Source organism: Streptomyces sp. yr375 (genome assembly GCF_900110755.1).
In the GTDB taxonomy this organism is placed as follows: Bacteria; Actinomycetota; Actinomycetes; order Streptomycetales; family Streptomycetaceae; genus Streptomyces.
The window spans coordinates 1-113171 of record NZ_FOFF01000010.1; the positions used below are offsets into that span (position 1 = coordinate 1).

100 protein-coding genes and 4 pseudogenes are annotated in these 113171 nt (G+C 70.9%); 44 read left to right on the plus strand and 60 right to left on the minus strand.

The annotated features are described in order from the left end of the window. Together BMZ82_RS41760 and BMZ82_RS13000 are read right to left on the minus strand one after the other, a co-directional pair. A pseudogene (locus BMZ82_RS41760) lies at nt 1-212 on the minus strand (hypothetical protein); the annotation flags it as partial. A gap of 732 nt (nt 213-944) precedes the next feature. Continuing rightward, nucleotides 945-1976, minus strand: coding sequence for a LacI family DNA-binding transcriptional regulator (locus BMZ82_RS13000; RefSeq protein ID WP_256251884.1), 1032 nt, complete (start codon nt 1974-1976; stop codon nt 945-947). A gap of 646 nt (nt 1977-2622) precedes the next feature. On the opposite strand from BMZ82_RS13000, the gene BMZ82_RS13005 reads away from it, so the two are divergent. After that, nucleotides 2623-4158, plus strand: coding sequence for an arabinofuranosidase catalytic domain-containing protein (locus BMZ82_RS13005; protein ID WP_093775066.1), 1536 nt, complete (start codon nt 2623-2625; stop codon nt 4156-4158). A gap of 361 nt (nt 4159-4519) precedes the next feature. On the opposite strand, the gene BMZ82_RS13010 is transcribed toward BMZ82_RS13005, so the two are convergent. From BMZ82_RS13010 to BMZ82_RS13030, 5 genes are all read right to left on the minus strand, one after another. Continuing rightward, nucleotides 4520-5398, minus strand: coding sequence for a hypothetical protein (locus tag BMZ82_RS13010; RefSeq protein ID WP_143098851.1), 879 nt, complete (start codon nt 5396-5398; stop codon nt 4520-4522). A gap of 491 nt (nt 5399-5889) precedes the next feature. Further along, nucleotides 5890-6951 (minus strand): hemolysin family protein, encoded by a 1062-nt coding sequence (locus tag BMZ82_RS13015; RefSeq protein WP_093775070.1) that lies wholly within the window; start codon nt 6949-6951, stop codon nt 5890-5892. After that, a complete protein-coding gene (locus BMZ82_RS13020) occupies nt 6948-8270 on the minus strand; it encodes a hemolysin family protein (protein ID WP_093775072.1) in 1323 nt (440 codons plus the stop codon). The genes BMZ82_RS13015 and BMZ82_RS13020 overlap by 4 nt, the downstream gene beginning before the upstream one ends. 231 nt (nt 8271-8501) lie before the next feature. After that, nucleotides 8502-9443 (minus strand): M56 family metallopeptidase, encoded by a 942-nt coding sequence (locus BMZ82_RS13025; protein ID WP_093775074.1) that lies wholly within the window; start codon nt 9441-9443, stop codon nt 8502-8504. 6 nt (nt 9444-9449) lie between these two features. Then, a complete protein-coding gene (locus BMZ82_RS13030; protein ID WP_093775076.1) occupies nt 9450-9875 on the minus strand; it encodes a BlaI/MecI/CopY family transcriptional regulator in 426 nt (141 codons plus the stop codon). A gap of 110 nt (nt 9876-9985) precedes the next feature. Here BMZ82_RS13030 and BMZ82_RS13035 point away from each other — a divergent pair, with 110 nt between their 5' ends. From BMZ82_RS13035 to BMZ82_RS13055, 5 genes are all read left to right on the plus strand, one after another. After that, the gene (locus BMZ82_RS13035) at nt 9986-10603 is read left to right on the plus strand and encodes a hypothetical protein (protein WP_177244475.1); all 618 of its coding nucleotides are present in this window, start codon (nt 9986-9988) and stop codon (nt 10601-10603) included. Beyond that, the gene (locus BMZ82_RS13040) at nt 10591-10779 is read left to right on the plus strand and encodes a twin-arginine translocase TatA/TatE family subunit (protein WP_093775078.1); all 189 of its coding nucleotides are present in this window, start codon (nt 10591-10593) and stop codon (nt 10777-10779) included. The genes BMZ82_RS13035 and BMZ82_RS13040 overlap by 13 nt, the downstream gene beginning before the upstream one ends. Before the next feature lie 10 nt (nt 10780-10789). After that, on the plus strand, nt 10790-11224 hold the full coding sequence (locus BMZ82_RS13045; protein WP_177244476.1) for a DUF6153 family protein: 435 nt from the start codon (nt 10790-10792) through the stop codon (nt 11222-11224). Nucleotides 11225-11352: 128 nt separating this feature from the next. Beyond that, nucleotides 11353-11976, plus strand: coding sequence for a DUF305 domain-containing protein (locus BMZ82_RS13050; protein WP_093775080.1), 624 nt, complete (start codon nt 11353-11355; stop codon nt 11974-11976). A gap of 133 nt (nt 11977-12109) precedes the next feature. Then, entirely contained in the window at nt 12110-12544 is a 435-nt protein-coding gene (locus BMZ82_RS13055) for a MarR family winged helix-turn-helix transcriptional regulator (RefSeq protein ID WP_093775082.1), read from the plus strand. Here the strand turns inward: BMZ82_RS13055 and BMZ82_RS13060 are convergent. After that, nucleotides 12525-13781: an MFS transporter gene (locus tag BMZ82_RS13060; protein WP_256251886.1), complete on the minus strand. Its 1257-nt coding sequence runs from the start codon at nt 13779-13781 to the stop codon at nt 12525-12527. The two genes, BMZ82_RS13055 and BMZ82_RS13060, sit on opposite strands and share 20 nt — an antisense overlap. 91 nt (nt 13782-13872) lie before the next feature. Here BMZ82_RS13060 and BMZ82_RS13065 point away from each other — a divergent pair, with 91 nt between their 5' ends. From BMZ82_RS13065 to BMZ82_RS13075, 3 genes are all read left to right on the plus strand, one after another. Next, on the plus strand, nt 13873-14877 hold the full coding sequence (locus BMZ82_RS13065) for an ArsR/SmtB family transcription factor (RefSeq protein ID WP_093775084.1): 1005 nt from the start codon (nt 13873-13875) through the stop codon (nt 14875-14877). A 29-nt stretch (nt 14878-14906) separates the two neighbouring features. After that, entirely contained in the window at nt 14907-15410 is a 504-nt protein-coding gene (locus tag BMZ82_RS13070; RefSeq protein ID WP_093775086.1) for a glutathione peroxidase, read from the plus strand. 128 nt (nt 15411-15538) lie between these two features. Beyond that, a complete protein-coding gene (locus tag BMZ82_RS13075) occupies nt 15539-16435 on the plus strand; it encodes a MerR family transcriptional regulator (RefSeq protein WP_177244477.1) in 897 nt (298 codons plus the stop codon). On the opposite strand, the gene BMZ82_RS13080 is transcribed toward BMZ82_RS13075, so the two are convergent. The 3 genes from BMZ82_RS13080 to BMZ82_RS13090 are packed head-to-tail and all read right to left on the minus strand — an operon-like array spanning nt 16354 to nt 17475. Next, the gene (locus tag BMZ82_RS13080) at nt 16354-16863 is read right to left on the minus strand and encodes a hypothetical protein (protein WP_093775090.1); all 510 of its coding nucleotides are present in this window, start codon (nt 16861-16863) and stop codon (nt 16354-16356) included. The genes BMZ82_RS13075 and BMZ82_RS13080 overlap by 82 nt on opposite strands. 49 nt (nt 16864-16912) lie before the next feature. Then, on the minus strand, nt 16913-17110 hold the full coding sequence (locus BMZ82_RS13085; RefSeq protein WP_093775092.1) for a DUF397 domain-containing protein: 198 nt from the start codon (nt 17108-17110) through the stop codon (nt 16913-16915). Next, nucleotides 17107-17475, minus strand: a complete 369-nt coding sequence (locus BMZ82_RS13090; RefSeq protein ID WP_093775094.1) for a hypothetical protein — start codon at nt 17473-17475, stop codon at nt 17107-17109. Before BMZ82_RS13090 ends, BMZ82_RS13085 begins: the two co-directional genes overlap by 4 nt. A 178-nt stretch (nt 17476-17653) precedes the next feature. On the opposite strand from BMZ82_RS13090, the gene BMZ82_RS13095 reads away from it, so the two are divergent. After that, entirely contained in the window at nt 17654-18502 is an 849-nt protein-coding gene (locus tag BMZ82_RS13095) for a helix-turn-helix domain-containing protein (RefSeq protein ID WP_177244478.1), read from the plus strand. A 65-nt stretch (nt 18503-18567) separates the two neighbouring features. Here BMZ82_RS13095 and BMZ82_RS13100 read toward each other — a convergent pair whose 3' ends face one another. From BMZ82_RS13100 to BMZ82_RS13110, 3 genes are all read right to left on the minus strand, one after another. After that, nucleotides 18568-18759: a DUF397 domain-containing protein gene (locus BMZ82_RS13100; protein WP_093775098.1), complete on the minus strand. Its 192-nt coding sequence runs from the start codon at nt 18757-18759 to the stop codon at nt 18568-18570. Nucleotides 18760-18939: 180 nt separating this feature from the next. Continuing rightward, entirely contained in the window at nt 18940-19797 is an 858-nt protein-coding gene (locus BMZ82_RS13105; RefSeq protein WP_093775100.1) for a helix-turn-helix domain-containing protein, read from the minus strand. Between the two features lie 319 nt (nt 19798-20116). Further along, entirely contained in the window at nt 20117-20872 is a 756-nt protein-coding gene (locus tag BMZ82_RS13110; protein ID WP_093775102.1) for a GOLPH3/VPS74 family protein, read from the minus strand. A 222-nt stretch (nt 20873-21094) separates the two neighbouring features. On the opposite strand from BMZ82_RS13110, the gene BMZ82_RS13115 reads away from it, so the two are divergent. The 3 genes and pseudogenes from BMZ82_RS13115 to BMZ82_RS13125 all read left to right on the plus strand — a co-directional run bounded on the left by BMZ82_RS13115 (nt 21095) and on the right by BMZ82_RS13125 (nt 28117). After that, nucleotides 21095-24184 (plus strand): D-alanyl-D-alanine carboxypeptidase, encoded by a 3090-nt coding sequence (locus BMZ82_RS13115; RefSeq protein ID WP_256251887.1) that lies wholly within the window; start codon nt 21095-21097, stop codon nt 24182-24184. Nucleotides 24185-24381: 197 nt separating this feature from the next. Then, nucleotides 24382-26013, plus strand: a pseudogene (locus BMZ82_RS13120) (IS200/IS605 family accessory protein TnpB-related protein). Between the two features lie 121 nt (nt 26014-26134). After that, the gene (locus tag BMZ82_RS13125; protein ID WP_093775104.1) at nt 26135-28117 is read left to right on the plus strand and encodes a DUF2339 domain-containing protein; all 1983 of its coding nucleotides are present in this window, start codon (nt 26135-26137) and stop codon (nt 28115-28117) included. 7 nt (nt 28118-28124) lie between these two features. Here BMZ82_RS13125 and BMZ82_RS13130 read toward each other — a convergent pair whose 3' ends face one another. Then, complete coding sequence (locus BMZ82_RS13130; protein WP_093775106.1) at nt 28125-28976, minus strand: hypothetical protein; 852 nt, start codon at nt 28974-28976, stop codon at nt 28125-28127. Nucleotides 28977-29077: 101 nt separating this feature from the next. Here BMZ82_RS13130 and BMZ82_RS13135 point away from each other — a divergent pair, with 101 nt between their 5' ends. Both BMZ82_RS13135 and BMZ82_RS13140 read left to right on the plus strand, forming a co-directional pair. Then, entirely contained in the window at nt 29078-29863 is a 786-nt protein-coding gene (locus tag BMZ82_RS13135) for an SDR family oxidoreductase (protein WP_093775108.1), read from the plus strand. 141 nt (nt 29864-30004) lie between these two features. Then, on the plus strand, nt 30005-31561 hold the full coding sequence (locus tag BMZ82_RS13140; RefSeq protein ID WP_093775110.1) for a sodium:solute symporter family protein: 1557 nt from the start codon (nt 30005-30007) through the stop codon (nt 31559-31561). A gap of 11 nt (nt 31562-31572) precedes the next feature. Here the strand turns inward: BMZ82_RS13140 and BMZ82_RS13145 are convergent. Then, a pseudogene (locus BMZ82_RS13145) lies at nt 31573-32707 on the minus strand (ADP-ribosylglycohydrolase family protein). Nucleotides 32708-32836: 129 nt separating this feature from the next. Between BMZ82_RS13145 and BMZ82_RS13150 the strand changes: the two are divergent. Further along, a complete protein-coding gene (locus BMZ82_RS13150; RefSeq protein WP_093775112.1) occupies nt 32837-33358 on the plus strand; it encodes a DUF2165 domain-containing protein in 522 nt (173 codons plus the stop codon). Between the two features lie 44 nt (nt 33359-33402). Here BMZ82_RS13150 and BMZ82_RS13155 read toward each other — a convergent pair whose 3' ends face one another. The 3 genes from BMZ82_RS13155 to BMZ82_RS13165 form a co-directional block, all read right to left on the minus strand. Next, nucleotides 33403-33990: a hypothetical protein gene (locus BMZ82_RS13155; RefSeq protein WP_177244479.1), complete on the minus strand. Its 588-nt coding sequence runs from the start codon at nt 33988-33990 to the stop codon at nt 33403-33405. Between the two features lie 129 nt (nt 33991-34119). After that, nucleotides 34120-36735, minus strand: coding sequence for a bifunctional FO biosynthesis protein CofGH (locus BMZ82_RS13160; protein ID WP_093775114.1), 2616 nt, complete (start codon nt 36733-36735; stop codon nt 34120-34122). Between the two features lie 83 nt (nt 36736-36818). Continuing rightward, nucleotides 36819-37667 (minus strand): LLM class F420-dependent oxidoreductase, encoded by an 849-nt coding sequence (locus BMZ82_RS13165; protein WP_093775116.1) that lies wholly within the window; start codon nt 37665-37667, stop codon nt 36819-36821. 205 nt (nt 37668-37872) lie between these two features. Between BMZ82_RS13165 and BMZ82_RS13170 the strand changes: the two genes are divergently transcribed. Beyond that, a complete protein-coding gene (locus BMZ82_RS13170) occupies nt 37873-39417 on the plus strand; it encodes a CehA/McbA family metallohydrolase (RefSeq protein ID WP_093775118.1) in 1545 nt (514 codons plus the stop codon). 34 nt (nt 39418-39451) lie between these two features. Here the strand turns inward: BMZ82_RS13170 and BMZ82_RS13175 are convergent, their stop codons facing one another. Next, on the minus strand, nt 39452-39892 hold the full coding sequence (locus BMZ82_RS13175) for an ATP-binding protein (protein ID WP_093775120.1): 441 nt from the start codon (nt 39890-39892) through the stop codon (nt 39452-39454). 189 nt (nt 39893-40081) lie between these two features. Between BMZ82_RS13175 and BMZ82_RS13180 the strand changes: the two genes are divergently transcribed. Together BMZ82_RS13180 and BMZ82_RS13185 are read left to right on the plus strand one after the other, a co-directional pair. Next, nucleotides 40082-40936, plus strand: coding sequence for a Scr1 family TA system antitoxin-like transcriptional regulator (locus tag BMZ82_RS13180; protein WP_093775122.1), 855 nt, complete (start codon nt 40082-40084; stop codon nt 40934-40936). 10 nt (nt 40937-40946) lie between these two features. Further along, complete coding sequence (locus BMZ82_RS13185; protein WP_093775124.1) at nt 40947-41147, plus strand: DUF397 domain-containing protein; 201 nt, start codon at nt 40947-40949, stop codon at nt 41145-41147. Here the strand turns inward: BMZ82_RS13185 and BMZ82_RS13190 are convergent. From BMZ82_RS13190 to BMZ82_RS13200, 3 genes are read right to left on the minus strand one after another with little or no spacing between them, the layout of a single operon-like run. Next, nucleotides 41136-41984 carry a helix-turn-helix domain-containing protein gene (locus BMZ82_RS13190; RefSeq protein ID WP_093775442.1) on the minus strand — a complete coding sequence of 283 codons (849 nt, stop codon included), beginning with the start codon at nt 41982-41984 and terminating at the stop codon, nt 41136-41138. The two genes, BMZ82_RS13185 and BMZ82_RS13190, sit on opposite strands and share 12 nt — an antisense overlap. 21 nt (nt 41985-42005) lie before the next feature. After that, nucleotides 42006-42530: a DUF6879 family protein gene (locus BMZ82_RS13195; protein ID WP_093775126.1), complete on the minus strand. Its 525-nt coding sequence runs from the start codon at nt 42528-42530 to the stop codon at nt 42006-42008. Then, nucleotides 42502-42744, minus strand: a complete 243-nt coding sequence (locus BMZ82_RS13200; RefSeq protein WP_093775128.1) for a hypothetical protein — start codon at nt 42742-42744, stop codon at nt 42502-42504. The genes BMZ82_RS13195 and BMZ82_RS13200 overlap by 29 nt, the downstream gene beginning before the upstream one ends. Before the next feature lie 418 nt (nt 42745-43162). Here BMZ82_RS13200 and BMZ82_RS13205 point away from each other — a divergent pair, with 418 nt between their 5' ends. Further along, the gene (locus BMZ82_RS13205) at nt 43163-43558 is read left to right on the plus strand and encodes a nitroreductase/quinone reductase family protein (protein ID WP_093775129.1); all 396 of its coding nucleotides are present in this window, start codon (nt 43163-43165) and stop codon (nt 43556-43558) included. Between the two features lie 7 nt (nt 43559-43565). On the opposite strand, the gene BMZ82_RS13210 is transcribed toward BMZ82_RS13205, so the two are convergent. The 10 genes from BMZ82_RS13210 to BMZ82_RS13255 all read right to left on the minus strand — a co-directional run bounded on the left by BMZ82_RS13210 (nt 43566) and on the right by BMZ82_RS13255 (nt 54025). Then, nucleotides 43566-44255 (minus strand): restriction endonuclease, encoded by a 690-nt coding sequence (locus BMZ82_RS13210; RefSeq protein WP_093775131.1) that lies wholly within the window; start codon nt 44253-44255, stop codon nt 43566-43568. Beyond that, the gene (locus BMZ82_RS13215) at nt 44252-44461 is read right to left on the minus strand and encodes a hypothetical protein (RefSeq protein WP_093775133.1); all 210 of its coding nucleotides are present in this window, start codon (nt 44459-44461) and stop codon (nt 44252-44254) included. The genes BMZ82_RS13210 and BMZ82_RS13215 overlap by 4 nt, the downstream gene beginning before the upstream one ends. A gap of 243 nt (nt 44462-44704) precedes the next feature. Next, a complete protein-coding gene (locus BMZ82_RS13220; protein ID WP_093775135.1) occupies nt 44705-45025 on the minus strand; it encodes a hypothetical protein in 321 nt (106 codons plus the stop codon). A 102-nt stretch (nt 45026-45127) separates the two neighbouring features. Beyond that, nucleotides 45128-47398, minus strand: coding sequence for an FtsX-like permease family protein (locus BMZ82_RS13225; RefSeq protein ID WP_093775137.1), 2271 nt, complete (start codon nt 47396-47398; stop codon nt 45128-45130). Further along, a complete protein-coding gene (locus BMZ82_RS13230) occupies nt 47395-48069 on the minus strand; it encodes an ABC transporter ATP-binding protein (protein ID WP_093775139.1) in 675 nt (224 codons plus the stop codon). Before BMZ82_RS13230 ends, BMZ82_RS13225 begins: the two co-directional genes overlap by 4 nt. A gap of 82 nt (nt 48070-48151) precedes the next feature. Then, nucleotides 48152-48562, minus strand: a complete 411-nt coding sequence (locus BMZ82_RS41765; protein WP_093775141.1) for a hypothetical protein — start codon at nt 48560-48562, stop codon at nt 48152-48154. Between the two features lie 171 nt (nt 48563-48733). Continuing rightward, nucleotides 48734-50227, minus strand: coding sequence for an aldehyde dehydrogenase family protein (locus BMZ82_RS13240; RefSeq protein WP_093775143.1), 1494 nt, complete (start codon nt 50225-50227; stop codon nt 48734-48736). Further along, complete coding sequence (locus tag BMZ82_RS13245) at nt 50224-52005, minus strand: N-acyl-D-amino-acid deacylase family protein (RefSeq protein WP_256251902.1); 1782 nt, start codon at nt 52003-52005, stop codon at nt 50224-50226. Before BMZ82_RS13245 ends, BMZ82_RS13240 begins: the two co-directional genes overlap by 4 nt. Continuing rightward, nucleotides 52002-53120 carry an LLM class flavin-dependent oxidoreductase gene (locus tag BMZ82_RS13250; protein WP_093775147.1) on the minus strand — a complete coding sequence of 373 codons (1119 nt, stop codon included), beginning with the start codon at nt 53118-53120 and terminating at the stop codon, nt 52002-52004. The genes BMZ82_RS13245 and BMZ82_RS13250 overlap by 4 nt, the downstream gene beginning before the upstream one ends. 134 nt (nt 53121-53254) lie before the next feature. Further along, nucleotides 53255-54025 (minus strand): SDR family NAD(P)-dependent oxidoreductase, encoded by a 771-nt coding sequence (locus BMZ82_RS13255; protein ID WP_093775149.1) that lies wholly within the window; start codon nt 54023-54025, stop codon nt 53255-53257. Between the two features lie 360 nt (nt 54026-54385). On the opposite strand from BMZ82_RS13255, the gene BMZ82_RS13260 reads away from it, so the two are divergent. Together BMZ82_RS13260 and BMZ82_RS13265 are read left to right on the plus strand one after the other, a co-directional pair. Continuing rightward, nucleotides 54386-55120 carry a hypothetical protein gene (locus BMZ82_RS13260; protein WP_177244480.1) on the plus strand — a complete coding sequence of 245 codons (735 nt, stop codon included), beginning with the start codon at nt 54386-54388 and terminating at the stop codon, nt 55118-55120. 82 nt (nt 55121-55202) lie between these two features. Further along, nucleotides 55203-55994 (plus strand): hypothetical protein, encoded by a 792-nt coding sequence (locus BMZ82_RS13265; protein ID WP_093775151.1) that lies wholly within the window; start codon nt 55203-55205, stop codon nt 55992-55994. A gap of 114 nt (nt 55995-56108) precedes the next feature. Here BMZ82_RS13265 and BMZ82_RS13270 read toward each other — a convergent pair whose 3' ends face one another. The 3 genes from BMZ82_RS13270 to BMZ82_RS13280 all read right to left on the minus strand — a co-directional run bounded on the left by BMZ82_RS13270 (nt 56109) and on the right by BMZ82_RS13280 (nt 59129). Continuing rightward, on the minus strand, nt 56109-56795 hold the full coding sequence (locus BMZ82_RS13270) for a response regulator transcription factor (RefSeq protein ID WP_256251889.1): 687 nt from the start codon (nt 56793-56795) through the stop codon (nt 56109-56111). A gap of 127 nt (nt 56796-56922) precedes the next feature. After that, nucleotides 56923-57879: an LLM class F420-dependent oxidoreductase gene (locus tag BMZ82_RS13275; protein ID WP_256251890.1), complete on the minus strand. Its 957-nt coding sequence runs from the start codon at nt 57877-57879 to the stop codon at nt 56923-56925. Next, nucleotides 57864-59129 carry an amidohydrolase family protein gene (locus tag BMZ82_RS13280; protein WP_093775155.1) on the minus strand — a complete coding sequence of 422 codons (1266 nt, stop codon included), beginning with the start codon at nt 59127-59129 and terminating at the stop codon, nt 57864-57866. Before BMZ82_RS13280 ends, BMZ82_RS13275 begins: the two co-directional genes overlap by 16 nt. A 275-nt stretch (nt 59130-59404) precedes the next feature. On the opposite strand from BMZ82_RS13280, the gene BMZ82_RS13285 reads away from it, so the two are divergent. After that, nucleotides 59405-62392 (plus strand): SARP-family global regulator AfsR, encoded by a 2988-nt coding sequence (locus BMZ82_RS13285; protein WP_093775157.1) that lies wholly within the window; start codon nt 59405-59407, stop codon nt 62390-62392. Between the two features lie 205 nt (nt 62393-62597). Beyond that, nucleotides 62598-62885: a hypothetical protein gene (locus tag BMZ82_RS13290; protein ID WP_093775159.1), complete on the plus strand. Its 288-nt coding sequence runs from the start codon at nt 62598-62600 to the stop codon at nt 62883-62885. 95 nt (nt 62886-62980) lie between these two features. Here the strand turns inward: BMZ82_RS13290 and BMZ82_RS13295 are convergent, their stop codons facing one another. Next, nucleotides 62981-64591 (minus strand): FadD3 family acyl-CoA ligase, encoded by a 1611-nt coding sequence (locus BMZ82_RS13295; protein WP_371271209.1) that lies wholly within the window; start codon nt 64589-64591, stop codon nt 62981-62983. A 104-nt stretch (nt 64592-64695) separates the two neighbouring features. Between BMZ82_RS13295 and BMZ82_RS13300 the strand changes: the two genes are divergently transcribed. From BMZ82_RS13300 to BMZ82_RS13310, 3 genes are read left to right on the plus strand one after another with little or no spacing between them, the layout of a single operon-like run. Then, entirely contained in the window at nt 64696-65883 is a 1188-nt protein-coding gene (locus BMZ82_RS13300) for a lipid-transfer protein (RefSeq protein WP_093775161.1), read from the plus strand. Nucleotides 65884-65899: 16 nt separating this feature from the next. Further along, nucleotides 65900-66316 (plus strand): Zn-ribbon domain-containing OB-fold protein, encoded by a 417-nt coding sequence (locus tag BMZ82_RS13305; protein WP_093775163.1) that lies wholly within the window; start codon nt 65900-65902, stop codon nt 66314-66316. Then, nucleotides 66313-67086, plus strand: coding sequence for an enoyl-CoA hydratase/isomerase family protein (locus tag BMZ82_RS13310; protein WP_093775165.1), 774 nt, complete (start codon nt 66313-66315; stop codon nt 67084-67086). Before BMZ82_RS13305 ends, BMZ82_RS13310 begins: the two co-directional genes overlap by 4 nt. 10 nt (nt 67087-67096) lie before the next feature. Here BMZ82_RS13310 and BMZ82_RS13315 read toward each other — a convergent pair whose 3' ends face one another. Further along, nucleotides 67097-67645 carry a hypothetical protein gene (locus BMZ82_RS13315; RefSeq protein WP_093775167.1) on the minus strand — a complete coding sequence of 183 codons (549 nt, stop codon included), beginning with the start codon at nt 67643-67645 and terminating at the stop codon, nt 67097-67099. Between the two features lie 269 nt (nt 67646-67914). Between BMZ82_RS13315 and BMZ82_RS13320 the strand changes: the two genes are divergently transcribed. Beyond that, a complete protein-coding gene (locus BMZ82_RS13320; protein ID WP_093775170.1) occupies nt 67915-68544 on the plus strand; it encodes a DJ-1/PfpI family protein in 630 nt (209 codons plus the stop codon). 194 nt (nt 68545-68738) lie between these two features. Here the strand turns inward: BMZ82_RS13320 and BMZ82_RS13325 are convergent, their stop codons facing one another. Beyond that, nucleotides 68739-71162 (minus strand): protein serine/threonine kinase AfsK, encoded by a 2424-nt coding sequence (locus BMZ82_RS13325; RefSeq protein WP_093775172.1) that lies wholly within the window; start codon nt 71160-71162, stop codon nt 68739-68741. Nucleotides 71163-71920: 758 nt separating this feature from the next. Further along, entirely contained in the window at nt 71921-72604 is a 684-nt protein-coding gene (locus BMZ82_RS13330; protein WP_093775174.1) for an AfsK-binding protein KbpA, read from the minus strand. A 721-nt stretch (nt 72605-73325) separates the two neighbouring features. On the opposite strand from BMZ82_RS13330, the gene BMZ82_RS13340 reads away from it, so the two are divergent. Next, nucleotides 73326-73961 carry a TetR family transcriptional regulator gene (locus BMZ82_RS13340; RefSeq protein WP_093775178.1) on the plus strand — a complete coding sequence of 212 codons (636 nt, stop codon included), beginning with the start codon at nt 73326-73328 and terminating at the stop codon, nt 73959-73961. 198 nt (nt 73962-74159) lie between these two features. Here BMZ82_RS13340 and BMZ82_RS13345 read toward each other — a convergent pair whose 3' ends face one another. Both BMZ82_RS13345 and BMZ82_RS13350 read right to left on the minus strand, forming a co-directional pair. Further along, a complete protein-coding gene (locus tag BMZ82_RS13345) occupies nt 74160-74660 on the minus strand; it encodes a nitroreductase/quinone reductase family protein (protein ID WP_093775180.1) in 501 nt (166 codons plus the stop codon). A gap of 32 nt (nt 74661-74692) precedes the next feature. Continuing rightward, a complete protein-coding gene (locus BMZ82_RS13350; RefSeq protein ID WP_093775182.1) occupies nt 74693-75925 on the minus strand; it encodes an acyl-CoA dehydrogenase family protein in 1233 nt (410 codons plus the stop codon). Between the two features lie 164 nt (nt 75926-76089). Here BMZ82_RS13350 and BMZ82_RS13355 point away from each other — a divergent pair, with 164 nt between their 5' ends. The 4 genes from BMZ82_RS13355 to BMZ82_RS13370 all read left to right on the plus strand — a co-directional run bounded on the left by BMZ82_RS13355 (nt 76090) and on the right by BMZ82_RS13370 (nt 79678). Further along, the gene (locus BMZ82_RS13355; protein WP_256251891.1) at nt 76090-77262 is read left to right on the plus strand and encodes a thiolase C-terminal domain-containing protein; all 1173 of its coding nucleotides are present in this window, start codon (nt 76090-76092) and stop codon (nt 77260-77262) included. A gap of 95 nt (nt 77263-77357) precedes the next feature. Next, nucleotides 77358-77762 carry a hypothetical protein gene (locus BMZ82_RS13360; protein WP_093775186.1) on the plus strand — a complete coding sequence of 135 codons (405 nt, stop codon included), beginning with the start codon at nt 77358-77360 and terminating at the stop codon, nt 77760-77762. A 203-nt stretch (nt 77763-77965) separates the two neighbouring features. Continuing rightward, nucleotides 77966-78970: an expansin EXLX1 family cellulose-binding protein gene (locus tag BMZ82_RS13365; protein ID WP_093775188.1), complete on the plus strand. Its 1005-nt coding sequence runs from the start codon at nt 77966-77968 to the stop codon at nt 78968-78970. Between the two features lie 30 nt (nt 78971-79000). Continuing rightward, the gene (locus BMZ82_RS13370) at nt 79001-79678 is read left to right on the plus strand and encodes a pyridoxine/pyridoxamine 5'-phosphate oxidase (protein ID WP_093775190.1); all 678 of its coding nucleotides are present in this window, start codon (nt 79001-79003) and stop codon (nt 79676-79678) included. An 85-nt stretch (nt 79679-79763) separates the two neighbouring features. Here the strand turns inward: BMZ82_RS13370 and BMZ82_RS13375 are convergent, their stop codons facing one another. Next, a complete protein-coding gene (locus tag BMZ82_RS13375) occupies nt 79764-80276 on the minus strand; it encodes an ATP-binding protein (RefSeq protein WP_256251892.1) in 513 nt (170 codons plus the stop codon). 278 nt (nt 80277-80554) lie between these two features. Here BMZ82_RS13375 and BMZ82_RS13380 point away from each other — a divergent pair, with 278 nt between their 5' ends. Beyond that, on the plus strand, nt 80555-81406 hold the full coding sequence (locus BMZ82_RS13380) for a helix-turn-helix domain-containing protein (protein ID WP_107487658.1): 852 nt from the start codon (nt 80555-80557) through the stop codon (nt 81404-81406). 11 nt (nt 81407-81417) lie between these two features. Beyond that, a complete protein-coding gene (locus BMZ82_RS13385; protein WP_093775194.1) occupies nt 81418-81609 on the plus strand; it encodes a hypothetical protein in 192 nt (63 codons plus the stop codon). 156 nt (nt 81610-81765) lie between these two features. Here BMZ82_RS13385 and BMZ82_RS13390 read toward each other — a convergent pair whose 3' ends face one another. Further along, on the minus strand, nt 81766-82167 hold the full coding sequence (locus BMZ82_RS13390; protein WP_093775196.1) for a Zn-ribbon domain-containing OB-fold protein: 402 nt from the start codon (nt 82165-82167) through the stop codon (nt 81766-81768). A gap of 183 nt (nt 82168-82350) precedes the next feature. On the opposite strand from BMZ82_RS13390, the gene BMZ82_RS13395 reads away from it, so the two are divergent. After that, on the plus strand, nt 82351-83565 hold the full coding sequence (locus BMZ82_RS13395) for a flavin-containing monooxygenase (protein WP_093775198.1): 1215 nt from the start codon (nt 82351-82353) through the stop codon (nt 83563-83565). Nucleotides 83566-83635: 70 nt separating this feature from the next. Here BMZ82_RS13395 and BMZ82_RS13400 read toward each other — a convergent pair whose 3' ends face one another. The 3 genes and pseudogenes from BMZ82_RS13400 to BMZ82_RS13410 all read right to left on the minus strand — a co-directional run. Beyond that, nucleotides 83636-84463: a serine hydrolase domain-containing protein gene (locus BMZ82_RS13400; RefSeq protein ID WP_256251893.1), complete on the minus strand. Its 828-nt coding sequence runs from the start codon at nt 84461-84463 to the stop codon at nt 83636-83638. A gap of 67 nt (nt 84464-84530) precedes the next feature. Continuing rightward, nucleotides 84531-85598, minus strand: a complete 1068-nt coding sequence (locus BMZ82_RS13405; RefSeq protein ID WP_371271205.1) for an HTTM domain-containing protein — start codon at nt 85596-85598, stop codon at nt 84531-84533. After that, nucleotides 85595-86194 (minus strand): annotated as a pseudogene (locus tag BMZ82_RS13410) (DUF5819 family protein); the annotation flags it as partial. The gene BMZ82_RS13405 and the pseudogene BMZ82_RS13410, both read right to left, overlap by 4 nt. A 195-nt stretch (nt 86195-86389) precedes the next feature. Between BMZ82_RS13410 and BMZ82_RS13415 the strand changes: the two are divergent. The 5 genes from BMZ82_RS13415 to BMZ82_RS13435 all read left to right on the plus strand — a co-directional run bounded on the left by BMZ82_RS13415 (nt 86390) and on the right by BMZ82_RS13435 (nt 92332). Continuing rightward, nucleotides 86390-86680 (plus strand): hypothetical protein, encoded by a 291-nt coding sequence (locus BMZ82_RS13415; protein ID WP_093775202.1) that lies wholly within the window; start codon nt 86390-86392, stop codon nt 86678-86680. A gap of 224 nt (nt 86681-86904) precedes the next feature. Next, entirely contained in the window at nt 86905-88383 is a 1479-nt protein-coding gene (locus tag BMZ82_RS13420; RefSeq protein WP_093775204.1) for a flavin monoamine oxidase family protein, read from the plus strand. 186 nt (nt 88384-88569) lie between these two features. After that, on the plus strand, nt 88570-90828 hold the full coding sequence (locus tag BMZ82_RS13425) for an acetate--CoA ligase family protein (protein ID WP_093775206.1): 2259 nt from the start codon (nt 88570-88572) through the stop codon (nt 90826-90828). Nucleotides 90829-90857: 29 nt separating this feature from the next. Continuing rightward, the gene (locus BMZ82_RS13430) at nt 90858-91661 is read left to right on the plus strand and encodes an enoyl-CoA hydratase/isomerase family protein (RefSeq protein ID WP_093775208.1); all 804 of its coding nucleotides are present in this window, start codon (nt 90858-90860) and stop codon (nt 91659-91661) included. Between the two features lie 74 nt (nt 91662-91735). Next, nucleotides 91736-92332 carry a flavin reductase family protein gene (locus BMZ82_RS13435; RefSeq protein ID WP_093775210.1) on the plus strand — a complete coding sequence of 199 codons (597 nt, stop codon included), beginning with the start codon at nt 91736-91738 and terminating at the stop codon, nt 92330-92332. A gap of 73 nt (nt 92333-92405) precedes the next feature. Here the strand turns inward: BMZ82_RS13435 and BMZ82_RS13440 are convergent, their stop codons facing one another. Both BMZ82_RS13440 and BMZ82_RS13445 read right to left on the minus strand, forming a co-directional pair. Continuing rightward, the gene (locus BMZ82_RS13440; RefSeq protein ID WP_177244481.1) at nt 92406-93992 is read right to left on the minus strand and encodes a multicopper oxidase family protein; all 1587 of its coding nucleotides are present in this window, start codon (nt 93990-93992) and stop codon (nt 92406-92408) included. 169 nt (nt 93993-94161) lie between these two features. Beyond that, nucleotides 94162-95508, minus strand: a complete 1347-nt coding sequence (locus tag BMZ82_RS13445; RefSeq protein WP_093775214.1) for an MFS transporter — start codon at nt 95506-95508, stop codon at nt 94162-94164. Between the two features lie 71 nt (nt 95509-95579). Here BMZ82_RS13445 and BMZ82_RS13450 point away from each other — a divergent pair, with 71 nt between their 5' ends. Then, complete coding sequence (locus BMZ82_RS13450; protein WP_093775216.1) at nt 95580-96662, plus strand: GlxA family transcriptional regulator; 1083 nt, start codon at nt 95580-95582, stop codon at nt 96660-96662. Here BMZ82_RS13450 and BMZ82_RS13455 read toward each other — a convergent pair. The 5 genes from BMZ82_RS13455 to BMZ82_RS13475 form a co-directional block, all read right to left on the minus strand. Further along, nucleotides 96552-97820, minus strand: coding sequence for an MFS transporter (locus tag BMZ82_RS13455; RefSeq protein WP_093775218.1), 1269 nt, complete (start codon nt 97818-97820; stop codon nt 96552-96554). The two genes, BMZ82_RS13450 and BMZ82_RS13455, sit on opposite strands and share 111 nt — an antisense overlap. Before the next feature lie 52 nt (nt 97821-97872). After that, complete coding sequence (locus BMZ82_RS13460; RefSeq protein ID WP_256251895.1) at nt 97873-100743, minus strand: SpoIIE family protein phosphatase; 2871 nt, start codon at nt 100741-100743, stop codon at nt 97873-97875. A 155-nt stretch (nt 100744-100898) separates the two neighbouring features. Continuing rightward, nucleotides 100899-101960 carry an alcohol dehydrogenase catalytic domain-containing protein gene (locus BMZ82_RS13465; RefSeq protein WP_093775220.1) on the minus strand — a complete coding sequence of 354 codons (1062 nt, stop codon included), beginning with the start codon at nt 101958-101960 and terminating at the stop codon, nt 100899-100901. Next, nucleotides 101960-103117, minus strand: a complete 1158-nt coding sequence (locus BMZ82_RS13470) for an acyl-CoA dehydrogenase family protein (protein ID WP_093775222.1) — start codon at nt 103115-103117, stop codon at nt 101960-101962. Before BMZ82_RS13470 ends, BMZ82_RS13465 begins: the two co-directional genes overlap by 1 nt. A gap of 105 nt (nt 103118-103222) precedes the next feature. Then, entirely contained in the window at nt 103223-104140 is a 918-nt protein-coding gene (locus BMZ82_RS13475) for an SDR family NAD(P)-dependent oxidoreductase (RefSeq protein ID WP_093775224.1), read from the minus strand. A gap of 102 nt (nt 104141-104242) precedes the next feature. Between BMZ82_RS13475 and BMZ82_RS13480 the strand changes: the two genes are divergently transcribed. Further along, nucleotides 104243-105169 (plus strand): cyclase family protein, encoded by a 927-nt coding sequence (locus BMZ82_RS13480; protein ID WP_093775226.1) that lies wholly within the window; start codon nt 104243-104245, stop codon nt 105167-105169. Between the two features lie 430 nt (nt 105170-105599). Here the strand turns inward: BMZ82_RS13480 and BMZ82_RS13485 are convergent, their stop codons facing one another. The 4 genes from BMZ82_RS13485 to BMZ82_RS13505 form a co-directional block, all read right to left on the minus strand. Next, nucleotides 105600-106163: an ATP-binding protein gene (locus tag BMZ82_RS13485; RefSeq protein ID WP_093775228.1), complete on the minus strand. Its 564-nt coding sequence runs from the start codon at nt 106161-106163 to the stop codon at nt 105600-105602. A 616-nt stretch (nt 106164-106779) separates the two neighbouring features. Continuing rightward, a complete protein-coding gene (locus BMZ82_RS13495) occupies nt 106780-107676 on the minus strand; it encodes an acyl-CoA dehydrogenase family protein (protein ID WP_093775232.1) in 897 nt (298 codons plus the stop codon). A 20-nt stretch (nt 107677-107696) separates the two neighbouring features. Further along, nucleotides 107697-108830 carry an acyl-CoA dehydrogenase gene (locus BMZ82_RS13500; RefSeq protein ID WP_093775234.1) on the minus strand — a complete coding sequence of 378 codons (1134 nt, stop codon included), beginning with the start codon at nt 108828-108830 and terminating at the stop codon, nt 107697-107699. A gap of 41 nt (nt 108831-108871) precedes the next feature. Next, nucleotides 108872-110065, minus strand: a complete 1194-nt coding sequence (locus tag BMZ82_RS13505; protein WP_093775236.1) for an amidohydrolase family protein — start codon at nt 110063-110065, stop codon at nt 108872-108874. A 245-nt stretch (nt 110066-110310) separates the two neighbouring features. Between BMZ82_RS13505 and BMZ82_RS13510 the strand changes: the two genes are divergently transcribed. Next, nucleotides 110311-111807 (plus strand): class I adenylate-forming enzyme family protein, encoded by a 1497-nt coding sequence (locus BMZ82_RS13510; RefSeq protein WP_093775238.1) that lies wholly within the window; start codon nt 110311-110313, stop codon nt 111805-111807. A gap of 19 nt (nt 111808-111826) precedes the next feature. On the opposite strand, the gene BMZ82_RS13515 is transcribed toward BMZ82_RS13510, so the two are convergent. Further along, the gene (locus tag BMZ82_RS13515) at nt 111827-112339 is read right to left on the minus strand and encodes an EF-hand domain-containing protein (protein ID WP_093775240.1); all 513 of its coding nucleotides are present in this window, start codon (nt 112337-112339) and stop codon (nt 111827-111829) included. A gap of 189 nt (nt 112340-112528) precedes the next feature. After that, the gene (locus BMZ82_RS13520) at nt 112529-112909 is read right to left on the minus strand and encodes an STAS domain-containing protein (protein ID WP_093775242.1); all 381 of its coding nucleotides are present in this window, start codon (nt 112907-112909) and stop codon (nt 112529-112531) included. Nucleotides 112910-113171 lie beyond the last annotated feature (262 nt).

Sequence of the window (113171 nt, forward strand, 5' to 3'; positions counted from 1 at the left end):
GCCGTACCGTCGGGCAGCGCCCGGTCCAGGACCGCGTGCGGATAGGCGTACTCCGCGACACCCAACTCGGCACCGTCCCGGACGCGGACCACCACAGCCCGCCCGGACAGCGTCCCGAAGTCGACCCCGATGACGCAGGGTTCCGGATTCCCGGGTGCCTCATGCTCGGCGTTCACAATCAGCCTCCTCTCAACGTTCGATATATCGATCATCGTTCGATCTTCTGACAATACTGCTGGGCCACCGCCATCCAGTGCAAGGATAGGCGGCATCTGGCCAACGTCCTAGCTCTGGTTCCTGCCGAAATAGCGGGCGCGTGCCCGGTCGAGCAGGATCGCGTCGGCCGCGACGCCCTCGATACGGCCCGCACCCTGACGATCGCCGCGAACGGGCGGGGTCGTACGGCTGCGGTCCGCTCGGGAACCGCGACCCGCGCGTGCCGGCCGGGTCGCGGCGCGGCTCGACGGACGAACCGGCAGGTGGCAGGCCCGGCCGTCGGCGAGTGGGAGTCAGCAGTCACGCCCCGTTCCGGACACGGCGGCAAGGGCGGCGGCGGTGGATGCCCGCCGGTGAGTCGGGGCTTGGTGCGCCGCCGGCGGGAAACCGTGGCCGCGACGGACCTGTCACCGACCGCGGCGAGCGCGCCGTCCGGCGCGTTGCTTCGTGGACTGTGCGACCGGAGCGGTGATGACGGCGCGGCCGTTCGGCATACGGCGCGTCGGGGGCAACGGTCGACGATGAGTACGGGTGGTTGCGGGTGGTTACGGGTGGTTACGGGTGGTGGGGACGACGCGGCGTCAGCGTCCCGCTGCCGAGTGATGAGGTGAGCTCGCTAACCGAAAAAAAACGGGTCATTTCATGTTTCCTCCGTACCGGATGGGCGATGGAGCGGCCACGGCGGGCGTCGGGTGCGGACCGGCCGGGGCGTGCGGCCGGCACGTCGATCAGGTGCGGGGCGGGGCCGCCGAGGCGCGCACCACCAGACTGGGCGGGATGACGACGTGCGGCGTCTCGGCAGGCGCCGGGAGCGCCGAGTCGGGACCGCCGATGTGCTCGATCAGCGCACGAAGGGCGCGTCGGCCGAGCTCGTCGAAGTCCTGGCGGACGGTGGTCAGCGGCGGGCCGAAGTACTCCGCCTCGGGGATGTCGTCGAAGCCGATGATGCTGATGTCCTCGGGCACCCGGCGCCCGGCCTGCTGCAGGGCCCGCAACAGGCCGAGGGCCATGTGGTCGTTGGCACAGAACACGGCGGTGACGTCGGGATGCGCGGCGATCCGCTGCCCGCACTCGTATCCGGTGCGGGCCGTCCAGTCGCCGCCGGCCAGCGGCTCGACGCTGGGCGCGCCCCGATTCTCCAGGGCGCGCCGCCACCCCGCTTCACGCTCCTGCGCGTCGAGCCAGGAACGCGGCCCGACCAGGTGGTGCACCGTGCGATGACCGAGGTCCAGCAGGTGGGAGGTGGCCTGCTCGGCACCCGTTTCGTTGTCCACGGCGACCGAGGTCAGCGCGGTGTGGGTGCCGCAGCCGACCGCGACCAAGGCCACGTCCGCCGGCGCGTTCGCCAGCGCCGCGACGGCGGTGGTCTGGGGGGCCACCACGATGATTCCCTCGACGCCCTGGCTCCGGAGCCGGTCCACGGCGTCCAGTACCGAGCGCCGGTCGAGCACCTCGAGAGCGTTCACCGTGACGAAGTACTCGTACTGCCTGGCCGCCCGCTCGATGCCGTAGAGCATCGAAGCCGGGCCGTAGAGCGTGGTGTTGAAGCCGACCACACCCAGGGTGCGGGTGCGGCGGGTCGCCAGGTTGCGGGCGGTGGCGTTGGGGCGGTAGCCGAGTTCACGGACGGCGGCGAGCACCCGGTCCCGGGTGGCGGGCCGCACGTTCGGATGATCGTTGAGTACCCGCGAGACGGTCTGGTGCGAGACACCCGCGATGCGCGCCACATCCGCCATCACCGGCGCGCGGTCCCCGTCCATGCTTCACCTCTTGTGATGTGCCGTCACGTTTCGCAGGTCGGGTGCGCGCTCCGAGGGAAGCCTGCGCGCCGCGGAGAATTGTTAGCGCACACATTTGCCGGGGTCAAGGCTCGCTCAGCCGCGTTGGCCGAACCCTTGCTCAACGGCGCTGCCGAGGGCGGGGCGGGGCCTCCGACGCAAGAAGCCGTCAGCGGGCATCCGCCGAACATCCGTGCCCCCGCACGCCGCGCGCCGCGCGCCGCAGGAAGCGGAGCGAGCCGATCCCTTTCCATAGTCTTGACTGTCCCGCAGCGTTGACCGTCCCGTCACCTCGGCGTAAAAAGACAGGGCTACGAGAGCGGGCGATCACCGCGACTGCACCGGAACGGCGTATCCAGGGCGTCGCGTTTGACGACCCGTCGCCGTTTTGGCGGTGACGCACTCGCACTCGGCCGCGGCGCTCGAACAGAGCAGTCCGTCGGCGCGCATACCGGATTCCCCTGAAGCTCTGGATGAGCGGCGTCATCCGAGCGCCGAAATGTTAGCGCTAACAATCGCCTGCCGAGCCGTACGAGGTCGCACCTGACGCCGACTCCGTCGCGCGGCGGCCGATCCCGGGGTGCGCGCATCACCGCGTACCGCACAACCCCTCCCCTGCTCCCTGCGCATGCGGCGCCGGGTCCCAGAAGATGCGAGACGGAAGAGGTTCACAGTGATACGTCGACACCTGAGAGGGCTCCTGCTGTCAGCGGGCGCGGTCCTCACCCTGCTCGCCGGTCTCCTGGCCGGGGTGGTCGGAACCGCGGGCACGGCCCAGGCCGCTTCGTCCCTGCCGTGCGACATCTACGCCTCCGCCGGGACGCCGTGCGCCGCAGCTCACAGCACCACACGAGCGCTCTACGCCTCCTACAACGGCTCTCTCTACCAGGTCAAGCGCGCCTCGGACGCCGCGACCACCGACATCGGCCTGCTCGCCGCCGGCGGCTACGCCAACGCCGCCACGCAGGACTCCTTCTGTTCCGGCACGACCTGCATCATCACCAAGATCTACGACCAGAGCCCGAACCACAACGACCTGACCATCGAAGGGCCCGGCGGCAACGGCGGACAGGATGTCGGCGCGATCGCGAACGCCCTGCCGGTCACGGTCGGCGGCCACAAGGCGTACGGCATCTTCGTGTCCGCCGGCGTCGGCTACCGCAACAACAGCACCACGGGCATCGCCACCGGCAGCTCCCCGGAGGGCGCCTACATGGTGACCAGCGGCCACCACGTGAACAACCGGTGCTGCTTCGACTACGGCAACGCCGAGACGAACAGCCTCGACACCGGCAACGGCCACATGGACGCGATCAACTTCGGCACGGAGTGCTGGTTCACGTGCTCCGGATCCGGCCCCTGGGTCGAGGCGGACCTGGAGAACGGGCTGTTCTTCGGACAGAACGGCGCCTACTCGGCCAACACCGGCATCTCCAGTGAGTACGTCACCGCCATGGAGAAGAACAACGGCACGTCGACCTACGCGATCAAGGGCGGCAACGCGCAGTCGGGCTCGCTGACCACCTGGTACGACGGAGCCCTTCCGAACCTGGGCGGCTACACCCCCATGCACCTGGAGGGCGCCATCGTCCTCGGCACCGGTGGTGACGACAGCAACGGATCCGACGGCTCCTTCTACGAAGGCGTCATGACCTCCGGCTACCCGACCAACGCCGCCGACAACGCCGTGCAGGCCAACATCACCTCCGTCGGCTACACGACCCCGGCCGTCACCTTCCCCGTCGCCGGCACCGCCTACCGCCTGACCAACGTCAACAGCGGCAAGGTCCTGGACGCGGTGAACTGCGGGACGGCCAACGGCACCGCGATCGACCAGTGGTCCTCGCTCGGCAACTCCTGCCAGCAGTGGAAGTTCACCAGCGCGGGCAACGGCCACTACACCATCACCAACGTCAACAGCGGCACCGTTCTCGACTCCGTGAACTGCGGACAGAACAACGGCACGTCCCTGAACCTGTGGGCCTCGCTGGGCAATCTCTGCCAGGAGTGGGACGTCACCCCGGTCGGCAGCCACTACACCATCACCAACGTCAACAGCGGCATCGCGATAGACGTGAAAAACTGCGGAACCGCCAACGGGACCGTGGTCCGCCAGTGGCAGCAGCTCGACAACGCCTGCCAGCAGTGGGACATCGCCCCCTGACCGAAGCGACGGTGACCGTGGTGGCCTGCCGACCTCACATCGGCGGGCCACCTCGGGTTCGAATCCTGCCGGGGGCACAGCAGGGCAACATGATCACGTCGAAGTGTCTGTACTGGCCGAAATGAAGCACATTAGGGTTCAGGGGTGTCTCATCAGCCCGAAGAGCCCCGGCGGGTTCCTCTCGACCGCTTCTTGGGTCACCCGGGTCACCCGGGTCACCCGGAGAGAGGCAGCGGCTCCCTGTTCCCTTGCGCCGAGCGCACGATGGGGGCGCACGCCGGGTCGATGAGCGCCCAGCGAGAAGGGCCGGCTCGGGGGAGGTTTCTCCCGAGTCGGCCCTTGTTCTTGCTCTGCTACGCGCTCAGTTGCATTCGGTCCCGGCGGGGCGGTCCTTCTTGCGGAACGTCATCATGGGCTTGCCGTCGCTCTTGAGCTCGTCGGCGGTGCCGTCGATGTAGTTTCCGTAGGAGTAGATCCGGTCGTAGCCGCGGTCGCGCCAGGTGGTGACGTCGACCACGTCTCCGCGCTTCCCGGTCGGGTTCCATGTGTAGGAATCGACCTTGAAGACCGGATTCACGCGTACGACGCGCTTCATGGGGCTGGCCTCGATCCACGCGGTCTTCTGTGCGCCGATCTCGATCACATCGTTGTTGGCGACGCTCACCGAATTCTCGATGGCCCAGGAATAGCTGTACGACGCCTCGGCGGAAACGCCGAACCACGAGTTGATGTCGGCCTCGACGGTGGTGGAACCGCCCACGGTGTGCGAGTACGACTTCGAGGTCGAGTATTCGCGGGACAGTTCCAGGCTGTAACCGCTGTCCGTGCAGTTGGTGCGGGTCTCACTGATGGGCCGCCAGGCGTCCCGGTAGGTCCAACTGGAGGCCACGGGGTATTCGCAGTGCCCCTCGAAGCGCTCCCACCCGGGCTGCAGGGTCCACTTGCGGTGGTCCTTGTGCCACACGGGCCCCTTACGCCACGACGAGTGGTCGCGGAGCTCGCCCGTCGTGACGTTGACGTACCAGTCCTGGTAACGCGTGTCACCGCGGGTGCCGCACACCCGGGACATCATCTCGTCGGTGTTCCAGGACTCCTGGCCCCGGATGTTGACGGCGCCGTTGGGGCCGGCGGCCTGAGCGGGCTGTGCCAGCAAGACGCTCGCGGCCGCGCTCAGCAGGGCCGTACCCACAGCAGCCGCCCGGCGGACGCGGAAGTGGGACCGTGATGTGTTCTCCGTCACTCGACATTCACCTTTCTTTGCAGCCATGGCTGCTTTTATGCGCCCACCGGCATCCCAAGTGGCGCATTCGGCGTCGGCGGCAGAATCCGAAAGGCGCCGCGTAACCGTCGGTGATCAATATCGATTTCCTGTGCGTTCCTGTCAAACGCTCAGATCAAACGCGCCCAATCAGGCAGAAACGGTCGCGCACGGTTCACATTTTCCGTTCGAAGGGGGCAGCGAGGTGGTGCTTTTCTCCGACCGCTACCAGGAGAGATGACGAGGCGTCACCTTGGCGCTACCTTCCGGTGCCCGGCTGAACTCAACGTCCAAAGCAAAGGGAATATCCGGAGGAAAATCGGGCAATACAGGGTCCGCTGTTACAGTCCTGGGACACTCGCACGACGTCGTCGCCCGCACGGATTGTCCAGGTTGACTGCCGATTCGCCGAGTTGCGTGGAGCGGCTCAGGGCAGGCTCCGGAGGGTTTCCCCGGGCCTGGCCCCGAGCCTGCTAACCGCCGCCGTCCCCTCCCGTAGACCTCGCGCCCGGTGCCGGCTGCGGATGCAGTAGGCGGGCCAGTAGGTCGTCCAGGGTGACCAGGCCGGTGAGGCGGCCCGTGTCGTCTCGGACTACGGCGAGGGTGGCTCGGCGGCGGCGGAGGTGTTCGATGGCCTCGCCGACGGTGTCGTGGGTGGTCAGTTCGGGTACCGGGCGGGCGAGGTCGCGGGCGGTGACCGCGCGGCCTCGGGCGCGGGCGACCAGGGCGTCGCGGGTGTGGACGGAGCCGACGACCGTGTCCGTGTCGGCGTCGCGCACCAGCAGGCGGCTGTGGTCGTGGGCGGTCGCGAGGGCGAGGATCTCGGCGACGTCGGCCTGCGCGGGGACGGAGTTGATCTGCTCGGCGGGCAGTTGCAGGTCGCCCACCGGCGTCTGGGGCTCGGTCAGCGAGTTGGTGATCAGCTCGGAGTCGTCCTTGCTGATCAGCCCGAGCCGCTCGGACTCCTCGACGAGGTGGGTGAGTTGCTCGCGGTTGTGGACGGAGGCCAGCTCGTCGCGCGGGGTGACCCGGCACAGCCGTACCAGGGCGTTGCTGATGGTGTTGAGGACGCTGAGCAGCGGACGTACGACCTTGACGGCCGCGCGGAAGGGCGGCGAGAGCAGCATCGCCGAGCGTTCGGGGTGGGCGATGGCCCAGGACTTGGGGGCCATCTCGCCGACGACCATGTGCAGGAACACGACCGCGATCATCGCGACGGCGAACGCGACGCCGTAGCTGACCGCGCTGGGCAGGCCCAGGTCGTGCAGCAGCGGGTCGAGCTCGTGGGAGATCGCGGGCTTGGACACCGAGCCGAGGCCCAGCGTGCACACGGTGATGCCGAGCTGCGCGCCGGCCAGCATCAGCGACAGCTCGCGCATCCCGGCCAGGGCCGCGCCCGCGCCGCGCTGTCCCTCGGCCGCCGCCTTCTCGATGCGGTGCCGTTTGGCGGCGACGAGCGCGAACTCGGCGGCGACGAAGAACCCGCTGCCGATCAGCAGCGCGGCGGTGACGAAGAGCGCCGTCGGGAAGCTCACGACCGCTCACCTCCCAGGAGTGCGATGCGCACCCGGTCCGGTACGTGCCGGTCCAGGGTGCGTACGTCGATCAGCGCGCGGTCGCCGCCGGGCAGGTCGACGGTGAGGCGGTCGCCGATGGTCGGGAAGCGGCCCAGCCGGTCGACGATCAGGCCGGCCACGGTGTCGTAGTCGTCCTCCTCGGGCAGGACGACGCCGGTGGTGCCGGCGACCTCGTCGAGCCGTCGGCCGGCGTCGACCAGCCAGCCGTCGCCGTCCGCGACCGCGATCTCGGTGACGCGGTCGGTCTCGTCGGCGATGTCGCCGACCAGTTCCTCGGCGATGTCCTCGTAGGTGACGATGCCGGCGACGCCGCCGTGCTCGTCCAGGACGACCGCGAACTCGTCGCCCCGGAAGCGCATCTGCTCCACCGCGTCGGGCAGCGGGAGGGTGTCGGGCAGGAGGAGCGGGGTGCGGGCGGCGGCACCGGCGGTGGTGTCCGTGAAGCGGTCGGCGGGCAGCGCGGTCAGCTCGCGCACGCCGAGGACGCCGGTGACGTCGTCGGGGTGGTCGCCGAGGACGGGGTAGTTGGAGTGGCCGTGCTTGGCGATCAGCTCGACGGCCTCGGCGAGGCTGGCGTCCTTGCGGACGAAGACGGCGTCGGCACGCGGCACCATCACCTCGTCCAGCGTGCGTTCGGAGAACTCCAGGGCGTGGTCGAGGAGTTGGGCGGTGCCCTTGGGAAGCTGGCCCTGTTCGTGGGACTCGCCGATGAGATGGCCGAGTTCCTCGAGGGTGGCTCCGTGGTGCAGTTCCTCGACGGGCTCGATGCCGATGCGGCGCAGCAGCCGGTTCGCCGCGCCGTCGAAGACGTGCACGACCGGCCCGACGATCTTCAGATACGCGAGGGTGGAGGCGGCCAGGGACTTCGCGAGGCGCTCGGGCACGGCGATGGCGAGGTTCTTCGGGGCCAGCTCGCCGATCACCATCTGGACGACGGTGGCGAGCACGAACGCGAGCACGACGGAGATCCCGGAGACGGCCCCGTCGGGCAGGCCGATGCCGGACAGGACGGGCCTGAGCAGCGCGGACACCGACGGCTCGGCGATGAAGCCGACGACCAGACCGGTGACGGTGATGCCGAGCTGCGCGCCCGACAGCATGAACGACAGCCGCTCCAGCACGGTCAGCGCGCGGGCCGCCCTCCGGTCGCCCGCCTCGGCCTCACGGGCGAGGGCGAGCCGGTCGGCGGACACGTACGCGAACTCCTGGGCGACGAAGTATCCGGTGCCCAGGGTCAGGAGCAGGACGGCCAACAGGCCGAGTACGGCACTCGTCATCGGACACCACCCCGCCGCGTGCCGTGCGTGCCGTCCTCGCCTTGCTCAGGCGGGGACTGGCAGGGTGGTCGGGGACTGTGCCCCGGGGAGTCCGTCGATCTGGCGGACACAGGGTGGCTCCTTCACTAGAACGTTCGCCTTGGCAACGATTCTGACGGCATCCGTGTTCCCGGGCACGCCGGGGTTCACGTCACGGTTCATGACGCGGTTCACGTCAGGCTTTCCCCCGGCTCACAGGGGTGTGGCCGCGTGCAGGATGACGAGCATGGTGACGGCGGAGTTCGCCGACGACATCGCCGACACGGCCGTCCCCGCGGCCGCGCCCCAGACCGCGAGGCCCACGGTGGTGAACACCGGCGGCAGGCGAAGCACCACCGGCGCGGGACCGAGCAGGGCCGTCACCCGGCGCGGCACGGGCCCCGGCGCGGCGAAGTTGGCGAATGCGGGTTCGGGCGGTGTGCCGTGGGAGAGGAGGGCGGCCCTGCCGATCGCGCGGGCCACGGTACGGCGGCTGCCGACGGCCTGGGCCGCGTCCTCGTCCGCCCAGCGCTCGGCCGTGTAGGTGACGGCCGTACGCAGCGGCCACAGGAACGGGTTGGCCCGCGCGGCCAGCCGGACGGCGAGCAGGTGCCGGTGGTGGCGGGCCGTGAGGTGCGCCCGCTCATGCGCGAACAGCGCCCGGCGCTCGGCGGGTTGGAGACGGTCCAGCAGGGCGGCGCTCACCACGATCCGGTCGCGTCTGCCGCTGTCGCCGGGCAGGGCGTACGCGTACGGGGTCCCGTCGGGCAGGACCGCGACCTCGGTGCCGGGCAGCCCGGCGAGCGCCCGGTGGGCGCGGCGGCGGACCCGGCGGTGCCGCCAGAGGGTCCGGCCGCAGACCACGGCCACCGCGCACAGCGCGGGGATGGCGGCCCGGCCGGCGATCCCGTCGTACGGGACGGCCGCCCGCACCTCGGGGTCCGACCAGCCGTCGGGCAGCGGGTTGCCGGGGAGCTGTGCGGTGCCGACGACCATCAGCAGCCCCAGGCACACCGTGCTGCACACCGCCATCACCGCGGCCACGCCGGTCAGCAGCCGGGTCGCGGTGCGCGGGTGCAGATGCTGCTCGGCGAGACGGGCGACCGGCCACGCGGTGAGCGGCAGGACCAGCGGCAGAAAGACGAAGACCCCCATGAGCCGTCAGTCTTCGCCGTCGTGGTCGGCGTCGTGGTCGGCGTCGAGCGGGCCTTCGGTGCCGGGCGGGCCCAGCAGTTCGCGCAGCAGCCGTTCGTCGTCGGGGCCGAGGCCGGTGACGAAGCTGGCCAGTACGGCTTCCCGGTTGTGTTCGGCGTCCAGCACCCTGCGCATCCGGTGGGCGGCCAGCCCCGCCTCGTCCGACGCGGGCAGCCACGCGAACGACCGTCCGCCGCGTTCGCGGGTGACCGCGCCCTTGGCGAGCAGCCGGGTCAGGATCGTGATCACCGTCGTATAGGCGAGGTCGCCGCCGAGGCGCTCCTGCACCCACCCGGCCGTGGCCGGTCCGTCCGCCTCCCGCAGCGCCGACAGGACCAGCACCTCCAGCTCGCCCTGCCCCCGCCGCCGGGGGCGCTGCCGGTGATCCGTCACGCCCTGTCCCCTCTCTCCGCTTCCGCTCTCCGCCGCCGCCCGTTCTCCCGGTCGGCCATCGTATCCCCTCTACAGTGCTGTAGATTCAACCCGCGACACCTGCTACACCCGTGACACCCGCACCGAGCAAGGAGGAGTACGTGGCCGGCCCGCCCCGCCTCCGTCCGGAGGACCGCGCGGACTTCGAGGCGGTACTGCGTCTGGCGACGAACACCGTGGACGCCGGTACGGCCGTCCGGGTGCGCGCCCGGGCGTTCGACGCCGCCGACGAGATCACGGCGGCGGCCGGCGAGGAGTACGCCGCCTACCTCGCCGTACGGTCGGCCGCCGGGCGCGGCACGCTGCTGCCGGCGCTCGCCGTGCTCACGCCGATCCTGGCCGCCGTATCCGCCGCGGCCCTGCTGCCACTCGGCTACGGCCTCCAACTCGCCGACGTGCAGGGCACGTTGCCCGCCTCGCTGGTGACCGCGGGACTGCTGCTCGCGGCCATCGCGGCGGTCAGCGCCGTCGTCGCCCTCGCGGCCCTGCTGCGGACGGCGGTCAGCGAGCGGGGCGGTCCGCCGAGCGCCGCGCGGGTGGCGGAGGCCCGGCTGTCCTGGCAACACGCCCTGCTCGCCCGGGGGATGGTGCCCCACGTGACACGCTGCGTCCACGAGAGCCCGAGAGAACCCGAAGAACCCGACGGATCCACCGACACCCCAAGGACGGGACCCACATGTTCGGAATAAGCGAGCTGGCCATCATCCTCGTCGTCGTCATCGCCGTCCTCGCGGCGAAGAGGCTCCCTGAACTGGCCCGTTCGGCAGGCAAGTCGGCCCGCATCCTCAAGGCGGAGGCCCGCGCGGCGAAGGACGACGACACGGGAACGGGTACCGACACCGGCACCGGTACCGGCCGGGTCTAGGCTGGCCCCGATGAACGGACCCGAGCAGCAGCGCCTCGCGTCACCGCCCGTGCGGCGGTGGCGGGCGTTGCTCGTACTCGGGCTGCTGGCCGGGCTGTTGGGCATGCACGCGCTGGCTCCCACCGGTGCCGTTCACGAACACGCCGGGCCGCAGCACATGCGGATGACGGCATCCAGCGCCGTCGCGGTCAGCATCGCCTCGGCCAGTACTGACGGAGGCTGCCCCGGCGGCGACGGGCACTGCGGTGGCGGCGGTCACCTCCATCACGCCGACCCGACCTGCGTGGCCGCCGCGGTGAGCGGCGCACCGGCTCAACCCGCCCTGGTTCCCGACCCGGTGGCCGTCCCGGCGCGCGCCGACGCCGTCCGCTCGTACGCGATCGCGGCCCCGGACGGCGCACGCGCGCCACCCTCTCTGGCGGAACTCCAGCTCCTGCGGATCTAGAAACCGCGCCGCACCGCGTCCCCGGCACGACGACACGGTGCGCCTCGGCACGTCCGGAACATCCGAATGTTCCCGGACGCTTCGGATCCCCCTCTCAGAGCATCCACCAGCACAGCAGGAGTTCCAGCATGCGCAACACCCGTACTCTGACCCGTCGCGCCGTTCTCGCGGCCGTGTCCGTCACCACCGCGCTCACCCTCACCGCCTGCGGCAACGACAGCGGTGACGGCGGCAGCGGCCACGCCTCCGCGTCGTCGTCGTCGGCAGCGAGCGCCGACGCCACGGCCGCCGCGCACAACGCCCAGGACATGGCCTTCGCGCAGGGCATGATCCCGCACCACCAGCAGGCCCTGGAGATGGCGAAGCTCGCCGCCGACCGGGCCTCGTCCGCCCAGGTGAAGGACCTCGCCTCGCGCATCGAGAAGGCGCAGGACCCGGAGATCAAGACGATGACCGGCTGGCTGACGTCCTGGGGCGAGGAGTCGATGCCCGGCATGGACCACTCCGGCGGTTCCGCGATGCCCGGCATGATGGACGGCTCGGACATGGGCGAACTGGAGAAGGCGTCCGGCAAGGACTTCGACACCATGTTCCTGACCATGATGATCGAGCACCACAAGGGTGCCGTGGCCATGGCGACCACCGAGAAGGCCAAGGGCGAGTACGGCCCCGCCACCTCCCTGGCCGACGCCATCATCACCGCCCAGACCACCGAGATCACCGAGATGAACAAGCTCCTCGGCAAGAACTGACCGCCCCGGTGGGCGAGGCCGGTGCCGGTGCCGGTGTCCGTACCGGTACCGGCCTCACCACCACTGATCGTGCGGGCGCACCCACGGCCCCCGCCACTAGGCTTCCACCATGGGGAGAACCGCAGGTGAACAGATGGGGGTCGTGACCGCGTTGGTGCGGTCGGCGTTCCTCGTGGACGCCGTGTACGCCGAGTCGAGCCGGGCCTACGGCATCACCCCGCAGCAGGGCCAACTGCTGTGCGTGCTGATGCCGCAGCCGTACGGCATGAGCGAGCTCGGCGAGATGCTCGGGCTCTCCAAGTCGAGCCTGACCGGGCTCGTCGACCGGACCGTCCAGCGCGGTCTGGTGCGGCGCGAGCCCGATCCCCGGGACGGGCGGGCGGTACGCGTCGGACTCACCGAGGAGGGCGACCGGCTCGCGCACGAGTTCTACGACGAGACGTGCCGCCGCGTCGAGAACCTGCCGTCGGGCCTGAACGCGAACGAGCGCGACCGGCTGGCCGCGCTCCTCGCCCGCGTCGTCGTCGACAACAAGGTCCCCGAGGTCTTCACCGACCCCGACGCCTGACCCCCGACACCTGACCGGCTGCGGTCGGTCCATGGGCGGCCGCGGTCGGCCCGTGGGCGGCCGTCCGCCCTTCCGGGCCGGTTCGCGCGGCGAGTGCCAACGCCGTGGTCACCGTGATGGACGCGACCGCCATCACCGTCATCGCCGTTGCGGGCGAGGTGAGTTGGGCGATCGTGCCGGCCAGGGCCGCGCTCACGCCCTGCATGGTGAGCATCCCGGCCGAGTGCAACCCCAGGGCGTGGCCGCTGAGTTCGGGCGGGGTCAGGGCCATCAGCCGCTCCTGCTGGACCAGGCTCGCGCCGAAGCCGACGGAGGCGAGGCCGGCGCAGAGCGCGGCGAGCGGGAGTGCGGGGTGCAGGGCGAAGAAGGCGTAGGGGGTGGCCAGGAGCAGGAGCAGCGGGGTGGCCGTGCGGGGGCGCAGGGCCGGTGGGAGGAGCCGGCCGACGGTCACGTCCCCGGCCAGCATGCCCAGCGCCGCGCACGCGAACAGGGTGCCCGCCGCGCCGGGGTCGTAGGACACGAAGAGCGCCTCGCAGCCGACGACGAGACCGTTGGGCAGCCACAGGCCCAGGTAGGTGAGGCGGCGGGGCCGCAAGGACCACAGGACGGCGTTCGTGCGCCGGGTCGCGGCGGCCGACGGCCGGCCGGAGACACGCGGCGCACGGCCGGTCAGCCCGAGCCCGGCGACGGCGGCGGCGCTCGCGTAGAGCAGCGCGGCGAGGAGGAGCACGGGCCGAGGGGAGAGCGCGGTCACCAGGGCACCGCCGGTCGCGTACCCGGTGATCTGCATGAGTCCGCTCATGATGCTGAACAGCGAACGCCCGGGCAGGTAGCCGTCCTTGCTGAGGATCTCGTTCAGCAGCCCCCAGCGGACACCGCCGCCGAGTGACGAGATCAGCCCCTGGACGAGCACGACGGCGAAGACCCCCCACACCGGCAGCCCGGGCAGCGCCAGGACGCCCGCCGCGACGGCGAAGGCGAGGGAGATCCCGGCCAGCGTCGCTCTCGGGGGCAGCCGGTCGGCCCCGGAGAGCAGGAAGGTCGCGCCCACCACCTGGGCGAGCGACGGGCCGAACATGCTCACCGCCGACAGCAACGGGGAGTCGGTGGCCCGGTAGACGAGCGTGCCGAGGGCGAGCCCGCTCACCGTCTGGGCGGCGGTGAGGGCGGCGGAGGAGAGGAAGAGGGGCGTGAACTCGGGGACGCGGAAGAGCTGTCGGTATGGGTAGCCGGTCATGTGCGGAGTGTGGAGCGGGCCGGGGAGCGGTGGTTATTGTTTCGCGCTGACGCGAAACGTCGTAGGCGCAGGGGCGGGGGGGAGGGTCGTCGTGGGCTGGTGGCAGGTCAACGCGGACACTCTGGCCCGTAGCCGCTTCGTGCTGTCCCCTCTCGCCGAGACCTTCGCGAGTCTGAAGCTGCTGCACGCGGGCGCGGGTACGCATCCCGGCGAGCGGGACTGGTTGCGCGCCCGACTCCCCGGCTACCGCGCCGTACTGGCGGCCGACCCGGTGACCGCGTCGCTGGTGCGGGCCGGGATCGGGCGGGACTGGATCGCCGACTTCCTCACGCCCACGCCGAGGGACGGCGAGAGTTTCGAGGAGGGCGTGGCCCGGGTGCGGGCGGCCCGTCCGGCGGACGCCCGCGCCCATCTGCGGATGTCGCTGGCCGGCCCGCTGCCCGCCGCCCTGGACCGCGACGACCTGCCCGAGCGGGCGGCCGAGCTGCTGGAGTACGTGTGGGAGGCGGGCGTACGGCCGTACTGGGAGCGGCGGCGGCGCATCCTGGAGGCGGACGTCGTCGCGCGGACCGCGCAGGTCAGCCGGGGTGGCTGGGCCGCCGTACTGGACTCGCTGCGGCCGGGGACCCGGTGGCTCGGCGAGAGCCGGTTCCAGGTCAACCCGCACGAGTATCCGCCGCGTGAGATCTCCGGTGCCGAGCTGGTGTTCGTGCCGGTCACGCCGAAGACCGGGTGGGTGTCGTGGGAGGGACGGCAGCGGTACGCCGTCGTCTACCCGTGCGCGGGGGTGCTCGCCGAGGACCACCGGGAACGGGCCCGCGCCGTACCGGCCGCGCTGGCCGCGCTGCTGGGCCCGGCGCGGGCGGCCGTCCTCGTGCTGCTCGGCGAGGGCCCCCTGAGCACCACCCAACTCGTCGCCCTGACCGGCCGCCCCCTCGGCTCGGTCGGCCGCCATCTGCGCGTACTGCTGGACGCGGGGCTGGTGGAGCGGCGGCGCGCGGGACGCTCGGTGCTGTACTCACGGACGGCGACGGGAGAGGTCCTGGCCAAAAGCGGAGGGGGAGGCGGAAGCGGGGAACGGCCCCGGAAGGGGTGAGGCGAGCTCCCGGGACTAACATCCGAGGCATGACTACTGATGGCGTTACCTCTCCCCTCGACGTCCGGATCGACGCCCTCAAGGGCGGTTCCGCGGAACTCTCGCAGTACGCGGGCAAGGCCATGCTGGTGGTGAACGTGGCCTCCAAGTGCGGCCTGACCCCGCAGTACACGGGCCTGGAGAAGCTCCAGGAGCGGTACGCCGACCAGGGCTTCACCGTCCTCGGCGTGCCCTGCAACCAGTTCCTCGGGCAGGAGCCCGGCAGCGCCGAGGAGATCGCCGAGTTCTGCTCGGCGACGTACGGCGTGAGCTTCCCGCTGACCGAGAAGGTCGAGGTCAACGGGGACGGCCGGCACCCGCTGTACGAGCGGCTCGTCGGGTTCGCGGACGGCGAGGGCCACGCCGGTGACATCCGCTGGAACTTCGAGAAGTTCCTGATCGGCCGGGACGGCACCGTCGTCGCCCGCTTCTCCCCGCAGACCGAGCCGGAGTCCGCCGAGATCGTCGCGGCCATCGAGGGCCAACTCGGCTGACCCACCCCACTTGACCTTGCCCCAGGGGCAAGCCACAGCCTCCTCGTCGCCGGCCGGAAAATCCCGTCCGGCCACGGAGGACGGCGGGGTGCAAGGGTGCAGGGGCGGACGTGCGAGAGGTACACGAGGTGACAGACGCCGACGGCGAGCTGCTGACCATCGGCGCGTTCGCCGCCCGCGCCCGCCTCTCGGCCAAGGCGCTACGGCTGTACGACCGGCTCGGCCTGCTCGCCCCGGCGTGCACGGACGAGGCCAGCGGCTACCGCTACTACCGCGCCGACCAGGTGGAACGCGCCAGGCTGGTGGCCATGCTGCGCCAGCTCGACATGCCGCTCGCGCGGATCGCCGAGGTGGTGGAGACCCCGGACGGCTTCGCCGCCGGGGACCGGCTCGCCGCCTACTGGGACGACGTCGAGACCCGTTTCGCCGCCCAGCGCACCCTCGCCGCCTACCTCCGTGCACGGCTGTCGGGGAGGAGCTCCGAGTTGTACGAGAAGTTCGAGGTCCGGTTGGTCGAGGTGCCCGAGCAGGTGGTCATCACCGAGACCCGGCACGCCCTCGCGGACGAGCTGCCCGTCTGGATCCCCGCCTCGCTGGGGCGACTTGAGCAGGCGGCCGGCGAGTGCGGAGGGATCACCGGCGCGCCGTTCGTCGTCTACCACTCCGCGGTGACCATGGAGAGCGACGGCCCGGTCGAGTCCTGCGTACCGGTGGCCGACGAGGCAGCGGCCCGCGCCTGGGCCGACCCGCAGGGCCAGGGCGTACGGCTACGGGCAGGCGTACGGGCGGGCGTACGGGTACGGATCGAACCGGCCCGCCGACTCGCCTACACCCGCATCACGAAGGCGCAGGTGGCACACCCCCAGATCCTCGCCCCCTACGAGGCGGTGGAGGCGTGGATGCGGCGGGAGGGCTGGGACTACGACGGCCACTGCCGCGAGATCTACTTCGCCGACTGGGACGCCGCCGGCGCGGATGACCCGGTGTGTGACGTGGCGTTCCCGGTGACGCGGGCGACGTCCTGAACCGGGACCACCGCTGCGGCATGCGCCGGGCACGCTTGGGCGTCCACGGTGATCGGTGACAGTGCCTGGAACAGGCCGTTGGTGAGCCAGAAGCCCCACGACAGGTCGTTGCCGCAGCGCAGTTCGTACAGTGCGCGGCCGAACCGGTCCGCGTCCGAGACGAAGGAGCGCTGGCTGACGGGCTGCATGGCGGGGGCGCAGAGGCCGAACTGTTCCCGTAACCAGTGCAGCGCCTCCTCGGGGGTCGTCGGCGCGGCACGGACCAGGCGGGCCGGCTTCAGCAGCCAGTCCTTGAGCGCGAACGGCACGATGTCCTCGGCCGCCGACCTGCGCGCAGCGCTGTCCCCGAGCCGCTTCCCGTCGCCCCGCCACGAGTAGGCGTGCCAGTGCAGGGAGCGTTCGCGCCAGACGACGGGCTGCGCGGACAAGTCCGGTACGGCCGCGCCCTGTTGGGGGCGCGGCCGTGTTCCGTGCGGGTCAGGCACTGAGGTCGAACTCGCCGTTCTTGGCACCGTCCAGGAAGTCCGCCCACTCCTTCGGGGTGAACTGCATGACGGACTCCGTCTTGGTGTCGCGCAGGGCCACGACCCCCGGGATGTTGGTGGCCACCTCGACGCAGCCCTCGCTGCAAGGACCGCCACACGCGGCGGCGGTACGGAACTCGAACTTGCTCATGAGCACCTCCTGTTGGCGGGCTGGACCTCTGACCAGCCCATGAAGTGAATGAATCCGCCGACATGTGCCACACGGCGGGTGACCTGGTCGTACTCGGCCGAGAGGATCGAGGTCATCTCGGCCGAGACGGTCAGCAGGACGGACGCCTCGGTCCTGTCCAGCACCTCGACGGCCCGGGCCAGACCAGGCCGCTCGCGCGGCTTGGCCGGGTCGCTCTGCCCGGTGGCGTCGTGCAACGCCTCGACGACCGACCAGCCCCGTCTCGCCGCGTAGGCGTCACACGCGGCCGGCAGCGGTTGCGGATCGCTGTGCACGGTGGTGCAGAGATAGACGACGGCCGCTCTGGACCGCCCTGACTTGCTCATGGATCCCCCACATAGGTCGGGTGCGGACCGTGATCGGTCGCGTGCATCCGGTGGTGGGGAGAGTGTGCACACCAGTCAGCAAGCTCCGCAAGTGAGCTTGCAATATCTGAGAACTTTCACCCCTGAGGGGGATGTGGGGCGTATCCCGCAAGTGCCAGACTGTCGGCGGGAGGTACGCATGGGTGAAACAACTTCAGCCCGCCGACGGCGAGTCGGGGCCCAGCTCCGACAGTGGCGCACGGCCGAGGGCCTGACACTTCAACAGGTCGCGGACCGGCTGGAGGTCAGCCTGGCGACGGCAAGCCGCTGGGAGACGGGCAACACGAAGGTCTCGCTGGACACTTACTCCAGGCTGGCGGATCTGTACCACGTGGACAACGAGAGCCGGGTCTACTTCGAGCGGCTGGCCCGGGACGCGGACGACGTCGGCTGGTGGACGCGGTACAGCGACACGATCTCCCACGGCTTCCGCGACTTCGTGGAGTTGGAGTCGCAGGCTGTGAAGGAGTTCTGCTACGAGACGCTGGCAGTACCCGGCATCGTGCAGACGCCGGAATATCGGCGCGCGGTCGTCATCGGCCAAGGGCGTCCAGAGTTCACACCCCGGAAAGCGGACCTCTCGGCGGACATGAACACCGCACGCCAGGCGATTCTGTCGCGCATGGAGCGCCCCTTCGAGGTGCATGCCATGATCACCGAAGTCGCCCTCCTGAACGTGTTCGAGGGCCAGCCGCACATCATGCGGGATCAGATCCGAAGGCTCAGGGAACTGTCCGAACGCCCCAACGTGACGATCCAGATCCTCCCGTTGCACAGGTCCATCCACCCCGGCTCCATGGGAGGCTTCACGATCCTTACATACGAGGGCGGAGAGGCCACCGTGTACAACGAGCTGCTGGCGACCAACCTGATGACGAACGCCGCCGACGAAGTCGCCCTCCACCAGGCGGCGGCGAAGACTCTGGCCACAGAGGTGGCCCTGTCACCGGAGGAATCAGCGCGGCGGCTCGACGAGTTGCTGGCCTGAGCAAAAGCCGAACCCCCTCGGCAAGGACGGCGATCTTGTCGAGAGGGCTTCGCTGGTGGTGCTGTTCAGACCTTGACGGAGGCCACGAAGGCCTCCCACGCATCCGTAGGGAAGGTCAGGGCGGGCCCCCCGGAGACCTTCGAGTCTTGCACTGCCAGCGCCGACCAGGTGGGGGACTTCACCTCCACGCACGCACCATCCGGGTTGGAGTACGAAGACTTCGTCCACTCCTGCGTGCCGCCCTGAAGAATTGCCATGTTCGCTCCGATGAAGAGTTGTCGAGCAGTGCTGATCGCGCCAAGATCGATGCTCCTTGGCGTGATCGACGCTACTCGTCAACTCCCCCAAGCGGATCAGTGATTCACTCGACCGGATGACATATTCCAGGTGGACCTTCCATCCGAAGGTTCCCCAGGTGTATTGTCCGGCCGCTCAACTCAGTGCGCGTAGCCCTTTGCCACGTCTTCGATGAACTGACGCGACTGCTCCACACTCAGCGCCTGTGCCCGCAGGTGCTCGTACATCACGCTGTACTTCTGCACGTCCAGAGTCTTCTCGAGGTAGAGGTCGCTGGTCACGCCCTCGATGTACACCACGCTCGAATCGGCCGCGTCGGTGAACTCCAGAATCGCGTATTGGCCGTTGAGACCGGAGTGCGCACCGACGTCGAACGGCAGCACCTGAACGGTGACCTGCGGAAGTCGCATCACCTCGGTAAGGTGCTCCAGTTGTTCTCGCATCACTTGCCGGCCGCCGACCACACGGCGCAGCGACGCCTCGTCCAGCACCGCCCACAGCCGCAACGGATTCTTCTCGTCAGTGATTCGCTCCTGCCGCCGCATGCGCACCTGGACGCGCTTCTCGATCTCGGCCTCGGACGTCTCGGGTAGACCCCCCTGGATGAGGGCATTGGCATACGCCCGGGTCTGCAACAACCCGGTGATGATCTGCGGCTCGTACACGCGGAGCGACTCCGCGTCCGTCTCCAGGCCGATGTACACGCTGTACGGGATGTCCCCGAAGGCATGCCACCAGCCCTGCTGGCGGGAGTCCTTGGCCATTTCCATCAGGGCCTCGACCAGGCGCTGGTCCTCGACCTCGTAGACCCCGCACAGGTCGCGGACGTCACGCTGGCTGATGCTGCGGCGGCCGTTCTCGAGGCGGCTGATCTTCGACTGGGAGACAAGCAGGCGTTCGGCGACCTGCTCGGCCGTCATGTGCTTGTCCTCGCGAAGTTTGCGCAGCTCCTGGCCCAACCGGCGCCGTCTGACGGTGGGATTGACATTGGACGTCACGGAACGTGCACCTCCGGCTGCATGCCTGTAACTGACACTTTGTGTATCTGCTGTTGAGCAGACTGCCACCAAGGTGCGTTCTACCGCTGGAAAACGGTGGATATGCGGCTGGTACACGCCAGTTCGGGTCTGCACCCTGGAGAATGCCCCCGGCACTGCCCGGACACGCGTCCGCGCGGGGCGGTGAAGTCACCGCCCCGCGCGGGCCGCTGCGGCTCCCGAAGGGGTCCAACGGGTCGAACAGGTCTTACGGGTTCAACTGGTCTTACGGGTCTTACGGTTGCGCGGTCTTGCGTGTGCGCTGTCGTGGGACTGCGGCTCAGTGGGCCACGACACGCGCCATGGGACCGCGGTGCGGCTGCGCCGGAACGCCACGGGCGGGCTCCGGAGCGGGCCTGACCCCCGGTCCGGCCTGGCGGCCGGCGGGTGCCTGCTGACGACGTGGCTGTGCCGCCGCGCCGTTCTGGACGTCCATCACGGCGTGCGCCACGAGGCCGCCCATCGGGTCGTGCCTGATCAGGTCCCGCAGCCGGGAGCGGGACGAGCGTCCCTCGTTCCCCGGATACAGGTGCTTGCCGAGGCCGACCGCGTGCGCCAGTGCGGCGAGCGCCGCGGTCCGCGGGTCCGGCGGGACGCCGGTGCGGATCGCGGAGTCCAGCCGGGCCTTGATCTCCCGGCTGATGTCGTTGTCCGTCGCCTGATAGCGAGTTGTCGGCAGCACTCCGCACATCTGACCCGCCACGGCGGCAACCATGCCGCAGCGCTCCAGATGCGAGAGGTAGGTCTGGCGCAGCCCGAGTCGCGGCCCGCCGATCCAGTGGACGGCACGTACCGGAGCGCCACGCCTTCGCAGCAACTCCAACGCGCAGTCCAAAGTCGGATCTCCAGTCGGCCGTGGTGCCACCACGGCGATACGATCCCCGTCAGGGGCTATCCGTCCGGCCAGCGCCAGCTCCACTAGCTGCGCTCCGGCCAGACCAAGGTCGAGCGACTGCGGCTGTGCGGTGGTACCCGTGGTCGGGTCCAACGCCAGCAGCAACAACTCTTCCGGAAGAGTTCTGCGGCTCCTGCCCATCCATGCCTCCCCGCGTGGATGAATGACAGGGTGACCCCTCTCACATTGGTCTGTCGAGGGTGCGTGACCTGTTTGTAGTGGAACCAGTAGGTATGTCGTTCTCGTCTACCGCAGAAGCCAAGCCCTCTACACAGGACACTGGTACATGGTTCGGACAGTGCCGTGAGGCGTGTCCGGGGCGGGCGTTCACGGTTCGGCAGGCGCGCGGACGGCGTGCGGCACATGGAGGAGGCATCGGTGGCGGGCGAGTCCCCCGACAGGTCGAAGCAGCGCGAGTCGTCGGCAGAACCGACGTCGGGGAGCGCGGGCACGGTTCCCGAAGCACGCGAGCCCCGCGACCCGCGGGTCGCGGCGGCCCGCGACACCGAACCCCCCGCCCCCCGCAACGGCGGCGTGGACACGGCGACCCGGGTGTTCTCCGTACGAGACCTCAAAACCGAGAAACCCGACTCCCCCACCACAACAACAACGGCGACGTCCACAGCAACGGCCGAAGAGCCCAACGGGGCTGACGGGTCTGACGGGTCTGGCAAGACCGGTGAGGCTGCGGGGGCCGGCGGGACCGGAAAGCCCGCAGTGACCGGCGAGGCCGGGAAGGCCGCGGGAGCCGGCGAGTCCGGGAACCCGGCGAAGAACGACGCCCTCGGGGCTGCCGAGGAGACCGGCGAGGCCGAGGAGACCGGTGACACCGGGTCTGCCGGCGCGACCGGGAAGGCCGAGGCTGCCGAGAAGGCCAGCGTGACCGGCAAGGCCGGGGCTGCCGGGAAGGCCGGTGCTGCCGACGAGACCAGCGGGGCCGCGAGCGAGGACGCCGAGCGCGGCGCGGTCGACGTCGAAGACGCCGCGAGCGCCCCGAAGGCAGCGGGAGCCGCGAAGACCGGCGAGGCCGCCGGGAACGCGAAGGCTGCGGAGACGGCGGAGACCGGGAAGCCCGAGCGCACCGCGGATCCCCGAAAGACCTCGGCCATCGGCAACGAGACCGGGTCGGCCGAGGAATCCGGCGAGCCCGAGGACCAGGACGCCACAAGCGCCTCGAAGACCACGCAAGCGGGCGAGGCCGAGAGGACCGGCGAGAGCGGCCCCGCCGCGCGGGCCGGCGAGGCGGTGGCTGTCGGCGCGACCGGGAAGGCCGCAGCCGCCAAGGAGTCCGGCACGGAGTCCGACACGGAGTCCGACACGGAGTCCGGCAAGGCCGAGAGCCGTCAGGCCGCCGCGAGCGCCCCGGAGACCACGGAAGCCGCCGAGGTGGGAAAGACCGCCGGGTCCGGAAAGCCTGCGAAGGCCGACGCTCCCGAAGCTGCCACCCAGGCCGACGCGCCCACCGCCGCCAAGGCCACTCGGCCCGCCAAGGCCACCGTCGCCGAAGACGTCAGCAAGGTCGAGGACGACGCCGTACGCGCCCCGGAAGACGCCCAGGGCGGCTCTGAGGGCGTTGCGGACGCCGAGAGTGCCCCTGAGTGGCCCGTGAGGGCTTCCGGGGGCTCCGGGGGCCGTGACGAGCTTCTGCGGGCCTCTGTGGCCCAGTGGGTGGCCTCGGCGGACGACGACGGAGACGCCGACGCGAAGGAACGTTCCGAGAGCGATGCCGGGGCAGCCGACAAGCCCGGCGACGAACCCGGCGACAAGCCCACCGACGCCGCACCGCGACCCACCTCCAAGCCCGCCCCCAAGTGGGCGTCGGACGCCGACAAGGCCGAGCCGGACCAGGACGAGGCCGACGACACCCCCGTCGATCAGCCCACCGCCGTCTTCAAGGCACCCCGGCCGAAGCCCGCCGTCGACCAGCCGACCACCATGCTGAAGCTGGGCGACGTCGCCCAGCCCAAGCCGGGTGAGACCGAAGCCGACGCCGAGGACGACGCCGACGCCGACGCCGCTGCCCAGCCGGAGGCCCCCGCTTCCGCCCCCGCCGAGCGGACCAGCAAGTTCGTCGCGCTCAAGCCGCTCGATGAGCCCCGCCCCCCGAAGGGGGACGTCACCGCGCTCGTGCCGCAGATCGGGCCCGAGCGGACCACGCAGCAGCCGTTGCCGCCGAAGCCGCCGCTGGATCTGCTGGCGGAGCTGACGAACACGCCGCCGCCCCCGCCGACCCCGATGCGTTCGCTCGGCCGGCGGGTCAAGATCTGGACGCCTCTGGTCGTCCTGCTGCTGGTCGTGTTTGCGATCGCGCAGGCCGTACGGCCGCTGCCGGCGACCGCGTTGGCCCTCACCGCGAAGGACTCGTACACCTTCGAGGGCGGCAAGACGCAGCTCCCCTGGCCGAACGAGGGGCAGGGCTGGATCGACGCCGACGGCGTCGGCACGGTGGGCAGCTTCGGCAAGCAGACGCCCGTGGCCATCGGCTCGGTCGCCAAGACCATGACCGCGTACATCATCCTCAAGGACCACCCGATGAAGTCCGGGGAAGAAGGCCCGGAGATCGAGATCGACGCGACGGCGGAGAAGGAGGGCGGCTACGACGTCTCCGGCGACGAGTCGACACTCAACACCGTCAAGGCCGGCGACAAGCTCACCCAGAAGCAGGCCCTGTCGGCCGTACTGATCCCCTCCGCCAACAACATCGCGCGGCTGCTCGCGCGCTGGGACGCGGGTTCGGAGGCGGCGTTCGTGAAGAAGATGAACGCCACCGCCAAGGAACTGGGGATGACCGACACGACGTACACCGACCCCTCGGGCCTCAAGGAGACCACCGTCTCCACGGCCGCGGACCAGGTGAAGCTGGGCCGCGCGTTCGTGCAGGTCCCGGCGCTGGTCTCCATCTCCAGCGCGGCCAGTTGGACCGACCCCTCCGGCAAGTACTGGAACAACTACAACGAGCTGCCGTACCTGATCGGCGCGATCGGCATCAAGACCGGCAGCACCACCGCGGCCGGCGGCAACCTGCTCTTCGCCTCCCGCAAGGAGGTGAACGGGCAGACGGTGACCCTCGTCGGCGCGGTCCTCGGCCAGCACAAGCAGAAGATCCTCGCAACGGTCAACGCGGTCAGCAAGACCGCGCTGCTCGCCGCCCAGGACGCGCTCACCTCGGCGAAGATCCTGAAGAAGGGCGATGTCGTCGGGTACGTGGACGACAAGCTGGGCGGCCGCACCCCCGTCGTCATCACCAAGGACGTCTCGGCGATCGGCTGGGCGGGCATGACGGTGAAGCTGTCCTTCGTCTCCGGCGACGTCCCGCACGCGGCGAAGGCCGGCACCCAGGTGGGCACACTCACCGTCGGCGACGGCTCCGGCAGCGCGGTCAAGGTACCGGTCGCCCTCCAGACGAACCTGACCGAGCCAGGCTTCCCGGAAAAGCTGACCCGCATCAACTGACCCAACGCCTCGCACACAGCCTCTCCAGCTCTCCAGCCCCGCCGAGCAGCCGCCCGGCGGGGCTGGGGACTGTTGGGGCTGGGGGGCTTGGGGTTCGGATTGAAGAAGAGTTCGGCCGTCGAATACGTGACCTTTTCCTGCGGTGCCCGTTAGTTACTGCGATGACCGGGTTTTCAGGAGTTGCACGGGGGGGCTGGATGGGTGGGCTGCGGAAGCTTGGGGCGTCGTTCGTCGTGTCCGGGCCTTCCGGGGTGTCGGTCCGTACGCGGCTCAAACAGCTCTCGCCTGCCGATGAAGAGGTGCTGCGGCTGGTGGGTGCGCATCTCGGGTCGCTGGCCTCGCGTGATCTGAAGGCCCGCTGCCGTGATGCTCTGGCGCACGACGCCGGAAGGTGGGCGGCGCGCAAGCGGGAACTGACGCCCGCTTCCTCCTCGCGGTGGGCGGGCGCGATCACGAAGGCGAGCCACGACCAGTGGGCGCTGTCCCGCCGGTGCCGGCTCACCCACATCCAGAGTCTGGAAGCCGGTATCGGCACGATCAGGCACCGGTTGTCCCTGCCGTTGCGGGAGAAGGGGAGCGGGCGGGTGCCGGGCGGCTACCGCTCCCGGCGGGAGTGACATGCCAAAACCCGCCGCCTGCACGCCCTTGAAGCCCGGCTGGAGCAGGCGCGCACGGACCGTGACGCCGGGATCGTGCACGTCGTACGGGGTGGCAAGCGCCTGGCCCGTACCCGCCACCACCTGGCGGCCGCGCAGCTCACCGAGGCCGGGTGGCGGCAGCGGTGGGAGGCCGAGCGCTGGTTCCTGAAGGCTGACGGCGAGTCCGGGAAGCGGTTCGGCAACGAGACCATCCGCGTCAGCCCGGACGGCGGGGTGAGCATCAAACTCCCCGTCCCGCTCGCCGAGTACGCGAACGCCCCGCACGGCCGGTACGTCCTCGCGGGCCGGGCCGGTTTTGCGCACCGGGGGCAGGAGTGGGCGGACCTGGTGGAGGCCGACCGGGCTGTCGCCTACCGCATCCACTACGACACGGCCCGCGGGCGCTGGTACCTGACCGCCTCCTGGCAGATCCCGGCCTCCCGGACCGTCCCGATGGCCGCCGCCCTCGCCGACGGCGTGATCGGCGTCGACATGAACGCCGACCACCTCGCCGCCGTGCGCCTCGACACCCACGGCAACCCGACCGGCCGACCGCACCGCTTCTTCTACGACCTGTCCGGCACCGCGCAGCACCGTGACGCGCAGGTCCGCCACGCCCTCACCCGACTGCTGCACTGGGCCCGGACCTGCGGCGTCAAGGCCATCGCCGTCGAAGACCTCGACTTCACCGCCGAGAAGACCCGCGAGAGACACGGCCGCAAGCGCCGGTTCCGGCAGCTCGTCTCCGGCATGCCCACCGGCCGCCTCCGCGCCCGTCTCACCTCCATGGCCGACCGCACCGGCATCACCGTCATCGCCGTCGACCCCGCCTACACCAGCCGCTGGGGCGCCCAGCACTGGCACAAGCCCCTCAGCGGCGACACCCGCAAGACCACCCGCCACGACGCGGCAGCCGTGGCGATCGGAAGGCGCGCCCAGGGATATCCGATCCGGCGACGGACGACACCGCCCCCTGCACACCGGAGCGATGCGCAGGGGCATCGGACCGTCCAGGCCGGACCGGGCGCCCTTGGGCGTGAGGGACCCCGCCCCCGCGTCCCCGGACCACGCACACGATGCGCGCCGCCGGACCGCGGAACGTACGCGGGCGACCAGAGCGCCCAGCACCGTTCGGAGCGCTCGGCCGAGCATGGATCCTGGCAACAGGAATCCCTCCCGCTCAGCTCATAGGAACGGTGCGTGCTAGCGTCGCGAAACGGGACAGGCCGTCGGTCGCAAGGGCGCAGCCGTGAAGCGGGCGCGAACGGGAAGCGGCCGGGAGCAGAAGACGGGACACGGGGAGTGCCTTCAGGTGGCCACTGCGGAGCCGACACGCGCCGACGAAACCGGTCCCGGTCCGGAGCCGGGGCCAGAGCTGGAGCCGGAGCTGGAGCCGGAACCGCGCGGCGGCTCTCGGGTGAGACTGCCCGGCCCCCAGTCGGGCGAGCACGACCGTGATCCGGGCTCGGAAGCGACACGAGCGGCGGTACCGCCGGTGGTAGACGTCGAGCAGGGGCATGTCCCGGAGCGCGCCGAACCGTCGCCGTCGCCCAAAGAAACGTCCCGTGTCCGTGCCGCCCTCGGTCCCTTGCGTGGCTGGCTGCTTCGGCACCTCGTGTTGTCCATGACCGTGTTGTCCGGTGGGCTGCATCTCCTCTGGTTCTTCACGTTCGCGAACAGTGGCGGGGATCTCGCGGCGCAGGACGCGTGGGCCGAGTTCGTCGGGCGGCACCCCGACTCCGCGTACAACCTGGCCTGGTACGGCGGCATGCACCCGGTGTCGTACAGCATGGTGTCGCCGTATCTGATGTCCGTGCTCGGGGTCCGGACGACGATGATGGTCGCCGGGACGCTCTCCGCCGGGCTGCTCACCCTCGTCCTGCTGCGCTGTCGCCCGGTGAAGAACCCGGTGTGGCCGGCGCTGGCCGGTGTCTTCGCGCTGCTGTGCAACGCCGCCTCGGGGCGGGTGACGTTCGGGCTCGGCAACATGTTCGCGCTGGGCGCGGTCGCCGTCGTGTTCTGCTGGCCGCACCGCTGGCGCTACAAACGGTGGGCGAAGGCGCTGTGCGCCGCGCCGCTCGCCGCGCTCGCCACGATGGGCTCGCCGGTGGCGGGCCTCTTCGTGGGCATCGTCGCCGTCGCGCTGTTCCTGCAGAAGCGGCGGCCGGGCGCGTGGGCGCTGGGCCTCGCGCCGACGGCCGTCGTCGCCGTCTCCGCGTGGCTGTTCCCCTTCTCCGGCACGCAGCCCATGTCGTTCGGCTCGGCGGCGCTGCCGCTGCTGTTCTCGGCGATCGTCTTCGCCGTCGTCCCGCGCGACTGGAAGAGCGTGCGGATCACGGCGGCGGTGTACGGGCTCGGGGTGCTGGGGGTGTGGCTGGTCAGTTCGCAGATCGGCTCCAACATCACGCGGCTGGCGATGCTGTTCTCCGGCGTGGTGCTGATGGCGGCGCTGCCGTTCGCGGTGCCGCGCAGCCGCAAGTGGTACGTGATCGCCCTGTCGTCCGTGCTGTTCGTGGGCTGGATCGGCTTCAAGTCGGTGGACGACGTCGTCCGGACGACCCCGGCGGCCTCCTGGGCGCGTGAGCTCGCGCCGCTGGTGAACGAGTTGCAGGAGGTCGGCGCGGAGAAGGGGCGGGTGGAGGTCGTGCCGGCCCGCTCGCACCGCGAGGCGTCCGCGCTCGCGCCGTACGTCAACCTCGCCCGGGGCTGGAACCGGCAGGCCGACATGGAGCGCAACCCGCTCTTCTACGACGACACCCTGAACTCCGCGAACTACCACGACTGGCTCAAGCGGTGGGCCGTCCACTTCGTCGTCGTGCCCAAGGAGGCGCTGGACGGCGACGGGGGCGAGCGGGAGCGGGAGCTCGTGCAGCGGGGGCTGCCGTATCTGGAGCAGGTCTGGGGCGACGCCAACTGGCAGCTCTTCAAGGTCACCGACCCCGCCCCGCTCGCCGAGCCGCACGCGGTCGTGCAGCGGGCCGAGCAGGGCGAGATGACGATCGACGTGAAGAAGGCGGGGCGGATCCTGATCCGGATCCCGTACTCGCCGTGGCTGAGCATCGTCGACGCGCAGGGCAAGAGCCTCAAGGCCCCGCAGGAGACGGACGCGTCCAAGCACCGGACCGAGGGGACGCCGAAGACGTACGACAACGTCAACGGGTGCCTGTTCGAGACGGAGGAGGACGCGGAGGGCGACAAGTGGACGATGCTGATCGCGCCCAAGACCGGGACCTACCGCCTGGCCGCGCCCTACCAGCTTCCCCGTGGCACCCCCTGCCCCGACGAGCTCAAGTAGTCGGCCTTCACCGAAGCTGGCTTACGTACGTGTCCGTACCCGGCACCGTCGGGATGAACGGTGCCACCAACTCCACCCTCCCCAGCCCCGATTCGGTCACCGGGGTGGCCAGGTCCGTGAAGTGGTCCGCCCAGCACTGCCGGGGGTCCGCCTCGAGGAACCACAGCAGCGTCAGCCGGGTGTCGACGCCCTCGACCTGCTTGACGTACGTCATACGGTCGCCGGGGAGGGGGGTGGGCCGGAAGACGGTGACCATGGCCGTCGGAGAGCCCGCCACCCGGTTCGGCAGGTGCCGGGTGCGCAGCCACTCCAGCAACTCGGCGCGCTGCTGCGGGGATTCACTGTCGACGACCTCCAACACCAGCCCGGCGTAAGGGTGGTCGAGGGCGTGGAAGTCCCTCGGGCCGGCCGTGCCGTCCCGGTACACCGTCGCCTCGTGGTCCTGGAACGCGGTGAAGACGTGCGTACGGTCCTGGTAGACGCGGCCGTCGCGGTTGAGGCGTTTGTTGATGCCGACGGTCCATTTCATGTGGTCGTCGTAGCGGCCCTCGGTGACCCAGTACGTCGACAGGTAGCAGCCGGCGGTGACGGGCTGCGCGATCGCCGACTTCTCAGGCCGGCGCAGGAGTTGGAGGTCGCGGGTGGCGACCCAGCGGCGGCCCGCGTACATCCAGGGCATGGCCATCGCGCCGGCGTAGTAGTGGTCGTCCTCGTACCAGCGGTTGTAGGCGTGCTCGTGGCCGGGGTGCGGCTCCACCATGGTGATCAGCGCGTGGCCGGGGCGGACGCCGTACGGGCCTACGGCGGCCAGTTCGGCGTACGTCTCGGCATGAGTCTCGCTGCGGGTCTCCTCGGACATGGGAACTCCCCTTCCCTTCCGTCCTCCTGCGGGCGCCCCTACTCTGACGCACCGTCAGAAATCGTGCCAGGGCCGGGAGGTCATCCATGTCACCGTCACCCATGTCACCGCTCGCCGGCAGGACCGTCGTCGTCTCGGGTGTCGGGGTCGGGCTCGGGCATCAGGTCGCCGCCGCCGTCGTACGGGACGGTGGGAACGCGGTGTTGGGGGCGCGGACCGAGGCGCGGCTCGCCAAGAGTGCGGCGGAGATCGATCCGGCGGGGGCGCGTACGGCGTACCGGGTCACCGACATCAGGGACGAGGGGCAGTGCGAGGCGCTGGCGGGGCTGGCGCGGGAGCGGTTCGGCGGGATCGACGCGGTGGTCCAAGTGGCCGCCTGGGACTCGTACTTCGGCGGGGTCGAGGATGCCGACTTCACCACCTGGCAGTCGGTGCTCGACGTGAATCTGCTGGGCAGTCTGCGGATGGTCCGGGCGTGCCTGCCCGCGCTCAGGGCGCGGGGCGGGGCGGTGGTGTTCATCGGAACGCAGTCCGCCGTCGCCGCGCCCTCGCAGGTGCGGCAGGCGGCGTACGCGGCGTCGAAGGGGGCGTTGACCAGTGCCATGTACTCCCTCGCGCGGGAGCTCGGGCCGCACCGGATCCGGGTCAACTCCGTGCTGCCGGGGTGGATGTGGGGGCCGCCGGTGCAGGCGTACGTGCGGTTCACCGCGCAGTCGGAGGGGGTGGCGGAGGACGAGGTGCTGGGGCGGCTCGCGGGGCGGATGGTGTTGCCCGAGCTGGCCACGGACGGGGATGTGGCGGACGCGGCGGTGTTCCTGGCGTCGGACCGGGCGCGGGCGATCACCGGGCAGTCGTTGCTGGTCAACGCCGGGGAGCTGATGCGGTGAGTTCAGGTAGGTGAACTCGGACCACCATGGCGAATTCCTTTACCCCCCTTTGGCCTTACGGTTACTTGTCGTGTCCATGCGGCAGCGCCACGATGAGCCGGGTCGGACGCCGGGCTGAAGCGGAAGCATGGGAGGGCGCGCATGAACGGTCTCGACTGGGCCGTGCTGATCGGCTACTTCGGCGTGATGGTCGCCATCGGCGTCTGGTCGCACAAGCGCGTCGACAACGTGAGCGACTTCTTCACCGCCGGCGGCAAGATGCCCTGGTGGCTGTCGGGCATCTCGCACCACATGTCGGGCTACAGCGCGGTGATGTTCACCGGGTACGCGGGCATCGCCTACACCTACGGCGTCACCTCCTTCGTCACCTGGTCCTTCCCCATCGCGCTCGGCATCGCCATCGGCTCGAAGCTGTTCGCGCCGCGCATCAACCGGCTGCGCTCGCGGCTGCACGTGGCCTCGCCGCTGGAGTACCTGAAGAACCGCTACGACCTCAAGACGCAGCAGGCGCTCGCCTGGTCGGGGATGCTGCTGAAGATCGTGGACGTCGGGGCCAAGTGGGCCGCGATCGCCACCCTGTTGTCGGTCTTCACCGGGATCTCCCTCAACCAGGGCATCCTGATCACCGGCGCGATCACCGCCGTCTACTGCACGATCGGCGGCCTGTGGGCGGACGCGCTCACGGAGTTGGGCCAGTTCGTCATCCAACTCCTCGCCGGTGTCGCGATGTTCGTGGCCGTCGTACTGAAACTGAACGACAAGGGCATCGGCTTCTTCGGCGTGTGGGACGAACCGGCGCTCCAGGGCCACGGGAAACCTCTGGTGGGGCCGTACGGCACGGTGTTCCTGCTCGCGTTCCTCTTCATCAAGCTCTTCGAGTACAACGGCGGCATGCTCAACCAGGCCCAGCGGTACATGGCCACGGCCAACGCGCACGAGGCCGAGCGGTCGGCGCGGCTGTCGGCGGCGCTGTGGCTGGTGTGGCCGGTGGTCCTGTTCTTCCCCATGTGGATGTCGCCGCTGCTGGTGCAGTCGCAGAAGCCCGACGGCTCCGACTCCTACGGCCTGATGACCGAACAGCTCCTGCCGCACGGCCTGTTGGGCCTGGTCATCGTCGGTTTCTTCTCGCACACGATGGCCATGTGCTCGTCCGACGCCAACGCGATCGCCGCCGTCTTCACCCGGGACTGCGCGCCGGTGGTGTGGCGCAGGGCGCGGACCTGGAACGAGGGGCAGGGGCTGCGCGTCGCCCGGATCACGACCGTCGTCTTCCTCGGCCTGTCCATGGCGGCGGCCACGCAGGTCAACTCGCCCGCGTTCAAGGACATCATCACCGTCGTCATCAAATGGGTGGCCGGGCTGATGGGCCCGATGGCGATCCCGATGATGCTGGGCCTGCTGCGCCCGTTCCGCCGCTCCGGCCCGACGGCCGCGCTGACCAGTTGGTCCATGGGTCTGCTGGCGTTCTGGCTGGTCAACTACCCGATCAACTGGAACGTCGAGGGCGGCGTCCCGCTCCAGTACCAGGTGTCGATCCCGCTGGCCGTGTCACTCGTCCTCTACATCCTCATCGGCTTCCTCAAGCCCGAGGACACCCCGGAACGGCTCGCGATCATCGAGCGCATCAACACGGACGACGACGGCGGTTCTTCGGCGGCGGCGGCAGAGGTACGGTCCTCCAGCCCGTCCGGCGTCTGAGGCGGCCGGCCTCAACTCCCGCCGCTCCTCGGGTACCTGGCCAGCCACCCCGGCGAAGCCCCGCCGGGACCGTGGAGGGCGGGCCCCTGGGTCATCTCCATGGCGAAGTCGTCGGCCAGTTCCAGGATCGTCGGACGGCCCTCCAGCTCGGCCAGCCAGGCCGGCGGGAGGGCCGTCTCGCCGTGCTGCGCGCCGAGGAGCCCGCCGGCGAGCGCGGCGGTCGGCGCGGAGGGGCCGCCGTGGTTCACGGCGAGCCGCAGCCCGTGCCGGACGTCCTCGGCGACGAGCGCGCAGTAGACGGCACCGGCCAGCACCGCTTCCGCCGTCCCCGCCCCCTCCCCCGCACCCACGAGTCGCGTCACCCGCTCCGGCCCCGGCACCCCCTGCCGTACGGCGTCCAGCGCGCGCTGCAACGCCTCCGCCATCGGCTCCTGTCCGGGCCAGACGGCCAGCAGGGCGAGCGCCCGCCGCACCCCGCCGTCAAGACTCTCGCCGCAGGCCAGCGCGTGCACGGTGACGGCGTACGCGGCCGCCGAGAGGTACGCCGTCGGGTGGCCGTGGGTCTGCGCCGCGCACTCGACGGCGAGCTGCGCGACGAGCTGGCTCCCAGCCGACGAGCAGCCCGAACGGCACCGACCGGGGGAGGACCTCCGGTCCGGCCACGCCGGGGCTCTTGGGCGCGTCGAGGGTGCCCATCACCTCGTCGCCGAGCCCGAGCAGCAGGGTCCGGGTCGGGTCGCGGCGGGCGTGCAGCCACTCCTCGTGCGCGAGCCAGCCGTCCTCCTTGCGGCGCAGGTCGGGCCCCCAGTCGCGCTGGGTGGCGGCCCAGCGCAGATACGCCCGGCGCAGATCGGTCGGCGGATGCCGGGCCCCGGTGTCGCGCCGCACCTGGGCGCGGATGAGGCCGTCCACGGTGAACAGGGTCAACTGGGTGAGATGCGTGACCGCGCCGCGCCGCCCGTAGGCGGCGGCCAGGTCCACGACGCCGTCCGGCCCGTGCGCCGCCCGGATCTCCTCGATGCCCAGCCCGTCGACGGGCGCCCCGAGCGCGTCCCCGACAGCCGCCCCCAGCAACGCGCCCCGCACCCGACTACGAAAGTCCTGCTGCTCGACACGCCCCCAGACGGGCCCGCCAGTCGCACCCACCAAGTCCTCCCGGGCACCGTCCGCACGTACGACGCCCGTCACTGTAATCGAACGACGTCCCGTCCCCGACCTGTGAACGGGCTGTCCGGTGGAGGGGTGATGGGGACCTGGTGGGGTAAGGACATTTTCATGACCACCCCCACCTCACGTATCTCACACGCCACACGCGTGCTTCCTCTCACCGCCGCTCTTCTCACCGGAACGGTCGCGCTCTACACCCTTCTCGTCGCGTTCGGGAACATCACCGACTTCGGTACGAACCAGCAGTTCGTGCAGCATGTGCTGGCGATGGACTCGACGTTCAAGGACGACGACCTGATGTGGCGGGCGGTGACGAGCAAGGGGCTTCAGGACGCCGCGTACGTCGCGATCATCGCGTGGGAGACCGTCGCCGGGCTGGTGCTGGCCGCCGGGACGTGGTTCTGGGCGCGGCAGGACTTCATACGCGGGCGGGCGCTGGCCAGTTACGGGCTGCTGATGCTCATGCTGCTCTTCGGCGCGGGGTTCATCGCGATCGGCGGGGAGTGGTTCGCGATGTGGCAGTCGAAGAGCTGGAACGGGCTGGAGGCCGCCACCCGGGCGTTCCTGTTCAGCGGCGTCGTGCTCATCGTCAACCACCTGCCCATCGGCCGTGAGCCGCAGGAGCAGTAGGAACGGCGGGAATCGTAGAAGAGCCCGGTTACTCACTCGACCACTTACTCGACGACCCTGACCCTCGTCCCCGTCTCGCCGAAGGCCCACAGGGCCGTGCCGTCCGCCTTGGGCATCCGGATGCCGCCCGTCCGGGTGCCGGTGGCGGCCGGGGGCGGGGAGGAGCCGTCGACCGCGTTGGAGAACGCGATGTTGACGCCCGAGGTGGCGGAGAAGTACATGACGTGCTCGATCGCGACGCCGTCGGAGCCGGTGACGGCGTCCCGGCGCACCGTCACCGTGTAGCTGCCGATCACCGGGTTCACCGTGCCCGGCCAGACCGCGAAGGTGCGGCGGGCCGTGTCGTCGGCGTCGACCAGCCAGACCCGGTGCTGTCCCAGGGAGTAGACGATCCGACGGCCGGTGCCCGAACTGCCGGGCACCTGGGCCGCCTTCGGGGTGGCCGCCGGTTTCGGTGAGGTCGAGGGGCGCGTGCCCGGGGACGCCGAGGCGCTCGGGCGGTGCGCCGCCGACGCCTTCGGGTGCGGGCCGTTCTCGGCCTGCGCCGTCAGGGCGACGACCGTGGCGATCGCGCCGACCGTCAGGCCGGTGACCCAGGCCCAGGAGGGAAGCCGTCGGGCAGGCACGGGCACGCATCTCCTCAGCTACGGGACCCCTCGGCCAGGAGGGGTCCGATCATCGTACTGTGGGGATCCTGTCCGGCAGTCCCTCAGTACGTCCCTGCCCGTCGCTGCCCGCCCCTGCCCGCCCCTGCCCGCCCCTCAGTCGAGCACCGGGAGCAGTTCCGGCAGGTGGCCGTCGGACGCCGTGGCCGCGCGCTGTCGTTCCTCCGGGACCTCGCCGTACAGCGTCGTGCGCGGGCGGGCCGGGCGGCCGGCCGCCTCCGCTACGGCGATCAGGTCCTTGACCGACTTGTACGAGCCGTACGACGAACCCGCCATCCGCGAGATCGTCTCCTCCATCAGCGTGCCGCCCAGGTCGTTCGCGCCCGAGCGGAGCATCTCCGCCGCGCCCTCCGTGCCCAGTTTCACCCAGCTCGTCTGGATGTTGGGGATGTGCGGGTGCAGGAGCAGCCGGGCCATCGCCACGACCGCCCGGTTGTCCCGCATGGTGGGGCCGGGCCGCGAGATGCCCGCCAGGTAGACCGGCGCGTTGGTGTGGATGAAGGGGAGGGTGACGAACTCCGTGAAGCCGCCGGTCTGTTGCTGGATGCGGGCGAGGGTGCGGAGGTGGCCGAGCCAGTGCCGCGGCTGGTCGACATGGCCGTACATCATCGTCGAGGACGACCGGATCCCGACCTCGTGCGCCGTCGTGACGACCTCGATCCAGGTCGCCGTCGGCAGTTTGCCCTTGGTGAGGACCCAGCGGACCTCGTCGTCGAGGATCTCGGCCGCCGTGCCGGGGATGGAGTCGAGCCCCGCCTCCTTCGCCGCCGTCAGCCACTCGCGGATCGAAAGGCCGGTGCGGGTCGCGCCGTTGACGACCTCCATCGGCGAGAACGCGTGCACATGCATGCCGGGGACGCGCTCCTTCACCGCCTTCGCGATGTCGAAGTACGCGGTGCCGGGCAGGTCCGGGTGGATGCCGCCCTGCATGCAGACCTCCACCGCGCCCAGTTCCCAGGCCTGTTGGGCGCGGTCGGCGACCTGGTCGAGGGAGAGCGTGTACGCGTCGGCGTCGGTGCGGCGCTGCGCGAACGCGCAGAAACGGCAGCCGGTGTAGCAGACGTTGGTGAAGTTGATGTTCCGCGTGACGATGTAGGTGACGTCGTCGCCGACCACGGATCGGCGGACGTCGTCCGCGATGCGGCAGAGGGCGTCGAGGGCGGGGCCGTCCGCGTGGAGGAGGGCGAGGGCCTCGGCGTCGGTGAGCTTCGTGGGGTCGTCGGCGGCGGTGGCGAGTGCCTGCCGTACGTCGGTGTCGATGCGCTCGGGGACCATGCCGGGGGCGGCGGCCTCGCGCAGGGCGGCCCAGTCCCCGTACACCTCGTCGAAGTCGTCGCGGCGGTCGGACGTCCGGCCGTCGGTGTCGATGGTGCGGTGCAGGTCCGTACGGCCGGACGGCACGAACACCTCCTCCGGCTCCTGCCAGGGCCGGCCCTCGACGACGGCGTCGGGCAGGGCGAGGCCGGTGTCCGGGTCGGCCAGCGCGCGCACGTGCGGGAGGAGGCGCGGGTCGAGCCAGGGCTCGCCGCGGCGGACGAACTCCGGGTACACGCACAGCCGTTCGCGCAGGGCGAAGCCGGCCGCCGCGGACTTCGCGGCGAGTTCCTCGATCTGCGGCCAGGGGCGCTCGGGGTTGACGTGGTCGATGGTGAGCGGGGAGACGCCGCCCCAGTCGTCGACGCCCGCGCCGATCAGCCGCTCGTACTCGCTGTCGACCAGGTTGGGCGGGGCCTGGAGGCAGGCGGACGGCCCCATGATCAGGCGGGCGACGGCCACCGTGGCGACGAGTTCGTCGAGTTCGGCGTCCGGCATGCCGCGCATCGCGGTGTCCGGCTTGGCGCGGAAGTTCTGGATGATCAGTTCCTGGACGCCGTGGTAGGCGCGGGAGATCTTGCGCAGCGCGAAGAGCGACTCGGCGCGTTCGTCGTACGTCTCGCCGATGCCGATCAGGATGCCGGAGGTGAAGGGGACGGAGGAGCGGCCGGCGTCCTCCAGGACGCGCAGGCGGACGGCGGGTTCCTTGTCCGGGGAGCCGTGGTGGGGGCCGCCGGGCTCGGACCACAGCCGGGTGGCGGTCGTCTCCAGCATCATGCCCATGCTGGGCGCGACGGGCTTCAGCCGCTGGAAGTCGGTCCAGGACATCACGCCCGGGTTGAGGTGCGGGAGCAGTCCCGTCTCCTCCAGGATGCGGATGGAGATGGCGCGGACGTAGGCGATGGTGTCGTCGTAGCCGTGCGCGTCGAGCCACTCGCGCGCCTCCGGCCACCGGTCCTCGGGCTTGTCGCCGAGGGTGATGAGGGCTTCCTTGCAGCCGAGGGCCGCGCCGCGGCGGGCGATGTCGAGCACCTCGTCCGGCGACATGAACATGCCGTGCCCGGCGCGGCGGAGCTTGCCGGGGACGGTCACGAACGTGCAGTAGTGGCACTTGTCCCGGCACAGCCGGGTGAGGGGGATGAAGACGCTCTTCGAGTACGTGATGACGCCGGGCCGGCCGGCCTCCGCCAGACCGGCGTCCCGCACCCGGGCGGCCGACGCGGCGAGGTCCGTCAGCGCCTCGCCCCGCGCCTGAAGCAGCACGACCGCCTCGCCGACGTCGAGCGCGACGCCGTCCCGGGCCCGTTTGAGAGCGCGACGCATGGAGTTCTCGGTGGGGCCGGGGGTCGGGCGGGGGCCGATTCCGGGGCCGGTTCCGGGAGTCGCGGGAGTCGTCATCCTTTGAGCATACGATCACCCTTTGCGGACGCGGCTTCCACACATTCCCCGTCAGATCCGCGTGAGAAAGCTTATGAGAAGGGTTACTGGAGGTAGGGCGCGTACCCGTCGAGCAGGCGCAGCACCTCCGCCTCCCCCGCCGGCGGCAACTGCACCACGACCTCCTCGATGCCCAACTCCCCGTAGTACGCGAGCTTGCCGGGCGACGGCTGGACGGCGTACGGCACGACCTGGAGGGCGGACGGTTCGCGCCCGGCGTCCGCCCACGCGGCGCGCAGCGCGGGCAGCGACTCGGACAGCCCGCGCCCGCCGATCGGCAGCCACCCGTCGGCGTACTCGCAGATGTGCGCGAACAGCTTCGGCCCCGCGGTTCCGCCGACGAGCGTGCGGGGGCCGGTGACCGGGCCGCGCGGCTTCTGCGCGGGCTTGGGGTGGGCGGTGCTGGCGCGCACGCTCCCGAACGCCCCGTCGTACGCCGTCGGCTCGTCCGCCCACAGGGCCTGCATCAACCGCATCCGGTCCCGGACCAGTTCACGGCGGGTACGCCACTCCACGCCGTGGTCGGCGGCCTCCTCCACGTTCCAGCCGTAGCCGAGGCCGAGGGTGAACCGCCCGCCGGAGAGGTGATCGAGGGTGGCGATCTGCTTGGCGAGGCCGATCGGGTCGTGCTGGGCGACGAGGGTGATGCCGGTGCCGAGCCCGAGTCTCTCGGTGACGGCGGCGGCCTGCCCGAGGGCGACGAAGGGGTCGAGGGTACGGCCGTACTCACGGGGCAGGTCGCCGCCTGCGGGGTAGGGGGTGGTCCGCTCGACCGGGATGTGCGTGTGCTCGGGCAGGTAGAGCCCGGCGAACCCGCGCTGCTCCAGTTCACGGGCGAGGCGGACGGGGGTGATCGTCTCGTCGGTGAGGAAGATCGTGACGGCGATGCGCATGGGCGGGCCTTTCGCTGCGTACGGCTCTTTCGACGGCGGCGTCGCGGGTGAGGTTCTCAGGTGCCGTTCTCATCTGTACCGGGAGAGGGGACGACTGTCCATACCGACTGGTCGGCATCACGGAAGGGAAACACAGCGAAACGCAGCGAAACTCAGGGGTACGGAATTCAGTTGCCGTTCACGCGGGGCGGGGACACTGACGGGCATGTGTGAGGACGCGCACCCCGTCGCACGCCGCGCCCTGTTCCTGACGGGCGCGGCCGCCGTACTCACGTCGGGAGGCATGACCTTCGCGGCGGCCGCCGACCAGAAACAGGAGACACACACCCTCCGGGGCACCCTGCCGCCCGGCGCACCGGACTTCGTCTACGTACCTGTGGAAGTACCCGCAGGAGTACGGGAGTTGAGAGTCTCGTACGCCTACGAGCGGCCCGCGGTCCCGGCCGGCACCCCCGGCAACGCGCTGGACATCGGCGTCTTCGACGAGCACGGTACGGACCTGGGCGGGAAGGGTTTCCGGGGCTGGTCCGGGGGCGCGCGCGGCGAGTTCTTCGTCCGGGCGGACGAGGCGACGCCCGGGTATGTCGCCGGCCCGGTGCGCGAGGGCACGTGGCACATCGCCCTCGGCCCGTACACGGTGGCCCCGCAGGGCCTGGCGTACGAGCTGACGGTGACGTTGACGTACGGCGAGCCGGGCCGTGCCGTGCGGCCGTCGTACCCCCCGTCCCGGGCGCGGGGCCGGGGCCGGGCCTGGTACCGGGGCGACTGCCACCTCCACTCCTGGTACTCCGACGGCCGCCGCACCCCCGCCGAGATCGGCGCGCTGGCGCGGGCGGCGGGGCTGGACTTCGTCAACACCTCGGAGCACAACACGCATGCGGGGCACGGGGCCTGGGCCGATGTGGCCGGCGACGACCTGCTGGTGATGCTGGGCGAGGAGATCACGACGAGAAACGGTCACGTCCTGGCGCTGGGGACGGCCCCGGGGACCTTCGTGGACTGGCGCTACCGCGCCCGTGACAACCGCTTCGGCCGTTTCGCCCGGCAGATCCGACGCGCGGGCGGCCTGGTCGTACCGGCCCACCCGCATGCGACCTGCATCGGCTGCGGCTGGAAGTTCGGCTTCGGCGAGGCGGACGCGGTCGAGGTGTGGAACGGCCCGTACACGCCGGACGACGAGGTGGCACTGGCGGAGTGGGACGCGATGCTGGTGGCAGGGGCAAGGAACGCTATGGGTGCCGGTCCCGGTGCCGGTGGCTGGCTCCCGGCGATGGGAAACAGCGACGCCCACCGCGATCCGGACGTCGTCGGACTCCCCCAGACGGTGGTCCTGGCCGACGACCTCACCCGGGAGGCCATCCAGGAAGCCATCCGCGCGGGCCGCTCCTACGTGGCCGAGTCGAGCCGCCTCTCCCTCTCCTTCACGGCCACCGGCGGCAAGGGCGAGCACGCGGGCATCGGCGAACGCCTGAACGTCGCCGCCGACACCCCGGTGACGATCCGCCTGTCCGTCACCGGTGCCCCAGGCTGCACAGTCCACTTGGTGACGGACGGGGGGCTGGTCTTCACCGGCGGCCCTCTGCCGGACGCGGGCGCGGGGGCGGGGGCGGGAACCGGGGTCGTGGAGTGGCAGACGACGGCGTCCTACGCGGCGTACGTACGAGCGGAGATCCGCCACGCACCGACAGCGCCGTCCCTGCCGGGGGCCTTGGCGGCATTCACGAACCCGGTGTTCTTGGGCACCAGATAAACGACTGGCGCGGTCCACGCCGGTGGTGGCGTACTCACCGCACCCCGTCTCCCCCGCAGTCCGCCCACAGCAGCTTGCCGGCCTTCGACGTGCCCGGGTGGCGGAGTACCGAGACGCCCACGTCGTCCGCGCACTCCCGGACGAGGTGCAGGCCTCGGCCGTGTTCGGAGTCCGCCGGCGGGGCCGGGTCGAGGGGGTCTCCCTTGAAGCCGGGCGGGACGCGCGGGTCCGTGTCCCAGACGGCCACGCGGACCCCGCCCGGCTGCGTCGACATCAGGCGGAGGGCGTACGGGCCCGCGGTGTGGAGGTGGGAGTTGGTCAGCAACTCGGCCGCGAGAAGCTCCACGGTGGGGGCGAGGCCGGGCAACTCGTGGGCGGCGAGGATCAGTCTGAGGGCGCCCCGCGCGATACCCGGTGCGCGAGGATCGCGGGGAAGGTGCAGGGTGTAGTTCCAGGACGGGGATACGGTGGCCATCGGAAGTCTCCGGTCACTGAGGGGAGTTGGACGGGTGCCTGGTGTCGATGCCGTGGCGTCCCACGGTGCGCTTCCGGGCGGGGCGCCTGGATATGAAGATAGAGGTTCAGCAAAGGGTCTTTGCGAGATTCCGAAGAATCTCAGCCCTTTCTCCCTCGTGTGGGTGACAAGCTCCCTGGGAGAGTTCTCATGACGCCAAGACCCGCGCCCACGGCCCGACGTGTCCGGCTGGCGACGGAGCTGCGCAAACTCCGCGAACGGGCCGGTCTGACCTCAACAGAGTCCGCACAGCTCCTTGGTACTAGTTCGGGTCAACTGAGCAATGTCGAGTCGGCTCGGTTCGGGGTGAGTCCGGAACGCATCCGTGCGATGGCCAACATCTACTCGTGCACCAACCAGCCCTACGTGGACGCCCTGGCCGGAATGGCCGCGGAGAAGACGCGTGGGTGGTGGTGGGACGCGTACCGCGAGGTGCTGCCGTCGGGGCTGCTCACCCTCGCCGAACTGGAGCACCACGCCACGGCCATCCGTACCGCTTTCACCGCGCACATCCCCGGCATGCTCCAGACCACCGAGCACGCCCGGGAGATCTTCAGCCACGCGATCCCTGCGCCCACTCCTCCCGAGGTCGAGCACCGCGTCTCGCACCGCGTCAAGCGGCAGGACGTCGTGTTCCGGGCGAACCCGAACCCGTACCGCACCGTCATCCACGAGGCGGCCCTGCACATGCGGGTCGGGGGACGACAGGTGGCTCGTGCTCAGCTCCAGCACCTGGTCGACATGAGCGAACGAGATCACATCACCGTGCGGGTACTGCCCTTCGATGTCGGGGCGTTCCCTGGATCAGGCCAGTCCATCAACTATCTGTGCGGCCCCGTCCCGGAGTTGGACACCGTGCAGCTCGACCAGTTCCACGGGCCGGTGCTGCTGGATGCCGAGGCCCATCTGGAGAAGTACCGGCGCCTGCTGGACGTCGTCGAATCCGTCGCCCTCAGCCCCGAGAAGTCGCGAGACCTGATCCGTTCCGTCGCCCAGAACCTCTGAAGGAGCCGAGATGACCACTCCCACCTGGCAGAAATCGTCCTACTGCCAAGAAGGCGAGGCCTGCGTCCACATATCCGCCGCCCCCCACACCATCCACCTCACCGAATCCGCCGACCTCACCCACTCCGTCCTCAGCGCCGCCCCCCGCGCCTTCGACGCCCTCTTGCGCGCCGTGAAGTCGTCCGCCGTGTCGGCGGCTTCAGCCGAGTGAGTCAAGGGCCCTGGTGATGCGCACTCTCGCGGCTGCGCCGTGAAGCGCACTTCGGGACAGCCCGGCGAACGCCTTGAGGTACGCGCGGATCTCGCCGGGTGCCGTGATGTTGACTTCCGCCGTCAGAGTCTCGACCGCCACTTGAACGTCGTCGAAGGCGTAGAAGGCCTCCAGCGGCCACACGGTCCGTCGGGCCGCGAAGGGGATGATCCCCAAAGACACGTTCGGCCGGGACATGACGTCCAGCAGGTACCGGAGCTGGTCGGCCATCGCCGCCGTCTCACAGACACGGTGGTGGAGCACCGTCTCTTCGAGCAGCAGGGCAAACCGATGGTTGCCCTCGTAGACCACACGGGAACGGTTCAGGCGGGCCTGTACGGCGTCGTCCACGTCGTCAGGGGTGTTCTGGAAGTCCGTGATGGACCGCAGAAGCCCCGTTGCGTACCCGGCCGTCTGGAGCATGCCGGGAACCACGTTCGAGGCGTAGACGCGGAAGTGCGTCGTGCGCTCGTACAGCGGGACGGTCTTCTCATGGACGCGCCGCATGCCGTCGCGGTGGATCTGCCGCCAGTGGACGTACATCGACTCGGCGGTGCGGGAGGCGGCGATCAGATCCGCCGCCAGAACCTCGGCGTCGCAGGCCCGGCACCAGGCACGTATGTCGGCATCGGACGGGACGGTCTTGGCGCGTGCGATGCGGGACGCCTTCGACTTGTGCCAGCCGCACCGTTGCGCCAGCTCATGCCCGGTGAGCCCGGCGTCCTTCCTGATCTCGTCCAGACGACCGGCGACGGCCGCGCGTGCGGCCTGGGCCGTGGACAGCGGGGACGTGGGCATGAACTGGCGTACCACGGCTTCTCAGACGGCGTACTTCTGATGCGGGACGGCCCGCTCCCAGACAGCGTCGAACGCGGCCGAGCACAACCGGACGACCGCCGGCTCGTCCACCTGGTCGGTGTGCGCCCAACGGCCTTCGCCGTCGAAGACGTTGAACTGGACCACGCGACCGTCGAAGAGCCAGAAGTCGTTCCCCGGCAAGGCGAGATCCGACGCCTGCCGCCTCGGAAGCCAGCGGATCTCCTCGCCCGCGGCAACATTGGTGAAGGTGAACGAGTGCTCGTATCGGATGTACTCGCTCACCGGCTCGGAGACGACCCTGGCCCGGCGCATGGCAACACCCTTGGCAGTGACCTCCTGGACGAGGTCGAGCCAGGGCCGCCACCAGGACTCTCGGTCGTCCGGGTCGAGCCGGTGACCCCGCTTCCACGCCGTGAACCCGTCGTCCTCGTTCGGGACGGCGTACATGTCCCGCATCTCAAGGTGCACGGCAGAGTGCTCCACGGACCGGATCAGATCAGCGAAGCTGCTCAGGCTCTGCGCCATCAAGTGCCTCCCTCAACAACGGGATCATGCGTCGCGGCAGCCGGATCACGGCCTCATGGTCCGGGAGCGGGCTGTCATGGACGGTCCGGTCGACCGTGTCGGCGTCGGCCTTGACACCCTGGATGACGAGATCCTGCGTGCTCTCGTCCACCCACACGGCCGGGCAGCCGTGATCCCCGGATTCTGGATCTTTCCCGACGAACCGTAGATGCATTGCCCCTCCCCATGTCCAGCCAGTCGTTTCCGGTTGCTTCCGGTTGCTTCCGGTTGCTTCCGGTTGCTTCCGGTTGCTTCCGGTTGCTTCCGGTTGCAGAGCCTCACGGTCTGTCGGCAAGGGCGTCAAGGTCCCGACGGGATGCGTGCAACCGCGTGCAACTTCATGGACCGGCCCGTTCACAGATCCCTACCTTCGTAGCTGATGTTGAACTGAGGCTGCACCGTGCTCACTCCCGAACGGCCGCCTGTCGTCAGTAACGAGCACAAGCAGTTGGGCATGTTCAGCTCTGACGAGGTGCCAGAACTGAACATGCCTCCGGTCACCACGCGCACATGCAGCCACCCGCTCTCGTCCCGTCGGCGGCGTCGGGGACCATGGGGGCAACAGCGCCACGTGCGAAGGAGCCTCACGGACGATGTCCAGTCCCACTGATCGCCGTTTCCGTGCGACCACCGCCGTCCAGCGGTACGTCGCCAACCCGCTCATGCGCCGCCTGCCGTTCCACACGCTTCTGGAGACCACCGGCCGCGTCTCCGGCCTGCCCCGGCGTACCCCGCTCGGCGGCCGCCGGGTCGGTGACAGCTTCTGGCTGGTCTCGGAGTTCGGTGAGCGCTCGCAGTACATCCGCAACATCCAGGCCGATCCACGGGTACGGGTGCGGCTCGGCGGGCGGTGGCACACCGGCACCGCCCACCTCCTCCCCGACGACGACCCGGTCGCCCGCCTGCGTACCCTGCCCCGCGCCAACAGCACGGCCGTACGCGCCCTGGGCACCCAACTGCTCACGGTGCGCGTGGACTTGGCGGACTGACGCGCCGCTAGGAGAGGGCGGTCGGCCTGCGCGGCGGCGGGAGGGCGCGCAGCAGTTCCCACAGGGGACGTGAGCCGGACGCCCACGCTTCGAGGGTGTGGCGGTCGACCACGTGCAGCCGTTGCTGCCCGGCGAAGGTCACGGCCGGCGCGGTCACCCGGCCGTTCGTCACGATCACCGCGACGTCGGCGCCGTGGACCTGGCGTGCGGTTCCGTTGAGTACCTGGAGGTCCGGTGTGCCCACGGCGGAGCCGGCGAGACCGTTGCGGCGGTGCTTGCACTGGATCACCCAGTGCCGCCCGTAGGGGTCGGTGGCCTTCACGTCCGCGCCCAGGTCTCCGCCGCCCCCGACGCGGACGGCGTCCCGGCAGCCGTCACGGCGCATCAGATCCCGCACCGCCTCCTCGAAGCGGGCGTGATGCAGGGCGTCCAGTTGGGGCAGCCCGTACCGCAGGCCCTGTGCGCGGGCCGCTTCCCACCGCGCGCGCTGCTGCTTCTGATGGAGCCGGACGCCGCCGGCCAGCGCCGCGAGCGCGCCGATGACGACCAGGACCCACCAGTGGGCCAGCAGCCAGTTGACGACGGCCACCACCAGGGCGACGGCCAAGGCCGCGGCCACGAGGAGACCGACCAGCCGGTCGTCCGAGCGCCCGCGCCCGCGTCGGGTACGCCGTCGGGCCGGCGGACGCCTGCTCATCGGCCGGCCTGGGTGACGCCGCTCGCGAGCTGCCCGAGGACGTTCAGGATTCCCTGCCCTGCCGGGGTGGGAGCGATCAGGATCCCCAGCGCCAGGACGATGACGACGGTCAGCTTCTCGTCATTGCGACTACGGGAATGCGTACGCCGACGCAGTCGCCATACGACGACGACCGCGAGCAGCACCGCCACGTTGATGGTCAGCAACCGTCCATGCCTCCCCCGACACCGAACCGGCACACCGTGCGTGCGGGCGGTATCGCACCGCCCAGCCCTCTTGTGTAGTCGGGCCCCGATGATGTTGGAGGCGGGTTGCGGACGAATGGCACGAAGCGATCGGACCTGGCCGGATACCGCACCGGCGACTATCGGCCGTCACCGCGCACGGTCACGAGGGAGTCGCCAGGACACAGTCGCGGCGACTCCCTCGTGACTGCGTTCTTCCCGGGATCAGCCGCCGGCCTCGGCAGCGTTCTCGGCACCGGTGGTGTTGTCGGCACCGGCGGCGTTGTCCGCGCCGGTGCCTTCGTCCTGGGCCATGCCGAGGAAGCGGCGTACCGCTTCGAGCGGCATGTCGAGGCCCTCGGACGCGGACTGCTCGTCGCCGAACACCTGCACCGCCTCGGTGACGGCCACGGCGAGTTCGACCTCCGCCCTGCGGGCCTTGGCCTCCGCCTTGTCCACCATGTCGACCACCGCCAACTGACGGCGCTGCTTCTCCTGAAGCCGCTGCTTGCGAGAAGGGGTCTTGTCAGAGTTCTGCACGGACATGACCAAGATCCTAATCAGGAACCGGCACACCCCCGAAATCAGCAACTCGCCTTCCCTCAGGGGCGTTAGCGGCTCCAGGGCCCGACAGCGCGGCCGCCGTGCTCAGTCGCGGCGGATCAGTTCCGGGTCGATGCGGCGGCCCACCAGCGGGAGCGAGCCGAGCGCTGCCGCCGCCAGGACGCCCACCGTGGCGAGGGCCAGCAGGGGGAGGCCCTCCACGTCCCAGCGGATGACGCCGCCGCCGGTGATCAGGTAGCTGGACTCGGCGAGCTTGCCCGCGACCAGGGCCAGGACGAGGCCGAGGGTGAGCGGCAGCACGACCTGGGCGCACTGCACGGCCCGCATGGTGGTGGCCCGCGCGCCGATCAGTGTGACGGCGGTGACCTGGGAACGGCGTTCGACGGCCCGGTCGGTGACGGACACCAGGAAGGCGGCCACACCGATGACCAGGCCCATGATCATGCCGAGGGCCAGGAGGGTCTCGACCACGGAGATCTGCTCAAGTCCTTGGACGTTCAGTCCCACGAGCTCGATCTCGGCGATCGGGGCGACGGCGGCGATGCCGTCGAGGACCGAGCGGACCTGGCCGGGGTCCGAGCTGCCGGCGAGGAGCAGTTCGGCGTCGCGCGGACGGGCGTCGGCGGGCAGGGCGGACGGCGGGACGAGGAGCGCGGTGCTGACGACCATGGACGCGGAGTACGCGTTGATGACCATCTGCTGGGAGGGGATGGTGACGTGCAGCTCTTTGGCCTTCCCCCCGTCGAAGCGGAAGGTGTAGGAGTCGCCGGGTTTCGGATCGGTTCCCGTGCTGGGGTCGACGAGCCGCATCACCCTGCCGTCCACACACCCCTTGGAATACTTGACCATGCTCTCCAGTTGGGCGCAGGTGGCGACCAGAGCCGTGGCCGTGTCGGGGATGCCGGGAGCGTTGAGGTCGACCCAGGAGTTCATCATCACGGCGTGCGCGCGTACGTCGGGTACGTCGGCGAGTTTCCGCTGCTGCTGTGCGGTGAGGGCCGACGGGCTGAGCGAGTATTCCTGCACAGGACCATCCGGGCGGGTGACCTGTTCCAGTTGGATGAGGACGCCCTGGGCGAGCGAGGCGGCGTAGACGAGCAGGACGAGGCCGGTGACCACCCGCATCGTGCTGCCCGGCTCCGCCTCGTTGCGCCGCATCGCCAGGTTGAGGGTCAGGGACTGCGTGGTCCGCGCCACCCGGCGGGCCAGGGCGTACGACAGCAGCGGCAACGTCAGCACGAGTCCGACGCCGGTCAGGACGACGCCGGCGACCACCAGCAGCGCGTTCACGCCGAGGCTGGACGCGGGGTGCCCCAGCAGGCCGGTGGCGCAGAAGCCGCAGACGATGCCCAGGCCGCTGAGCAGCAGCAGACCGCCCCACTTGGACGGGGGCCGCGGCACCGCCGTACGCCGTACCGCGAGCGGGTTGGCGGTCGCGTCCTGCGCGCTCTTGCGGCCGACGAACCAGGCGAGGGCCGGGCAGCCCAGCAGGCAGATCGCGACGGTGGACAGGGACAGGGCGCCGTCGTCCGGGTACCAGCGCAGGCCGGGCAGTCCGGCCCGGGACATCACCTGGTTGAGGACCCAGTACTCGCCGAGTCCCAGGACGGCGCCCAGCAGTGCCGCGACGACGGTCTCGGCGGCGTTGACGCGCTGGGTGCCCTTGCGGCTCAGCCCGAGCAGCCGCAGGGCCGCGAGGCGGCGCATCCGGCTGGCGGCGGAGAGCCGGGCGCAGACGGACAGGAAGATGCCCAGCGGCAGCAGGACCAGCGTGGCCAGGGCGAACCGGACGTCGGTGAGGGTGGACGGATCGACAGCGGGGGACGGGGCGTAGCTGTATCCGAAGCCCTTGAGGGTGCGTGCCTCGTGGGCGATCCGGGCGCGGTCGGTACCGATGTACGCGTACAGCTCGTCGGGGTGGGCGAGCCCGGCCGGGCTGATCAACCCCGCCTCGCGACCCGGCAGCAGTGCCTTGGCGGCGGGCGCGTCGCGCAGCAGTTCGTGCACGCGCGGGGAGACGAACACCTCGCCCGGGGCGGGCAGTTCGCTCAGCCCGGGGGGAGTCGTATGCGCGCCCTCCTTGCCCTCGGCGACGAACACCCGGGTGAACGGCCGTGAGCCGTAGGCGTCGTCGCGCTGGAGGACGAGGGTGCCGTCCGCCGGGCCCTTGGCGGAGGTGACGGGCTGCCGGGCGGCGGTGCGTCCGTCGTGGGCGTGGAGGATCGCCGGGACGGTGAGGACGAGGGCGAGACAGCACACGCCGATGGAGCCGCCGGCCGCCATCAGGAAGAAACGGATGCGGTTGCCGCGCCCCGCGCCGAACAACAGGCGCAGGCCGAGGAGGAATTCGGTCACTCGGCACCCCGTGGGCCGAGGACGCCGTCGGACATCGTGTAGTGGGTGTCGGCCTGGGCGGCGATCGCGGGGTCGTGGGTGACCAGGATGACGGCCGTGCCCTGCGAGCGGGCCAGGTCGAGGAACTCCTTGAGCACGGCGGAGGCGTTGGCGCTGTCGAGCGACCCGGTCGGCTCGTCCGCGAAGACCACGGCGGGCCGGTGGACCAGCGAACGGGCGACGGCGACGCGCTGACTCTGCCCACCGGAGACCTGTCCGGGCCGGCGCTCGCGCAGCTCCCCGAGACCGAGGCGCTCGAGCACCTCGCCGGCCGCCGCGAGGGCGGGCCCCTTGCGCTGCCCGGCCAGCCGCAGCGGCAGGGCGGTGTTCTCCTCGATGGTCAGCTCCGGCAGCAACTCGCCGTACTGGAAGACGAATCCGAAGCGTTCCCGGCGGAGCGTGCTGATCTCGTCGTCGGACAGATCACCGAGTGCCCGCCCCTCGAACCGGACCTGGCCGCGGGTGGCGGGCAGCACACCGGCGAGGCAGTACAGCAGCGAGGACTTGCCCGAGCCGCTCTGCCCGGTGATCGCCACGACTTCGCCGGACGAGATGGAGAGATGGGCGTCCCGGACTGCGGGCTGACTGCCGTAGGAGAGGTCGACTCCCGTGGCAGTGAGTATTTCTGACATGCGGTTGGCTTCCCCCAAGAAGCGGTGCGGGCCCGGGCCCAGGTGTGCACCCCTGGGCCCGGGGACGTGCCTAAGCGGTCGCCTACTTCTGGTAGTGCTTGGTCGGCGAGCAGTTGTCGGGGTTCAGCGAGCCCTTGTCACGGCAGACGCGTATGTACGCGTCGTCGGTGTACTGCGCTGCGCCGTCCCAGTTCAGCTCGTCGAAGGAGACGGTGCTCCGCTGCTTGCCGTTGTAACGGCTCCAGTCGTAACCCTCCACCCGCACCTGCACGTACACGTTGTGCCCGTCAGCCGGGTCGGCGTCCTTCAGGTTGCCCTTCCACTCGAAGGCACCGTGGTTCTGTCCGGACGGCCAGAACGCGTACTTGCCGGCCGTGAAGGCTGCGCCCCCCGTGGTGAGCGTCGGAATGGTGTGCCACGAGACCGCCACCGCGGTCCCGGCGCTCAGGGCGAAGATCCCGCCCGCGAGCACGCCGACAGCCAACTTGCGCATTTTTTCTCCCGTTTGTTCACTCTGGTTGGTCGATCCAGAGAGCAACGGAAAGTTAGCAATCTCAAATGCTGGACGCAACGAAATTTGATCAGGCCATGCCAAGAGCGATTTTCAGACACCGAATGACGCGTTTTCTTTCACCGCTCTTTCAGCCCCCCTTTCACCCCTCTTTCACCCCGGCCAGACGATCGCCTGCACCTCGCTGTACGCGTGCAGGGCGTACGAGCCCACGTCGCGGCCCACGCCGCTTCTCTTGAAGCCGCCGAACGGTGCTTCCATGTTGCGGCCGACCGTGTTGATTCCGACGCCGCCGGCGCGGAGTTGGCGGGCGACGCGGAAGGCTCGGGACACGTCCGACGACCAGACGTAGTCGATGAGGCCGTAGTCGGAGTCGTTCGCCAGGGCGATGCCCTCGGGTTCCTCGCCGAAGGGGATGACGGTGACCACCGGGCCGAAGATCTCCTCGCGGGCCACCCGCATGTCGTTCGTGCAGTCGGCGAGGAGGGTCGGGGCGACGTAGAAACCCCGGTCGGGGAGCGGGACTTCGGGGCCTCCGGACAAGACCACCGCGCCCTCCTTGCGGCCCAGTTCCACGTACGACGCCACCCGGTCCCGGTGCGCGGCGGAGATCAATGGGCCTACCAGCGTGTCGGGCTCGCGTGGGTCGCCCACCTTCAACCTCCGGGCGTACGACGCCAGTTGCTCTACCAGTCGGTCGTAGATGCCGCGTTGGGCCAGGACCCGGGTCGGGGCCGTGCAGATCTGGCCGCTGTAGAAGGAGAAGGTGGTGCCGATGCCGGCCACCGCCGAGGCGATGTCCGCGTCGTCGAGGACGATCGCCGCGCCCTTCCCGCCCAGTTCCATCAACTGGCGTTTCATGTCCCGGCCGCACACCTCGGCGATGCGCTGTCCGACCGCCGTCGAGCCGGTGAAGCTCACCATGTCGACGTCCGGCGACGACACCGCCGTCTCGCCGACCTCGACCGCGCGGCCGGAGACGACGTTCACCACCCCGCGCGGCACGCCCGCCGCCTCCAGCGCCTCCGCCATCCGGTAGACGGACAGGGGGTCCTGCGGGGCCGGTTTCACGACCACCGTGTTGCCCATGGCGAGGGCGGGGGCGATCTTCCCGGCCGGGTTCGCCCACGGGTTGTTGTAGGAGGTCACGCATGTGACGACGCCGACCGGCTGCCGGACGGCCACCGCGCCCATCACCCCCGCCCTCCCCATCGGCCCGGCCGCGTTGACCTGCGGCGCGATCGGCCACTCGGCGGGCTCCACACGCGCGTAGCGCCGGAAGCGGGCCGCGCCCACGCCGACCTGCATACCGCGCGCGGTGCCGGTCGTGGCGCCGGTCTCGGCCTGCGCCAGCTCGGCGTACGGGAGCAGCCGGGCGCGGATGATGTCGGCGGTCCGGGCGAGTATCGCGGCCCGTTCCTCGGGCGGGGTGCGCGACCACGGGCCGAAGGCCGCGCGGGCGGCGGCGCAGGCCGCGCGCACCTGGTCCGGCGAGGCCTCCGGCGCCCGGCCGACGGTCCTCTCCGTCGCCGGGTCGACGACGTCGTAGTAACCGCCGTCGCCCTCCGGCTCCACCCACTCCCCACCCACGAACAACCGCTGCCCGTCGGCCCATTGATGGCTGCCGCCGGCCGGTTCGCCGCTCATCTCGTGTTCACCGTCCGGGTGTCCCGGCCCGAGCGCAGCACCCGGCCCGGTACGGCGCCGGTCACGACGTCGTCGCGGATGGCCGGCACGCCGTTGACGAAGACCGCCCGCACGCCGAGTGCCTTCGAGTCCAGCCGGGGGCTGTCGCCCGGCAGGTCGTGCACCAGGGTGGCCTTGCCCGCGTCGATGCGCTCCGGGTCGAACAGGACGAGGTCCGCGTGGAAACCCTCCTGGATCCGGCCCCGTTCGCGCAGGCCGAAGAGGCGCGCCGGGTCGTCCGTCAGCATCTTCACCGCCTGCTCCAGGCCGACGAGTTTCCGGCCGCGCAGACAGTCGCCGAGGAAGCGGGTGGTGTACGGCGCCCCGCACATCCGGTCCAGGTGCGCGCCCGCGTCGGAGCCGCCGAGCAGGACGTCCTCGTGGCTCCAGGTCTCCGCGCGCAGCGCCCACGAGTCCGGGTCGTTGTCGGTCGGCATCGGCCACAGGACCGTACGCAGTGCGTCGGCCGCGCAGATCTCGACCAGGCAGGAGAAGGCGTCCAGGCCGCGTTCGGCGGCGATGTCGCGGACGACGCGCCCGGTGAGACCCTCGTTCGCCGCGCTGTACGTGTCGCCGATGACGTACCGCCCGAAGTTCGCCAGCCGCCGGAAGACGCCCGCCTCCTTGGACTCGGCGCGCCGCAGCAGCTCCGCCCGGACGGCCGGGTCGCGCAGCTTCTCGATCCGCTCGGGGACGGGCAGCCCGAGGACCGGCCCCCACCCGGGGATCAGGTTCAGCGCGCAGAACGTGCCCAGCGACATGTTCATCGGCGTGAGGATCGGCATCGTCAGCGCGACGACCCGGCCCCCCGCCTTCCGCGCCCGCTCGCTGGCCACGAGCTGCCGGGGCACCCGCTCCGGGACGGCCGCGTCGATGGTGAGGACGTTCCAGTTCAGGGGGCGTCCGGCCGCCGCGCTCATCTCGACGAACAGGTCGATCTCGGCGTCGCTGAACTGATCCAGGCACCCCGCGACGATCGCCTCGATCTGCGTGCCCTCGTGCTCCCCAACTGCCCGTGACAGCGCCAGCAGTTCGGCGGGCAGCGCATGCCGGGAGGCGACCGGCTGTCCGTCGCCGTCGGAGTGGGACGAGGACTGGGTGGTGGAGAAACCCCACGCGCCGGCGTCCATGGCGTCGTGCAACAGCCGTACGATCTCGGCGAGTTGCTGTTCGTTCGGCTGTCCGCCCACCGCGTCCGGACCCATCACGTACCGCCGCAGCGCGCAATGCCCCACCATGAAGCCCGCGTTGACGGCGATCCGCCCTTCGAGCGCGTCCAGATACTCCCCGAAGCCGTGCCAGCTCCAGGGCGCCCCCTCCTCCAACGCCACCAGCGACATGCCCTCCACCTTGGACATCATGCGGCGGGTGTAGTCGGCGTCGGCGGGGCGGGCGGGATTCAGCGGCGCGAGCGTGAAACCGCAGTTCCCGGCGGCGACCGTCGTCACCCCGTGGTTCAGGGAGGGCGTCGCGTACGGATCCCAGAAGAGCTGGGCGTCGTAGTGGGTGTGGGGGTCGACGAACCCGGGCGCGAGGACGAGGCCGCGCGCGTCGTCGACGGCCCGCGCCTCCTCGGTGACCGTGCCGACGACGGCGATCCGCCCGTCCCGGATGCCGACGTCGGCGACGAAGCCCGGCGCACCGGTCCCGTCGACGACGGTCGCGCCTGTGATGACGTGATCGAGCACGGACCTTGCCTCCTTGAACTCCCGGGGAGATCGGAAACCACCGACGGTCAGGCGCCCTGCCTGAACCGCGTGGTGCGATGCACGGGATCCGTGTCGATCTTCGGGATCACGTGCTCCCCGATCAGCCGGATCGTCTGCAACGTCTCCTCCTTCGGCACCCCCACCGGAAGCCCGAAGGACAACTGATCGGCCCCGGCCTGCTCCCACCGCTTGCACTGCCGCGTCACCTCGTCCGGGTCGCCGCAGATCAACAGCTCTTCCTCGACGAGCAGTTCGACGAACTCGGCGTTGTACGCGGGCAGCGTCTCCGGCCACTCCGGGAAGCCCTCGGGCCGCGGGAACGTGTCGTGGTAGCGGAACACCAGCGACGGCAAGTAGTGCAGCCCGCCGCTCACCGCGATCCGGATCGCCTCGTCGTGCGTGGGCGCGCAGATCGCCGTCGTCGTCACCATCACGTTGTCGTTGACGAAGTCCCCGATCGGCTCGGCGTTCACCACCGCCGTCTTGTACTGCTCCAGCACCCATTCCATGTCGGACACCTTCTGGATGCTGAACCCGAGGACGCCCAGCCCCTTGCGCGCGGCCATCGCGTACGACGCCGGCGACCCGGCCGCGTACCACATCGCCGGGTGCGACTTCCCGTACGGCTTCGGCAGGATCTTGCGCGGCGGGAGCTGCCAGTGCTCGCCCTGGAAGCCGACGTACTCGTCCTGGAGCCACATCTTGGGGAACTCGGCGATCGTCTCCTCCCAGATCTCCTTGGTGTAGTTCATGTCGGTCACACCCGGTATGAACCCGAGGATCTCGTGGGAGCCGGCGCCGCGTCCGCTGCCGAACTCGAAGCGGTTCTCGGTGAGATGGTCGAGCATGGCGACCTTCTCGGCGACCTTCACCGGGTGGTTGACCTGGGCGAGCGGGTTGAAGATGCCCGAGCCGAGGTGGATGCGGTCGGTGGCGTGGGCGAGGTAGCCGAGGAAGACGTCGTTGGCGGAGAGGTGCGAGTACTCCTCCAGGAAGTGGTGCTCGGACGCCCAGGCGTACTTGAAGCCGGACTTGTCCGCCTGGATGACGTACTCGGTCTCCTCCATCAGCGCCTTGTGCTCGGCGAGCGGATCGGTCTCGGCACGCTTGCCCACGTATCCCTGTACAAAGAGCCCGAATTCCAAGGCGGTTCACCGTCCCCGGTTCACGAATGATTTCTGACGCACTTCTGACGTACCGTCAGTTTTGATGGCGACGACGACTCTCGCACCGCCCGCACGGAGGGTCAATAGCCGATGGACCGCCAGATGACGATGCGTCAGATGATGCTGACCCCCGCCAGCCACCCGCCGTCGATCACGAACGGCTGCCCGGTGATGTAGGAGGAGTCCTGCGAGGTGAGGAAGAGGGCGAGCCTCGCCACCTCCTCCGGCCGGCCGACCCGGCCCAGCGGCACCAGCTTGCGGTACAGCCCGTCGAGGGCCTTCGAGGTCTCCTCGGGGTCCGCGTCCGGGTCCAGCAGGGACGGGTTGGACATCGCGGTGTCGACGGCGCCGGGGCACACCGCGTTGACCCGGATGCCGCGCGGCGCGAGCTCCAGGGCGGCGACCCGGGTGAGGCCGAGGATCGCGTGCTTGGTCGCCGCGTACGCGCCCACCGCCGCCATCCCGGTCACGGCGGTGTACGACGCCGTGCTGACGATCGTGCCGCCGTCCGCCAGCACCGGGGCCGCCGTCTTCACGCCCAGGAAGCAGCCGACCTGGTTGACCTGCACGACCTGCATGAACTCGTCGAGGGGCGTGTCGACGAGGGCGTTGAAACGCAGGATGCCGGCGTTGTTGACGAGGCCGTCGAGATGCCCGTACGCATCCTGCGCGGCGCGCACCGCCGACTGCCAGTCATCCTCCCGGCCCACGTCCAGGTGCACGTACAGCGCGCCGATCTCCTCGGCGAGGGCCGCGCCCTGGTCGTCCAGCACGTCGGCGACGACGACCTCGGCCCCCTCCGCCCGGAACAGCCGGGCCTCCTGCTCCCCCTGGCCGCGCGCGGCGCCGGTGACGAGGACGACGCGCCCGTCGAGCTTGCCCATACCGAACCCCCTTCGCATCGCATCACTGGAACTCAGCATCGTAACGCCGAAAATGACGATGCGTCAGATGCGTGCACGCACGGAGGGCGCGCGAAAGACGCGCGGAAGACGCACGGAGGGATTTACGCGATTTGGGCGGCTCGCGCGCATGACGCGGATTGCACTCGTATTGCCCGCAGATTGCCCTCAGATTGCCCTCAGATTGACCTCGGATTGTCCTCGGAGTGCCCTCGGATTGCACAAGCACACGCCAGAAGAATGGAAAGTCAGGATGTTTGACCCTGTCCACAGCCCGTGCGGAACCCCAATAATCCTCCACGGAACAGTAAATGGCCCTTCAAGGACGGAGCGGACGCGGTCATGGCGAAGAGAAGACTGAAGAACCGGAAGATCCGGTACGTGGCGATCGGTGCGGCGCTGGCGACCGGCGGGGTCATCGTCACCCTGCTTCCGTCGGCGAACGCGGCGGACGCGAAGTCGCCCGACGAGATCATGCTCATCTGTGAGCGGACCAAGGTGCTCAACGGGAAGAACCAGAAGCTGGACGATTTCGGGGCCGGCTTCGGAGACGGCTTCAGGTCCGACAACTGCGAATTCGTCGAGACGAACTTCGAGACCTTCGACGGTCCCACCGAGAAGTCGTCCATCGACTTCCCCAACTGCGAGCCGAACGCCACCACTCCGGCGAAGGTCTCCATCACCTGGACGGCGAGCGCGGCCCAGGGACAGGGCAAGTACAAGTCCACCCAGCAGGGCGCCGCCGGCGGCCTTTTCGGAGCGCTCAGCGGTTCCTGGCTGAGGCACAAGGGCTCCCTGGACATGACCACGAAGACGGCCACGGCGGGCGACACGGAAGAGCGCCAGGTGCCGGTCGGCAAGGTGCTCCACATGGAGTTCACCCCGAAGATCCAGCGCATGACCGGTGAATGGCGGGTGCGGATCGACGCGAATCCCGGAAGCTTCGCCGTGAACCCCTCCGCCGAGCAGAACTTCACGGCGCCCGACACCGTCGAGGGCCCCGCCGTCCTGCCGGGCGCCGCCGGCAGCCCCGGCCTCATGGACGGCACCTCCAAGGCGGTCCTGGAGGACTGCTGAGGCACCCCGCATGGCTCGAACACCGCATGAACCAGCAGCTCACCCCCTGAAAACTCCCCCCTCTCTCCCCCTGGAGAACCCCATGGCCCGCACCCCCGGCAAGAGAAGCCACCGCAGCAAGAAGAAGCGCATCACGTTCGCCCTGGCACCGGTGGCGGCCCTCGCGGTGATCGTCCCGCTGATGAACTCGGCGGGCGCCGCGACCCCCTCCGAAGTGACCTCCGACTGCGCCTCGGACTCGGGCAAGCTGGCGGACTGCGACTTCGTCCCGGTCCAGAACAAGCGGAACAGCCTCGGACCCAACGAACGCGTCTCCGCGGTGACCGACAACTGCGGATCGACCAGCACCGCCTCGAAGGCCTTCGCGGTGAGCGCGTCCGTCGCCCGGCTCATTCAGTTGGAGAACGGGTTCAGCGCCTCGTCCACCTCGAAACTGGCGAGCTCGATCTTCGACGTGGGCGTGACGTTCAACAACACGGAGATCAACATCACGTCGGACACCAAGACGTCCACCCTGACGCTCAGCCGCACCGACACCGTGCAGCCGGACAGCATCGGTTTCTTCATGTGGTCGGCCAAGCGCACCGATGTGAGCGGATTCCTGCGGGCCACGTACAAGGAAGCCCAGGACGGCCAGACGGTGTTCTTCGCGCCGAGCGAGGGCGCCGCGACCGTGCACGTCTTCTATCCGCAGATCCTGAAGAGCGGAACTCCGGACGGCCGGCTGTGGCTGCGCAACGTGAAATGCGGGACGCCCGAAGCCAGCGGAATCCAGAACTCGGGCAACAGTGTCCGCGCGGAACCCGGATTCGGTGAGGGCGGCGGAAACGTGACCGACGTGGAAATCCCGCAGGCGGAAGTCGAGGCCCCGTGAGCAACTGACAGCGCCGCACAGCGACGCACGACGCCCGCCGCGCAGTGCGCATCCGGGAATACGAGGTTATTCCCAACCGCAAATCATGGACCCTCAACTGTGCATGGTTCGCCCTCAGTTGCGAAGCACGGGCGCGGCACGGGCGGCTCCGAGCCACCGCAGGACCGCGTCCGTGCTCCCCCTCGCCTCGAGCTTGGCGTAGATGTTGCTGAGGTTGTTGCGGACGGTCTTCTCACTGAGCCGTAACCGCAACCCGATCTCCTGGGCGCCCAGGCCGGTCGACAGCAGCTCCATCACCTGGCGTTCGCGTGGCGAGAGCAGGGCTCGCAGCCGCTCGACGGCGTCCCCGCGCGTGGGCATCCGCCGGGCCGCCTCCCTCAGCGCGGCGCACGCGGCCGGCGAGAGGTAGGTGTGGCCGACGGTGGCCGCCATGACGGCCGAGGACAGCATGTGCGTGCAGTAGTCGCCCTCGACGAGATAGCCCGCCCCGCCCTGGAACACCTCGACCACGGTGTCGGTGTCATGGCGTGGGCTGACGACGATCACCGGCACCCGCGCCTTCCCCCGCACGGTCAGCGCCGCGAGCAGCGCCGGGAAGGACACCTTCGGCTCCGCGCAGCGCAGCACGACGACGTCCACGGGCTCCGGCAGGCAGAAGGGCGGGCTCACCCGCACGACCCGCCCCACGTACGCGTCGTCCGCCGCCGGCCAGTCGTCGTGCGCCCAGTCGCCCTCCGCACAGGCGAGGGCGACGGCGAGTCGCTGGGAGGGGCGCTGGGAGGGGCGCTCGGTGGATCGCACTTCACGGGTCCTTCCGCCGGAGCCATCACGTCCGTACGTCCATACGTCAGTGCATACGTCGGTACGTTCGTGCATACGCGGCCCGGCCGGGACCTGTTCAAAGTTCAAGAAGAGTCGGGGAGAGCAGTCACCCGGACGCCCCCAGCAAAGGCCCCACCTCCTCCCCGAACACCCCGATCTGATCGATGAGTTCAGCCCGGCTCCGGCAGCGGAAGCGGACCTGGATCTGGTCGACGCCCATCGCCGGGTAGGCGCGCAGAGACTCCGCCAAGGCATCCGGGGAGCCCGTGAGGGTGTGGGGGCCCACGTTCCAGTTCGGGGTGCCCAGGTACAGGGGTTCGGTGATCGCGCCGATCGTGAACGGGGTGTCGATGCCTGCCGTCTCTCGCAGGTGGCGGATTCGCTCGATCGGTTCGGAGAGGCGGTCTCTCGGGTCGCCCTGGGGCAGCCAGCCGTCGCCCTTGAGGGCGGCTCGGCGGACGGCTGCAGGGGAGGAGCCGCCGACCCAGACGGGGATCCGGGGCTGGGTCGGTCTCGGCCGTTGTCCGAGGCCCTCGAAGTCGTACGTCTTTCCGTAGTGGGCCGGGAACTCGTCCGGCCCGAGGGCGGCACGCAGGGCGTCGATCGTCTCGTCGAGGACGGCACCGCGCCGCTCGAAATCGGCCCCCAGCGCCTCGAACTCCTCCCGTACGTGCCCGGCGCCCACCCCGAGGATCAGGCGGCCACCGCTGAGGTGGTCGAGGGTGGCGTACTGCTTGGCGGTGACGAGGGGGTGGCGCAGGCCGACGACGGCGACGTGGCTGAGCAGGCGGACGTGTTCGGTGACGGCGGCGAGGTGGGCGAGGGTGGCCACGGGGTCGTACCAGACCGTGCTCATGGCCTCGGCCAGCCGGCGCGGGATCGCGACGTGGTCGCAGGCGGCGATGTAGGCGAAGCCGGCCCGGTCGGCGGCGCGGGCGATCTCGACGAGGTCGGCGGCTCCCGCGCCGGCCTCCCAGGGCTCCGCGTAGATCGTGGACTGGGACTGGACCGGGAGCTGGATGCCGTACCGGACTCCCTGGCCGGAGCTCAACTGGGGCTCCACAGGCCGTCCTTCGTCAGGCCCAGCAGGTCGATCGCGTTGCCCCGGACGATCCGCTCCACCACGTCCGGGTCCAGGTGGCCCATCTGTGCCTCGCCGACCTCCTTCGACTTCGGCCAGGTGGAGTCGGAGTGCGGGTAGTCGGTCTCGTAGAGGACGTTCCCGACGCCGATCGAGTCGAGGTTGCGCAGACCGAATGCGTCGTCGAAGAAGCAGCCGTAGACGTGCTCGGCGAACAACTCGGACGGCGGGCGGTGGACCTTGTCCGCGACGCCGCCCCAGCCGCGGTTCTCCTCCCACACCACGTCGGCGCGTTCCAGGATGTAGGGGATCCAGCCGATCTGGCCCTCCGCGTACATCACTTTGAGGTTCGGGAAGCGCTCGAACTTGCCGCTCAACAGCAAAGCGACCACCGAGAAACAGCAGTTGGCGAAGGTGATCGTCGAGCCGACGGCTGGCGGGGCGTCCGCGGACGTGGACGGCATACGGCTGCTGGAGCCTATGTGCATGGCCACCACCGTGCCGGTCTCGTCGCACGCGGCGAGGAACGGGTCCCAGTAGTCGGTGTGGACGGAGGGCAGGCCGAGGTGCGGGGGTATCTCCGAGAAGGCGACCGCGCGGACCCCTCGGGCGGCGTTGCGCCGGACCTCCGCCGCCGCCAACTCGGCGTCCCACAGGGGGATCAGGGTAAGCGGGACGAGCCTGCCCTGCGCCTGCGGGCCGCACCACTCGTCCACCGTCCAGTCGTTGTAGGCGCGCACGCACAGCAGGCCCAGCTCGTGGTCGGCGGCCTCGGTGAAGGTCTGGCCGCAGAAGCGCGGGAAGGTCGGGAAGCAGACGGCGGACTGGACGTGGTTGACGTCCATGTCGGCGAGCCGGGACGGCACGTCGTACGAGCCCGGGCGCATCTGCTCGTAGGTGATGACCTCGAGCTTGATCTCGTCCCGGCTGAAGCCGACGGCGGTGTCGAGGCGGGTGAGGGGGCGGCGCAGGTCCTCGTAGACCCACCAGTCGCCGACCGGACCGTCGTCGCCGGGCTCGCCCATGACGGGCCGGAAGCGGCCGCCGAGGAAGGTCATCTCCTTCACCGGGGCGCGGACGATGCGGGGTGCGGTGTCGAGGTACTTCTTCGGCAGGCGGTCCTGCCACACGGTGCTCGGCTCCACGGTGTGGTCGTCGACGGAGATGATCAGCGGCAGGGGCGTCGCAATCCCCGGCGTGGTACCCGGTGTTGTCCTCGGTGTGGTCTCCATGAGGGCACGGTAGCGCCGATCTGACGGATCGTCAGCTAGTTCGTCGGCCAGTGCGGGGCGGTCGGTGCGGCTCGCTGCGCAGCGAGGGCGAAACCGCCGTCGGGTGGGCCTGACTTGATCGACTGTGTGGGGATGTGTGCATACCGGATGGGAGAGTTGTGCGGACTTCCCGGTGGCTGCCGGGTGCCTGCCCGATACCTCCCGGGGGAAGCTGACGGTTCCGGCATGGACAGGGCAAACTGAACAGGTAATTCGGATGCCTAAAGGGAGCCCTGATGGACGACCGGGTAGGACACGGCGGCCCGCGTGTGCCCGAGCAGCGGCGCCCCGGCTCCCCCGGGGAGCCGGCCGCGCTGCGCTTCGCCGTGCTCGGCCCGGTGCGCGCACGGCGCGGGGACGAGCAGTTGGCCACCGGCTCCCCGCAGCAACGCGCCCTGCTGGCCGCCCTGTTGCTGCGCGAGGGCCGCACGGCGACGGCCGCCGAGCTGATCGGCGCGCTGTGGGGCGAGGAGCCGCCGTCGCAGGCGCTGGCGGCGGTGCGGACGTACGCCTCGCGGCTGCGGAAGGTGCTGGACCCGGGCGTCCTGGTGAGCGAGTCCGGCGGGTACGCGGTGCGCGGGCTGGGCGAGGGCGCCCTCGATCTCGGCGTGGCGCAGGAGTGGGCGGCGGAGGCGGAGAAGGCGAAGGCGGCCGGGGATCTGTCCGTGGCCCGTGACGTGCTGAACCGCGCGCTGGGCCTGTGGGACGGGGAGGCGCTGGCCGGCGTCCCCGGACCGTACGCCGAGGCGCAGCGCGTGCGGCTGGAGGAGTGGCGGCTGGGGCTGCTGGAGGCCCGGCTCGACATGGACCTGGAGCAGGGCTGCCACGCCGAGGCGGTCTCCGAACTCACCGCGCTGACGGCCGCGTACCCGTTGCGGGAGCGGCTGCGCGAGCTGCTGATGCTGGCGCTGTACCGCGGCGGCCGGCAGGCGGAGGCCCTCGCGGTGTACGCGGACACCCGGCGGCTGCTGGCGGAGGAGCTGGGCGTGGACCCGCGGGCGGGGCTGCGCGAACTCCAGCGCCGCATCCTGCAAGCCGACCCGGAGCTCGCGGAGCCGTCGGCCGCGGTGGCGCAGCCGCCGGTGGCGCTGGTGCGTCCGGCCCAACTCCCGGCAAACGTACCGGACTTCACCGGGCGCTCGGCGTTCGTACGGGAGTTGAGCGAGGTGCTGGCGGCGGCGTCGGGTCCCGAGGGCGGCGGCGGTTCGGGGCGCGTCATGGCGGTGTCTGCGCTGGCGGGCATAGGCGGCGTGGGCAAGACGACCCTCGCCGTGCACGTGGCCCATCAGGCCCGAGCCGCCTTCCCCGACGGGCAGTTGTACGTCGACCTCCAGGGTACGGCGGCCCGGCCGGCGGAGCCGGAGACCGTACTGGGCTCGTTCCTGCGGGCGTTGGGCACACCGGACTCCGCGATCCCTGAGTCCCCGGCCGAACGGGCCGCGCTGTACCGGTCGGTGCTGGACGGCCGCCGGGTGCTGGTCCTGCTGGACAACGCGAAGGACGCGGCGCAGGTGCGTCCGCTGCTGCCGGGCACGGAGGGCTGCGCGGCGCTGGTGACGGCGCGGGTGCGGATGGTGGATCTGGCGGGCGCGCATCTCGTCGACCTGGACGTCATGTCGCCCGACGAGGCGCTGGCCCTGTTCACGAGGATCGTCGGCGAGGAGCGGACGGCGTCGGAGCGCAAGGCGGCGCTGGACGTGGTCGCGGCCTGCGGTTTCCTGCCGCTGGCGATCCGCATCGCAGCGTCCCGGCTGGCGGCCCGCCGCACCTGGACGGTGTCCGTGCTGGCGGCGAAGCTCGCGGACGAGCGGCGCCGGCTGGACGAGCTCCAGGCCGGTGACCTGGCCGTGAAGGCCACCTTCGAGCTGGGCTACGGCCAACTGGAGCCGGCCCAGTCCCGCGCGTTCCGGCTGCTGGGCCTGGCCGACGGCCCGGACATGTCGCTGGCCGCCGCCGCGGCCGTACTCGACCTTCCGCCGGACGACACCGAGGACTTGTTGGAGTCCCTCGTGGACACCTCCCTCCTCGAGTCGGCGGCTCCGGGCCGTTACCGCTTCCACGATCTGGTGCGCCTCTACGCGCGTGCGTGCGCGGAGCGCGACGAGCGGCCGGCGAGCGGCCAAGGGGCGGCGCTGTCACGGCTGTTGGACTTCTACCTGGCGACGGCGGCGGGGGTCTACGCGATCGAGCGGCCGGGCGACCGGACGGTCACCCACCTGGAGCCCACCTCGTACACCGGCCTGGCGTTCACGGACCGGACGGCGGCCCTGGACTGGCTGTTCCTGGAAGCGCAGGGCCTGCTGGCCTGCGCCCGGCAGCAGACCACGGGCAGCGGGCTGCGGCGCGCCGTCGACCTGCTGTGGGCGGCGAAGGACCTGGCCGAGTCGGGCGCGAACGCGAAGCAGTACGAGACGGCCGCGGCGGCCCTGCGCGACGCGGCGCAGCGCGCCGGCGACGTCCGCGCGGAGAGCCGCGCCCGCACGGCCCTGTCCAACGTCCACCTGGCCGCCGGACGGTACGCCGAGGCGGACGACGAGGCCCGGCGCGCCATCGAGCTGGCCACGGCGGCGGCGGACGCGACGCCGGTGAGCTGGGCCTCCACCGACCGGGGCATCATCGCGCTGAGCCAGGGCCGCTACGAGGAGGCCGAGCGGTTCCTCACCACCGCGCGGGACACCTACCGGGCGGACGGCAACCGACCCGGCGAGGCCAACGCGCTGTGCAACCTGTCGCGGCTCTACGAGCGCATGAACCGCCCGCACGACGCGGTCCCGCTGGCCCAGCAGGGCGTCGACATCTTCCAGCAGCTCGGTCTCACCCTGCGCCTCGCCAACGGCCGTTACGCGCTCGGCGTCGCGCTGATCCGGGCCGGGCGGCTCGCCGAGGGCCTGGTCCAACTGTCGGACGCGCTGGTGATGTTCGGCAGCAACCGGCAGCGCCTGTGGGAGGGGACGACACACTTCCGTATCGCCCAACTGCACCTGGCCGACCAGCGTCCGGCGCAGGCCGCCCGGCACGCCGAACAGGCGCTGGCGATCGGGTTCATCGGCGGCGACCTCATCCGGGGCGGTGTCCTGACGGTGCTGGGCAAGAGCCTGCACGCCCTCGGCCAGTCGGACCGGGCGCGCGCCTGCTGGCAGGAGGCCCTGCTGCTCCTGGAACGCTCGGGAGTACCGGAGGCGGCCGAGGTACGGAGCCTGCTGGCTCCCCTGGACGCGTCGTGAGGATCCGGCGGCCGTCGTTCATCGAACGTTTATGACCGCCTGACAGGGTCGGTTCAACGGTCCGTCGTGTCGGGGGGCAGACGGGTCGACGAGCCCACTGGGGGGTGGGCTCCGGCATATGCCGCTGTCCGGCGATACTTCGGGGGAATCGCCGGACAGAGGCGCCTTTCAGCCACTGCACACCACTCCCAGGGGGAGCCTGAACATGAGCGACACCGAGAAGAAGCAGCCGGACGAGACCGCGGCCATCAGGACGCTGGAGAACCACGCTCCCATCATGCCGACCCTGTCCAGGCCCGCGACACCGGACACGAAGTCGTCGGACACAAAGCCGTCGGACGCCAAGTCGCCCGACTCCGGGACGACTTCGGCACTGGCTTCCACGCCGACCTCCGCACCGACGTCCACGCTGGCGGCCGACGACGAGATCGTCACGTTCGAGAACCACGCTCCGGCTCCGCCCGCCCTGGACCTGGACGGCAAGCAAGCCTGAGTTCCCGACGGGGATCGGCCGCGGCGGCGCGGAGGGGAAGCCGCCGCGGCCGAGGCATGCCCGCATCCGGAACAAGCCACGGCCGCCTTGCCGGTTCACCGCCCCCGCAGCTCTCCCTTGACCACCTTCCCGCTCGCGTTGCGAGGCAGTTCGGCGACGAAGACGACCACCCTGGGGACCTTGTAGTTGGCCATCTCGCGGCGGGACCAGGCGATCAGGTCGTCGGCGGTGGCGGTCGCGCCGGGACGCCGGACCACGTACGCCTTGCCGACCTCGCCGAGCCGTGGGTCCGGGACGCCGATGACGGCGACGTCGGCCACGTCCGGGTGCAGGCCGAGGAGTTGCTCTATCTCCGCCGGGTAGGCGTTGAAGCCGCCGACGATGAACATGTCCTTCATCCGGTCGGTGATACGGAGGTTGCCCGCCGCGTCCAGTACGCCGACGTCGCCCGTGCGCAACCAGCCGTCCGCGGTGCGGACTTCGGCCGTCGCCGCGTCGTCCTCGTAGTAGCCGCGCATGACGTTGAAGCCTCGGACCAGCACCTCGCCCGGGGTACCGGCCGGGAGTTCGGCGCCCGCCTCGTCGACGACCTTGACCTCCGTCCCGGGGATCGCCCGGCCGGACGTCGACGCGATCACCTGCGGCTCGTCGCCCCGGCGGCACATCGTGACGATGCCGCTGGCCTCCGAGAGGCCGTACGCCGTCAGGACGGTCCGTACGCCGAGTTCGCCCCGCAGCCGTTCCACGAGACGCAGCGGGACGACCGCCGCGCCGGTCACGACCAGCCTCAGCGCCGACAGGTCGTACGTGTCGCGGGACGCGTGGTCCAGGAGGGACTGGTGGAGCGTCGGGGGGCCGGGCAGCACCGACACCCGCTCCGCGGCCACGTTCGCCAGCACCGCGTCCACGTTGAACACCGACTGCGGGATCATCGTCGCGCCCCGCATCAGGCAGGCGATCACGCCCGCCTTGTAGCCGAAGGTGTGGAAGAAGGGGTTGACGATCAGGTAGCGGTCGCCGTGCCGCAGCCCGGCCAGGTCGGCCCAGATCCGGTACGCCGTGAGGGTCTGCGCGTGCGTGATCACCGCGCCCTTCGGGCGGCCCGTCGTGCCCGAGGTGTAGACGATGTCCGACGGCCAGTCCCCCCGCACCGCGTCCGCCCGCGCCCGCACGAGCGCCGCCTCCACCCCGTCCCCGCTCGCCAGGAAGTCCTTCCAGGTACGGAAGTCGGCCGGGGCGTCGTCGGACAGCACCACGACCTGCTCCAGCGCGGGAAGCCCGGCCAACGGCCCCCGCCCCACCCCCGTACCCGGCCCCGCACCCGGCCCCTCCCCCGCAGCCCGCCGCAACGACGCCACATACGACGTCCCCAGGAACGTACCCGTCACGAACAGCAGCCGCGCCCCACTCCTGCGCAGCACATACGCGGCCTCCGCGCCCTTGAACCGGGTGTTCAGCGGGACCAGCACCGCCCCCGCCGACACCGCGCCCAGCGCCGCGACCATCCACTCCAGCGAGTTGGGCGCCCAGATGCCGACCCGGTCGCCCGCCCGCACCCCGTTCGCGACGCACGCCGCCGCCGCGCGCTCGACCCGCACGCCGAGTTCGCCGTACGAGATCCGCGTGCGGCCGTCGACCACCGCCTCGGTGTCGGCGAACCGCTGGGCCGCCGCCCGAACGAGCCCCGGAATACTGCCCCACTGCACACTCTTGTCCACACTCGCGTCCACACTCGCGTCCACAACCAGCCTCCCGCACGCAGTAGCTGACGACCCGTCAGATTAGCTGTACCGTGACGTCCTGTCAGCTCATGTCCAGCGTTGTGTCTGCTGAGGTGAGGCCAGTGACCGGGCTCAAGGACGCCACCGCCGTCGTCGGCATCGGACAGACGCCGTTCGCCAAGCACCTGCCCGAGGACGAACGGACCCTCGCCTGCCGAGCCGTCCTCGCCGCCCTCGACGACGCCGGCATCGCCCCCGGCGAGGTCGACGCCCTCGCCTCCTACACCATGGAGGAGACGGACGAGGTCGAGCTCGCGAAGGCCGTCGGCTTCGGCGACCTGACCTTCTTCAGCAAGGTCGGGTACGGCGGCGGCGGTTCGTGCGCGACGGTCGCCCATCTGGCGGCGGCGATCGCCGCCGGCCAGGCCACGGTCGGGGTCGCCTGGCGCTCGCGCAAGCGGGGCAGCGGCCCGCGCCCGTGGACCAACACCACGGCCCAACTCCCCACCCCCGCCCAGTGGACCCGCCCCTTCGGCCTGCTGCGCCCCGCCGACGAGATAGCCATGCTGGCCCGCCGCTACCTCCACGAGTACGGCGCCACCCGCGACCACCTCTTCAACGTCGCCCTCGCCTGCCGCAACCGCGCCAACCAGAACCCGGCCGCGATCATGTACGACCGCCCCCTCACCCGCGAGATGTACATGACCTCCCGGTGGATCAGCGAGCCCCTCTGCCTCTACGACAACTGCCTTGAGACGGACGGCGCGTTGGCCTGCGTGATCGTCAGCAGAGAGCGCGCCCGCGACTGCCGCCACCGGCCGGTCTACGTCCACTCGGCCGCCCAGGGCCTGCCCGCCCAGCACCACGGCATGGTCAACTACTGGAACGACGACCCGCTCACCGGCCCCGCCTGGGCAGCCGCCCGACACCTGTGGAAACACGCCGACTTCACCCCGGCCGACGTCGATGTCGCCCAGATCTACGACGCGTTCACCCCGCTCGTCCCGCTCTCCCTGGAGGGCTACGGGTTCTGCGGGCGCGGCGAGGGCGGGGCGTTCACCGAGGGCGGCGCGCTGGAGACCGGCGGCCGGCTGCCCCTCAACACGGGCGGCGGCGGCCTCAGCGAGGCCTACGTCCACGGCTTCAACCTCATCACCGAGGGCGTGAAACAACTACGCGGAGCGAGCACGGCCCAGGTCCCGGGCGCCACGACCTGCCTGGTCACGGCAGGCGAGGGCGTCCCGACCTCCGCCCTGCTTCTCACCAACAGACGTTGACCTGCCAGGAGTTGACATGCTGAGCCCCGTCCCGGACGCCGACGGCGCCCCCTTCTGGCGGTACGCCGCCGAGGGCGAACTCCGCGTCCAGACCTGCGCCGACTGCGCCGAACCCCGCTTCCCGCCCCGCCCCTGCTGCCCGCACTGCCAGTCCTTCGCGGCCGAGTGGCGACGCACCTCCGGACGCGGCCGCATCTGGTCCTACGTCGTCCCGCACCCGCCCCTCCTCCCCGAGTACGCGGCGCAGGCCCCGTACAACGTGATCCTCGTCGAACTGACCGAGGCTCCCCGGATCCGCCTGATCGGAAACCTGGTGACGGCACCGGGCGCACCCCTCAACTCCCTTCCCCACGACCACATTCGGATCGGCGCAAGGGTACGGGTCGTCTTCGACGGAAACGGCCTGCCGCAGTGGGTCCTGGAGCGCCCGTGAGCGTACTCACCGACCTCGACAAGGCCACCGGCGTAGCGGTAGTCACCCTGGACAGACCGACAAGACTCAACGCGATAGACCCAACAACAATCAGCGAACTGAAGCTGATCTGGCGAGAGTTGCGATTCAACGACGCGATACGAGCGACAGTCCTCACCGGCTCCGGCACCCGGGCGTTCTCCACAGGCCTGGACAGAGACACCGCCGTACCCCAACCGGCCTCCCCCTACATGCAGGACGACCCCCTCCTGACCATCGGCCCGAAGGCGAACGACCTGTGGAAGCCGGTCATCGCCGCTGTGGAGGGAATGGCCTGCGGGGGTGCCTTCTACCTGCTCGGCGAGTGCGACTTCATCGTCGCGGGCGCCGCCGCCGAGTTCTTCGACCCGCACGTCACGTACGGCATGGTCAGCGCGTACGAGTCGATGCTCCTGGCGCAGCGGATGCCGTACGGCGAGGCAGCCCGGCTGATGCTCATGGGCATGGCCGAACGGACCTCGGCCCGCCGCGCCCACGAGATCGGCCTCGTCTCCGAACTCACCGAACCAGGCGGCGCGTTGCAGGCGGCCGTCACCTGCGCGACGGTCATCGCCGGCCACCCCCCGACCGCCGTCCAGGGCACCGTACGTGCCCTCTGGGCGGCAAAGGAAGCAGCCCGCACCGCCGCCTTCGCCCAGGCACCCCACCTCATCGCCCTGGGCAACCTGCCGGACGAGCAGCAGGCGGAGCTGTTCGCCGGGCGGCGGGGTGAGGGGTTCCGGGTGCGGTGAGGGGTTGTTGTCAGGTGGCCGGGGCGTACGGTTCCGGGTTGCAGTGGTCGACCTTCGCCGCGACGCCCGGGCTGGACAGGTCGACCTGCACGGTCGCCGTCGCGTTCCCGGCGACGTACTCGTCCGTGCTGCCCTCTTCCACCCGGTTGGAACCGGCGTCCAGGAAATCGACCGTGACGGTGAAGTAACCCCCGGTCGAGTTCGGGTTGGTGACCTCGACCGTCGCGTACGCCTGACTCGGCGTCGCACAGTCGACCAACGTCACCGAGGCGTCCTGAAGCGCCGCCGACGCGTCCGAGGAACCACTGCCACCGGACGCGTCGTCGTCATAGTCGTCATCGTCGTCGTAGTCGTGGTACCTCGAGCCCGACGTACCACCACCGCCTGACGACGAACTGTCGTGATCCTGGCTGGAGTTGCTGCACCCGCCACCGCCGCCGTCGCCACCACTGTGACTGCTGCCGTGCCCGTGCCCGCGTCCCGTCGAGAAACCGGTCAGCGCCAGGACGACCAGCACCGCCACCGTTGCGAACTTGAATTTCTGCCCCCGTCGATCCATGCGAACAGCCTAGACAGGGCCTGTGCCGCGCAGTTCACCGAGTGGCGGCAGCGAACCGCCCGCTACGACACGGTGATCCGCGAGAACTGGATGGTGACGACCTTGCCCGCCGCCACAACTCGGAACCGGCCGGCTCGGCAGGTACCGGGAACCAGACGGGGCCGCGCCCCGACCACTGACACATGGAGCAGAAAAAGCCTGATGCGTGTGTTGCACCGGAAACGGAACACACGGTTCACGAAGGAAACCCTGCTGAAGGAGCCTCCCGCATGCAGATCGCGATCGTTCTCTATCCCGGGTTCACCGCGCTGGACGTCATCGGACCGTACGACGTCCTGGGCCGCCTCCCGGACACCGAGGTCGTCTTCGTCGCCGAGCGTCCGGGCCTTGTCCGCAACGACCTGGGCAGCCTGTCGATCGACGTCGTCGCAGGTCTCGCCGACGTGCCGAACCCGGATGTGGTGATCGTCGGTGGCGGCGCGGGTCAGGCCGAGCAGATGGCCGACGGGAGACTGCACGCATGGTTGCGTACGGTCGACCGGACCTCCGCGTGGACGGCTTCCGTCTGCACGGGGACCTTGATCCTCGCCGCCGCCGGAGTCCTCGAAGGTCGTCGGGCGACGACCCACTGGGGTGCGCTCGAGCACCTCGCCGGGTTCGGTGTGACGCCGGCGAAGGAGCGGGTCGTCATCGACGGTCACTACGCGACCGGGGCAGGCGTCTCGGCGGGCATCGACATGGCGTTGACCCTGGCCGGTCTGATGGCGGGTGACGACGTGGCGCAGGCCCTTCAGCTCCTCATCGAGTACGCACCGGAGCCGCCCTACACCTCGGGATCCCCGAACTCCGCTCCGGCGGACGTCGTCGAGAAGCTGTTCACGCTGTTCCCGCCGAGCTGACGTCACGGGGCGACGGGTCAACCAGCCGCAGCAGCACCGGACTTGTCGCCTTTCCATCCGATGGGGTGGTGGGCGGTGTGCTCGGTGGTGGTAGTGGGTGGTGACGGGGACGCCATCACCCGCTGCCGCCCCGGCGTGGGGCGGCAGCGGGCACGTACGCCGGACGCCGGACGCCGGACGCCGGACGCCGGTGGTTACGCCGTTCGGGCCGTGCCCGTTCCCTTCTCCGCGTCGAGCGCGTACACGCAGCGGTCCTTGCTGCACGCGTACACGACGCCGTCGCGGACCACCGGGGAGCCGGTGATCTCGCCGCCGGTGGCCAGTTTCCAGCGCAGGCGGCCGTCGTCGGCCTTGAGGGTGTAGAGGAGGTGGTCGGTGGAGCCGAAGTGGATACGGCCCTCCGCGACCGCCGGGGCGCCCACGATGTCGCCGCCCGCCTGGAAGCGCCACTTCGGCGTGCCGGTGACCGCGTCCAGCGTGTACAGGCCCTTGCCGCTGCCGACGTGGACATGGCCGGCCGCCACCAGCACGGGGTCGACGGACGCCCGGGCCTCGGTGGCGATGCGCCAGCGGTCGCGGCCGTCGGTGGCGTCGATGGCGTACACCGTGCCGAGGTAGTCGGCGAGGTAGACGCCGCCGCCGGTGACGGCCGGGCCGGGCACGAAGGTCGGCGGGGACAGGAACACCGCCGGGGCCTCGAAGTGCCAGCGCACCATGCCGCTCGCCACGTCGACGGCGAGGACGCGGGTGCCGGCGGAGAGGTAGACGTAGCCGTCGGGGCCGGGCGTCACGCGGACCGGGACGCCGCCGCAGGAGGCCGTGTCGCCGATCGGATACGACCAGCGTTCGTCACCCGTACGGGCGTCGAGGGCTCTGAGCCGGGCGTCCTGCCAGACGTAGACCGTGCCCTCGTGGAGCGTCGGGCCGGCCTCCGGGGACTCGAAGTCGGTCTGGCAGCCGCTGATCTCCCAGAGTTTCTGCCCGCCCGAGGCCTCCCAGGCCTGGACGCCGCCGCCGCGCGTGCCGGTGACGACCGTGCCCCGGTCGGCCTTGAGCGAGTACACCCAGGCGTCCGTGGACAGCCGCCACAGGTCGCCGCCCTCGCGGGCGTCCAGCGCGAACAGGGTGGGGCCGTCGGAGGCGTGGACGCGGCCGTCCGACACCGCCATCGACCAGGCCACGTCCCGCGTCTTGAAACGGCGCCGGCCGGTGGCCACGTCGAGAGCGTGCACCTCGAACGAGGTGACGTAGACCAGGTCCCCGGCGACCGACGGCGTCCCCCACACGTCGTTCGACATGCGGAAACGCCAGGGCCGCCAGCCCGCCGGCGTCTCGGCGGGCGCGTTCTGCGCGGCCGGTACGGCGGGGTCGGCGCCGTTGACGCCGGGGTGCAGCCGGGACCAGTTGGCGACCAGGCCGGGTTCCGCGACCGGCGCCTTCATGGCGGCCGTGGCACGGACGTCGGCGACGCGCGGCCCGGGCCCGATCGGCACCGCCCCACCCGCCAGCCGGACGGGACCGGCGTCGGGGGAGCCGACCGGCGCGGGGGCGTGCGCGGGCCGGGAAAGCACCACGGGATCGTGGGACGGCGGGGGCGGGACGGCCCCCCGACCCATGGCCACGCCACCACCACCGCCACCACCGCCACCGCCGCCACCCACGCCTGCTCCGGCCCCTACTCCCCCGTTGCGGGGGCTGGCGGGGGCCGGTTTCGGGGCCGGGCGGCCGCCTCGGCGGGTCTCGATGAGGGTGACGGCCTTCTCGGGCAGCCACGCCGACGCCGTACCGCTGTCGTCGGAACCGGAGCCGAAGAGGTGGGGGGCGAGCTGGGCCTGGAGGTCGGCCGGGTTGGGGCGGGCCGTGGCCTCCATCTGCATACAGGACTCGATGAGCGGACGCAGTTCGTCCGGCAGGCCCTCCAGGTCCGGGCCTTCGCGCAGCAGCATGAAGACCGTCTCGACCGGGTTCGCGCCGTGGAAGGGCGGGTGGCCGGTGGCGGCGAAGACGAGCATCGAGCCGAGCGAGAAGACGTCGCTCGCGCCGGTCACGCTCCGCGAGTCCTTCGCCTGCTCGGGGGACATGTAGGCGGGGGTGCCGACGGCCACGTTCGTCATCGTCAAACGTGTGTTCGAGACGCCGGACGCGATACCGAAGTCGATCACGCGGGGCCCGTCCTCGACGACGAGGACGTTGGACGGCTTGAGGTCGCGGTGGACCAGTCCCGCCCCGTGGATGGACTGGAGGGCCTCGGCGACGCCCGCCGCCAGCCAGCGCACCGCTTGGGCCGGCATCGGCCCGCACTCGTTCACTATCTCCTCGAGGGAGGGCGCGGGCACGTACGCGGTGGCCAGCCACGGCACGGCGGCGCGCGGATCGGCGTCGACGACCGCGGCCGTGTAGAAGCCGGAGACGGCGCGGGCCGCCTCCACCTCACGCGTGAAGCGCACGCGGAAGAGCTGGTCCTCGGCGAGCTCCGTACGGACCGTCTTGATCGCCACGCGCCGGCCCGAGGCCGAACGTGCCAGATAGACCAGCCCCATGCCGCCGGCACCCAGCCGTCCCAGCACCTCGAACGGCCCGATCCGCCGAGGATCGTGCTGCGTAAGCTGATCCACCACTTGCCTGCCACCTCCCCGTACGAGCCGCGTCACCCACTTGTGTACACGGCCCCGTGCAGCGTCTCACCACCGCACCGCCATGGCGGCACGCACCCCGATTGTTCCTGGCCGGACGGCTGGTTGCGAACCCAGGGTCATTCGGGGTGTCTCATTTCATATGCGGGCAAAAAATCCCCACAGTACGACAAACCTGCCGGTGAGACGCCTTGAGCCCCTCGGGGAGGGGGGCTGGGAAAGGGCGGCAAGGGGGTCCGGAGGCCCCCTTAGGGGGGAGGGAAGGGGAGGGAAGGGGCCTCGGGGATGCGATGAGGGGGTGGGGGGCGGAAAGGGGGTGAGGGATCCGGGTGGGGGATCCGGGTGGGGGCCGGTCGGGGGGCGATGAGGGTCGGGTCGGGGGCTCATGGGGGGGGCCGGTGAGGGCCTGACGAGGGTCCGGTCGGGGGTCCGATGAGGGTCAGGTCCGGGGCCTGACGAGGGTCGCGTCGGGGTCGGATGAGCGTCCGGTCCCGTCGGGGTCCGGTGAGGATCGGGTCCGGGGCCTGACGAAAGTCCCGCCGGGGGCCCGGTGAGGGCCGACCGGGGCCCGGTGAGGGCAAGGGGGCCCGGTGAGGGCCGACCCGGGGCCCGGTGAGGGCAAGGGGGCACCGGACGAGGGATCGATGGGTGAGGGGGCGCTTAGCGAGGGAACGCCAGCCGAGAGGTTGTCGGACGAAGCGGCGTCAGACGAGGGGTCGTCGGACGCGGGACGCTGACGCTTCTCAGCGCTGGAGCAGCGCGAACGACGCCCCCTGGTTGTCGGTGACGACGGCCACCGTGCCGTACGACGCGGCGAACGGCCCCGCCTGCACCCGCCCGCCGAGCCGGCTCACCGTGCCCAGCGCCGCTTCGCAGTCCTCGACGCCGAAGTGGACGAGGAAGTGCGGCGGCATGACGTCGGAGAAGACGTCGCCGACGGGTGCCCGGCCGAAGTCGGGCTTCGCGCCGGGGCCGAAGAGGGCGTCGTGGAAGAGGTGGCCGTAGAAGGTGTTGGCGTGCTCGGTGTCGCGGGCGTAGAGCTGCGCCCAGGCGAACGTGCCGGGGGTGTGCCGGACGCCGAAGCCGGCGTGGCTCCCGATCTGCCAGAGGCCGAAGACCGCGCCCTCGGGATCGGCGGCGAGGGCGGCGGTGCCCAGCGCGCCGACCGGGAAGGGGGGCATGATCACCTGTCCGCCGCCGGTCCGGATGCGGTGGGTGGTGGCCTGTGCGTCGGGGGTGGCGAAGTACACCGTCCAGACGGTGGGCATACGACCGTCCGTCTTCTGGGCGAGCGCGGCGACGGCAGCCCCGTCCAGCCGGGCCCATACGGAGGTGCCCTGGCCTTCCGGCCGCCCCTCGAAACCCCACCCGAAAAGCTCACCGTAGAACCGCCGACCGGCCTCCACATCGGGAAGCTGCGCATCCACCCAACAGGGGACACCCTCCGGGAAACCTTGGGGAGACCCCTGGGAGAAGCCTTGAGCGGACCCTTGGCCGGAGCCTCCGGGGAACCCTTCAGCGGGCCGCTGCGGGAACCCCGGGGGGAACCCCTGGGGGGATGGCTGGGGGGATGGCTGGGGAGACCCCGAGGAGGAGCCCTCAGCGGGCCTCCCTGAGGAACCCTGAGGGGAGCCCGGCCCGGACCTCGGCCCGGAACCCGGCTCGACCCCAGGCCCGGTCCCCTGCGGGAACCCTTGCGGAGATCGCTCGGGAGTTCCCGGGGAGGTGCCCTCGGAGGATCTCGGCGAGGAGCCCTCGGGGGACCTCTCCGGGGGCCTCCCGGGGGCACCCTCACCGGAGCCCTCAGTGGAGCCCCTGCGGGAGCCCTCGGAGGAACCCGCACCGGAGCCCTTGCGGGAACCCTCACCGGAGTCCTTGGGGGAACCCTCGGCGGAGCCGTTGGCGGGGTCCTTGGGGGAACCGTTGGCGGAGTTTTCGGCGGATCCCTTGGCGGAGCCCTCTGCGTTCACCGATGCCCTGTTTTCGGCCATGCAGCCAAACTAACGGCGGTTCACGCGACGCGCAGACCCTGCGTGCGCACCCTGCGCGACCAGGCACACCCGTCTCCACACCCCCTCGCACCCCATTTGCAGTCGGCCGAATCGCGCTCCGATCACCCCTCGGTAAGCTGACGGCATGACAGGACAAGTGCGTACCGTCGACGGCCGCGTGGCCGGTCGGCGCGGGCAGGCGACGCGGCAGAAGCTGCTCGACTGCCTCAGCGAGATGCTCAGCTCCTCTCCCTACCGGGACGTCAAGGTCATCGATGTCGCCCGGAAGGCGGGTACTTCGCCCGCGACGTTCTACCAGTACTTCCCGGACGTCGAGGGTGCCGTCCTGGAGATCGCCGAGCAAATGGCCGCCGAGGGTGCCGAGTTGACCACGCTGGTCACGGGCCGTTCGTGGGTCGGCAAGGCGGGCTGGCAGACGGCGCAGGAGCTCGTCGACGGCTTCCTGGAGTTCTGGCGGAAGCACGACGCGATCCTCAGGGTCGTAGATCTCGGCGCGGCGGAGGGCGACAAACGCTTCTACAAACTCCGCATGAAGATCCTCAACTCGGTGAACAACTCCCTGTCGGACGCGGTCGCCGAGTTGCAGTCCAAGGGCAAGGTCGACAAGGACGTGAACCCGGCCGCCGTCGCCGGTGCGCTCGTCGCGATGCTCGCGGCGGTCGCCTCGCACCAGAAGGGCTTCCAGACGTGGGGCGTCAAGCAGGCTGAACTCAAGCCGAACCTGGCGCTGTTGGTGCACCTGGGCATCACCGGCAAGAAGCCGACGAAGTAGCCCCGCCCTCGCGCCACTCTTACGCCAACCTCCAAGACCCCAAGAGTCCAAGACTTCAAGAGTCCGAGACTCCTACGTCAAGTCCTGTCTGCCAGACGGCGGTTCACCCGGTTGCTCGGTCAGTCGGTCGGCCGGTCGGTCGTTCATTCGTCCGTCCGCCTGTCCGCCCGCCCGTCCGGATGGACCGCCGCTTGGTGTCTACGGCCTGGGCGTGATCCGGAACAGCCGGATCTCCCGCTCCACCCGCGCCTGATACGTCGCATACGGCGGCCAGAACGCCAGCAGCGCCTTCCAGACGGCCGCCCGGTCCTCCCCCACGAGCAGCACGGCCGTCACCGGGATGTCCGCGCCCTTCCAGTTGATCTCGGCGTCGGGGTGGGCGAGGAGGTTGGCGGTCCAGGCGGGGTGCCCGGTGCGGCCGAAGTTGGAGCCGATGAGGATCCAGCTCCCGCCGCCTTCCTCGGGCATGCAGGCCAGCGGCGTCCGGCGCGGCTGCCCGCTCCGCGCGCCGGTGCAGGTCAGGATCGCCCCCGGCACCATCTGGGCACTGAGCAGCACTTTTCCCCGGGTGAGCCGATGGACGGCCCGGTCGAGGACGGGGATGACATGCGGGGCGACTTTCGCAAAACCCCGGGTCGAGGAAACCCTCTGAACCAGACGGACCCCGACCCCACCGACCCCACCGGTCCCACTGCTCACGCCTCTCACGCCTCTCTCGCCTCTCTCGCCTCTCACACCAAGACCCCCGTCCGCTCGAAGAGCCGTGCCTGATCGGCCGCATGGGCGCGGAGCCGGTGCACAGGCCCGAACAGCAACTCGTCGCCGGCGGCCCGCTTGAAGTACAGGTGGGCCTCGTGCTCCCAGGTGAAACCGATACCGCCGTGCAACTGAATGCCCTCGGCAGCGGCCCGCCGCAACGCCTCCAGCGCCTGCGCAAGAGCAAGCCCCCCGACCCGCTCCACCCCCTGACCGTCCCCATGACCGTCCTCCTGGCCGTCCTCCTGACCAGTCGCCCAGGCGGCGTAATAGGCGGCGGACCGAGCGGCCTGGACCTGGACGTACACATCGGCCAGCCGGTGCTGCACGGCCTGGAAGGAACCGACGGCCCGCCCGAACTGCTCCCGCTGCCCGAGGTACTCGACGGTCCGCTCCACCACACGATCGGCGGCCCCGACGGCCTCACAGGCGAGGAAGGCGGCGGCCAAGTCCCCGGTACGGGAAAGGACTTCGGACAACTCGGAGACGTCCACCGCCTCACTCCCCAGCAACTCGGCCTCGACGTGCCGGAGTTGGACACGGCCCTGCGGCCGGGTCGCGTCCAGGGCGGTCTGCCGGGTGCGTACGAGCCCGGCGGCGTCCCCCGCCACCAGGAACAGCAGGGTGCGGGACCGGGCGAACCCCCCGGCGTGCGCGGCGACGACCAGCAGCCCGGCGCTGTGCCCGTCGAGCACCTGCACGGCCTCCCCGTACAACTGCCACCTCTCCCCTGTCCGCCGGGCCTGGACGCCCCCGGCCCGCCCCCCGCCGGCCCAGTCACCGCCGTTTCCGCAGGTCAGGGCGAGGGCGGCGGTGAGGACGGGGGCCGGGACGGCGAGGGCGGCGGTCAGGGTGCCGTCGGAGATTTGGGGCAGCAGGCGGGCGCGCTGGGCGTCGGTGCCGAGGGCGAGGATCAGGGGCGCGGCGAGGACGGAGGTCGCGAGGAGCGGGGAGGGGGCGAGGGCGCGGCCGGTCTCCTCGGCGGCGAGGGCGAGGTCGGTGCGGTGGCAGCCGACGCCGCCGTACGCCTCCGGGAGGGCGAGTCCGGGCAGGCCGAGCTGTTCGGCGAGGGCGGTCCAGAGGGCGGGGTCGTGACCGGTGGGGGTGTCGAGGGCGGCCCGCAGCTCGTGCGGACCGGAGCGTTTGTGGAGGAGTTCCCGCAGCGTGCGGCGGATCTCGCCCTGCTCGGCGGTGAAGTTGGGGTTCATGGATGACGCTCCCCTCCGTATCTGACGGTCCGTCATATTAGGGCGCGGGGAGGCGAATGCCCAGACGAATGGACGAATGCCCGGACGCCACAACACCTGCCACCGAACCTGCCCCCGACCAAGGCATCTGATGTACCGTCAGATACATGGTGGGGAACCCAAACTTGGGGAAACGTGGCACCCGCGACGTGGCCGTCGTCGGCGTCGCCCTCTCCGACTGCGGCCGAGTGGACGACGCAACCCCGTACGCCCTGCACGCCCAGGCGGCCCGCCGCGCGCTGGCGGACGCGGGCCTCGACCGTTCGCAGGTGGACGGCTTCGCGTCCGCAGGCCTCGGCACGCTCGCCCCGGTGGAAGTGGCCGACTACCTTGGCCTGCGCCCCACTTGGGTCGACTCCACGTCGGTGGGCGGCGCGACGTGGGAGGTCATGACGGCCCACGCGGCGGACGCGATCGCCGCCGGACACGCGAACGCGGTTCTCCTGACCTACGGTTCGACGGCTCGCGCCGACATCAGGGCCGGCCGTCGCACCGGTACCTTCGCCTTCGGCGGGCGCGGCCCGCTCCAGTTCGAGGTGCCGTACGGCCACACGCTGATCGCCAAGTACGCGATGGCCGCCCGCCGTCACATGCTCCAATACGGCACGACGATCGAGCAGTTGGCGGAGGTGGCGGTCCAGGCGAGGGCGAACGCAGCCCTGAACCCGGAGGCGATGTTCCGCGACCCGATCACGGTCGACGACGTCCTGTCGGGCCAGATGATCGCCGACCCGTTCACCAAACTCCACTGCTGTCTGCGCTCGGACGGCGGCGCGGCGGTGCTGCTGGCGGCCGAGGAGTACGTACGCGACTGCCGTACGGCACCGGTGTGGATCCTCGGCACGGGCGAGCACGTCTCGCACGCCGCCCTGTCCGAGTGGGACGACTTCACGGTCTCCCCGGCGGCGGTGAGCGGCCGACTGGCCTTCGAACGGGCGGGGTTGCGTCCGCAGGAGATGGATTTCGCCGAGATCTACGACGCGTTCACGTACATGACGCTGGTGACCCTCGAAGACCTGGGCTTCTGCCCGAAGGGCGAGGGCGGCGCCTTCGTGGAGAAGGGCCGCCTGACCCTGTCGGGATCCCTCCCGACCAACACGGACGGCGGCGGCCTGTCGGCCCAACACCCCGGTATGCGGGGCCTGTTCCTGCTGGTGGAGGCTGTACGGCAACTACGCGGCGAGGCGGGCACCCGCCAAGTCCACGGACCGGACGGCGAGTTGCCCCGCCTCGGAGTGGCCTCCGGAACCGGCGGATGGTTCTGCTCGTCGGGGACGGTGGTGTTGGGCCGGGGGTAAGACCTACGACGGCTTCCACCACCCGTCCCCAAGACCCCAAACCCCCCAACCCCCCAACCCCCGACGGAGGGTCGGCTGCTGCCAAGCTCCTCCCCATGTCCGCACGCGAACGAAGACTGCCCAGGCACCGCGCCTGGCCACTGACCACCACCGACATCAACGAGTGCCTCGGCACCGCCATGGCCCACGTCAGGGATCTGAGGTTCCTCACCGGGCACGACAGCGGAACCATCGTGCTGGGCGCCGCTTGGATCGCCCCGCACCCCGGCAACTACGGCGGCGGCGTCCACCCGGACATGGTCGGCGTCCGGATCGACGTCCATCCGGTCGCCGCCACCGAACGTGCCGCCACCCGCGCCGTCCTACGGGCACAGGCCCTCCCCCAACTCCTCGACTGGATCACGCAGGCGACCACCGCCGACGAGACCTGGCGCCTGACCCCTCACCAGCACCACTGGCGACTCACCGACGGCCACCTCACCCACCACGACGAGGCATGAGAGGCCATTCGTGAACGGATGACGGCAACCTTTTCGACGTCGGCGGCCACTGACGAGACGACAGCTTTGCCAAACACCACTCCAAGCACTCCAAGCACTCCAGAACGCTCCAGACGACTCAGGACTCCTCAGGTCTCCTCAGGAGTCAGGGTTTTCCGGAGCTTTTCAGGACGTGCTGCGCCCGACCGCGTAAGGATTCCTCCGTGGCAGCCTCTTCGCACCGACGTTCCCATCGCCCCGACCGCCGTCCCGACCGGCGCACGGTCCGCGTCCCCGCCGTCGCCGTGACGGCCGTGGCCGCCGTCGCGCTCGCCGTGTCCCTGGTCGTGGCCTTCCGCCCCGGCGGCGGGGACGACGACGGCGCGCGCACGCTCAAGCCGGTGGCCGGCGCGCAGGCGACCGGGTCACCGACAGCGAGGCCTACGTCATCGGCATCGGCATCGCCGACGCCGACGTCGGGCTCCCCGACCCCAAACCCGTCCGCGCCCCCGTCCGCACGCCCCTCGGCCAAGCCCGCCAAGCCCTCCGTATCTGCCGCGCCCGGCGCACCCGGCGTACCTGCGGCCCGGGCGGCGTCCCGTACGGTGCCGTCCGCCGGGCGGATCCAGCCCGGGACCGACTACCAGGGCATCGCCACTTCCTACGACGTCGGCGACGGCAACGGCGCCTGTTCCTACGGTCCGACCTCCGACGTCATGACGGCGGCGATGAACACCGCCGACTACGAGACGTCGAAGGCGTGCGGCGCGTATGTGCTCGTACGGGCGTCGGGCGGGGCGTCCGTGACGGTCCGGATCACCAACGAGTGCCCGGCGCCCTGCGCACCCGGCCAACTCGACCTGAGCCGACAGGCGTTCGCGAAGATCGCGCCGCTCTCGGCGGGCCAGATCCCGATCACGTGGAGCCTGCTGAGCCCGGCGACGTCCGACACGATCTCGATCCGCTACAAGACCGGTTCCACCCAGTACTGGTGCGGCGTCCAGGCGATCGGCCACCGCAACCCGCTGGCCCGCCTGGAGGTCCGCGCGAACGGCTCGTGGGTCGCGCTGCCCCGCACCGAGTACAACTACTTCCTCTCCGAGCAGGGCAGCGGATGCGGCGGCGAGCTCAGGCTCACCGACATCTACGGGGAGCAACTGACCATCGCCGGAATCGCCGTACGCCCGGACGTGGTGCAGTCGACCGGGGTCCAGTTCGCCCGGCACTGATGCCGTTGTGCGACCGCGCATACTCGCTGCATGGCTACGGATCTCCACGAACTGCTGAGGACGCTACGGGTATGGGCCCCGGAGGTGACGGAACTGCCGTCCTTCGACCCGGAGTCGACCCCCGACGACCCCCTGCCCCTCTTCACGGAGTGGTTCGCGGAGGCGGTCGCGGCCGGGCAGACCGAGCCGCACACGATGACGCTGGCCACCTCGGACGAGGACGGCATGCCCGACGCCCGCATCGTGATGCTGCACGGCGCCGACCCGGACGGCTGGTCCTTCGCGACCCACGCGACCAGCCGCAAGGGCCGCCACCTCGCCGCCCGCCCCTACGCCGCGCTCACGTTCTACTGGCCGGTGCACGGCCGCCAGATCCGCGTCCGGGGCCCGGTCACGGTGGCCCCGGCCGAGGCCGCGCAGACCGACCTGCGCGTCCGCTCGACGGGCGCACTGGCCGCCGCGCTGACCGGGCACCAGAGCGAAGTCCTGGGCTCGGTGGAGGAGTTGGCGCGCGCGTCGGAGGAAGCCTGGGAACAGGCGGCCCGAAACCCGACGACGGAGGCCGCCTCCTGGACCCTGTACCGGCTACGACCGGACACCGTGGAGTTCTTCCAGGGCGACGCCCGCCGCCGACACGTACGCCTGGCCTACCGGCGCGAACCGGGAACGGGGACAGAAAGGTGGACAAAGGAACTGCTCTGGCCGTGACGCGGTCCCGACTTTCACACACGCGGGCCGCGCGGGCCGCGCGAGCACGAGCACGAGCACTCACGCTCGATCACGTAGAGCTTGGTCACCCCGCGTGTCCATCACGGAGATACCCGCAGGCCCCCGCGCGCGGCAGCACCGCCCACATGCGCGTGCCGCCGCCCGGTTCGCGGCCGGCGCCGATGCCCCAGTCCCCGTGGCAGGCTCGGACCACGTGGTCCAGCACACCCAAGGACACCCGTCGGGACAGGTCGCAGACGGCGCCCAGGCGAACGTGGGCGTGGCGGGGGTGGCCGTCGTAGAGGGTGACGCGGAGGGCTTCGTCGCGGTAGCGGAGCGACACGTACACGGTGGCCGTGGGGGAGAAACGGCAGGCGCAGGCGGCCAGTTCGCTCACCACCTGCACGGTCGCGTCGGCCGCGTCGGCGAGGCCGTGCGCGTCCAGGATCGTCCGGGTCGCCGCCCGCGCGATGCCGGGACTTCGCGGAACGGCGGGCATCGTGAAGCTGAAGGAGAGTGCCTCCGGCCGGGCGAGGACGAACGGGGCGTCGGCGGGGGCGAGGGTCGGCGACTGGCACACCCCGGTGTCGAGATACACGGCACCTCCCTTGACTGGTACGGCTGGTACGGAGGGAACCCACCCGGTGGCCTGTCTCCCCGACGCGAGCTCGCCCCTCCCGGGGGAGGAGATGACGGGCGGGCACGCGTGATGCGCTTCCGGGACGGTTGTTACGGCTCAGTGGTCGAGCCATGACTGACCGTAGAGGAAACCGGTGGATCGTTGCCACCTTTTCGTCGATATTTCCACCGATCGAGGTGGACCCGATCCAGCTCGAACGGGCAGACTGACGCCGCGACCATCGGAGGAAGTGACCTATGCCGCCAAGGGCAACACCCAGCGAACGCCAGAAGCGACTGGGCGCCGAACTGCGAAAGATGCGCCTCGCGGCGCAGGTACCGACGGAGTACGCCGCAGGACTGCTCGGCATCGACCGGACGAAGATCTCCAACATCGAGTCCGGTGTCCGCGTCATCACCCCCGACCGCCTGCGGACCCTCGCCTGCAACTACGACTGCCACGACCAGGCGTATGTCGACGCACTCGCCGACATGGCAACCGGCCGCACGCGCGACTGGTGGGACGCCTACCGAGGTCAAGTCCCCGCAGCGCTCATGGACATCGCCGAGTTGGAATGGCATGCCAAGCGGGTGCGGGCGGGTCTGGCCATGCACGTACCGGGCCTGCTCCAGACCGATGCCTACGCCCGCACCCTCTTCGCCGCCGCCCTGCCTCCCCTGTCGAAGGCCGAGGTCGAACTGCGCGTGGCCCTGCGCCTCCAACGCCAGCAGGTGCTGCACCGCGAGAACCCCGTCGGTTACGTCGGCTACGTCCACGAAGCGGCCCTGCACGTCGAGTTCGGCGGCGTGAAGGTGATGCGGGCCCAACTCGACCGCCTCTGCGAGCTGTCCGAGCAGGAGAACATCGACGTACGGGTGATTCCCTTCCGGGCCGGCGCCTTCCCCGGCGCCGGGCAGGCCGTCATCTACGCCGAAGGTCCCGTGCCCCAACTCGACACCGTGGAACTCGACTCGGCACACGGTCCCGAGTTCCTGCACGGCCAGTCCCAACTCGACAAGTACCGTGCGCACCTGGACTGGATGGAGACGGCATCATTGCCGTCGGCCGACTCGCGCGACTTCATCCACGCCATCGCCAGCCGCCTTTGAGGAGCATCACGATGAGCCAGATCACCTGGGAAGACCCCTACTGCGCCGAGGGTGCGAACTGCTTCCGCATAGGCACCGACCCCTCCGGCAACGCCTACATCGCCGTCGCCGGACAGGAAGACACCCCCCTCACCGACACCCACGACGCCCTCCGCGCCCTCATCCTCGAAATCAAGGCAGGCAAGGCCGACCACCTCCTGTAGCCGCCCGCCTGACCGTCCCGCCCTCGCCCGCAGCCACCGCAGCGCGCTGCGGGTGTCGGCGCTCGTGCGCAGTAACACGTACGCTCCCGACGCAACACACCGCCGGGCGAGACCGGCGCGGCCGACGACGTACGAACCCGGGCGAAGGAACTCACTTCAGGCCTTCGGCCTGAACACCGGCACGCCCTCCCGGAACGTGACCTCCAGCTCCAGCCCCGCCCGCAGCCCCTGCACCTGCACCTGCCCCTCGCCCACCACCTCCGTGGACATCCGTGGGCCCTCCGCCAGGTCCACGACCGCCGCGATGTACGGGGTTCGCGCCGCGAACGGTGGCAGGTCGTTGTGGTGGACTGCGGACCAGGTGTAGAGCGTGGCCCGGCCGCTGGCGTCCTGCCAGGTCACGTCCTCGCTCCAGCAGTGCGGGCAGAACTCCCGGGGGTAGTGGTGGGCCCGCCCGCACGCGCCGCAGCGCCGGATCAGCAGGCGGCCCTCGGCTGCCGCGTCCCAGTACGTACGAGTGAAGGCGTCGATCTCGGGAACGTCGAAACGGGCGTCCATGAAACTGACGGTACGTCAGGCAGGCTGCCCCGGGAAGGGGCGAGGGGGTCTTCCCCGTACGGTCACAACCACGCGTCCTACGTCACAATCTCCCCCCACCTCTCCCCCACACGTGATCGATCCGCAACCAATTCCCCTCTTGACCGAGACCCATCAACCGCGCACGTGATTACGCTCGCGCTCATGGAAGACTCCGCACCCCGCCCGGCCCCCCAGGCGATCACCACCGCGAACCCGGCCGACCGCCCCGTCTACGTCATCGGCGGCGGCCCCGGCGGGCTGGCCACCGCGTACGCGCTGCGTGCCCAGGGCATACGTGCCGTCGTCGTGGAGAAGGCCGACGGGGTCGGCGCGTCCTGGCGGCGCCACTACGACCGGCTGCATCTGCACACCACCCGCCGCCTCTCCGCCCTCCCCGGGCTGAAGATGCCGCGCAGGTTCGGGCGGTGGGTGGCCCGCGAGGACGTGGTGCGGTACCTGGAGAAGTACGCCGAGGTCCACGAGCTGGAGATCGTCACCGGCGTCGAGGTCACGCGCGTGGAGCGCACCCCGGACGGCACCGGCTGGCTGCTGCGCGCGACCGGCGGGCGCGAGCTGGTCGGCGCGGCGGTCGTCGTCGCCACCGGCTACAACCACACCCCGCACCTGCCCGACTGGCCCGGCCGTGCGACGTTCACCGGCGACCTCACGCACGCGTCCGGCTACCGCAGCGGCAAGGACTACGCCGGCCGGGACGTCCTCGTCGTCGGCGTCGGCAACACCGGCGCCGAGATCGCCGTCGACCTGGTGGAGAGCGGCGCGGCGCGGGTACGGCTGTCCGTGCGCACCGCCCCGCACATCGTGCGCCGCTCGACGGCCGGCTGGGCCGCGCAGTACACGGCGATCCTCGTACGACGGCTGCCGGTCCGCCTCGTCGACCGGCTCGCGCGGCCGATGGCCAGGCTCAGCGTGCCGGACCTGTCGGCGCACGGCCTGCCCCGCCCCGACACCGGCCTCTACTCCCGCGTCAAGGACGGCGCCATCCCGGTCCAGGACGTCGGCCTGATCGACGCCGTCCGCAAGGGCCAGGTGGAGATCGTGGCCGCCGTGGCGGAATTCGCGGACGCCAGCGAAAACAGCGTCAAGGACGGCGGCACGGTCCTCCTCGCCGACGGCAGTCGGATCTCGCCGGACGCCGTCGTCGCCGCCACCGGATACGTCCGCGCGCTGGAGGGCCTGGTCGGCCACCTCGGCGTACTCGACGAGCGCGGCAGACCCGTGGCGCACGGCGCCCGCCCCCCTAAGGACACCCCCGGCCTGTACTTCACCGGCTTCACCACCCCCATCAGCGGCACGCTCCGCGAGCTGGCGATCGACGCGGAGCGCATCGCGAAGGCCGTCCGCCGCCAACTCCGCTAGATGTGGCCCTCCCTCAGAAACTGACCCCTCAGGGACGGCCCCTCAGGGATTGCCCCTCAGGGACGGCCCCTCAGGGTCCGGCTGAGCCAAGAGCCGAACTGCTCTCGGCCGCCGCGCGCAGTTCGTCCACTCCGGCTCTGTCCGTTGCCTTGACGGACCCCGAGAGGCGGTGCACGACCACCCAGCGGCCGTCGGACACCGCTCCCGCGAAGATCCGGGATTTTCGGGTGGCGCCGTTGTGGTAGGTCAACGGCCGTTCCCCGTCCCCGACCCGGCGCCAGGTGAGCGCGGGCTCGCCGAGGGTCTTGTCGACGACGAGCCCGGTGAGCAGGCGCGCGGCCGTACGCGTGGTGGCCCACATGCCACCGGCGGGCAGGATCGCGCCGGTCAGGTCCCATGGCTTCGAGGGGCGGCCGAGCCGGCTCGACGCCAACAGGCGCTGGTCCATGGGCGGTACGGCCGTCACCGCGCGCGCGGTCAGGCCGAGCGGCGCGAGTACGTGATCGACGACCAGTTCCTCGTAGCTCCCGCCGGCGGCTGCTGTCAGCGCCGCGCCGAGCACGGCGTACCCGAGGTTCGAGTACTCCTCACGCTCGCCCGGTCTCGCGGTGACCAGGCTGTCGAGCCGGCCCACCAACTCGTCGAGCCGGGCCCGCGTGAAGTCCCGGTACGGGTTGAACAGGCCCGAGTCGGGAGGCAGTCGCGGCAGGCCGAAGGTGTGGTCGGCCAGGTGCCGGAGAGTGACACCGGTGCCCGCCGCCGCGCTCAGCCACCGCTCGACCGGGTCGTCGAGGGACACGACGCGACGCGCGGCGAGCACCTCGAGGACGGTTCCGGTCAGGACCTTGGTGAAGGAGCCCAACTCGACGTACGCGTCGGGATCATGCCCGCCGGTCACCCGGGGAACGTCGAGGTGACTGCCGATGACACAGGTGGGGGGGGAGGTCTCACAGGGAGGGAGCCTTTCACTCGGCGGAAGCGGCCGCCACCGGTTCGCGGTTCTGCCCCGAGGCGTCCGAGGTGCCCGAGACACCCGAGACACCTGCCGTCACGTCCGCCACGGCCTCTTCCTCCACGGCCGATTCCGCGGGGCGCGCGCCCGGATCCTTGCCTCGCGCGGCCAGCCTTCGTACGGCCTTCAGCGCGCGGGCCAGTTCGGGTGACAGGAAGACGAGGTCACAGGCGACCATCGTCAGCGCGAACCCCGTGAGCCCCATGAAGAAGCCGATGGAGAGATGGAAACCGATGGACGCCGCGGCCGCCCACGGGCGCAGGGCCGGTACCAGGACTCCCACGGGGAAGTAGACGAGAAAGATGACCGTCGCATAGGTGCCGACATACACCAGCAGATCATTGTTGTAGACGAATTCCGAGACGCCGGGAAACTCGAATTCGGGAACCCGCATGATGTAGAAGAGCGCGGTTCCGTCCTGCCATGACTGGCCCTGCACCTTGTAGAGACCACTGACCATATAGACCAGGCACATCTGCGCGGCGATCGCCGCGACTCCCAGATTATGCAGTGGCACACCGGCCGCTCGAACGACCTCGGGTATGCGCCGCGTCATGCGCTTACCCAGAGGGGACCGCAAGGCGAAATGGTCGTAGCATCGCGTGAGAAGCAGCATCGGGATGACGAGCTGCATGAGATTGTCGCCGCCGTCCATCAGAGCCGACTGACGCTGATAGAGCGACCACAGCAATATGCCGTGCACCGCCAGGACCGGACGGCCGCCGATTCCCAGCGTGACAGCCAGCGCGGCGATCAATCCGAGGTGAAAGAAAACCTCGAACGCGACCGGTGACGTGCTCCAGGCGTACACACTGGAACTTCCCGTCCCCTTCAGTTCGTCGAGGAAGAGATGATGGGGCAGCAGCGTGTCGTTTCCGGGGCCGAACAGATAGCGGCGATCCCCGTACTGGCTGACATAGAACATGAGGCCGACGAACCCCAGTAACGCGCGGGTTCCCGACACGCCCAGGACCGCCACGGGGCGGCCGGCCCAGGCGTCGATCTTGTTCAAGAGGTTCACTGCAGATCAGCAGCTTTCTTCCATGGAAAGTCGTAGACGTCGACCTTGTCGCCGGCGTCGGGGTTCTTCCGCTGCGACCACGGAGGCAGGGACCGGGCGTACATCCGGACCTGCACCGCCTGGAAGCCACCACCACCGCCATCGCCGCCACCGCAGGCCTGCGCCATCTGCGTCAGCGCGAACCGCGAGAGATAGTTCACCGCTTGATCGCGGGTGCGCTTCTCGTACGGCATCAGCGGAATGGGATTCTCTCCCGGCTTCTTCGCCGCCGCCTTGGGCCCCTTCGACCCCTTCGGCCCCTTCGTTTCCTTCGTTTCCCGCGAGTTCTTCGTCTCCTGCGACTCCTGCGAGTCCTTCGTCTCTTTCTGTTCGCGGAGGCGTCTCAGGAGGTCGTCGGTCGAGTTGTACTGCTGGATGCCGTTGCTTACGACCCGGCTCATGCGCGAGGGAAAGAACCTGGTGTCGTGGACGCGCTGGATCGACGGGGCTGTCACGTCGTAGTACTTGGTGACCTTGCCGTCACCGCACCGGCCCCGCGCGATGATGCCCTGATCGACCATCACCGGATCCGGGGCGAAAAGCATCCAGTTCTGCGCGAAGTACGGCTGGAGGTCGAGGCAAACATGCGCGGATCTGCCGACCTATTGAGGTTTGCAAGAATGCTGCTTTGTGTTTGCTTTGCATGGCCTGTGGGTGTGATTTGGGGGTAGGTGTGACGTCGGCGGCCCTGCGGCCAGGGAGGACCTTTGGCCGGGCGGCCGCCTCCCCGGAACCTTGCTAATGTGCGAGACATGACAGCCGAGGAACGTGAACAGCCGGGCGTGGAAAGCGAGTTGGGGGCAGCGCCCGAGCCCTGGTGGTCGGAGATCGGCGGCCCCGTCGGCGGCGGCCTGCTGGTTCTCGCGGGAATCGGCCTCCTGCTGTGGGCGTTTCTGGGCCGGTCGGGCTCGGACATCCCCTTGATCTACCAAGCCGCGAAGATCGTGGCCGTCGGCCTGGTGGTCGCCGGCACCACGCTGGCCGCCCGCCGACGCGCCTCCGCGCAACGCCCCGGCGGGGAGACGGAGTCCGCACAGCCGTAGGAGGGCACGGCTTCCGAACCACTGAAAGCCCTCAACTCCCTTGGAACTTCCCTCAGTTACACGTGTGCCGAATGTGACGAGAGCGTTGCCCCATGCCCTCGTGCGGACCCAGAATGTGAGCCCTGTTCATCTTTTGGGTCGCTCTCGAAGCTCGTCGGAGGACGCACGTGGCACGTGAAAGACAGCTCGCTCCCGGCACTCCTGGCACTCCCGTCACTCCCGACATGTCCCGCCGCTCCCTGCTCGGCCGCACCGCCGCCGTGGCCGCCGGCGCCACCGCCCTCACGGCGACCGCGACAACCTCCGCCGCTGCGGTCGCCACCCGGGACGTCGACGTCGCGATCGTCGGCGGCGGGCTCGCCGGCCTCACCGCCGCCCGCGACCTGGTCGCCGCCGGGAAGACGGTCGTCGTCCTGGAAGCCCGCGACCGCGTGGGCGGCCGGGTCGTGAACCTCGCGCTCCCGGGCGGCGGGGTCACCGAGGGCGGCGGCGAGTTCATCGGCCCCACCCAGGACCGCGTCAAGGCGCTCGCCGACTCCCTCGGCGTCGCCACCTTCGCCACCTACAACACCGGCAAGAACCTCCTCTACAAGGACGGCAAGAAGACCCCGTACGCCACCGACGGCATCCTCGGGTCGGTCCCGCCGATCGACGCGGCCGGGCTCGCCAACGCCGCGATCGTGCAGGCGACGCTGGACGACATGGCCAAGCAGGTCCCGGTCGACGCGCCCTGGACCGCCGCCAAGGCCGACGAATGGGACCGCCAGACCTTCGAGAGCTGGCTGCGCGCCAACGCGGTCGTCCCGTCGGCGAAGTTCCTCATGGACGTGGCCTGCACCTCGATCTTCTCGGCCGAACCCCGGGAACTCTCCCTCCTGTTCGTCCTCTTCTACATCGCCGCCGCCGGCAACGAGTCGACCCCCGGCACCCTGGAACGCCTCACCGAGACCGCGAACGGCGCCCAGGAACAGCGCTTCGTCGGCGGCTCCCAGCAGGTCCCGATCAAACTCGCCGCCACCCTCGGCGACCGGGTCGTCCGCAACGCCCCCGTGCGTACGATCACCCGCTCCACCGCCGGTACCTACACCGTCACGGCCGACGGCGTCACCGTCACCGCCGACCGGGTCATCGTCGCCGTACCCCCGCCGCTCGCCGCCCGCATCACGTACGACCCCCTCCTGCCCGCCGCCCGCGACCAGCTCACCCAGCGGCTGCCGATGGCCTCGGTCGGCAAGGCGATCGCGATCTACGACACCCCCTTCTGGCGTGCCGCCGGACTCAACGGCCAGGTCGTCAGCGACACCGGAGTGGTCAGCTCCACCTTCGACAACTCCCCGCCCGACGCCTCCTACGGCGCCCTGATGGGCTTCATCGAGGCCGACGAGGCGCGGGCGTGGGACGCGGCGAGCGAGACCGAGGTCAAGGCGGCCGTACTGAAGGACTACGTGACGTACTTCGGCGAGAAAGCGGCCTCCCCCACCGCCTTCGTCCTGCAACGCTGGAACAACGAGGCCTACACGCGCGGCGGCCCCGTCTCCATCGCCGCCCCCGGCGTCCTGACCCAGTACGGCCCGTCCCTGCGCGAACCCGTCGACGGCATCCACTGGGCCGGCACGGAAACCTCCACCCACTGGATGGGCTTCATGGACGGAGCCGTCCGCTCGGGCGAGCGGGCAGCGAAGGAGGTACTGGCGGCGCTGTAAGCCGCCCCCCTCCCCCCTCCCATCCTCCCCCTCCCATCCTCCCCCTCCCATGCATCCTTCTGCTGCACACCCATTCCTGACACACCGTCAGGAATGTAATCTGACAGAGCGTCAGTTACATGCGCAGTCACGTGCGTCAGTACTTGGTGGTCACACAAGGACGTCACACAGGAGCGGGGCGGACCGATGCTTGGATCAACCCACGGCACCCTCACCACCGACTCCCGCCGGGCCCGGGTCATCGCGTGCGGGGAGCAGCCCGGGCCCGCCGTGCACGGTCGGCCGGCCGCGCCGGACGACCTCGACGTCAGCGGCCGGCCGCTCTACGCGGACGTCCCCGACCTGGACCGGTTCTTCCGGCCCGAGTCGGTCGCGGTCGTCGGCGCCTCGGACGCCGAAGGCCGCCCGAACACCGGCGTCACCCGGCAACTGGTGGGCTGGGCCGAGCGGGTGGGGGCGCGGCTGCATCCCGTGCACCCCACCCGCGAGACCGTCTTCGGCCTGCCCTGCTTCCCGTCCGTCGCCGAACTGCCCGAACAGGTCGATCTGGCCGTGCTGTTGGTCGCGGACCCGTTGCCGGTGATCGAGCAACTCGCCGAGACGAAAGTGAAGTTCGCGGTCGTCTTCGCCTCCGGGTTCGCCGAGACGGGCGAGGCGGGCGCCGCCGCGCAGGAACGCCTCGCGGCAGCGGTCGCCCGGTCCGGTCGGTCCGGTCGGTCAGGCCGGGAAGGTGTACGACTGCTGGGCCCCAACACCAACCTCAACGCCTTCGAGCACTTCCGGGACGATCTCCCCGGCCCGGCGATCGCCCTCATCACCCAGTCCGGCCACCAGGGCCGCCCGGTCTTCGCCCTCCAGGAACTCGGCGTCCGCCTCTCGCACTGGGCGCCCACCGGCAACGAAGTCGACCTGGAGACCGCCGACTTCCTCTCCTACTTCGCCGAGCGCCCGGAGGTCGGCGCGATCGCCTGCTACGTGGAGGGCCTGAAGGACGGCCGGTCCTTCCTCCTCGCCGCCGACCGGGCCGCCCGGCGCGGGGTGCCGGTCGTCGTGGTCAAGGTGGGCCGCACCGAGACCGGCGCCCGCACCGCCGCCTCCCACACCGGCAAGCTGACCGGCGCGGACGAGGTCGTCGACGCGGCGATGCGCCAGTACGGCGTGATCCGCGTCGACGGGCTGGACGAACTCCAGGACACCGCAGCCCTGTTGGCGCGGGCCCGTCCTCCACAGGCGGACGGCGTCGTCGTCTACTCGATCTCGGGCGGCACCGGCGCCCACGCGGCCGACCTGGCGACGAGGGCGGGCCTGCGGCTGCCGCCCCTGTCGGCCGCCAAGCAGGCGGAGCTGCACCAGTGGATCCCCGAGTACCTGAACGTGGCGAACCCGGTCGACAACGGCGGTCACCCGGTGGGCGACTGGCGCGGCCGGAAGATCATCGACGCGATCCTCGACGACCCGGCGGTCGGGGTCCTGATCTGCCCGATCACGGGCCCGTTCCCGCCGCTCAGCGACCGGCTGGTGCAGGACCTGGTGGACGCGGCGGAGCGGACGGACAAGCTGGTGTGCGTGGTCTGGGGCTCCCCGGTCGGCACCGAACCGGCCTACCGCGACGTGCTGTTGGGCTCCTCCCGGGTGGCGACCTTCCGCACCCTCGCCAACTGCGTCACGGCCGTGCGCGCCCACCTCGACCACCACCGCTTCGTCAGCGACTACCACTCGCCCTTCGACCAGGCCCCGCGCACCCCGTCCCCGTCCTTCCGCAAGGCGCAGCTCCTGATCCGCCCCGGCCAGCAGCTCAGCGAACACGCGGCGAAGCAACTGCTGCGGGCGTACGGCATCCGGGTCCCGCGCGAGCAGTTGGTGACGAGCGCGGCGGCGGCCGTACGGGCGGCGGGCCTGGTCGGCTACCCGGTGGTGATGAAGGCGTCCGGCGCGCGGATCGCCCACAAGACCGAGCTGGGCCTGGTGAAGACCGGCCTCACCTCGGCCAGCCAAGTCCGCGACGCCTACCGCGAGTTGACGGACATCGCCCGTTACGAGGGCGTGGACGTGGACCTGGACGGCGTCCTGGTGTGCCAAATGGTCGAGCGGGGCGTGGAGATGGTCGTCGGCATGACCCACGACGACCTGTTCGGCCCGACGGTGACGGTCGGGCTGGGCGGCGTCCTGGTGGAGGTCCTGCACGACGCGGCCGTCCGCGTACCGCCGTTCGGCGAGGACCAGGCCCGCGACATGCTGGCCGAACTGCGCGGCCGACCCCTCCTTGACGGCGTCCGAGGCCGCCCCCCGGCCGATCTGGACGCCCTCGTCGAGGTCGTCCTGCGCGTCCAGCGCATGGCCCTGGAACTCGGCGACGACCTCGCCGAACTCGACATCAACCCCCTGGTCGTCCTGCCCTGGGGACAGGGCGCGGTGGCGTTGGACGCGCTGGCGGTGTGCCGGTGAGGATCCCTTCACACGGTGAGGGGATCCCCGTGCCCGAGCGCTGGATCGAGACAACGACCGACCACCAGGTCACCCACCTCACCCTCAACCGCCCCGAGACCCTCAACGCCCTCACCCCCGACATGCGCGACCACCTGATCGACCTCCTCGCGGAGGCCTCGGCCGACCCGGACGTCCGGGCGGTGGTCCTCACCGGCACCGGCCGCGGCTTCTGCGCGGGCGCGGACCTGCGGGGCGGCTCCACGGGCGCTTCCACGGGCGGCGAACGCATCGCCGGCGACGTGACCCGCACCCTCCGCCTCGGCGCCCAACGCCTGATCTCCGCCGTCCTCGACTGCGAGAAACCGGTCATCGCCGCGGTCAACGGCACCGCGGCCGGCCTGGGCGCCCACCTCGCGTTCGCCTGCGACCTGGTCCTGGCCGCCGAATCGGCCCGTTTCATCGAGGTGTTCGTCCGCCGGGGCCTGGTCCCGGACGGCGGCGGCGCCTACCTCCTGCCCCGCCTCATCGGCCCGCAGCGCGCCAAGGAACTGATGTTCTTCGGCGACGCCCTCACCGCCCCCGACGCGGAACGCCTAGGCCTCGTCAACCGAGTGCTCCCGGACAGCGAGTTGGAGAAAACGGCCCGCGCATGGTCCACCCGCCTGGCCAACGCCCCCACCCGCGCCCTGGCCCTGACCAAACACCTCGTCAACACCTCCCTCGACACCCCCCGCCCAACCGCCTTCACCGCCGAGGCCACCGCCCAGGAACTCAACATGACAACAGCAGACGCACGGGAGGGCCTGACCGCCTTCACGGAACGCCGCGAGCCGAAGTTCAGGGGCCGGTGACACGACCCCCCGGGAAGGCAACGGTCGCGCTTCCCTTCCCATCTGACATCCCGTCAGTTTCAATGGAAGGCGTGATGGGACATGCGGGGATGGCGGCAGCGGCCGTTCGCTACCTGAAGGTGGGCCGGCCGGTCGAGGTGTTGCCGCGGCCCGAGTTGCGGTGTGTTCGGGAGGACGAGCGGGCGCCGGTCGACCCGGACGAGTTCCGGCGTGTGCTGGGGAACTTCGCGTCGGGCGTGACGATCGTGACGGCGCCCGCCGCCGAGGGACAGAGCGGGCCGGCGGGGTTCGCCTGCCAGTCCTTCTCGTCCCTCTCCCTCGACCCGCCCCTGGTCGCCTTCATGGTCGGCCGCACGTCCACGACCTGGCCGCGCATCGCCCACGCGGGCGTCTTCTGCGTCAACGTGCTGAGCGCCGGCCAGGGTCCGTTGTGCCGCGCCTTCGCGAGGAGCGGCACGGACAAGTTCGCGGGCGTCGAGTACGACGCCGCGCCGGTCTCGGGCGCCCCCCGCCTCACCGGCACCCTCGCCTGGATCGACTGCGCGATCCACGCGGTCCACACGGGCGGCGACCACCTCATCGTCGTAGGCCGGGTGAACGCCCTGGGCGCGGGCGACGACGACGCCACGGCCGGACAACCGCTGCTGTTCCACAAGGGGCGGTTCGTCTGAGGGCAGTTCGTCTGAGGGCAGTTCGCCTGAGGGCTGTTTTTCTGTGGGAGTTTCGCCGACCAGGCCCCGCAGCTCAGCGTACGTAGTCGACGATCTGCATCATGCCTTCGTCGCCGTGCTGGAGTTGGTGGCAGTGCAGCATGGAGCGGCCGGTGAAGCGTTCGGCGCGCAGCCGGAAGGTGATCGTGCCCTGGGGCGGAAGGGCGACGGTGTCGTGCCAGACGGGTGTGGCCAGGGGGCGGTTGTCGACGGCGGTGAGCAGGAAGTGGTTGGTGTGCAGGTGGAAGGGGTGGTGGCTGTGGCTGCGGGAGTCGTTGCCGACGGTCCACTCCTCGACCTGGCCGAGGCGGATGCGCTGGTTGACGAAGTCGGGTGCGAAGCGGCCCCAGGCAAGGTCGCGTCGGCCGGCCCGGGTGTCGGCGGTCGGCGTCTCGCCGTCGCCCAGGATGCGGTAGGCGTTCGGGAAGGCCCCGGAGAAGACGTTCTCGTCGCTGCGGAAGGTCAGCGCACGGGTACGGGTGGGCGCGGGCAGGTCGGTGGGCAGGCCGGGCAGGCTCTCCGGCAGTGACATCGAGCGGGCCGCGCCGGTGACGACGAGCGTCATCAGGGGATCGGAAGCGCCGCCGCCGCTCAGCCGGTAGGTGCCGGGCTTGCCGCCACGGATCAGCAGGTCGGTCCGCCCGCCCATCGGCAGCGTCACGCCGGTGGTGGTGACGGGCTTCATGAAGGTGATGCCGTCACAGGCGATCTGGTGCATCTCGTGCCCGCCGAGGCTCAGGTAGTGAGCGGTGAGCGGCCCGGCGTTGACCACCCGCCAGCGCTGGACCTCCCCCGGCGCGATGGTCAGCACGGGGTTCTTCGCGCCGTTGACCAGGAAGGTCGAGGCGATGCGCTCGTAGGTGCCGTGCGAGACCAGGTCCGGCACCTGCCCGGCGGACAGCTTGAGTTCGTTGATGCAGACGACGACGTCCTTGGCGGCGGCGATCTCGGGCACCTGGTCGACGTCGCCCTCGACGATGATCACGCCCGCCATACCGCCCACCAACTGGGTCGACGTGGACCCGTGATGGTGCGGGTGGTACCAGAACGTACCGGCCGGATGATCGTCCGGGACGGCGATGCTGCTCCGGTAGGTCGTGGTCTCCCCGGGTGTGTCGGCGGGCTCGAAGGCGCGGAAGACGTTGTCCGCGTCGCCGGTGGGGTCCACGTGCATGCCGTGGGTGTGCAGGTTGTAGGTGTTGAAGTGATGCGGGACGTTGACGCCCTGGTGCATCCCGGTGTTCGGCGGCAACGCGTTGACGTGCGTGATCTCAAGGGTGTCCCCCGGACGCACCCGAAACGTCGGCCCCGGGATCGACCCCTCGTAGGTCCGCGTTGACATACTGCCGACCCCGGCGACCGTCCGCTCGGTGAACTCGACGGTCAACCGCGTGTCCAACCGCCCCGCCGCCCCCTTGGCCGACGGCGTCCTCCGCGTCTCCGGCTGCGGAAAGGCAGCACCGGGAGCGGGGCCGGGGCCGGGGCTGGGAGCGGGAGCGGCAGCAGGACCGGCTTCCGGCCGCGCGATCGCGTACGACGATGTCGTCCCGCCGGCCACGACCGCCCCGGCGACGACCGGCAGGCACTTCAGCACGCCACGACGAGCCAACGGTGGTGTCACGAATCGCCTCCACGCGAACAGCCGACGGCAACGGCAACAGACTCCGACGGGCACCGCACAGCACGGCACAGCACGGCACGGCATCCGTCACGGAAAGTATCCATATAATACGTGGAGTAGTCGCGAGCGACCCGCGCGACGCGTACGCCGATCGCCGTTCGGGGCGGAATCAGGCCCCCGCCAATTCCGGCACCGTCCCCGCCGTCGCCGCCGTCCCCGTCGGCCTCCGCCGGATGACCAACGCCATCAGCGCCGCCGCGGCGCACAGCGCCCCCGACGCGTACCAGACCATGTCGTACGAGCCGAACGTGTCCCGTGCCACCCCGCCCAGGAAGGCGACCAGGGCCGCGCCGACCTGGTGGGAGGCGAGGACCCAGCCGAAGACGATCGCGCTGTCCTCCCCGTAGTGCGCGCGGCACAGCGCCAGGGTGGGCGGGACGGTGGCGACCCAGTCGAGGCCGTAGAAGACGATGAAGAAGATCATCGGCGGGTGGACCGACGGGGCCAGCAGCATCGGCAGGAACAGCAGCGAGACGCCGCGCAGCGCGTAGTACACCGCCAGCAGCCGGCGCGGCTCGAAGCGGTCCGTGAACCAGCCGGAGGCGATCGTGCCGACGACGTCGAAGATCCCGATCACCGCGAGGAGCGAGGCCGCCGCCGTGACCGGCATGCCGTGGTCGTGGGCCGCGGGCACGAAGTGGGTCTGGACCAGGCCGTTCGTCGACGCGCCGCAGATCGCGAAGGTGCCGGCGAGCAGCCAGAACGGACCCGTGCGGACCGCCTTGAAGAGCACCCGGAGCGTGCGGCGGGCAGCGCCCTGAACCGGGGCCGGCTTCGGCACGAACTCCGTCGCGCCGTACGGCTTCTGGCCGACGTCCGCCGGGTGGTCGCGCAGCAGCAGCCAGACGAAGGGGACGACGGCGAGCGCGGCCAGCGCGACCGTCACGGCCGCCGGACGCCAGTCGTAGCGCGTGATCATCCATGACAGCAGCGGCAGGAAGATCAACTGGCCGGAGGCGGAGGCCGCCGTCAGGATGCCGCTGACCAGGCCACGGCGTTCGGTGAACCAGCGGTTGGTGACCGTCGCGGCGAAGGCCAGCGCCATCGAGCCCGAGCCGAGACCGACCAACAGGCCCCAGTACAGGAGCAGTTGCCAGGCCGCCGTCATCCACACGGTGAGGAGCGAGCCGGCCGAGATCACGGTCAGGGCGACGGCGACGACCCGGCGTATGCCGAAGCGGTCCATCAGCGCCGCCGCGAACGGCGCGGTGAGGCCGTACAGCGCCAGGTTGATCGAGACCGCCAGCGCGATGGTGCCCCGCGACCAGTGGAACTCCTGGTGCAGCGGATCGATCAGCAGCCCGGGAAGCGACCGGAAGGCCGCCGCGCCGATGATCGTGACGAACGTGACGGCGGCGACGAACCACGCGCGATGGATCCGGACCCGAGGGACACGGCCTCGGGCGGGGGGCTTCTGTTCGTCTTTGACTGCGGGAGCCTCGCTTGTCTGGGTCACGCCAGTAAGAGTCCGATGTCCGACCTTCCACGACCACTGGCCCGAAGGTCAGCATTCGCTAGGATCGGGCCATGAGCCCCGCCCACAGCCACCCCGGCTCCAGCCCCGGAAGCGGCCCCGGCTTCCGCCCCCACCGCGTCGTGGTCCTGGCCCTGGACGGCCTGCTCCCCTTCGAACTGGGCATCCCGCACCGCATCTTCGGCCGCCCCAAGGACGCCGAGGGACGGCATCTGTACGAGGTCGTCACCTGTTCCGTGCGGCCACCGGGCCCCGTCGAGACCGACGCCGACTTCGCGATCATGGTCGAGCACGGCCCGGAGACCCTCGCCACCGCCGACACCGTCGTCGTCCCCGCCTCGTACGAGCTCGGCCCGGTCTTCGAGGAGGGCGTGCTCACCGACGACCTCGCCGCCGCCCTCGCTCACCTCCGGCCGGGCACCCGCCTCGCCTCCATCTGCACCGGCGTGTACGTCCTGGCCGCAGCCGGCTTCCTCGACGGCCGCCCCGCCACCACCCACTGGGCCGACGCCGACCGCCTCCAACGGCTCTTCCCGAAGATCGACGTCGACCGGGACGCCCTGTTCATCGACGACGGCGACGTCCTCACCTCGGCCGGCGTCGCCGCCGGGATCGACCTGTGCCTGCACATGGTGCGCCGCGACCACGGCACCGCCGTGGCCAACGACGTCGCCCGCCGCACCGTCGTACCGCCGCACCGCGACGGCGGCCAGGCGCAGTACATCGAGCGCCCCGTGCCCGACGCGCAACAGGCCGGCACCACCACCGCCCGCGCGTGGGCGCTGGGCCGCCTCCACGAGCCGATCCAGTTGCGCGACATGGCCGAACAGGAAGCCATGTCCGTACGGACCTTCACGCGCCGCTTCCGCGAGGAGGCCGGCGTCAGCGCCGGCCAGTGGCTCACCCAGCAGCGCGTCGAGCGGGCCCGCCACCTCCTGGAGTCGACCGGCCGCTCCGTCGACCAGATCGCCCGAGACGCCGGTTTCGGCACCGCCCAGTCCATGCGCCAACACCTACAGGCAGCCCTAGGAGTCACCCCGACCGCCTATCGCCGCACCTTCCGAACCTTCCGCGCCGGAAGCCACACAAGCACCGGAAGCAGCGGAACGGGCGGCGAGTTGGGTGCCGTGCGCTGAACGGACGGCGGCCTGTCGCGCCTCGCCGCACCAGCCGACCCCCGTGAGCAGCAGCGTCAGCCCCACCCCGGCGAGGATCGCCGTCGACGGCGCGACCACCCGGAGCAGCCCGCCGGCGAGCGACCCGGTGGCGGCGTAGCCCACCCCCGCCGCCGCGTACATGACCGAGTAGCCGGCGGCCAGGGCGCTCGGCGGGAGCGCCTCGCGCAGGGAGAGGTTCCGGGTGAGCAGCGCGCCCGACTGGAGCGCGCCGCCCACGACCAGCGCCGCCGCGATCCCCGCCGCCTCCGGTATGAGCGCGGCGAACGTCACGCACACCGACACCCCGGCCATCAGGATCACACTGCGCGTGCGCAGCAGCCCCGGCCAGCGCCGAAGGCCGTAGACGAAGCCGCCGAGCCCGCCGCCCACCGCCATCCCGGTCAGCAGCGGCCCGGACCAGCCGACGCCGACGCCCCGCTGTTCGAGCAGCGCGGGCAGGACGAGTTCGGCCAGTCCGAGCAGCGCCAGACTGGCCGCCCCCGTGACATACACCGGCCACGCCCCGACCAGCACCCGCAGCCGCGCCCCGCCACCGGTGTCGTCCACCCCCCAGGCGGCGGGCAGCAGCCGCAGACCGGCGACCGACGACGCCATCAGGACGGCGGCGAGCAGCAACGGCACCCGGGGCGCGACACCGAGCGCCAGACCGGCGACCGCAGCCGGCGACACCGCCCACACCCCCGCCATCAGCATCGACTCGACGGACAACGCCTGCGCCGCCGCCCGCTCCGGCACCAGCCCGGTGAGCAGCGTGCGCAGCCCCCCGGTGGCGGCGGCCGGCGCGACCCCGGCCACGAACGCGAACCCGCAGAGGACGCCGGGCGGCGCGCCCGGTAAGCACCCCAGCCCCGCGAACCCGGCGGCCCCGCCCGCGAGACCGGCGGCCAACTGCACCCGCGCCCGCTCCCGCCGCAGCCGCATCCCCAGCACCGGAGCGCCCACGATCTCCCCGATGACATAGGCCGCCGCGAGAACCGCCCCCAGCGAGTAGCCACCGGCCCGCTCCCGCACCAGAAACACCAGTGCCAACGGGGCCATGGCAACCGGCATCCGGGCACCGACAGCGGTGCAGGCCCAGACCAGCATCTGCTTGGAGGCGACGTCGCGATAGCTCATGCCACGACGGTAGGCGCTGTCGCCGACACCGTCCCGAGCCTGTGGATAACTTTCAGCGCAAGGGCGAGGGCAGCGGCTGTTCGGTCCAGATGATCTTGCCTTCGGCCGTGTAGCGGGTGCCCCAGCGTTCGGTGAGCCGGGCGACGAGGAACAGGCCTCGGCCGCCCTCGTCCTCGGTGCGGGCCCGGCGCAGGCGCGGTGAGGTGCTGCTGCCGTCCGAGACCTCGCAGATCAGGGCGCGGTCGCGGAGCAGGCGGAGGTGGACCGGGCCGGTGGCGTGGCGGATGGCGTTGGTGACCAGTTCGCTGGCCACGAGTTCGGTGGTGCAGGCCAGTTCGTCGAGGCCCCAGGCGGCGAGCTGGTCGATGACCGCGGCGCGGGCCCGGGAGACGAACGCCGGATCGCGGGGCACGGGCCACTCGGCGACCTGGTCCGGCCCGAGCGCGCGCGTACGGGCGACCAGCAGAGCCACGTCGTCGCTCGGCCGGGCGGGGAGCAGCGCGTCGAGGACCGCCTCGCAGGTGTCCTCCGGGGCCCGGTCGACGCAGGCCAGGACGGTGTGGAGCCGGTCCATGCCGACGTCGATGTCCCGGAGCCGGTCCTCGATCAACCCGTCGGTGTAGAGCACCAGTTGGCTGCCCTCGGCCAGTTCCAGGTCGACGGTCTCGAAGGGCATCCCGCCGAGTCCCAGCGGCGGCCCCGGCGGCAGATCGACGAAGTCCACCGTGCCGTCGGGACCGACGACCGCCGGAACCGGGTGCCCGGCGCGGGTCAGGGTGCAGCGCCGGGACACCGGGTCGTAGACGGCGTACAGACAGGTCGCGCCGACGATCCCCGAGTCCTGGTGGGTGTTCTCCACGGCCCAGCCCTCGCCCCGGTCCAGCCGTCCGACCAGGTCGTCGAGGTGGGTGAGGAGTTCGTCGGGGGCGAGGTCCAGCGCGCAGAAGTTGTGTACGGCCGTACGCAGCCGTCCCATGGTGGCGGCGGCGTGCAGACCGTGGCCGACGACGTCCCCCACCACCAGCGCGACCCGCGCGCCGGACAACGGGATGACGTCGAACCAGTCCCCGCCCACTCCGGCCTGCGCGGGCAGATAGCGGTAGGCGACCTCGACGGCGGTCTGCTCGGACCGCCCGCGCGGAAGCAGACTGCGTTGGAGGGCGAGCGCGGTGTTGCGTTCGCGGGTGTAGCGGCGGGCGTTGTCGATGCAGATCGCCGCACGTCCGGCCAGTTCCTGGGCGAGCGACAGGTCGTCGTCCTCGAAGGGCGCGGGCCGCTCGGAGCGGTAGAAGACGGCCACGCCGAGGATCGCGCCCCGGGCCCGCAGCGGCACGGCGATCAGCGAGTGGATGCCCGCCCTCAGCGCCCGCTCCCCGCGCGCGGGATCCTGCGCGACCCACCCGCCGTCCACGGTCAGCTCGGGTTCGAGCACCGGCTGCCTGCCCTCCAGGGCGCGGGCCTGCGGCGTCGAGGACACGTACCGGACGGCGGCCCCGACCCCGTACAGCCAGGACCCCTCGTGCACGGCCCCCAGCGCGACCCGGCGCAACGGGGTGTCCGCGCCGAGCAGCCCCGGCTCCTCGCCGCGCAGCACGGAGTCGGGCAGGTCGACGGCGACGAAGTCGGCGAAGCGGGGGACGGCCACCTCCGTCAGTTCCTCGGCGGTGCGGGCGACGTCCAGGGTGGTGCCGATCCGGACCCCGGCGTCGTGCAGCAGCTCCAGCCGCCGCCGGGCCAGCACGGCGAGCCGCCCGACACCGGGTTCACCGACGAGAAGCAGCCACGCGTCGGCATCGGCGGCTGCGTCGGCATCGCCGGCCTCCGAGGGCGGGGCCGGGGGCGGAGCGGGGACGGCACGGAGGACGACGGGAGGCGTCCGGGCCGACTTCACAGACGGTGGCGGCGAGGGCGCGGCCGGGGTGACGGCGGTGGGGCCCGTGTGGCGCAGGCGCGGGCCGCCGAGGACGCGGGCCTCGACGACCACACCCGTCTCACCCGCCGCCCCTCTCACCTGGCGACGCAGCAGGGTGGCGGTCCGGCCGCCGGACAGCACCACTTCGTCGAGGGTGCGGTGCGGGGTGGCGATCAGCTCCTCGGCCTTCTCGCGCAGCACGGCCAGGTCGATCGGGCCGAGCGCGCTGCCGTCGTGGGTGACCCGGTGACCGGGCGGGGCGGGCAGCGGCTGGAGCCGGGACTGCGGCCGGGGCGGCCACCCGCCGCCGTCACCGTCGTGGTCGCCGCCGCGCGCGTGGTGGTCGGCCCGCCGGTACGCGGTGAGCAGCGCCCGCTCCCGCTCCGTGGCCTGCTCCAGCAGCCGCGTCTCGACGTCCCGGACGGCTTCCCGCACCAGCCGCATCATCGCGGGGTCGCCGTCGTCGCGCAGACAGGTGAGGTCGAGGACGGCCTCGATACGGCCGCTGAGGGGGTCGCGGATGGGCGCGCCCGCGCAGGCGAAGGGTTGCAGGCAGTCGGCGAAGTGCTCACGCCCGGCGACATAGACGGGGCTGCGCCCGGCGAGCGCGGTGCCGACGCCGTTCGTGCCGGCGGCCCGCTCGGAGGCGTCGAAACCGGGGGCGAAGTTCACGCCGTCGAGGCGGGCGCGCAGCTTGCGGTCACCGCCGTGGCGCTCGACCATCCGGGCCTGTCCGTCGCACAGCGCGATGGTCGTGTTCAGCTCGGCGAGCGACACGGTCAGCCGCTTCAGCACCGGCTCGACAGCGTGCAGGAACCGGTGGTCCAGCGCCAGGTCCGAGGCATACGGGCTCAGCAGCCGGTCCGGCTCGACGCCCGCGTACCGGCACCGCTTCCATGAGTCGAGCACCGAGTCCCGGACGTCCGAGTCGACCCGCGCACCGGCCAGAAACCGCTCGTGGGCGTCGACGAGCCCACCGATGGCGTCCCAGGCGACGGACAACAGGATCACTTCCCTGGCGTGGACGTGGCGTAGAGGCACGCGACCCACGCGCGGGCCGCCGCGCACGACCCGCCGCACACCGCGAACCGGCCTGCCGAGGGGCCTCCTCCAAGCGGTTCCACTGTAGACCCCTTGTCATAGGAATCATACTTTCACCTGGAATGTCAGCATCCCTCGCGGAAGGTCAGCACCCCCCGTGCCACCCGCCCCGCCTCCGCGTCCGCCGCCGCCTTCTCGAAGTCCTCGACCGGATAGGTCCGCGTGACGAGTTCGTCGAGCAGCAGCCGGCCCGCGCGGTACAGCTCGGCGTACAGGGCGACGTCCCGCTGCGGCCGCGAGGCACCGTAACGGCAGCCCAGGATCGACTTGTCCAGGAACAGGGACGAGACGACGAAGGACGCCTCGGCGGTCGCATGCGGCACCCCGAGCAGCACGGCCTGGCCGTGCCGGTCGAGCAGTTCGATCGCCGTCCGGATCAGCTCGACGCGCCCCACGCACTCGAAGACATGGTCCGCGCCCGTCGGCAGCACCTCCCGCACCCCGTCCGTCGAGGTCAGGAAGTCGGTCGCGCCGAACCGCCGGGCCACCGCCTCCTTCGCCGGGTTCGCGTCGACGGCCACGATCCGCAGCGCGCCCGCGATCCGCGCCCCCTGGAGCACGTTCAGCCCGACCCCGCCGGTCCCGATGACGACGACGCTCTCCCCGTACCCCACGCGCGCGCGGTTGAGCACCGCCCCGACGCCCGTCAGCACCCCGCACCCGATGAGCGCGGCGGACGTCAGCGGGATGTCCTTCGGGATCCGCACCGCCTGTACGGCCTTGACGACCGTCCGCTCGGCGAACGCGGAGTTGGCCGCGAACTGGTACACCGGGCTCCCCGCGCGCGTGAACGGCCGCTGCGGCCGTCCGATGGCCTGCCGGCACATCGTCGGCCGGCCCCGGTCGCACTCCGCGCAGGCACCGCAGTTGGCGAGCGTGGACAGCGCCACATGGTCCCCAGGTATGACATGCGTGACCCCTGAACCGACCGCCGCCACCACCCCCGCACCCTCATGCCCGAGGACGACGGGCACCGGGAAGGGAATCGTCCCGTCCACGACCGACAGATCGCTGTGACACAGCCCCGCCGCCGCGACGGCGACCAGCACCTCACCGGCCCCCGGATCGCGTACGACGAGATCGTCGACGACCTCCGCCCGCTTCCCGTCGAACACCACGCCACGCATCAGACGCCCCCCTTGCGCTCTCCGGGCAGGCCGAGCACGCGCTCGGCGATGATCGTGCGCTGGATCTGGTCCGAGCCGCCGTAGATCGTGTCGGCCCGCGAGAACAGGAACAGGTGCTGCGCGTCGTCGAGTTCGTACGGCGAGGACGGCGACCAGTCCACCGGCCCGACGCCCGCCGCAGCCCCCCGCACCTGCACCGCCACCTCCCCCAGCCGCTGATGCCAGCCCGCCCACAGCAGCTTGGCCACACTCGGCGCACCCGGCCCGCCGTTGCCCCCCAGCGTCCGCAACGCGTTCCACCGCATCGTCCGCAACTCGGCCCACAGCCGCACCAACCGCTCCCGTACGACGGGGTCGTCGGCGGCCCCCGTCTCCACGGCCGTACGCACCACCCGCCCCAACTCGGCGGCGAAGCCGATCTGCTGGGCGAGGGTCGACACGCCGCGTTCGAAGCCGAGGAGACTCATCGCGACCCGCCAGCCGTCGCCCACCGCGCCCACGACATGCTCCACGCGCGCGTGCGCCCCCTCGAAGAAGACCTCGTTGAACTCACTGGTCCCGGTCAACTGCCGGATCGGCCGCACCTCGATCCGCCCCGGCTGATCCATCGGCACGAGCAGAAAACTCAGCCCGCGATGCCGCGTCGACTCCGGGTCGGTACGGGCCAGCACGAAACACCAGTCGGCCTCATGGGCGAGCGAGGTCCAGATCTTCTGCCCACTGACCCGATAAACCCGCCCGTCACCATCGAGCTCGGCCCGCGTCCGAACCCCGGCAAGATCCGACCCGGCCCCCGGCTCGCTGTACCCCTGACACCACAACTCATCCCCAGCGGCAACCGTCGGCAAGAACCGCGCCTTCTGCTCGTCCGTGCCATGCGCGAGAAGGGTGGGCGCGAACAGGTTCTCCCCGATGTGCCCGGACCGCCCCGGCGCCCCCGACCGCGCATACTCCTCGGCCCAGGCGACTTGCTGGGTGAGGGAGCCGGTCCGGTTCCCGTACCCGCCCTCTCCCCACCCGAGCCCGATCCACCCGGCGGCCCCGAGCACCCGCTCCCAAGAACGCCGGTCACCCGATGCAAGCGGAACATGTTCCTCGAGCCAGCCCCGCACTTCGGCACGGAACGAGTCGTCGGCGGACGTAAAACCGAAATCCACGGTGCCCTCCTCGATCAACGGCGAGCCCACCCCACCCAGGGGCGCGGGGAACTGCGCGACCAGCCACGACGAGCCCGCACCCGCCGACCCACAAGCACACCCGAGCTATTGGGCGGCGTTAGGCCGTTCCCCATCCGCCGCAGCCCGCCGCATCTCCTCCACCCGCGCAAGCATCGGCATCGGATCCACCCCCACACTCCCCGGCAGCACCTCCGCGATCCGCTCGGGCGACCACACCCCGTCCGCATAAACCGAACGGAGTTCCCGAGGCTGCGCCCACACCGCGATCTTCGGCCCGGCGACCGTGTACACCTGCCCCGTCACCCCCGCCTCCCGAGCCCGCTCGGACAGCAGGTACACCACCAGCGCGGCCACGTCCTCCGGCTCCCCGATCTCCGCCAACTCCATGGGCACCCCGGCCGACATCCGCGTACGCGCGACGGGAGCGACCGCGTTGGCGGTCACCCCGTACCGGTGCAGGCCCAGCGCGGCGCTCCGTACGAGCGAGATGATCCCGCCCTTGGCAGCGCTGTAGTTGGCCTGCGACACCGACCCCTGATGGTTGCCGCTGGTGAAACCGATCAACGTCCCCGCGCCCTGCTTCCGCATCACCGCCGAGGCCGCCCGGAACACGGTGAACGTGCCTTTCAGATGGGTGGCGACGACCGGGTCCCACTCCTCCTCGGTCATGTTGAACAGCATCCGCTCGCGCAGGATCCCGGCCACGCACACGACCCCGTCGACCCGGCCGTACGACGCCACCGCCACGTCGACGAGCCGCTGACCGCCCGCCATGGTCGAGATGTCGTCGGCGACGGCGACGGCCTCGCCGCCCGCCGCCTCGATCTCCTTGACGACGGCCTCGGCGATCCCGCTCACGGGCGCGGCCCCGTCCACGCCGACGCCGTAGTCGTTGACGACGACCCGCGCGCCCTCCGCCGCCGCCGCGAGTGCCACCGCCCGTCCGATGCCGCGCCCCGCGCCCGTGACGGCGACGACCTTGCCGGCCAAGAAGTTCCCCATGCCCGGCCCCCTCCCACAGTTTCTGACGGACCGTTAGATTTGAGATGCGAGGACTAGATTGACCCGTCAGCCGGTCAGGGACAAGCCCCGGGGAGGCATGGAATGACACTGCCGGTCGAGTTCCACGACATCGCCAAGCGCGTCAACAACTGGGGGCGCTGGGGGGCCGACGACGAGATCGGCACGCTGAACCTGGTCACCGACGACGTCGTCCGCGCGGCCGTCGCCGAGGTCCGCACCGGCCGCCGCGTCCCGCTCGCGCTGCCCCTGCGGGAGGACGGCGTGCAGACCGGGATGATCCCGGGCCGGATCAACCCGCTGCACACCATGGTGCAGATCAACCGGGAGATCTTCGGCCCGGGCACGGTGGCGTGCAGCGACGACGCCGTGACGATGGGCCTCCAGGCCGGCACCCACTGGGACGCGCTGACCCACGTCTCGCACTCGGGGAAGCTCTACAACGGCCGTCCGGCGGCCAGTATCACCGCGCACGGCGGTGCCGAGTTCGGCGGCATCGACAAGGCGCGGCACGTCGTCTCGCGCGGGGTGCTGCTGGACGTGGCACGCGCGCGTGGCGTCGATCGGCTGGCGGGCGGTCACGCGGTCACACCGGAGGACCTGGACGCGGCCGAGGAACTGGCCGGTACGCGCGTGCGCGCCGGCGACATCGTGCTCGTACGGACCGGACAGGTCCAGATCTATCTGGCCGGCGACAAGCAGGGGTACGGCTTCCCCTCGCCGGGGTTGTCGGTGCGCACCCCGGAGTGGTTCCACGCGCGCGATGTGGCCGCCGTGGCGAACGACACCCTGACCTTCGAGATCTTCCCGCCCGAGATCGACGACCTGTGGCTGCCCGTGCACGCGCTCGACCTCGTGGAGATGGGAATGTTGCAGGGCCAGAACTGGAATCTCGAAAAGTTGTCCACAGCCTGTGGAGAAGCGGGCCGCTACGCGTTCCTGCTGTCGGCGATGCCCGAACCCTTCGTCGGCGGAACGGGAACTCCGGTGGCCCCCGTCGCCGTTCTCTGACCGTCACCGTTCTCCGACCAAGGACCGCACCGGACCACACCGGACCACACCGGACCGCGAAAGACCCTGAACGTCGGCTGGCGGTGCGCAGCGCCCGCCCCGAGCACGGCACCGCACACCGCCATCCGCCTCCGGCGTCCGACCCCGACCCCCCTCGGCCCTGAGGGAACCGACGCCGAATCACGACCCACACTCGCCGAGGGCCTCCGTCACCGAAGCCCTCGCCGTCCCCTCACGGCGAATCGCTGAGCACAAGCGTGATCACATGAACACGACGCGTCAACACCCGAACGGGGATTTATCACTTACGCACCCTTTGCGGTGGGCGCGCACGGAAGCACAGCGGGCGCACCGACCCCGGACCGGCCAAGGCCGAGAGCGCTTTCTGCTCCCGTGCCCCCGCCCTGCCGAACCTCCGACACCAGCCACCTCAGACGACCTCGAAGGCGAACCCTTCGAACCCTTCGAGCCCCTCACAAGCCTGCCCCCGACCCGCCACAGCCCTGCCCAGCGCGGCATTGACCGCCGCAGCGGCAGCCGCCGCATCGGCCACGGTCTTGCCGGGCTCGGCCTTACCGGGGCCGGGGCCGGCGCAGCGGTCCAGCTCGCACCAGATCCGCTTGCCCGCGCCCTCGACGCTCCAGCCCCAGCGGTCCGCGAGGCCGTCCACGAGGGCCAGGCCACGGCCGCCGGTCGCCTCGTCACCGGCGCACCGGGGCACCGGGGCCCGGCCGCTGGTGTCGGCCACCTCCAGGCGGACGATGGACGGTTCGCCCGAGCCGTCGACCACCGCCCCGCCGCCCGGCAGGGAGAGCCGCAGCACGGCCGGACAGCCGGTGTGCACGACGGCGTTGGTGACCAACTCGGAGACGAGCAGGATCAACGTCTCGGCGAGCGGCTCCTCGTCTCCTATCCCGGACCCGGCGAGCCGCGAACGGGCCCACCTGCGGGCGCGCCCCACCTCAGCGGGGTCGGGCCGGATCTCCAGTTGCACTTGAAGCACCTGCACCGCTCACACCATCCGAACCGGCGGACACATGGCCGTGCGCCACGCAAGCCACGCGAGCCGCGTGTGCACCATGACGACGGGGGCCACGATCGTAGCCATTTTCTGCATGGCCAGAACAACAGCCAGAGGCAGCGTGACGGAACGTGAATCCCTTACGAGACAGCTTGGTTGACCTACAGTCACCTCAACAAGCGCTTCGGGCATATTCCAGCGCGAAGGAGTACCCGTGCGGGATACTGTGCGACGCTCGTTGCGAAGAGTCGAACAGGCGGGGGCCGGTCGCCCGTCCGCCCAGCGAGTGGCGGCGCGCACCGCCGGATCCGGCTTCACCCCAGGGGTACCGCCGGCATGGCTCATGCTCGGAACCACTCGCATCTCACAGAAGGTACCGGAGCGACCCGCCGACTCCGCCCCGTGACGGGTCACGCATCGGACACAACCCGATATCAACGCTCAGTGATTCCGGTATGCCACAATCCGCGACACCCGTACGACCGCCCGCATGGCCGCCGGTACGGCCCCCCGTCCCACACCCGGCCCAACACCGCAGGCAGCCGCCTTCCGACGCCGCCTGACGTCGTGAAACACCGCCAAAAAACCCTCAGCGGCCCGCTCCTGACAGCAGGTCAGCGGCGAGCAGTTCCTCACTCTCCGTGCCGCCGCCCGCACGTCGGGTGCGCACCCAGGCCCGTTTGAGCAGGAGGTGTACGTCCGCCTCCCAGGTGAACCCCATCCCGCCGTACACCTGTAGACAGTCGCGCGCGCCGCGTACGGCGGCCTCGTCGGCGAGGAGTCGGGCGGCCGCGATGTCGGCCGGGTCGGCGGTGACGGCGGCCGCGTAGACCGCCGCGCGGGCCACCTCGACCCGTACCAGCAGCTCCGCGCACAGATGCTTGACCGCCTGGAAGGCACCGATCGGCTGCCCGAACTGCTCACGCGTCCGGGCGTGTTGCACGGCGAGCTCGCACGCGCGCGTGGCCGTGCCGAGCTGCTCGGCGGCGGTGAGGAGGACGGCGACGGGGTCCACGGCGACCACCGCGCCCGGAACCCGGTGCAGCGGCGTCGACGGATCCACCGACCGCACCCGCACAGGCTCGCCCGCACCCCCTCCCGCGTCGCCTAGTACGACGTCCGCCGCCGCGAGCCACTCCACCAGCCCGCCGCCGTCGACGGCGGCGACGACCGTCTCGCCGTCGGCCGCGCCGGGCACGTGTCCCGCCGCGAGGTGGGTGGCGAGCAGCGGCCCGGGCAGCAGGACGCGGCCCGCCTCCTCGAAGGCCAACACCGCTTCGGGCAGCCCGAGTCCGACGCCGCCGGCCGCCTCGGGCAGCCGCAGCGCGAAGAACCCGGCCGCCCCCAGCTCCCGCCACAGCGCCCGGTCCAGCCGCCCCGGCCGGTCCACGGCGGCCCGCAGCGCCGTACGGTCGAAGCGGCGCGCCAGCAGCCCCCGTACCCCGTCCCGCAGCGCCCGCTGATCCTCCGTCAGTTGAAAACGCATGGCGGAGAGTTCACCACCCCTCACCGTCCCTTCGGGAGGCCGAGGATCCGCTCGGCCACGATGTCGCGCTGGATCTGCGAGGTGCCGGCCGCGATGGTGTACGAGAGGGAGGAGAGCCGGTCGCGGGTCCAGGGGTGGTCGAGGTCCAGGGAGGCGTCGCCCAGGACGTCGGCGGCGGTGTCGTACAGCTCCTGGCGCGCCTGCGAGTACCTCAGTTTGAAAACCGAACCCGCTACGCCCGGCAGGCCGCCCGTGGTCTGCGCCTCGCTCACGTTCCACTGCGTCAGCCGCCACAGCGCCCGGAACTCGGCGTTGAGGCGGCCCAGCCGCCGCCGTAGGGCGGGATCGTCCCAGCGGCCGTCGCTCCGTGCCTCGCGGGCGAGTTCGCCCAGCACGCGGCGGCAGGCGACGACCTCGCCCACGAAGGCGGTGCCGCGCTCGAAGGACAGCGTCACCATCGTGACGCGCCAGCCGTCGTTCTCCTCGCCCACCCGGTTGCCGACCGGTACCCGCACCTCGTCGAGGAACACCTCGGCGAACTCGGCCGACCCGGCGAGCGTGCGCAGCGGCCGTACGGTGATCCCCGGGGCGTCCATCGGCATCGCCAGCCAGGTGATGCCCCGGTGCTTCGGGGCGTCCGGGTCGGTGCGCACCAACAGCTCGCACCAGTCGGCGACTTCCGCGTGCGAGGTCCAGATCTTGGAGCCGCTCACCACGTAGTCGTCGCCGTCGCGCCACGCGCGCGTGCGCAGCGCCGCGAGGTCGGACCCGGCGTCGGGCTCGCTGAAGCCCTGGCACCAGACCTCCTCGCCGCGCAGGATCGGCGGCAGCCACCGCTCCCGCTGCCCGGCCGTCCCCTCGGCGGCGATCGTCGGCCCGGCGTGCAGCAGCCCGACGAAACCGGCCCCCACATAGGGCGCGCCCGCCTTCTCCGTCTCCTCCAGGAAGATCAGCCGGACGGTCGGGGAGGCGCCCCAGTGGACGTCGCCGTACCCGGCGTCGTAAAGCGTGCGCTGCCAGCCGAGGTCGTAGGCGCGGCGGGCGGGCCAGTCGTCCGGGGACGGCTGCGGCGGGAGCGTCGGCAGCGCCTTGCCGAGCCACTCCCGCAGCCGGGCCCGGAACTCGGCGTCCTCGGCACTGTCGGAAAGATCCATGGCAAGCCCCCTGATCCCCAAATCCTCGATCCCCGACCCGGCTACTTGTCGAGGTCCAGGTCCAGCATGCGGATCGCGTTGCCCCGCATCAGCTTGTAGACCGTCTCGTCGTCGAGGCCCTTGACGTGGTCGAGGGCGACCTCCTTGGTGTGCGGGAAGGTCGAGTCGACGTGCGGGTAGTCGGTCTCGAAGGTCGCGTTGTCGCGGCCCACCACATCGAGTGACGCCACTCCGTGTTTGTCGCGGAAGAAGCAGCAGAAGATCTGCCGGTAGTAGTACGTCGACGGCGGCTCGGGGACGAGGTCTCTGACCCCGCCCCACGCGCGGTGCTCCTCCCACACGTCGTCGGCGCGCTCCAGGGCGTACGGGATCCAGCCCATCTGGCCCTCGGAGTAGGCGAGTTTGAGGCGCGGGAAGCGGACCAGGACCCCGCTGAACAGGTAGTCCATCATCGAGGCCATCGCGTTGTTGAACGACAGGGACGCCTGGACGGCCGGCGGCGCGTCCGGGGAGGCGGCCGGCATCTGCGACGACGAACCGATGTGCATGTTGACGACCGTCCCCGTCTCCTCGCACACCGCGAAGAACGGGTCCCAGTACCCGGAGTGGATCGACGGCAACCCCAGATGGCTGGGGATCTCGGAGAACGTCACCGCGCGCACCCCACGGGCCGCGTTGCGCCGGATCTCCGCCACCGCCAGACCGACGTCCCACAGCGGGATCAGGCACAGCGGGATCAGCCGTCCGCCGCTGCCCCCGCACCACTCCGCGACCATCCAGTCGTTGTAGGCGCGCACACACGCCAGCGCGACCTCCTTGTCGTGCGCCTCGGCGAACGTCTGCCCGCAGAAACGCGGGAAGGACGGGAAGCAGAGGGACGCCTCGACATGGTTGAGATCCATGTCGGCCAGCCGCGCCTTCGGGTCCCAGCAGCCGCGCCGCATCTCCTCCCGGGTGATCCCCTCCAGCGTCATCTGGTCCCGGTCGAACCCGACGGCGGCGATGTTGCGCTTGTACGGGAACTTCAGGTCCTCGTAGATCCACCAGTCGGTGGGCTGGCCGTCCGGGTCCATCGTGATCCGGTACTTCCCGGCGACGTAGGCCAGCTCGCCGATCCCGGCGGTGAGGGGCTGCGGGCCCCGGTCCCGGTACTTGCGCGGCAGCCAGGTCGCGAAGAGGTGCGCGGGCTCGATCACGTGGTCGTCGACGCTGATGATGCGGGGCAGTTCCGTCATGGGTCCCCTCCGGCCTGAGGTTCCGGTTCGTTCCGGTTCGTTCCGGTTCGCGAGCCACGGTTTCTGATGGTGGTTTCTGACGGACACGGTTTCTGATGGACCGTCAGATATGGCTTCCCTGGAAGGCTAGCCCCGCGACTATGGACCGACAAGCCGACCAGCCCTACGCTCTGCCCACGATCTGACTGCCCGTCAGTTACCTGCCGGTCGGTCATCTGTCCGTCAGTCACCGGCAGGGGGCCGCCGTGAACGACACCGCCCATGAGCTGAGTTCGTCCCGCACCCTCTGGGACCTCCTCGCGCGCCGTGCCGACCTCACCCCCGACCGCCCCGTCCTCCTCCAGGAGGAGCGCGCGCTGACCTTCGGTGCGTTGCGCGCGAGCGCCGAGCGGGTCGCGGCAGGCCTGTACGACCTGGGCGTACGCCCAGGCACGGTCGTCGCCTGGCAGTTGCCCACCCGCCTCGAAACGGCCGTCCTGTCCTTCGCGCTGGCCCGCCTGGGGGCCGTGCAGTCGCCCGTCATCCCGTTCTACCGCGACCGCGAGGTCGGCTTCGCGCTGCGCGAGTCGAAGGCGGAGTTCTTCGCGGTGCCGGGCGTGTGGCGGGGCTTCGACCACACCGAGATGGCCCGCAGGCTGGGCGCGAAGGGCGTCTTCGAGGCGTACGACGACCTCCCCGAGGGCGATCCCGCCGGCCTCCCCGCCCCGCCCGCCGAGGGCACCTCGGTCCGCTGGATCTACTGGACCTCGGGCACCACCAGCGACCCCAAGGGCGTGCTGCACACCGACCGTTCGCTGATCGCGGGCGGGTCGTGCCTCGCGCACGCGCTGCGCCTGTCCGGCGACGACGTGGGCTCGATGGCGTTCCCGTACGCCCACATCGCCGGCCCCGACTACACCGTCATGCTCCTGCTGTACGGCTTCCCGGCAGTCATGTTCGAGCACTTCGCGCTGCCGGACGCGCTGGCGGAGTACCGGCGGCACGGGGTGACCGTCGCGGGCGGGTCGACGGCGTTCTACTCGATGTTCCTCGCCGAGCAGCGCAAGCGGCCGGGCGTCCCCGTGATCCCCTCGCTGCGGCTCCTCGCGGGCGGCGGAGCGCCCAAGCCGCCGGAGGTGTACCACGCGGTCGTGCGCGAGCTGGGCGTGCAGCTCACGCACGGGTACGGGATGACCGAGGTGCCGATGATCACCATGGGCGCGCCGGACGACACCCCGGAGAACCTCGCGACGACGGAGGGGCGACCGCCCGAGGGCATGGAGATACGCGTCGCGGCGGGCGGGGAGGTACGACTGCGCGGCGAGGCGGTGTGCCAGGGGTACCTGGACCCCGCCCAGACCGCCGAGGCCTTCGACGCGGACGGCTTCCTGCGCACCGGCGACCTGGGGCGCATGACCGACAGCGGGCACCTCGTCCTCACCGGGCGGCTGAAGGACGTCATCATCCGCAAGGGGGAGAACGTGTCGGCCAAGGAGATCGAGGACCTGCTCGCCGCCCACCCGTCCGTCGGCGACGTGGCGGTGATCGGCCTGCCGGACGCGGAGCGCGGGGAGCTGGTGTGCGCGGTGGTGGAAGGGGTGGGGGAGCCGTTGACGCTGGCGGCGGTGACCTCGTATCTGCGCGCGGCCGGGCTGTCCGTCCACAAGCTGCCGGAGCGGCTGGAGGTGGTGGACGCCCTACCGCGCAACGAGACGCTCCGGAAGGTGCTGAAGTACAAGCTCCGTGAGCGCTATTCGGGGTGAGAACTGTTCGGGGTCAGCGCTATTCGGCGACGGTGAAGTAGCGGGCGAAGGCGGGGATGATCTCGGCCTCGCCGACCTTGCCGTCCGCGTCGGCGTCGAGGGCCGCGGCGGCCGTCCGGGCGACCTCGTCGGGGGCTCCGAGGGCCCTCAGGACCCGTACGGTGTCGTCGACCGTGGCCCGGCCGTCGCCGTCGGCGTCCGCGATGTCCAGGGCCGCGTGCAGGAAGGGGCGGGCGATCTCGGCGAACCGCTCCGGGTTGTCGTGCAGGCGCTTGACCGCGCCGCCCACGAACTCCTCCCGGGTGATGCGCTGGTCGCCGTCCCGGTCGGCGATGCCGGCCATGCCCTGCCAGAACGCCTCGGCGCCCGCGTACAGGGCCTGCCCCTTGTCGGAACGGGCCGCGGTGGCGAACTCGGCGAGCAGCGCCTTGGCCGCCGCGCTGAAGTCCGTCCGGTCGATGTAGCCGTTGCCGACCCGGTCGAAGGTGGCGAACCGGGCGGCGATCCTGCGCTCGTACTCACTGCTGACCATGTCTTCTCGGGCCGCCTTACGTCGTCGCGGGGGGGATGCTTCAGGTCAGGAGCGTACGACGCCGGCGACGCCCCGGCAGCGAGAAGGTGACGGCTGTGTCAAGACCGGGGGAATTCCGGGACGCGGGTGTCGCACACGCCACCCTCTGGCGGAGTGCGGCTCCTCCCCAGGCACAGAGCGGCTCCTCCCTCAGGCGGAGAGCGGCTCCGTCCCTTCGTCCAGCGCCGCCTCGAGGTCGCCGTAGACGTCGAAGAGGCGGCGGACGCCCAGCGCGCCCAGGACCCGGTTGACGTGGGAGTCCTCGGCCGCGCCCCGCGCGGGGAGGATCAGGCGCAGCCGTCCCCGGCAGGAGCGCATGAGACGGCGGGCGGCGATGAGGACACCGACGCCGCTGGAGTCGCAGAAGTACACCTCGGAGAGGTCCAGGACGAGACTGTGGCGGCCCTCGGCCACCTCGTCGTGCACCCGCTGACGCAGCGCCGGCGACGTCACCAGGTCCAGCTCGCCCGACACGTGGAGCACGGCCCATCCGCCCTGCTCGCCGCCGGTCACTTTGAAGGCCACCACCACGCCTTTCGCTCGCTGTGAACGGAAGCTGCCCCTTCGCTTCCTTGCAGCGCGGCTGCCCAGCGGCTGTGCCCCGAAACACCGAAGCAAAAACCGAAAGGAAGGGAAACGAAGGGAAAGAGGCTTGTTTCCGTCACATGTAGTCCGGTTCGATCTGTAACTGTCGGGTAGGCGCGGCCCATACCAGGTGCTCGCGGCCCCGGGGCGTGCTTTGAAACAAAGGGGCGTGCGTTGTCAGACGTGCCGACTACATTCGAGGTGACGG

Bases quoted from the DNA above. Each gene is read 5' to 3' on its own strand.
- BMZ82_RS13000 (WP_256251884.1), bottom strand. From the start codon at position 1,976: ATGGACGGGGACCGCGCGCCGGTGATGGCGGATGTGGCGCGCATCGCG.
- BMZ82_RS13005 (WP_093775066.1), top strand. From the start codon at position 2,623: ATGCGGCGCCGGGTCCCAGAAGATGCGAGACGGAAGAGGTTCACAGTG.
- BMZ82_RS13020 (WP_093775072.1), bottom strand. From the start codon at position 8,270: ATGACGAGTGCCGTACTCGGCCTGTTGGCCGTCCTGCTCCTGACCCTG.
- BMZ82_RS13025 (WP_093775074.1), bottom strand. From the start codon at position 9,443: ATGGGGGTCTTCGTCTTTCTGCCGCTGGTCCTGCCGCTCACCGCGTGG.
- BMZ82_RS13040 (WP_093775078.1), top strand. From the start codon at position 10,591: ATGTTCGGAATAAGCGAGCTGGCCATCATCCTCGTCGTCGTCATCGCC.
- BMZ82_RS13045 (WP_177244476.1), top strand. From the start codon at position 10,790: ATGAACGGACCCGAGCAGCAGCGCCTCGCGTCACCGCCCGTGCGGCGG.
- BMZ82_RS13050 (WP_093775080.1), top strand. From the start codon at position 11,353: ATGCGCAACACCCGTACTCTGACCCGTCGCGCCGTTCTCGCGGCCGTG.
- BMZ82_RS13055 (WP_093775082.1), top strand. From the start codon at position 12,110: ATGGGGGTCGTGACCGCGTTGGTGCGGTCGGCGTTCCTCGTGGACGCC.
- BMZ82_RS13060 (WP_256251886.1), bottom strand. From the start codon at position 13,781: ATGACCGGCTACCCATACCGACAGCTCTTCCGCGTCCCCGAGTTCACG.
- BMZ82_RS13070 (WP_093775086.1), top strand. From the start codon at position 14,907: ATGACTACTGATGGCGTTACCTCTCCCCTCGACGTCCGGATCGACGCC.
- BMZ82_RS13085 (WP_093775092.1), bottom strand. From the start codon at position 17,110: ATGAGCAAGTTCGAGTTCCGTACCGCCGCCGCGTGTGGCGGTCCTTGC.
- BMZ82_RS13090 (WP_093775094.1), bottom strand. From the start codon at position 17,475: ATGAGCAAGTCAGGGCGGTCCAGAGCGGCCGTCGTCTATCTCTGCACC.
- BMZ82_RS13095 (WP_177244478.1), top strand. From the start codon at position 17,654: ATGGGTGAAACAACTTCAGCCCGCCGACGGCGAGTCGGGGCCCAGCTC.
- BMZ82_RS13100 (WP_093775098.1), bottom strand. From the start codon at position 18,759: ATGGCAATTCTTCAGGGCGGCACGCAGGAGTGGACGAAGTCTTCGTAC.
- BMZ82_RS13110 (WP_093775102.1), bottom strand. From the start codon at position 20,872: ATGGGCAGGAGCCGCAGAACTCTTCCGGAAGAGTTGTTGCTGCTGGCG.
- BMZ82_RS13115 (WP_256251887.1), top strand. From the start codon at position 21,095: ATGGAGGAGGCATCGGTGGCGGGCGAGTCCCCCGACAGGTCGAAGCAG.
- BMZ82_RS13130 (WP_093775106.1), bottom strand. From the start codon at position 28,976: ATGTCCGAGGAGACCCGCAGCGAGACTCATGCCGAGACGTACGCCGAA.
- BMZ82_RS13135 (WP_093775108.1), top strand. From the start codon at position 29,078: ATGTCACCGCTCGCCGGCAGGACCGTCGTCGTCTCGGGTGTCGGGGTC.
- BMZ82_RS13140 (WP_093775110.1), top strand. From the start codon at position 30,005: ATGAACGGTCTCGACTGGGCCGTGCTGATCGGCTACTTCGGCGTGATG.
- BMZ82_RS13150 (WP_093775112.1), top strand. From the start codon at position 32,837: ATGACCACCCCCACCTCACGTATCTCACACGCCACACGCGTGCTTCCT.
- BMZ82_RS13160 (WP_093775114.1), bottom strand. From the start codon at position 36,735: ATGACGACTCCCGCGACTCCCGGAACCGGCCCCGGAATCGGCCCCCGC.
- BMZ82_RS13165 (WP_093775116.1), bottom strand. From the start codon at position 37,667: ATGCGCATCGCCGTCACGATCTTCCTCACCGACGAGACGATCACCCCC.
- BMZ82_RS13170 (WP_093775118.1), top strand. From the start codon at position 37,873: ATGTGTGAGGACGCGCACCCCGTCGCACGCCGCGCCCTGTTCCTGACG.
- BMZ82_RS13175 (WP_093775120.1), bottom strand. From the start codon at position 39,892: ATGGCCACCGTATCCCCGTCCTGGAACTACACCCTGCACCTTCCCCGC.
- BMZ82_RS13180 (WP_093775122.1), top strand. From the start codon at position 40,082: ATGACGCCAAGACCCGCGCCCACGGCCCGACGTGTCCGGCTGGCGACG.
- BMZ82_RS13185 (WP_093775124.1), top strand. From the start codon at position 40,947: ATGACCACTCCCACCTGGCAGAAATCGTCCTACTGCCAAGAAGGCGAG.
- BMZ82_RS13190 (WP_093775442.1), bottom strand. From the start codon at position 41,984: ATGCCCACGTCCCCGCTGTCCACGGCCCAGGCCGCACGCGCGGCCGTC.
- BMZ82_RS13195 (WP_093775126.1), bottom strand. From the start codon at position 42,530: ATGGCGCAGAGCCTGAGCAGCTTCGCTGATCTGATCCGGTCCGTGGAG.
- BMZ82_RS13200 (WP_093775128.1), bottom strand. From the start codon at position 42,744: ATGCATCTACGGTTCGTCGGGAAAGATCCAGAATCCGGGGATCACGGC.
- BMZ82_RS13205 (WP_093775129.1), top strand. From the start codon at position 43,163: ATGTCCAGTCCCACTGATCGCCGTTTCCGTGCGACCACCGCCGTCCAG.
- BMZ82_RS13210 (WP_093775131.1), bottom strand. From the start codon at position 44,255: ATGAGCAGGCGTCCGCCGGCCCGACGGCGTACCCGACGCGGGCGCGGG.
- BMZ82_RS13220 (WP_093775135.1), bottom strand. From the start codon at position 45,025: ATGTCCGTGCAGAACTCTGACAAGACCCCTTCTCGCAAGCAGCGGCTT.
- BMZ82_RS13230 (WP_093775139.1), bottom strand. From the start codon at position 48,069: ATGTCAGAAATACTCACTGCCACGGGAGTCGACCTCTCCTACGGCAGT.
- BMZ82_RS41765 (WP_093775141.1), bottom strand. From the start codon at position 48,562: ATGCGCAAGTTGGCTGTCGGCGTGCTCGCGGGCGGGATCTTCGCCCTG.
- BMZ82_RS13240 (WP_093775143.1), bottom strand. From the start codon at position 50,227: ATGAGCGGCGAACCGGCCGGCGGCAGCCATCAATGGGCCGACGGGCAG.
- BMZ82_RS13255 (WP_093775149.1), bottom strand. From the start codon at position 54,025: ATGGGCAAGCTCGACGGGCGCGTCGTCCTCGTCACCGGCGCCGCGCGC.
- BMZ82_RS13260 (WP_177244480.1), top strand. From the start codon at position 54,386: ATGGCGAAGAGAAGACTGAAGAACCGGAAGATCCGGTACGTGGCGATC.
- BMZ82_RS13265 (WP_093775151.1), top strand. From the start codon at position 55,203: ATGGCCCGCACCCCCGGCAAGAGAAGCCACCGCAGCAAGAAGAAGCGC.
- BMZ82_RS13280 (WP_093775155.1), bottom strand. From the start codon at position 59,129: ATGGAGACCACACCGAGGACAACACCGGGTACCACGCCGGGGATTGCG.
- BMZ82_RS13285 (WP_093775157.1), top strand. From the start codon at position 59,405: ATGGACGACCGGGTAGGACACGGCGGCCCGCGTGTGCCCGAGCAGCGG.
- BMZ82_RS13290 (WP_093775159.1), top strand. From the start codon at position 62,598: ATGAGCGACACCGAGAAGAAGCAGCCGGACGAGACCGCGGCCATCAGG.
- BMZ82_RS13300 (WP_093775161.1), top strand. From the start codon at position 64,696: ATGTCCAGCGTTGTGTCTGCTGAGGTGAGGCCAGTGACCGGGCTCAAG.
- BMZ82_RS13305 (WP_093775163.1), top strand. From the start codon at position 65,900: ATGCTGAGCCCCGTCCCGGACGCCGACGGCGCCCCCTTCTGGCGGTAC.
- BMZ82_RS13315 (WP_093775167.1), bottom strand. From the start codon at position 67,645: ATGGATCGACGGGGGCAGAAATTCAAGTTCGCAACGGTGGCGGTGCTG.
- BMZ82_RS13320 (WP_093775170.1), top strand. From the start codon at position 67,915: ATGCAGATCGCGATCGTTCTCTATCCCGGGTTCACCGCGCTGGACGTC.
- BMZ82_RS13350 (WP_093775182.1), bottom strand. From the start codon at position 75,925: ATGAACCCCAACTTCACCGCCGAGCAGGGCGAGATCCGCCGCACGCTG.
- BMZ82_RS13360 (WP_093775186.1), top strand. From the start codon at position 77,358: ATGTCCGCACGCGAACGAAGACTGCCCAGGCACCGCGCCTGGCCACTG.
- BMZ82_RS13370 (WP_093775190.1), top strand. From the start codon at position 79,001: ATGGCTACGGATCTCCACGAACTGCTGAGGACGCTACGGGTATGGGCC.
- BMZ82_RS13380 (WP_107487658.1), top strand. From the start codon at position 80,555: ATGCCGCCAAGGGCAACACCCAGCGAACGCCAGAAGCGACTGGGCGCC.
- BMZ82_RS13385 (WP_093775194.1), top strand. From the start codon at position 81,418: ATGAGCCAGATCACCTGGGAAGACCCCTACTGCGCCGAGGGTGCGAAC.
- BMZ82_RS13390 (WP_093775196.1), bottom strand. From the start codon at position 82,167: ATGGACGCCCGTTTCGACGTTCCCGAGATCGACGCCTTCACTCGTACG.
- BMZ82_RS13395 (WP_093775198.1), top strand. From the start codon at position 82,351: ATGGAAGACTCCGCACCCCGCCCGGCCCCCCAGGCGATCACCACCGCG.
- BMZ82_RS13415 (WP_093775202.1), top strand. From the start codon at position 86,390: ATGACAGCCGAGGAACGTGAACAGCCGGGCGTGGAAAGCGAGTTGGGG.
- BMZ82_RS13420 (WP_093775204.1), top strand. From the start codon at position 86,905: ATGTCCCGCCGCTCCCTGCTCGGCCGCACCGCCGCCGTGGCCGCCGGC.
- BMZ82_RS13425 (WP_093775206.1), top strand. From the start codon at position 88,570: ATGCTTGGATCAACCCACGGCACCCTCACCACCGACTCCCGCCGGGCC.
- BMZ82_RS13435 (WP_093775210.1), top strand. From the start codon at position 91,736: ATGGGACATGCGGGGATGGCGGCAGCGGCCGTTCGCTACCTGAAGGTG.
- BMZ82_RS13450 (WP_093775216.1), top strand. From the start codon at position 95,580: ATGAGCCCCGCCCACAGCCACCCCGGCTCCAGCCCCGGAAGCGGCCCC.
- BMZ82_RS13455 (WP_093775218.1), bottom strand. From the start codon at position 97,820: ATGAGCTATCGCGACGTCGCCTCCAAGCAGATGCTGGTCTGGGCCTGC.
- BMZ82_RS13465 (WP_093775220.1), bottom strand. From the start codon at position 101,960: ATGCGTGGCGTGGTGTTCGACGGGAAGCGGGCGGAGGTCGTCGACGAT.
- BMZ82_RS13475 (WP_093775224.1), bottom strand. From the start codon at position 104,140: ATGGGGAACTTCTTGGCCGGCAAGGTCGTCGCCGTCACGGGCGCGGGG.
- BMZ82_RS13480 (WP_093775226.1), top strand. From the start codon at position 104,243: ATGACACTGCCGGTCGAGTTCCACGACATCGCCAAGCGCGTCAACAAC.
- BMZ82_RS13495 (WP_093775232.1), bottom strand. From the start codon at position 107,676: ATGCGTTTTCAACTGACGGAGGATCAGCGGGCGCTGCGGGACGGGGTA.
- BMZ82_RS13500 (WP_093775234.1), bottom strand. From the start codon at position 108,830: ATGGATCTTTCCGACAGTGCCGAGGACGCCGAGTTCCGGGCCCGGCTG.
- BMZ82_RS13505 (WP_093775236.1), bottom strand. From the start codon at position 110,065: ATGACGGAACTGCCCCGCATCATCAGCGTCGACGACCACGTGATCGAG.
- BMZ82_RS13515 (WP_093775240.1), bottom strand. From the start codon at position 112,339: ATGGTCAGCAGTGAGTACGAGCGCAGGATCGCCGCCCGGTTCGCCACC.